Source organism: Halapricum salinum (assembly GCF_004799665.1).
Lineage (GTDB): Archaea > Halobacteriota > Halobacteria > Halobacteriales > Haloarculaceae > Halapricum > Halapricum salinum.
On the sequence record NZ_CP031310.1, the window covers coordinates 2650797 to 2761299 of the forward strand.

Annotated in this window: 118 protein-coding genes and 1 tRNA gene (2 of these 119 only partly in view); 66 read left to right on the forward strand and 53 right to left on the reverse strand. The window is 64.2% G+C overall.

Annotated elements, in window-relative coordinates; translation table 11 throughout:
• The 7 genes from DV733_RS12975 to DV733_RS13005 all read left to right on the forward strand — a co-directional run.
• Positions 1-1047, forward strand: partial view of a PrkA family serine protein kinase gene (locus tag DV733_RS12975; protein WP_049992419.1) — the 3' portion only. The gene continues 1233 nt to the left of window position 1, outside the view; only the last 1047 of its 2280 coding nucleotides appear in the window; the start codon falls outside the window, past its left edge; the stop codon is at positions 1045-1047.
• Positions 1038-2345: a YeaH/YhbH family protein gene (locus tag DV733_RS12980; protein WP_049992420.1), complete on the forward strand. Its 1308-nt coding sequence runs from the start codon at positions 1038-1040 to the stop codon at positions 2343-2345. Before DV733_RS12975 ends, DV733_RS12980 begins: the two co-directional genes overlap by 10 nt.
• Positions 2342-4375 carry a SpoVR family protein gene (locus tag DV733_RS12985; protein ID WP_049992421.1) on the forward strand — a complete coding sequence of 678 codons (2034 nt, stop codon included), beginning with the start codon at positions 2342-2344 and terminating at the stop codon, positions 4373-4375. The genes DV733_RS12980 and DV733_RS12985 overlap by 4 nt, the downstream gene beginning before the upstream one ends.
• A gap of 300 nt (positions 4376-4675) precedes the next feature.
• On the forward strand, positions 4676-5233 hold the full coding sequence (locus DV733_RS12990) for a TasA family protein (protein ID WP_049992422.1): 558 nt from the start codon (positions 4676-4678) through the stop codon (positions 5231-5233).
• A gap of 49 nt (positions 5234-5282) precedes the next feature.
• Positions 5283-5870 carry a TasA family protein gene (locus DV733_RS12995; protein ID WP_049992423.1) on the forward strand — a complete coding sequence of 196 codons (588 nt, stop codon included), beginning with the start codon at positions 5283-5285 and terminating at the stop codon, positions 5868-5870.
• Positions 5867-6460: a signal peptidase I gene (locus tag DV733_RS13000; RefSeq protein ID WP_079979338.1), complete on the forward strand. Its 594-nt coding sequence runs from the start codon at positions 5867-5869 to the stop codon at positions 6458-6460. The genes DV733_RS12995 and DV733_RS13000 overlap by 4 nt, the downstream gene beginning before the upstream one ends.
• On the forward strand, positions 6457-7473 hold the full coding sequence (locus tag DV733_RS13005) for a hypothetical protein (protein ID WP_049992424.1): 1017 nt from the start codon (positions 6457-6459) through the stop codon (positions 7471-7473). Before DV733_RS13000 ends, DV733_RS13005 begins: the two co-directional genes overlap by 4 nt.
• Before the next feature lie 23 nt (positions 7474-7496).
• On the opposite strand, the gene DV733_RS13010 is transcribed toward DV733_RS13005, so the two are convergent.
• Positions 7497-8120, reverse strand: coding sequence for a hypothetical protein (locus DV733_RS13010; protein ID WP_049992425.1), 624 nt, complete (start codon positions 8118-8120; stop codon positions 7497-7499).
• 310 nt (positions 8121-8430) lie between these two features.
• Here DV733_RS13010 and DV733_RS13015 point away from each other — a divergent pair, with 310 nt between their 5' ends.
• A complete protein-coding gene (locus tag DV733_RS13015) occupies positions 8431-8796 on the forward strand; it encodes a hypothetical protein (RefSeq protein WP_049992426.1) in 366 nt (121 codons plus the stop codon).
• Between the two features lie 13 nt (positions 8797-8809).
• On the opposite strand, the gene DV733_RS13020 is transcribed toward DV733_RS13015, so the two are convergent.
• Positions 8810-9376: a universal stress protein gene (locus DV733_RS13020; RefSeq protein WP_049992427.1), complete on the reverse strand. Its 567-nt coding sequence runs from the start codon at positions 9374-9376 to the stop codon at positions 8810-8812.
• 91 nt (positions 9377-9467) lie between these two features.
• Between DV733_RS13020 and DV733_RS13025 the strand changes: the two genes are divergently transcribed.
• Positions 9468-9851, forward strand: a complete 384-nt coding sequence (locus tag DV733_RS13025) for a secondary thiamine-phosphate synthase enzyme YjbQ (RefSeq protein WP_049992428.1) — start codon at positions 9468-9470, stop codon at positions 9849-9851.
• 35 nt (positions 9852-9886) lie between these two features.
• On the opposite strand, the gene DV733_RS13030 is transcribed toward DV733_RS13025, so the two are convergent.
• Genes DV733_RS13030 through DV733_RS13040 form a run of 3 tightly spaced genes read right to left on the reverse strand, consistent with a single transcriptional unit; the run spans position 9887 to position 11573 of the window.
• Positions 9887-10291 carry a hypothetical protein gene (locus DV733_RS13030; RefSeq protein WP_049992429.1) on the reverse strand — a complete coding sequence of 135 codons (405 nt, stop codon included), beginning with the start codon at positions 10289-10291 and terminating at the stop codon, positions 9887-9889.
• Between the two features lie 41 nt (positions 10292-10332).
• Positions 10333-11058 carry an RNA methyltransferase gene (locus DV733_RS13035; RefSeq protein ID WP_049992430.1) on the reverse strand — a complete coding sequence of 242 codons (726 nt, stop codon included), beginning with the start codon at positions 11056-11058 and terminating at the stop codon, positions 10333-10335.
• On the reverse strand, positions 11055-11573 hold the full coding sequence (locus DV733_RS13040) for a hypothetical protein (RefSeq protein WP_049992431.1): 519 nt from the start codon (positions 11571-11573) through the stop codon (positions 11055-11057). The genes DV733_RS13035 and DV733_RS13040 overlap by 4 nt, the downstream gene beginning before the upstream one ends.
• Before the next feature lie 89 nt (positions 11574-11662).
• On the opposite strand from DV733_RS13040, the gene DV733_RS13045 reads away from it, so the two are divergent.
• Genes DV733_RS13045 through DV733_RS13055 form a run of 3 tightly spaced genes read left to right on the forward strand, consistent with a single transcriptional unit; the run spans position 11663 to position 14493 of the window.
• Positions 11663-12559 carry a DUF7537 family lipoprotein gene (locus tag DV733_RS13045; protein WP_136342351.1) on the forward strand — a complete coding sequence of 299 codons (897 nt, stop codon included), beginning with the start codon at positions 11663-11665 and terminating at the stop codon, positions 12557-12559.
• Positions 12560-12598: 39 nt separating this feature from the next.
• Positions 12599-13786, forward strand: coding sequence for a dihydropteroate synthase (folP, locus tag DV733_RS13050; protein ID WP_049992433.1), 1188 nt, complete (start codon positions 12599-12601; stop codon positions 13784-13786).
• 2 nt (positions 13787-13788) lie between these two features.
• A complete protein-coding gene (locus DV733_RS13055) occupies positions 13789-14493 on the forward strand; it encodes a 6-hydroxymethylpterin diphosphokinase MptE-like protein (RefSeq protein ID WP_049992434.1) in 705 nt (234 codons plus the stop codon).
• Positions 14494-14520: 27 nt separating this feature from the next.
• On the opposite strand, the gene DV733_RS13060 is transcribed toward DV733_RS13055, so the two are convergent.
• Together DV733_RS13060 and DV733_RS13065 are read right to left on the reverse strand one after the other, a co-directional pair.
• Positions 14521-15528 (reverse strand): TIGR04024 family LLM class F420-dependent oxidoreductase, encoded by a 1008-nt coding sequence (locus DV733_RS13060; RefSeq protein WP_049992435.1) that lies wholly within the window; start codon positions 15526-15528, stop codon positions 14521-14523.
• Between the two features lie 53 nt (positions 15529-15581).
• Complete coding sequence (locus DV733_RS13065) at positions 15582-16352, reverse strand: SDR family NAD(P)-dependent oxidoreductase (RefSeq protein ID WP_049992436.1); 771 nt, start codon at positions 16350-16352, stop codon at positions 15582-15584.
• Between the two features lie 93 nt (positions 16353-16445).
• Between DV733_RS13065 and DV733_RS13070 the strand changes: the two genes are divergently transcribed.
• Positions 16446-16685: a glutaredoxin family protein gene (locus DV733_RS13070; protein ID WP_049992437.1), complete on the forward strand. Its 240-nt coding sequence runs from the start codon at positions 16446-16448 to the stop codon at positions 16683-16685.
• On the opposite strand, the gene DV733_RS13075 is transcribed toward DV733_RS13070, so the two are convergent.
• From DV733_RS13075 to DV733_RS13085, 3 genes are all read right to left on the reverse strand, one after another.
• Positions 16666-17439: a hypothetical protein gene (locus DV733_RS13075; protein WP_049992438.1), complete on the reverse strand. Its 774-nt coding sequence runs from the start codon at positions 17437-17439 to the stop codon at positions 16666-16668. The genes DV733_RS13070 and DV733_RS13075 overlap by 20 nt on opposite strands.
• Positions 17440-17666: 227 nt before the next feature.
• Complete coding sequence (gene msrB / locus DV733_RS13080; protein ID WP_049992439.1) at positions 17667-18080, reverse strand: peptide-methionine (R)-S-oxide reductase MsrB; 414 nt, start codon at positions 18078-18080, stop codon at positions 17667-17669.
• 90 nt (positions 18081-18170) lie between these two features.
• The gene (locus tag DV733_RS13085) at positions 18171-19436 is read right to left on the reverse strand and encodes a PH domain-containing protein (protein ID WP_049992440.1); all 1266 of its coding nucleotides are present in this window, start codon (positions 19434-19436) and stop codon (positions 18171-18173) included.
• A 188-nt stretch (positions 19437-19624) separates the two neighbouring features.
• Between DV733_RS13085 and DV733_RS13090 the strand changes: the two genes are divergently transcribed.
• Together DV733_RS13090 and dpsA are read left to right on the forward strand one after the other, a co-directional pair.
• Complete coding sequence (locus DV733_RS13090) at positions 19625-19987, forward strand: hypothetical protein (RefSeq protein ID WP_049992441.1); 363 nt, start codon at positions 19625-19627, stop codon at positions 19985-19987.
• 145 nt (positions 19988-20132) lie between these two features.
• Positions 20133-20663, forward strand: a complete 531-nt coding sequence (dpsA, locus tag DV733_RS13095) for a DNA starvation/stationary phase protection protein DpsA (RefSeq protein ID WP_049992442.1) — start codon at positions 20133-20135, stop codon at positions 20661-20663.
• Between the two features lie 12 nt (positions 20664-20675).
• Here dpsA and DV733_RS13100 read toward each other — a convergent pair whose 3' ends face one another.
• The 8 genes from DV733_RS13100 to DV733_RS13135 form a co-directional block, all read right to left on the reverse strand.
• Positions 20676-21638, reverse strand: coding sequence for a hypothetical protein (locus tag DV733_RS13100; RefSeq protein ID WP_136342353.1), 963 nt, complete (start codon positions 21636-21638; stop codon positions 20676-20678).
• A 125-nt stretch (positions 21639-21763) separates the two neighbouring features.
• Entirely contained in the window at positions 21764-21916 is a 153-nt protein-coding gene (locus DV733_RS17360) for a hypothetical protein (protein WP_170178705.1), read from the reverse strand.
• 59 nt (positions 21917-21975) lie between these two features.
• Positions 21976-22551, reverse strand: a complete 576-nt coding sequence (locus tag DV733_RS13105) for an NAD(P)/FAD-dependent oxidoreductase (protein ID WP_049992444.1) — start codon at positions 22549-22551, stop codon at positions 21976-21978.
• 66 nt (positions 22552-22617) lie between these two features.
• Positions 22618-22926 carry an Hsp20/alpha crystallin family protein gene (locus DV733_RS13110; RefSeq protein WP_049992445.1) on the reverse strand — a complete coding sequence of 103 codons (309 nt, stop codon included), beginning with the start codon at positions 22924-22926 and terminating at the stop codon, positions 22618-22620.
• Positions 22927-22980: 54 nt separating this feature from the next.
• Entirely contained in the window at positions 22981-23880 is a 900-nt protein-coding gene (locus DV733_RS13115; RefSeq protein ID WP_049992446.1) for a hypothetical protein, read from the reverse strand.
• Between the two features lie 78 nt (positions 23881-23958).
• Positions 23959-25224, reverse strand: coding sequence for a GumC domain-containing protein (locus tag DV733_RS13120; RefSeq protein WP_049992447.1), 1266 nt, complete (start codon positions 25222-25224; stop codon positions 23959-23961).
• A 301-nt stretch (positions 25225-25525) separates the two neighbouring features.
• Complete coding sequence (locus tag DV733_RS13130; protein ID WP_049992448.1) at positions 25526-26353, reverse strand: MBL fold metallo-hydrolase; 828 nt, start codon at positions 26351-26353, stop codon at positions 25526-25528.
• Between the two features lie 629 nt (positions 26354-26982).
• Positions 26983-27378 carry a YlbF family regulator gene (locus DV733_RS13135; protein WP_049994252.1) on the reverse strand — a complete coding sequence of 132 codons (396 nt, stop codon included), beginning with the start codon at positions 27376-27378 and terminating at the stop codon, positions 26983-26985.
• A gap of 84 nt (positions 27379-27462) precedes the next feature.
• Between DV733_RS13135 and DV733_RS13140 the strand changes: the two genes are divergently transcribed.
• From DV733_RS13140 to DV733_RS17155, 5 genes are read left to right on the forward strand one after another with little or no spacing between them, the layout of a single operon-like run.
• On the forward strand, positions 27463-28584 hold the full coding sequence (locus DV733_RS13140) for a pyridoxal phosphate-dependent aminotransferase (RefSeq protein WP_049992449.1): 1122 nt from the start codon (positions 27463-27465) through the stop codon (positions 28582-28584).
• A gap of 42 nt (positions 28585-28626) precedes the next feature.
• Positions 28627-28998: a hypothetical protein gene (locus DV733_RS13145; protein ID WP_049992450.1), complete on the forward strand. Its 372-nt coding sequence runs from the start codon at positions 28627-28629 to the stop codon at positions 28996-28998.
• 42 nt (positions 28999-29040) lie between these two features.
• A complete protein-coding gene (locus DV733_RS13150; RefSeq protein ID WP_049992451.1) occupies positions 29041-29898 on the forward strand; it encodes a UbiA family prenyltransferase in 858 nt (285 codons plus the stop codon).
• A 46-nt stretch (positions 29899-29944) separates the two neighbouring features.
• Complete coding sequence (locus DV733_RS13155; RefSeq protein ID WP_049992452.1) at positions 29945-31009, forward strand: guanosine monophosphate reductase; 1065 nt, start codon at positions 29945-29947, stop codon at positions 31007-31009.
• Positions 31010-31034: 25 nt separating this feature from the next.
• The gene (locus tag DV733_RS17155; protein WP_154019505.1) at positions 31035-31196 is read left to right on the forward strand and encodes a hypothetical protein; all 162 of its coding nucleotides are present in this window, start codon (positions 31035-31037) and stop codon (positions 31194-31196) included.
• 18 nt (positions 31197-31214) lie between these two features.
• Here DV733_RS17155 and DV733_RS13160 read toward each other — a convergent pair whose 3' ends face one another.
• From DV733_RS13160 to DV733_RS13170, 3 genes are all read right to left on the reverse strand, one after another.
• Positions 31215-31919: a 5-formyltetrahydrofolate cyclo-ligase gene (locus DV733_RS13160; protein ID WP_049992453.1), complete on the reverse strand. Its 705-nt coding sequence runs from the start codon at positions 31917-31919 to the stop codon at positions 31215-31217.
• A 52-nt stretch (positions 31920-31971) separates the two neighbouring features.
• On the reverse strand, positions 31972-33093 hold the full coding sequence (locus DV733_RS13165; RefSeq protein WP_049992454.1) for a LolA family protein: 1122 nt from the start codon (positions 33091-33093) through the stop codon (positions 31972-31974).
• Between the two features lie 66 nt (positions 33094-33159).
• A complete protein-coding gene (locus tag DV733_RS13170) occupies positions 33160-35226 on the reverse strand; it encodes an alpha-amylase family glycosyl hydrolase (RefSeq protein ID WP_049992455.1) in 2067 nt (688 codons plus the stop codon).
• 183 nt (positions 35227-35409) lie between these two features.
• Here DV733_RS13170 and DV733_RS13175 point away from each other — a divergent pair, with 183 nt between their 5' ends.
• Genes DV733_RS13175 through DV733_RS13190 form a run of 4 tightly spaced genes read left to right on the forward strand, consistent with a single transcriptional unit; the run spans position 35410 to position 41571 of the window.
• Positions 35410-38151 carry a transglutaminase domain-containing protein gene (locus DV733_RS13175; protein ID WP_079979339.1) on the forward strand — a complete coding sequence of 914 codons (2742 nt, stop codon included), beginning with the start codon at positions 35410-35412 and terminating at the stop codon, positions 38149-38151.
• On the forward strand, positions 38148-38723 hold the full coding sequence (locus tag DV733_RS13180; protein ID WP_049992456.1) for a DUF7269 family protein: 576 nt from the start codon (positions 38148-38150) through the stop codon (positions 38721-38723). Before DV733_RS13175 ends, DV733_RS13180 begins: the two co-directional genes overlap by 4 nt.
• 2 nt (positions 38724-38725) lie before the next feature.
• A complete protein-coding gene (locus tag DV733_RS13185) occupies positions 38726-40051 on the forward strand; it encodes a DUF58 domain-containing protein (protein ID WP_049992457.1) in 1326 nt (441 codons plus the stop codon).
• Positions 40048-41571 (forward strand): DUF7519 family protein, encoded by a 1524-nt coding sequence (locus DV733_RS13190; protein ID WP_049992458.1) that lies wholly within the window; start codon positions 40048-40050, stop codon positions 41569-41571. Before DV733_RS13185 ends, DV733_RS13190 begins: the two co-directional genes overlap by 4 nt.
• A gap of 21 nt (positions 41572-41592) precedes the next feature.
• Here DV733_RS13190 and DV733_RS13195 read toward each other — a convergent pair whose 3' ends face one another.
• On the reverse strand, positions 41593-42549 hold the full coding sequence (locus tag DV733_RS13195; RefSeq protein WP_049992459.1) for an AAA family ATPase: 957 nt from the start codon (positions 42547-42549) through the stop codon (positions 41593-41595).
• A gap of 95 nt (positions 42550-42644) precedes the next feature.
• On the opposite strand from DV733_RS13195, the gene DV733_RS13200 reads away from it, so the two are divergent.
• Both DV733_RS13200 and DV733_RS13205 read left to right on the forward strand, forming a co-directional pair.
• The gene (locus tag DV733_RS13200; RefSeq protein ID WP_049992460.1) at positions 42645-44408 is read left to right on the forward strand and encodes a hypothetical protein; all 1764 of its coding nucleotides are present in this window, start codon (positions 42645-42647) and stop codon (positions 44406-44408) included.
• Positions 44409-44493: 85 nt separating this feature from the next.
• Positions 44494-45054: a response regulator transcription factor gene (locus DV733_RS13205; protein ID WP_049992461.1), complete on the forward strand. Its 561-nt coding sequence runs from the start codon at positions 44494-44496 to the stop codon at positions 45052-45054.
• 30 nt (positions 45055-45084) lie between these two features.
• Here DV733_RS13205 and DV733_RS13210 read toward each other — a convergent pair whose 3' ends face one another.
• Together DV733_RS13210 and DV733_RS13215 are read right to left on the reverse strand one after the other, a co-directional pair.
• Positions 45085-45639: a multiprotein bridging factor aMBF1 gene (locus DV733_RS13210; protein WP_049992462.1), complete on the reverse strand. Its 555-nt coding sequence runs from the start codon at positions 45637-45639 to the stop codon at positions 45085-45087.
• Positions 45640-45708: 69 nt separating this feature from the next.
• Entirely contained in the window at positions 45709-45978 is a 270-nt protein-coding gene (locus DV733_RS13215; protein WP_049992463.1) for a hypothetical protein, read from the reverse strand.
• A 152-nt stretch (positions 45979-46130) separates the two neighbouring features.
• Between DV733_RS13215 and DV733_RS13220 the strand changes: the two genes are divergently transcribed.
• Positions 46131-46865 carry a DUF502 domain-containing protein gene (locus DV733_RS13220; RefSeq protein WP_079979341.1) on the forward strand — a complete coding sequence of 245 codons (735 nt, stop codon included), beginning with the start codon at positions 46131-46133 and terminating at the stop codon, positions 46863-46865.
• Here the strand turns inward: DV733_RS13220 and DV733_RS13225 are convergent, their stop codons facing one another.
• Complete coding sequence (locus tag DV733_RS13225; protein WP_049992464.1) at positions 46866-47621, reverse strand: GNAT family N-acetyltransferase; 756 nt, start codon at positions 47619-47621, stop codon at positions 46866-46868.
• A gap of 180 nt (positions 47622-47801) precedes the next feature.
• On the opposite strand from DV733_RS13225, the gene DV733_RS13230 reads away from it, so the two are divergent.
• Positions 47802-48521 carry an HD domain-containing protein gene (locus DV733_RS13230; protein ID WP_049992465.1) on the forward strand — a complete coding sequence of 240 codons (720 nt, stop codon included), beginning with the start codon at positions 47802-47804 and terminating at the stop codon, positions 48519-48521.
• Here the strand turns inward: DV733_RS13230 and DV733_RS13235 are convergent.
• On the reverse strand, positions 48518-49204 hold the full coding sequence (locus tag DV733_RS13235) for a LysE family translocator (protein WP_049992466.1): 687 nt from the start codon (positions 49202-49204) through the stop codon (positions 48518-48520). The two genes, DV733_RS13230 and DV733_RS13235, sit on opposite strands and share 4 nt — an antisense overlap.
• A gap of 74 nt (positions 49205-49278) precedes the next feature.
• Positions 49279-50016, reverse strand: a complete 738-nt coding sequence (locus tag DV733_RS13240) for a proteasome assembly chaperone family protein (RefSeq protein WP_049992467.1) — start codon at positions 50014-50016, stop codon at positions 49279-49281.
• Between the two features lie 95 nt (positions 50017-50111).
• On the opposite strand from DV733_RS13240, the gene DV733_RS13245 reads away from it, so the two are divergent.
• The 4 genes from DV733_RS13245 to DV733_RS13260 all read left to right on the forward strand — a co-directional run bounded on the left by DV733_RS13245 (position 50112) and on the right by DV733_RS13260 (position 53914).
• Positions 50112-51023 (forward strand): RsmB/NOP family class I SAM-dependent RNA methyltransferase, encoded by a 912-nt coding sequence (locus tag DV733_RS13245; RefSeq protein ID WP_049992468.1) that lies wholly within the window; start codon positions 50112-50114, stop codon positions 51021-51023.
• On the forward strand, positions 51020-51550 hold the full coding sequence (locus tag DV733_RS13250; protein ID WP_049992469.1) for a DUF7122 family protein: 531 nt from the start codon (positions 51020-51022) through the stop codon (positions 51548-51550). Before DV733_RS13245 ends, DV733_RS13250 begins: the two co-directional genes overlap by 4 nt.
• Positions 51551-51682: 132 nt before the next feature.
• Entirely contained in the window at positions 51683-52654 is a 972-nt protein-coding gene (mvaD, locus tag DV733_RS13255; protein ID WP_049992470.1) for a phosphomevalonate decarboxylase MvaD, read from the forward strand.
• A gap of 60 nt (positions 52655-52714) precedes the next feature.
• Complete coding sequence (locus DV733_RS13260) at positions 52715-53914, forward strand: NAD(P)/FAD-dependent oxidoreductase (RefSeq protein ID WP_049992471.1); 1200 nt, start codon at positions 52715-52717, stop codon at positions 53912-53914.
• Here the strand turns inward: DV733_RS13260 and DV733_RS13265 are convergent, their stop codons facing one another.
• The 3 genes from DV733_RS13265 to DV733_RS13275 form a co-directional block, all read right to left on the reverse strand.
• Positions 53915-54901 carry a chemotaxis protein CheW gene (locus DV733_RS13265; protein ID WP_049992472.1) on the reverse strand — a complete coding sequence of 329 codons (987 nt, stop codon included), beginning with the start codon at positions 54899-54901 and terminating at the stop codon, positions 53915-53917.
• Positions 54898-55815 carry a ParA family protein gene (locus tag DV733_RS13270; RefSeq protein ID WP_049992473.1) on the reverse strand — a complete coding sequence of 306 codons (918 nt, stop codon included), beginning with the start codon at positions 55813-55815 and terminating at the stop codon, positions 54898-54900. Before DV733_RS13270 ends, DV733_RS13265 begins: the two co-directional genes overlap by 4 nt.
• Positions 55816-55919: 104 nt before the next feature.
• The gene (locus DV733_RS13275) at positions 55920-56603 is read right to left on the reverse strand and encodes a metal-dependent hydrolase (RefSeq protein WP_049992474.1); all 684 of its coding nucleotides are present in this window, start codon (positions 56601-56603) and stop codon (positions 55920-55922) included.
• Between the two features lie 102 nt (positions 56604-56705).
• On the opposite strand from DV733_RS13275, the gene DV733_RS13280 reads away from it, so the two are divergent.
• Positions 56706-57419: a helix-turn-helix domain-containing protein gene (locus tag DV733_RS13280; RefSeq protein ID WP_049992475.1), complete on the forward strand. Its 714-nt coding sequence runs from the start codon at positions 56706-56708 to the stop codon at positions 57417-57419.
• A 761-nt stretch (positions 57420-58180) separates the two neighbouring features.
• Here the strand turns inward: DV733_RS13280 and DV733_RS13285 are convergent.
• A complete protein-coding gene (locus DV733_RS13285; protein WP_049992476.1) occupies positions 58181-59353 on the reverse strand; it encodes a hypothetical protein in 1173 nt (390 codons plus the stop codon).
• 86 nt (positions 59354-59439) lie between these two features.
• On the opposite strand from DV733_RS13285, the gene DV733_RS17370 reads away from it, so the two are divergent.
• Positions 59440-59589 (forward strand): hypothetical protein, encoded by a 150-nt coding sequence (locus DV733_RS17370; RefSeq protein WP_170178706.1) that lies wholly within the window; start codon positions 59440-59442, stop codon positions 59587-59589.
• 70 nt (positions 59590-59659) lie between these two features.
• A complete protein-coding gene (gene dph2, locus DV733_RS13290; protein ID WP_049992477.1) occupies positions 59660-60706 on the forward strand; it encodes a diphthamide biosynthesis enzyme Dph2 in 1047 nt (348 codons plus the stop codon).
• A gap of 20 nt (positions 60707-60726) precedes the next feature.
• On the opposite strand, the gene DV733_RS13295 is transcribed toward dph2, so the two are convergent.
• Positions 60727-61983, reverse strand: a complete 1257-nt coding sequence (locus DV733_RS13295; RefSeq protein WP_049992478.1) for a hypothetical protein — start codon at positions 61981-61983, stop codon at positions 60727-60729.
• Between the two features lie 328 nt (positions 61984-62311).
• Between DV733_RS13295 and DV733_RS13300 the strand changes: the two genes are divergently transcribed.
• The 5 genes from DV733_RS13300 (at position 62312) to DV733_RS13320 (ending at position 68382) form a co-directional block, all read left to right on the forward strand.
• Positions 62312-64105: a PAS domain-containing sensor histidine kinase gene (locus DV733_RS13300; protein ID WP_049992479.1), complete on the forward strand. Its 1794-nt coding sequence runs from the start codon at positions 62312-62314 to the stop codon at positions 64103-64105.
• Positions 64106-64269: 164 nt separating this feature from the next.
• On the forward strand, positions 64270-66189 hold the full coding sequence (locus tag DV733_RS13305) for a PAS domain-containing sensor histidine kinase (protein ID WP_049992480.1): 1920 nt from the start codon (positions 64270-64272) through the stop codon (positions 66187-66189).
• On the forward strand, positions 66182-66625 hold the full coding sequence (locus DV733_RS13310) for a response regulator (RefSeq protein WP_049992481.1): 444 nt from the start codon (positions 66182-66184) through the stop codon (positions 66623-66625). The genes DV733_RS13305 and DV733_RS13310 overlap by 8 nt, the downstream gene beginning before the upstream one ends.
• A 1-nt stretch (position 66626) precedes the next feature.
• Positions 66627-67712, forward strand: a complete 1086-nt coding sequence (locus DV733_RS13315) for a hybrid sensor histidine kinase/response regulator (protein ID WP_049992482.1) — start codon at positions 66627-66629, stop codon at positions 67710-67712.
• A 46-nt stretch (positions 67713-67758) separates the two neighbouring features.
• Positions 67759-68382 (forward strand): METTL5 family protein, encoded by a 624-nt coding sequence (locus DV733_RS13320; protein ID WP_049992483.1) that lies wholly within the window; start codon positions 67759-67761, stop codon positions 68380-68382.
• Here DV733_RS13320 and DV733_RS13325 read toward each other — a convergent pair.
• Complete coding sequence (locus DV733_RS13325) at positions 68379-70106, reverse strand: rhomboid family intramembrane serine protease (RefSeq protein ID WP_049992484.1); 1728 nt, start codon at positions 70104-70106, stop codon at positions 68379-68381. The two genes, DV733_RS13320 and DV733_RS13325, sit on opposite strands and share 4 nt — an antisense overlap.
• 64 nt (positions 70107-70170) lie before the next feature.
• The gene (locus DV733_RS13330; protein WP_049992485.1) at positions 70171-71076 is read right to left on the reverse strand and encodes an HFX_2341 family transcriptional regulator; all 906 of its coding nucleotides are present in this window, start codon (positions 71074-71076) and stop codon (positions 70171-70173) included.
• Positions 71077-71298: 222 nt separating this feature from the next.
• Between DV733_RS13330 and dnaG the strand changes: the two genes are divergently transcribed.
• Positions 71299-72618, forward strand: a complete 1320-nt coding sequence (gene dnaG, locus DV733_RS13335) for a DNA primase DnaG (protein ID WP_049992486.1) — start codon at positions 71299-71301, stop codon at positions 72616-72618.
• A gap of 9 nt (positions 72619-72627) precedes the next feature.
• Here the strand turns inward: dnaG and DV733_RS13340 are convergent, their stop codons facing one another.
• Positions 72628-73062, reverse strand: a complete 435-nt coding sequence (locus tag DV733_RS13340; protein ID WP_049992487.1) for a GNAT family N-acetyltransferase — start codon at positions 73060-73062, stop codon at positions 72628-72630.
• On the reverse strand, positions 73059-74405 hold the full coding sequence (locus DV733_RS13345) for a DUF92 domain-containing protein (RefSeq protein WP_049992488.1): 1347 nt from the start codon (positions 74403-74405) through the stop codon (positions 73059-73061). Before DV733_RS13345 ends, DV733_RS13340 begins: the two co-directional genes overlap by 4 nt.
• A 79-nt stretch (positions 74406-74484) precedes the next feature.
• Here DV733_RS13345 and DV733_RS13350 point away from each other — a divergent pair, with 79 nt between their 5' ends.
• The 3 genes from DV733_RS13350 to DV733_RS13360 all read left to right on the forward strand — a co-directional run bounded on the left by DV733_RS13350 (position 74485) and on the right by DV733_RS13360 (position 76398).
• Positions 74485-75093, forward strand: a complete 609-nt coding sequence (locus DV733_RS13350; protein WP_049992489.1) for an undecaprenyl diphosphate synthase family protein — start codon at positions 74485-74487, stop codon at positions 75091-75093.
• Between the two features lie 210 nt (positions 75094-75303).
• Positions 75304-76080 carry a LamG-like jellyroll fold domain-containing protein gene (locus tag DV733_RS13355; RefSeq protein ID WP_049992490.1) on the forward strand — a complete coding sequence of 259 codons (777 nt, stop codon included), beginning with the start codon at positions 75304-75306 and terminating at the stop codon, positions 76078-76080.
• Between the two features lie 87 nt (positions 76081-76167).
• Positions 76168-76398 carry a hypothetical protein gene (locus DV733_RS13360; RefSeq protein WP_049992491.1) on the forward strand — a complete coding sequence of 77 codons (231 nt, stop codon included), beginning with the start codon at positions 76168-76170 and terminating at the stop codon, positions 76396-76398.
• Here DV733_RS13360 and uppS read toward each other — a convergent pair.
• Positions 76395-77315: a polyprenyl diphosphate synthase gene (gene uppS / locus DV733_RS13365; RefSeq protein WP_049992492.1), complete on the reverse strand. Its 921-nt coding sequence runs from the start codon at positions 77313-77315 to the stop codon at positions 76395-76397. The two genes, DV733_RS13360 and uppS, sit on opposite strands and share 4 nt — an antisense overlap.
• Positions 77316-77418: 103 nt before the next feature.
• Between uppS and DV733_RS13370 the strand changes: the two genes are divergently transcribed.
• Positions 77419-77820: a DUF5778 family protein gene (locus tag DV733_RS13370; protein WP_049992493.1), complete on the forward strand. Its 402-nt coding sequence runs from the start codon at positions 77419-77421 to the stop codon at positions 77818-77820.
• Here DV733_RS13370 and DV733_RS13375 read toward each other — a convergent pair.
• The gene (locus DV733_RS13375; protein WP_049992494.1) at positions 77817-78122 is read right to left on the reverse strand and encodes a DUF7577 domain-containing protein; all 306 of its coding nucleotides are present in this window, start codon (positions 78120-78122) and stop codon (positions 77817-77819) included. The genes DV733_RS13370 and DV733_RS13375 overlap by 4 nt on opposite strands.
• Before the next feature lie 101 nt (positions 78123-78223).
• On the opposite strand from DV733_RS13375, the gene DV733_RS13380 reads away from it, so the two are divergent.
• Both DV733_RS13380 and hemA read left to right on the forward strand, forming a co-directional pair.
• A complete protein-coding gene (locus DV733_RS13380; RefSeq protein ID WP_049992495.1) occupies positions 78224-78871 on the forward strand; it encodes a precorrin-2 dehydrogenase/sirohydrochlorin ferrochelatase family protein in 648 nt (215 codons plus the stop codon).
• Complete coding sequence (hemA, locus tag DV733_RS13385; protein ID WP_049992496.1) at positions 78868-80214, forward strand: glutamyl-tRNA reductase; 1347 nt, start codon at positions 78868-78870, stop codon at positions 80212-80214. The genes DV733_RS13380 and hemA overlap by 4 nt, the downstream gene beginning before the upstream one ends.
• Positions 80215-80254: 40 nt before the next feature.
• Here the strand turns inward: hemA and DV733_RS17375 are convergent, their stop codons facing one another.
• Positions 80255-80431, reverse strand: a complete 177-nt coding sequence (locus tag DV733_RS17375; RefSeq protein ID WP_170178707.1) for a hypothetical protein — start codon at positions 80429-80431, stop codon at positions 80255-80257.
• Positions 80432-80741: 310 nt separating this feature from the next.
• On the opposite strand from DV733_RS17375, the gene DV733_RS13390 reads away from it, so the two are divergent.
• The 4 genes from DV733_RS13390 to DV733_RS13405 all read left to right on the forward strand — a co-directional run bounded on the left by DV733_RS13390 (position 80742) and on the right by DV733_RS13405 (position 84200).
• On the forward strand, positions 80742-81110 hold the full coding sequence (locus tag DV733_RS13390) for a DUF555 domain-containing protein (RefSeq protein ID WP_049992497.1): 369 nt from the start codon (positions 80742-80744) through the stop codon (positions 81108-81110).
• A gap of 54 nt (positions 81111-81164) precedes the next feature.
• The gene (locus DV733_RS13395; protein ID WP_049992498.1) at positions 81165-81707 is read left to right on the forward strand and encodes a CBS domain-containing protein; all 543 of its coding nucleotides are present in this window, start codon (positions 81165-81167) and stop codon (positions 81705-81707) included.
• Positions 81708-81773: 66 nt separating this feature from the next.
• On the forward strand, positions 81774-82781 hold the full coding sequence (locus DV733_RS13400; RefSeq protein WP_049992499.1) for a sugar phosphate nucleotidyltransferase: 1008 nt from the start codon (positions 81774-81776) through the stop codon (positions 82779-82781).
• A 57-nt stretch (positions 82782-82838) separates the two neighbouring features.
• Complete coding sequence (locus DV733_RS13405; protein ID WP_237560460.1) at positions 82839-84200, forward strand: sensor histidine kinase; 1362 nt, start codon at positions 82839-82841, stop codon at positions 84198-84200.
• Positions 84201-84593: 393 nt separating this feature from the next.
• Here the strand turns inward: DV733_RS13405 and DV733_RS13410 are convergent, their stop codons facing one another.
• The 5 genes from DV733_RS13410 to DV733_RS13430 form a co-directional block, all read right to left on the reverse strand.
• Entirely contained in the window at positions 84594-84776 is a 183-nt protein-coding gene (locus tag DV733_RS13410; RefSeq protein ID WP_049992500.1) for a hypothetical protein, read from the reverse strand.
• 245 nt (positions 84777-85021) lie between these two features.
• Positions 85022-85999, reverse strand: a complete 978-nt coding sequence (gene purM / locus DV733_RS13415) for a phosphoribosylformylglycinamidine cyclo-ligase (protein WP_049992501.1) — start codon at positions 85997-85999, stop codon at positions 85022-85024.
• A gap of 62 nt (positions 86000-86061) precedes the next feature.
• Positions 86062-86973, reverse strand: a complete 912-nt coding sequence (gene pfkB, locus DV733_RS13420) for a 1-phosphofructokinase (protein ID WP_049992502.1) — start codon at positions 86971-86973, stop codon at positions 86062-86064.
• 121 nt (positions 86974-87094) lie between these two features.
• A complete protein-coding gene (gene hemE / locus DV733_RS13425) occupies positions 87095-88102 on the reverse strand; it encodes a uroporphyrinogen decarboxylase (RefSeq protein ID WP_049992503.1) in 1008 nt (335 codons plus the stop codon).
• A 63-nt stretch (positions 88103-88165) separates the two neighbouring features.
• Positions 88166-89539 carry a hypothetical protein gene (locus DV733_RS13430; RefSeq protein WP_049992504.1) on the reverse strand — a complete coding sequence of 458 codons (1374 nt, stop codon included), beginning with the start codon at positions 89537-89539 and terminating at the stop codon, positions 88166-88168.
• A 102-nt stretch (positions 89540-89641) separates the two neighbouring features.
• Here DV733_RS13430 and DV733_RS13435 point away from each other — a divergent pair, with 102 nt between their 5' ends.
• The 6 genes from DV733_RS13435 to DV733_RS13460 all read left to right on the forward strand — a co-directional run bounded on the left by DV733_RS13435 (position 89642) and on the right by DV733_RS13460 (position 93266).
• The gene (locus DV733_RS13435) at positions 89642-90289 is read left to right on the forward strand and encodes an adenylate kinase (RefSeq protein WP_049992505.1); all 648 of its coding nucleotides are present in this window, start codon (positions 89642-89644) and stop codon (positions 90287-90289) included.
• Between the two features lie 28 nt (positions 90290-90317).
• Positions 90318-91202 carry a DUF106 domain-containing protein gene (locus DV733_RS13440; RefSeq protein WP_049992506.1) on the forward strand — a complete coding sequence of 295 codons (885 nt, stop codon included), beginning with the start codon at positions 90318-90320 and terminating at the stop codon, positions 91200-91202.
• A gap of 69 nt (positions 91203-91271) precedes the next feature.
• On the forward strand, positions 91272-91850 hold the full coding sequence (cmk, locus tag DV733_RS13445; RefSeq protein WP_049992507.1) for a (d)CMP kinase: 579 nt from the start codon (positions 91272-91274) through the stop codon (positions 91848-91850).
• A gap of 1 nt (position 91851) precedes the next feature.
• Complete coding sequence (locus tag DV733_RS13450; protein ID WP_049992508.1) at positions 91852-92721, forward strand: RNA-guided pseudouridylation complex pseudouridine synthase subunit Cbf5; 870 nt, start codon at positions 91852-91854, stop codon at positions 92719-92721.
• Between the two features lie 78 nt (positions 92722-92799).
• A tRNA-Pro gene (locus DV733_RS13455) sits at positions 92800-92870 on the forward strand.
• A 183-nt stretch (positions 92871-93053) separates the two neighbouring features.
• The gene (locus tag DV733_RS13460) at positions 93054-93266 is read left to right on the forward strand and encodes a hypothetical protein (protein WP_174876520.1); all 213 of its coding nucleotides are present in this window, start codon (positions 93054-93056) and stop codon (positions 93264-93266) included.
• A 46-nt stretch (positions 93267-93312) separates the two neighbouring features.
• On the opposite strand, the gene DV733_RS17380 is transcribed toward DV733_RS13460, so the two are convergent.
• The gene (locus tag DV733_RS17380; RefSeq protein WP_170178676.1) at positions 93313-93453 is read right to left on the reverse strand and encodes a hypothetical protein; all 141 of its coding nucleotides are present in this window, start codon (positions 93451-93453) and stop codon (positions 93313-93315) included.
• 147 nt (positions 93454-93600) lie between these two features.
• Here DV733_RS17380 and DV733_RS13465 point away from each other — a divergent pair, with 147 nt between their 5' ends.
• Genes DV733_RS13465 through DV733_RS13475 form a run of 3 tightly spaced genes read left to right on the forward strand, consistent with a single transcriptional unit; the run spans position 93601 to position 94499 of the window.
• Positions 93601-93834, forward strand: a complete 234-nt coding sequence (locus DV733_RS13465) for a hypothetical protein (RefSeq protein ID WP_049992510.1) — start codon at positions 93601-93603, stop codon at positions 93832-93834.
• Positions 93835-93876: 42 nt separating this feature from the next.
• Complete coding sequence (locus DV733_RS13470) at positions 93877-94098, forward strand: DUF7557 family protein (RefSeq protein ID WP_049992511.1); 222 nt, start codon at positions 93877-93879, stop codon at positions 94096-94098.
• Positions 94095-94499 carry a type II toxin-antitoxin system VapC family toxin gene (locus tag DV733_RS13475; protein ID WP_049992512.1) on the forward strand — a complete coding sequence of 135 codons (405 nt, stop codon included), beginning with the start codon at positions 94095-94097 and terminating at the stop codon, positions 94497-94499. Before DV733_RS13470 ends, DV733_RS13475 begins: the two co-directional genes overlap by 4 nt.
• A gap of 60 nt (positions 94500-94559) precedes the next feature.
• Here the strand turns inward: DV733_RS13475 and DV733_RS13480 are convergent, their stop codons facing one another.
• On the reverse strand, positions 94560-94832 hold the full coding sequence (locus DV733_RS13480; RefSeq protein WP_079979343.1) for a hypothetical protein: 273 nt from the start codon (positions 94830-94832) through the stop codon (positions 94560-94562).
• Between the two features lie 467 nt (positions 94833-95299).
• On the opposite strand from DV733_RS13480, the gene DV733_RS13485 reads away from it, so the two are divergent.
• Complete coding sequence (locus tag DV733_RS13485) at positions 95300-96160, forward strand: hypothetical protein (protein ID WP_136342354.1); 861 nt, start codon at positions 95300-95302, stop codon at positions 96158-96160.
• 136 nt (positions 96161-96296) lie between these two features.
• Here the strand turns inward: DV733_RS13485 and DV733_RS17160 are convergent, their stop codons facing one another.
• From DV733_RS17160 to DV733_RS13495, 3 genes are all read right to left on the reverse strand, one after another.
• Positions 96297-96467, reverse strand: a complete 171-nt coding sequence (locus tag DV733_RS17160; protein ID WP_154019506.1) for a hypothetical protein — start codon at positions 96465-96467, stop codon at positions 96297-96299.
• A gap of 185 nt (positions 96468-96652) precedes the next feature.
• Entirely contained in the window at positions 96653-97177 is a 525-nt protein-coding gene (locus DV733_RS13490; protein WP_049992514.1) for a DUF6789 family protein, read from the reverse strand.
• A 230-nt stretch (positions 97178-97407) separates the two neighbouring features.
• Positions 97408-99066, reverse strand: a complete 1659-nt coding sequence (locus DV733_RS13495; RefSeq protein WP_049992515.1) for an NADH-quinone oxidoreductase subunit D — start codon at positions 99064-99066, stop codon at positions 97408-97410.
• Between the two features lie 84 nt (positions 99067-99150).
• Here DV733_RS13495 and DV733_RS13500 point away from each other — a divergent pair, with 84 nt between their 5' ends.
• Positions 99151-99804 carry a helix-turn-helix domain-containing protein gene (locus DV733_RS13500; RefSeq protein ID WP_049992516.1) on the forward strand — a complete coding sequence of 218 codons (654 nt, stop codon included), beginning with the start codon at positions 99151-99153 and terminating at the stop codon, positions 99802-99804.
• A gap of 21 nt (positions 99805-99825) precedes the next feature.
• On the opposite strand, the gene ilvD is transcribed toward DV733_RS13500, so the two are convergent.
• Complete coding sequence (gene ilvD / locus DV733_RS13505) at positions 99826-101562, reverse strand: dihydroxy-acid dehydratase (RefSeq protein WP_049992517.1); 1737 nt, start codon at positions 101560-101562, stop codon at positions 99826-99828.
• Positions 101563-101863: 301 nt separating this feature from the next.
• On the opposite strand from ilvD, the gene DV733_RS13510 reads away from it, so the two are divergent.
• From DV733_RS13510 to DV733_RS13525, 4 genes are all read left to right on the forward strand, one after another.
• On the forward strand, positions 101864-103192 hold the full coding sequence (locus DV733_RS13510) for an alpha-amylase domain-containing protein (RefSeq protein ID WP_079979344.1): 1329 nt from the start codon (positions 101864-101866) through the stop codon (positions 103190-103192).
• A gap of 206 nt (positions 103193-103398) precedes the next feature.
• Positions 103399-104700 carry an alpha-amylase domain-containing protein gene (locus DV733_RS13515; protein WP_049992519.1) on the forward strand — a complete coding sequence of 434 codons (1302 nt, stop codon included), beginning with the start codon at positions 103399-103401 and terminating at the stop codon, positions 104698-104700.
• Between the two features lie 68 nt (positions 104701-104768).
• Positions 104769-105731 carry a beta-ribofuranosylaminobenzene 5'-phosphate synthase family protein gene (locus tag DV733_RS13520; protein WP_049992520.1) on the forward strand — a complete coding sequence of 321 codons (963 nt, stop codon included), beginning with the start codon at positions 104769-104771 and terminating at the stop codon, positions 105729-105731.
• Between the two features lie 79 nt (positions 105732-105810).
• Positions 105811-106605: an MOSC domain-containing protein gene (locus tag DV733_RS13525; protein ID WP_049992521.1), complete on the forward strand. Its 795-nt coding sequence runs from the start codon at positions 105811-105813 to the stop codon at positions 106603-106605.
• A gap of 6 nt (positions 106606-106611) precedes the next feature.
• Here DV733_RS13525 and DV733_RS13530 read toward each other — a convergent pair whose 3' ends face one another.
• The 3 genes from DV733_RS13530 to DV733_RS13540 form a co-directional block, all read right to left on the reverse strand.
• The gene (locus DV733_RS13530; RefSeq protein ID WP_049992522.1) at positions 106612-107604 is read right to left on the reverse strand and encodes a ribonucleotide-diphosphate reductase subunit beta; all 993 of its coding nucleotides are present in this window, start codon (positions 107602-107604) and stop codon (positions 106612-106614) included.
• An 18-nt stretch (positions 107605-107622) separates the two neighbouring features.
• Entirely contained in the window at positions 107623-110037 is a 2415-nt protein-coding gene (locus DV733_RS13535) for a ribonucleoside-diphosphate reductase subunit alpha (RefSeq protein ID WP_049992523.1), read from the reverse strand.
• Between the two features lie 173 nt (positions 110038-110210).
• Positions 110211-110503 carry the 3' portion of an alpha/beta hydrolase gene (locus DV733_RS13540; RefSeq protein WP_049992524.1) on the reverse strand. 676 nt of this gene lie beyond the right edge of the window, so the window shows 293 of its 969 coding nt (coding positions 677-969); its start codon lies beyond the right edge, outside the window; it ends in the stop codon at positions 110211-110213.

The window sequence follows — 110503 nt, forward strand, 5'->3', positions numbered from 1 at the left end:
TCCTGGACGGACCTGGACGAGCGGATCCGCGAGCCGATCACGATCCGTGTCCGGGGCGAGGAGGGCGTCCGCGAGCGCGAACTCGCGCCTCACGCTATCGAGGCGGCGGCGCTGTACGATGTCGTGACGCGCCTGGATAGCAACGACCTGCCAGCCGACCTCGATCTCGTCGAGAAGGCGCTGCTGTTCGACCGGGGCTATCTGCAGGACGGCGACGAACGCCGCGACGTCGAGGACTTCGAGTTCGGCGCGACGACCGCCGACGGCGAACACGGCATCCCCGTCACGTTCACCCGGGACGTGATCGCCGACCTCCTTCACGAGGAGACCGACCGCCATCACGCCGACCTGCCCGTCGAGGACGTCATCATGCCCCGGGACGTGCTCGACGCGATGGCCGACGACCTCGCGAGCGCCCCCGTCTTCTCGAAAGGCGAGGCAGCGGAGTTCGAAGAACGCGTCGTCCCCGTCAAGAGTCACATCTTCGACCGACAGGAGGCGGACGTCCTCGCCGCGCTGATGCGCGAGAAGCGCGTCGACCAGTCCACAGTCGAGGAGTACATCGAACACGTCTACGCGTGGGCGACCGACGAGCAGATCGAGAACGCACGGGGGGAGTACGTCGACCCCGACCCGCTGAAGATGAAGATCTTCGAGATCGAACACCTGGGACGGTTCGGCGAGGCAGACTACCACGGTGAAGACCCCACGAAAGACGTCGAACAGTTCCGGACGGACAAGATCATCACTGCGCTCAATCGCTTCGCCTGGCACAACCGCGACGAGGAGTTCCGGGTCAGTGACGTCAATCCCAAGGAGATCCCCGTGATCCAGACCGTGCTCGGCAGCCACGACTGGAACGACGTCGAGCGAACCTTCGAGGACTTCGATCCGAGCCAGTGGGACAGCCCGCCAGCCAACACCGAAACCGCCCGGCTCAAGACCCAGACCATCGAGAACATGATGGAGCTGTTCGACTACAGCGAGGCCGCCGCCGAACTGACCAGCCGGCACGTCATGGGACAGGTGAGCTACCGATGGGACTGAGAGACGACCTCGATCGCTACCGAGAAGTCGGTGAACAGCGCCGTCAGGATCTCGCGGAGTTCATCCAGTACGGCGACCTCGGGAAGTCCAGAGCGGACTCGGTCCGAATCCCGATCAAGATCGTCGACCTCCCGGAGTTCGCCTACGACCGGCGCGACCAGGGCGGCGTCGGCCAGGGAGAGGGCGCCGAGGAGGGCGACCCCGTCGGCCAGCCCCAGCCCGGCGACGGCGACGAGGACGGCGAGCCCGGCGAGGAAGGTGGCGAGCACGAGTACTACGAGATGGACCCCGAGGAGTTCGCCCAGGAACTCGACGAACAGCTCGGTCTGGACCTCGACCCCAAGGGCAAGAAGGTCATCGAGGAGACCGAGGGCGACTTCACGGACATCACCCGGACTGGGCCGTCCTCGACGCTGGACTTCGAGCGGCTGTTCAAGGAGGGCCTGAAGCGCAAGATGGCGATGGACTTCGACGAGGACTACGTCCGTGAAGCACTCCGCGTCGAGGGCTGGGGTCCGGCGACGGTCTACGAGTGGGCCCGCGGCGAGAACATCCCCGTCTCCCGGGCCTGGATCGAGGACGCCTACGAGGACATCCCAGCCGACGAGCGCGCCCGCTGGGGCTCCATCGAGGAGATGCAGGACGAGGTCGAGCACGAGTCTGCTGCCCAGCGAATCCGCCGGGAAGGGATCGACGAGATCCCCTTCCGGCGTGAGGACGAGCGCTATCGCTACCCGGAGATCATCGAAGAGAAAGAGAAGAACGTCGTGGTGGTCAACATCCGCGACGTCTCCGGGAGTATGCGCCAGAAGAAGCGCGAACTGGTCGAGCGGACGTTCACGCCGCTCGACTGGTATCTCCAGGGCAAGTACGACAACGCCGAGTTCGTCTACATCGCCCACGACGCCGACGCCTGGCGCGTCGAGCGCGAGGAGTTCTTCGGCATCCGCTCCGGTGGCGGCACGCGTATCTCCAGCGCTTACGAGGTCGCCAAGGAAGCGCTCGAGGAGTATCCCTGGAGCGAGTGGAACCGCTACGTCTTCGCGGCGGGCGACAGCGAGAACTCCTCGAACGACACCGAAGACAAGGTGATCCCGCTGATGGAGGCGATTCCGGCGAACCTCCACGCGTACGTCGAGACCCAACCCAGCGGCAACGCCATCAACGCGACCCACGCCGAGGAGGTCGAACGGCACTTCAGGGACGCCGACGACGTGGCCGTGGCGTACGTCAACGGCCCCGGAGACGTCGTCGACGCCATCTACGAGATCCTCAGCACCGAGGAGGACCAGACATGATCGACGACCGCATCGAAGCCCAGCGTATCGCTGCCGACCTCGAACAGCCAGTCGCGAAAGCCAACGAACTGGCGGAAAAACTGGGACTGACGCCCTATCCCGTCAACTACTGGATCGTCGACTACGACGAGATGAACGAACTCATCGCCTACGGCGGCTTCCAGCAGCGCTACCCCCACTGGCGCTGGGGGATGCAGTACGACCGCCAGCGAAAGCAGAGCCAGTTCCTCGGGGGAAAGGCCTTCGAGATCGTCAACAACGACAATCCCGCCCACGCGTTCCTGCAGGAGTCCAACACCCTCGCAGATCAGAAGGCAGTCATCACCCACGTCGAGGCCCATAGCGACTTCTTCGCGAACAACGAGTGGTTCGGCCTCTTCACCGGCCGAGAGGAAGCCCCGGGCGAACGGAGCGAGGTTCCGATGGAGGCGGGGCCGGACGCCGCCGGGATGCTCGCACGCCACGCCGAGACGATCCAGGAGTACATGCAGGATCCCGAGATCGACCGCAGCGAGGTCGAGAAGTGGATCGACCACGTGCTCTGTCTCGAAGACAATATCGACCAGCACCAGCCCTACTCGCCGGTCGATATCGACGACGAGGTCGAGGATCTCGATACGGCCGACGTCGCAGACCAGCTCGGCGACCTCGATCTCTCCGAAGAGGTCCAGCGGCAGGTGTTCGACGAGGAGTGGCTCGACTCCCAGGCCGAGGACGGCGAGTCCGTTTCGTTCCCGGATAGCCCCGAAAAAGACGTGCTGGGGTTCCTCCGGAAGTACGGCAAGCAGTACGACATCGACGCGGAGAAAGCCGTCGAGATGGCTGACTGGCAGCGGGAGGTCCTCGAGATCCTCCGTCGGGAGGCCTACTACTTCGCCCCCCAGAAGATGACGAAGGTGATGAACGAAGGGTGGGCAAGCTACTGGGAATCGGTCATGATGGTCGGCGAGGCGTTCGCAGCCGACGACGAGTTCGTCACTTACGCCGACCATATGTCGAAAGTCCTCGGATCGGGCGGGCTGAATCCCTACAGCCTGGGACTCGCACTCTGGCAGTACGTCGAGAACAGCGAGAATCGGCGGGAGGTCGTCGAACGACTCCTGCGGGTCGAGGGAATCACCTGGCGTAACTTCCACGAGACCATCGACTTCGAGACCGTTCGAGCGACACTGGAACCGCCAGACTGGCTCGTCGACGTCCCGGGTCATCTCGACGACCTCGAGCCGGAGGATTCCCGGGTGGATGCCGATGCGCTGGCCGCGGCCCGCGCTGGCGAGTTCGACGTCGAGACCTACCCCTGGCAGCTACTCAGCTACGAGGGACTGGTCGAGCGCCACTACTCGCTGACCAAGCCACAGAATCGGGGATTCCTCGCCCGTATCAGCCTGAACGAACTCGAACGGATCAGCCGCTATCTCTTCGACGACAGCCGCTACGAGAGCGTCGAAGACGCGCTTGCGGACGTCGAGTACGCCCGCGGCTGGGATCGGATGCGCGAGATCCGACAGAGCCACAACGACGTCACGTTCCTCGATTCGTTCCTGACTCAGGAGTTCGTCGACGAGAACGACTACTTCGCCTACGAGCACTCCCAGAAGAGCGGCGACTACCGTGTCTCCTCGACTGACTACGAGGACGTCAAGAAGAAGCTCATGCTGCAGTTCACCAACTTCGGCAAACCAACCGTGGTCGTCGAGGACGGCAACTTCGACAACGCCGGGGAACTCCTGCTCGCCCACCGCTACAACGGTGTCATGCTCGACGTCGGCCAGGCCAGGGAGGTGCTCAAGCGGGCGTTCGAACTCTGGGGTCGTCCCGTCAACCTCCACACGATCGTCAAAGAGTACGACGAACAGGATCTGGAGGTCGCCCGCCGCCGCGACCGCGAACCCGAGCCCACGGAAGTCGGCAAGCGCCTGCGATACGACGGCGCACAGGTCACTATCGAGGACATCCCCTGGACCGAGGTCGAACACCTCGCGGCCACGGACGTGGACTACGACACGAAACCCGAAGACTGGCTGGCGTGATTGACGACGATCGTCAAAATTCCAACCAGTTTTCGTTTCGTACCCTCGAAGACAAATTCTACCGAGAGGCTCTGAAATCCGAACGAGCGGCGTTTTCAGGATCGCTAACCACACTCGGTACTTTAAGTATCCGTAGCTGGAAGCGAAGGTCGAACGCGCGAAAGACGCGTGGACAGTGGATCCAGCCCCTCCAAAGTAGGTGGGAAGAGGCGGTGCTTGCGCACTCGTTGTATCGGATCCATGGAGACAATCATGTCAGAGAAAAAGATAGAACTCAATCGACGGCGAGTACTGGGCGGAATGGCAACACTGGGCGTCGCGGCGGCCGCGGCCGGCGCAGGGACGTACGCAGCGTTCACCGACAGCGAATCGAGCGAGAACAATCAGGTCTCGGCGGGGACGTTGGATCTGACCTTCGGCGGAAGTGACGGTCCGGTCGAGGCCGTTTCGATTTCGAATGCGGTTCCTGGCGATTCAGACACTGGGACGCTCACGCTGAGCAACGATGGGAGTGTCAACGGGACTCTCGATATCGGCGTCGCTGGCGTAACATCTTCCGGCGGCGCCAATCCCGATCCTGAGGACCAGACCGCCTCCGAGGATACTGGGGCTGCACTGGAAGAGGCAGTCGACCTCACGATCACGCTCCAACCGGGTTCGGGCTCGACGACTGTCTACGATGGGACGGTTGCGAACCTTTCGACTGGCAGCCTCCAGAGTGGAATCCCCCTCGACTCGAGTACTAGCAAGGATATCGAGATCCAGTACACGGTCAACCCCAAGAGCGGGCAAGCGGATAACGATATCCAGGGTGACACGCTAACCGTCAACTTCGACTTCACGCTGACCCAGGCCTAGGGACTCGCTGACAGGCCGATTCGCGGGACGACCAGTCGCGAGACCTAGCATGGGAGATCGGATTCGACTCACTCGGCGGCGGTTGCTCGGCGCGGCCCTAGCCACGGGTGTGGCCGGCGCTGGGACGGGTGCCGGAACGATGGCCGCCTTCTCGGACTCGGAGTCGAGTTCGAACAACAGCGTTCAGGCCGGGACGCTCGATCTGACGCTCGACGGATCGAGTCAGACCGTCACGTTTCTCGACGTGATGGGTGCAGAGCCGGGCGACTCGGGCCAGTCGTCGGTCACGCTCGGAAACACCGGCTCGGTCGCGGGCGTCCCCGAGGTCGAGGTCGCCGCGATCCGGTCGACCGAAAACGGCTACTACGGGAAGGAAAACGGCCAGGACGGCTCGCCTAGCGACGGCGAACTCGACGAACACCTCGAACTTCGGGCCTCGCTCGACGGGACGACAATCCTCTCGCGGACGACAGCAGACAGTCTCAGCGTGGGTGACAGCTATACTGCCTCGTCGACGATCGGCGGTGGCGGGTCGAGCACGTTCACGATCGAGTGGTGGTTGCCCAGCGACACGAGCGATCTGGCACAGAGCGACGGCTTCGAGTTCGACCTCACCTTCAGGCTTCAACAAGCATGACCGGAATAGCCGAACGCTTCAGTGCGATCGACTGGCGGCGGGCCGCGACGCTCGCTGCTATCGTGGCGTTCGTCTTCGTCCTGGGTGTGTTCGTCGTCGCCGCCGTCCCGCAGCTCGTCGGGGCCGATCACAGCTTCGTCGTCCAGTCCGACAGTATGTCGCCGGCGATCGACGCCGGCGCGGTCGTCTTCGTCAGCGACGTTCCAGCCGACGAGATTTCGGATGGCGACGTGATCACCTATCGAGACAGCGGTCCAGACGGCGAGACCAGACGTGTGACCCACCGTGTGATCGCCGTCGAGCGAGCCGACGGCCAGCCACAGTTCCAGACGAAAGGCGACGCCAACGAGGATCCCGACCCCGGGCGCGTCAGCGCCAGCCAGGTCGTCGGTGTGGTCAACTTCGATCTCCCACTGGTCGGCTACGTGCTGTCGATACTTCGGTCGCCGATGGGGATCGTCGCACTGGTCGTGATCCCTGCGATCGCACTTGGGCTCTCGGAGTTGCGGGCACTGCTCGGCGCTGTGCGGGCGGACGGAGACGACGAGCTTGAGGAAACTGACTCCGAGCACACGGAGGGCGAACCGTGACGCCGAGTCGATTCTGGGCGTTTGTGCTGGTGATAGGCGTTGCGCTAGTCGCCGCAGCGACGCTCGCCGGGGGCGCGACGACCCAGGCTGCCTTCGTCGACGACGAACTCGGCGACGGGTCGGTGACGGCCGCCGCATCGTTCGACCGGGGACCGCCCGGACCCCGAGCCTACGACGACGCCAACGGTAACGGGCAGTGGGACCAGGGCGAGACGACGTACACCGAGAGTGATCTCTATTCGTTTGACGACTCCTCGGCAAACCTCGTCGTCCCGTCGGATGTCGGGACGGTCAACAACTCCGGTAGCATCGATATCACGGCGGGCAGTCTCACTGCCGAGACGAGCTTTCAATCGGACTCCGGTAGCGTCTCGCTTTCGGCGACCGATGGGGACGCGGATCTGGGTGGCCAAAACGTGCTCGCAGCCGGGAGAGCCGACGTGTCGGCTACTGGCACGGCCACCGTCGACGGTGCCGCCGTTATCGGTGTCTTCGGCGATTCGAGTGTCACCGGCAAGTCCGTCTCCGCGCGAAACGCGAACGTCGTCTCGTACTTCGGAACGACAACGCTGTCGGCCCGGGAACGTGGCGGCGGCCCGCTCGACGCGACGAACGCCACACTCCAGAGCCGGTATGGCGGCGATATCGTGCTGGAGTCCAGCGGCGACATGCGGCTCGAAAACGCCGAGATTCAGGCACCGTACGGTGACATAACGGCCGATCTCCAGCGTGGTGGTCGGACGCTATTCGTCGACGGCGCGTCGATCGACGACGCCGACGCCGACAATACGCTCGTCTACACTCCGCGAGGGACGACCGTCGACGGAACACCAGCTGCAGGGTCGGTCAGTGCCAGGTCGGGCCGAGGCGGTGGTCGTCCGAACACGACAAATCAGGCTGGGACTCCCGGCTCGACGTGGGGTTCTGACAGACCATCGCCCGAGAGGCCGGAACGACCGATCAACTGGGAGGCCATCGCCGGGGAGCTCGGCATTTCGCTGTCGTCGGACTGATCGTGACGTCGAGACCAGGCTGATTACTCGTCGTTCGCACGGACCTGGAAGGTCGCGTTCAGCGTGAGCGAGTCGCTCTGGACGACGTTACCGGTGTCTTCTGGGAGTACCCACTCGAATTGCAGTCGCGTCTGGTTCCCTGGGTCGAGACTGACTGCTCGGGAACTGTTCTCGCCCACGACGTCCGAGAGTGGCCGCGGACCGTCGCCCGTCCCGTACAGCGCGACCGTCGTTCCGTTCGTCGTCTGGAATTGCAGTCTGACGAGTAGGTGCTCGGCGAGTTCGCCGCTGTCCGTCGAATTGTCGACTTCGACTTCCGGGCCTACCAGGCCGTTCTCGCGCTGGGTCAGCGCCGTTTCTGCGATCGTGAGTGTTCCGGGGTCGGCCCCGCTGTTTCGGAGGACGACCGTCCGCGAGCCGTCGGAGTTCGGTGTGATGTTGCTAGCGTTCAACAGCCGGGTGTTCGAGTCCGCCACCAGCGAGACGTTCACCGTCTCGTTTGCGGTCGGAGTCTGAACGCCCGGCTGGTCGTCGTCACCGTCGAACACGAACGACCCGATCCCGGCCCCGGCGAGCGCCAGCACGACGACCAGTAACAGGACGAGCAGCCGGCGCCGATCCCTGAACCACCCTTCCGGGTCGCTCATCGTCGATCACCTTCGCGTGGTGATTTCGGCCCCATGACCACCATTGCTCCTACTTGCCGTCGCTGCGTCTAAATATGTACTGACTGGCCGCTGCGACACTCTTTCTCTCGACTCCATTCTAGATTCCGATATTGAAAATAGATATTCACTCACCCCCCACTCGGATATATTGCGTATTTCCTCTCTCAACGCCTCAGTTATATTTATTTCTGTCTTAGGCCTACTGTGTATATTGGCCCTGGGAATCCAATTTTCAGTATCGATAATCACAACGGGCGTTATTTATGTACGCCGGTTGGATATACTGTCAATGGAGGCAGCCGAGGCCGAGTGGTTGACGCTAGAGCGGTCACCCTTCGACGTCGACTCGTTGTGGACGGTGTGGCTGGTGGCGCTGGCGACCTATGGGGTCGGGGACGTGGTGACGACCATCGCAATCGTCTGGTTCATGCCACTGTATGCCGAGGCGAACCCACTGATCCAGTTCGCCGTCGAGATCTTCGGCGGCGGCGGATTCCTGGCACTCAAACTGCTGGTGTTTTACGCGGTCCTCGGAATCAGTCTCTGGGCCGGTCTCCCCGAGCGTGACCGGCTGATGTTCTACGGCCCGCCACTGGTACTGGCTGTTGTCGGTGTACTCGTCACCGCGAACAACCTCGCGCTGATGTTTGCCTGAGGCGAGACCGCCACTAGTCGTCGTTCGAGCGGACCGAGATGACCGGGCAGTCGACCGACCGGAGGATCTGCTGGGAGACGCTTCCGAACACCGCCTGCTGGGCCGGTGACCGGTCTCGCCCGCCGATGACCACGAAATCCGGACTGACTTCTTCAATCATCTCGACGATCGCGTCGGCCGGATCGCCGATCGCTCCTCGAATCTCCGTGTCGATTCCTCGATCTTCGAGCGCCGCCGTCAGATCACGAACCAGTGTCTTCTGCCCGATGATCCGTGCGGCCGCGTCGCCGGGTGACAGCGCCGACTGTTCGCGCTCGAATTCCGAGGCCGTCACCGATTCTCCGCCCACGCTCACGTGCAGTGACCCCGTCTCTGGCCGTCCCGTCACCCCCGACCGGCCACTCCGGTCGACGTGCTCGGCAATCGTGTCGACTGCCCGCTCGTACTCACCTTCTGTCAGCACGTGGCCGAGCGTCACTCTCGCCGTTCTATCCCCGATGACTGTCGTGGCCGTCTCCGCGAACGCTTCGATTCTGTCGCTGTCTTCCGCACCTACTGCCAGGAGTAGCTCTAGCGCCATACCTATAGTTAGACGCGTTCGCCCATAGTGTTTGACCATCGGTACCAAGACTCGCGAAAGAGTCGAGAGAGTCTGTGCCGGACGACGTACTATGCCGACAGTCTCCGTTTCGACGAGCGAGCACCTGGAGGTTCGAGACGTTACCGAAGAAGTAACAGCGCTCCTTCCGGAAGACGCCGACGGTGTCGCGACGGTATTCGTCCGACACACGACCGCCGGGGTCACCGTCAACGAGGCCGAATCTCGACTCCTGGGCGATCTCTCAGATGCTCTCGACGGTCTCGTGCCCGACGACGGATGGGCCCACGACGAGATCGACGACAACGCCGACAGCCACGTCCGCGCGATGCTCGTCGGCCCGAGCGTGACTGTTCCTGTCAGCGACGGCCAGCCGGATCTGGGGGCGTGGCAGTCGATCCTCTTGGTCGAGTGTGACGGCCCGCGGACGCGGACGCTACAGGTCTGTCCACACTAACTGTTGTCACTGCGCTGGGGCTGTAGCCGACTCGATCACTCCTCGATTTCGATCCCGGCTCGGCTGCGATAGGAGTCGAAGGTGCTAGGATCGCCGGTGATGATCTCTCCCAGCGACACTTGATAGGGGGTGATGGTGTAGTCGCCGCCTGGCGCCTGGGGCTGGGTCGGCTCGGGGACGAACGCCCGGTTGTTGTCGACGCCGACGATGGTGTGATACTCCACAGGGGAGTTGCCGTAGTAGATCACGTAGCCGTACCGAACGCTCTGAGCTTGAAACTGGTTCGTCCAGGGCTGCTGGGACTGGCCCAACTGCTCGCGCTGGGTGAGCCGCAGCGAGACGTCCGGCTGGAAGGTCCACGTTCCGAGATTCTGAAACCGGATCCAGTCTGTGAACTCCGAGTCGACGACCATCTCACGGACATCTTCGTAGGATGTCATGACCGACCGTTCAACGGGGTCCCCCAAAAAACGTTCGGCGGTCAGCTATCGTCCGCTTTTCGGGCGCGCTGGGCTGCCCGTCGGAAGATTCCCCGGAGAGTGACAGCTTCGCGGTCGGTCGGGTGCGCGCGGCCGACCAGACGCCGGAGGAGTCGCTGGGCTTTCCCGCGTTTCTCTTCGGGATGGTCAACTGCAGCGAGGAACGTCTCGAACTGGTCGTGCAGTCCTTCGACCTCGCGCTCGGTAGCGCGGTCGAGTTCGGGGTCGGGGAGCTGGGTCGCTTCGAGCGTCAGCGTGCGCATCTCGTAGAGGACCACAGTCGCGGCCTGGCCGAGATTCAGCACGGGATAGTCGGCAGCGGCGGGGATGGCACAGATTTCGTCCAGTTGGGCCAGTTCCGCGTTGGTCAGGCCCACCCGTTCGCGGCCGAAGACGAGACAGGTGTCCGCGTCGACGTCGACGAGGCTGTCGGCCAGCTCGCGTGGTGTCCGGAAGGGATAGCGGACGTGCTTGCGGGCGTCTTCGTTCGTGATCGCCGTACAGCCGACGGTGTGGTAGTTCTCGACCAGGTACTCGAAGTCTACCTCCCGTGCGTTCGGGAGAATGTCTTTCCGGGCCTGCCCAGCGAAGCCGTAGGCCTCGCCGTCGGGATCGAGTTCGGGCGGGTCGACTAACAGGAGGTCGGAGACGCCGAAGTTCTTCATCGCCCGGGCGATGGTGCCGACGTTTCCGGGCGTCTCGGCGTCGACGACCGCGACGCTGATCATAGATCCAGGTCGCTCAGGTCGACGTCCAGCGCCTCGCGCTCCTCTTCGTCCATCCCCTTGAGTTCCTCTTCGAGCGGCTCGATCTCGCCCGATTCGGGCGCCTCTGGTAAGGCGTCGGGTTCTTCCTCGACGTGTTCGAGGTTCGCGTATCCGTCGGGGGCACGCCCGCCGTCGGCGAACCACTGGTGGAAGTACTCCTGGAGTGCGACCTCGCCGGCGTACTCGTCACCGCCCGCTTCACGAAACCAGTAGAGGAAATCCGGCTCGTGGTCGTCACACAGCAGCACTTCGCCCATCGGTTCGCCGTAGACGACCCGGGCGACGTTGCAGTCCGCCTTCTCGTCTTCGCTCAGCCAGCAGGCGTCACAGGCGTTGCCGATGATCGCCGTGAGCCGGGAGACTCGCTGGCGAGCCTCTGGCGGCATCTGCGCGAGCGGTTTGAGCGCTCCGTCTTCTCCGAAGACGTCGTCCTCCTCGAAGCGCCAGCCGCGAAGCCCGATACTGACTTTGCTCATATCGAATCAATGGAGAGCGGGCGATAAAAGGGGTGTGACATGGGATCGCTGTATGCGTCCACTTAAGTTCGTCGCCGAGGAAGCCGGACATGATGGAGCGATTGTTCTCCGCGCAGACGAAGCGGATTGCCCTCGTCGTTCTGGCGGTCACACTCGTCGCTCTCGCCGGGTGTTCGACCGGCGACGACGGTGGCGACACGCCGGCGCCGAACGGAACCCTCACCGAGACGCCGACACCTGAACCAACTGCCGAACCGACGCCGGATCCCACACCCGACCCAGCGCCCGATCGGGATATCGATCCGGCCGAACTGGCGTCGAGTCACGCGGCCCAGATCGACGCTGCGACCTCGTTGTCGACCGCCCAGCAGGTCGTCTTCGAGCAGCGACTCGACGGGAACACGAGCGTTGTCACTTCGGGAGTCTCGGGCGCGTACGATCTTCAGGCGTCTGTCGGGACCGAAACCTACGAGGAAGTGATTCAGAGTTCCCTCCAGCGAATGGGTAGGTCCACCGACGTCTACACCGCCGGCAACGAGACGTTCCTTCGGCAGAACAGCACCCAGACGTCCGAACCCCAGTACGGCTACGGACAACAGCCCTACAACGAGTCCACCGAGCCATCCCCGGTGACCTTCAGTAATATCGGATGGGTCGGCGTCTACCAGCAGTGGAACGCGTCGCTCGAATCGCAGGGACAGACTGAGTTCCGTGGGCAGACGGTCACCGAGTACCGAGCCGAAGGGATCGCTGACCTGCCGGTTATCACACAGGAAGTCAACGATTCGTTCGCGAGCTTCGACTCGGCCAACGCGACGTCTTACGTCACCGACGACGGCCTCGTGACCTACACGCGTATCGAAATCACCGGCACCAGTACCGACGGTGGGGCCCTCTCGGCGATCCTCCAGTACTCGGTCTCCGACGTCAACGCCACGACCGTCGAAGAGCCCGACTGGACCGACCAGGTCAATACGACCGGGTGAATCCGGCCGCTTTTTATCGGCCAGTCCCTGTGGACAGCCATGCGAACAGTCGACGCCGCGGGGCTATCGATCGGCGACGACCACCCGCCACGGATCATGGGCGTGCTCAACATCAGCGAGGAGTCGCCGTACAAACCCAGCGTCTTCGACGATCCGGGCCAGGCGGCCGAGTACGTCGACACCGAACTCATCGAGCAGGGTGCGGACATCGTCGACGTCGGTCTCGAATCCGCCAACAAGCGCTTCGAAGTGCTCACACCTGAGCAAGAACTCGACCGCCTCCAGACGGCGATCCAGACGATCGAATCCGTCGGTGGCGACGCCGTCTTCTCGATTGAGACGCGCTACCACGAGGTCGCCGAGGCGGCCATCGAGGGTGGCTTCGACATGGTCAACGACATCTGCGGATTCGCCGATCCGAAGCTTCCAGCGGTCTGTGCGGACTACGACGTCGCGGTCGCGAAGATGGCGAGTCCACCCAACCTCGAACGCCCGGGGGCCGTCGAAGAGACGCCCTGGACCGAACGCAAGTCCGGCGAGTGGGCGGATCGGGCCGACTACGTCGATGAGGTCTACGAGGCACTGAAACAGAACGGCCTGACCGAGAAGACCATCGTCGATCCGGCTTTTGGCGGCTGGAGCGAGGCCAAGACCATCGACGACGACCGCGAGACGTTCCGTCGCCTGCGGGAGTTTCGGGGCCTGGGCCAGCCGATTCTGGTGTCGATCAACCGCAAGAACTTCCTGCGATCGATCGCCGACCGCTCGACAGAGGAGGCCCTGCCCGTGAGTCTGGCCGCGACCGCGATGGCAGTCGAACGCGGCGCACACGTCATCAGGACCCACGACGTGGCAGAGACTCGTGACGCGGCACTCGTCGGCGATACCTTCACTCGTTCTCGGCTCCGCGACGACGACGTCGGTGTCGAGCAACTCGACGTGACGACCGTCTCCGAAGCCGACCGTCATTGCGAACGAGTTGGAACTATCTCCGAGACAGCCGCACAGTCTGTCGTCGAGGTGTTCGAACTCACCCGGCTGTCGATGACCCAGCGCGACCGCCTCGCCTCGCACGCACCCGCTCACGGTGCGGTCTTCGCGCCCGGAACGGACGACGCTGATCTGCTGATCGGTTCGCCGGCCGCGATGGAGGCGCTCGCGAGCGATGTCGGTGATGAGGGCCGACTCGGCGTAGCGCTCGAAACGATCGCTGCTAGGATCGAGTGACGATGAACTTCCAGACGTGGGAACCGATCTACGAGGCAATTCTCGACGACTTCGGCTTCGACCGGGCCGGCGACGAACGCGCCCGGGACGTCTTCGTCGGCATGCTCCGCGCGGCGGACAGCGAGCTATTCGACGTCGAGACGCTCGCTTTCTCCGGGCAGACGGTAGCAGTCGCGGGCGCTGGCCCGTCGCTGGCTGACGACCACGACGTCGCTCGCGAGGCCGACGCCGTCGTCGCAGCCTCCAGTGCCGCACGGACGCTCCGCGCAGACGGCGTCGACGTCGATTGTATGGTCACGGACCTCGACGGCACGCCCGAGACGGCGATCAGACTCACGACCTACGGGACGCCGGTCGTGATCCACGCACACGGTGACAACAACCGTGCGATCCAGGAGTACGTGCCACAGTGCCAGCTATCGTCTGTCGTGGCGACGACCCAGGCCGCACCCGCCCCACCGCTTCGAAACTTCGGCGGCTTCACCGACGGCGATCGAGCGGCCTTTTTGGCCGATCACTTCGGCGCGTCCCGGCTGGTCTTCCCGGGCTGGGACTTCGACGATCCGGCTGTGACGCCGATGAAACGGCGCAAACTCACGTGGGCCGAGCGACTGCTCTACTGGCTCGAACGCCGCCGCGACGAACGGTTCGCGATTCTGGACGGCCGCCGCGAGTCGATCGACACGTCCGCGCTGCCAGTCGAGTGAGACCGTTTCGACACTTCCGACCGGCGCCTACTCGGGCGCGAGCACGTCGATCGTCGCTTCGATCTCTTCGGGTTCGGCCGCCCGCGGGAACGAGATATTGATCGCGTCGATCCCGTCGATCGCTTCGAAGTCGGCGACGCGCTCGCGGGCTTCCTCGGGCGTGCCGACCGCCCCGAGTTCGTCCAGCAGGTCGTCGCCGATGGCCTCGATCGCGGCCTCCTTGTTCCTGTTTGCCCACTCGATCGCGATGGTCTCGGCTGTGTCCTCGAAGCCCTGGCGCTTCAGCGCCTCGCGGTAGAACGTCCCCATCCCGCCGACGTAGAATGCGATGTGATTCCGGGCCAGATAGCGCGCCCGTTCCCGATCCTCCAGTGCGATACACGGCAGTGCGAGCGTGATCCGCTGGTCCTCGCGGTCGCGATCACCCAGGTCACTGCCGTGCTCGAAATCCTCGATCCGCTCACGCAGTCCCTCCGGCGTGAGCATGAGGGCGTGCCAGCCGTCGCCGAACCGGCCCGCCAACTCGACCGATTTCGGACTCATCCCGCCGGCGTCGATCGGCGGGACTGATTCGGGCGGATCGAACCGGAGTCGAAAGCCCGACAGCTGGTGGATCTTGCCGTCGTACTCCAGTGGTTCGCCGGCCACCACGGTTTTGACGATCTCGATCGTCTCGCGGGTGAACCGCAGCGGCGACTCGAACTCGGTCCCGTGCCAGCCCTCGACGAGGATCGGTCCCGACGGTCCGAGCCCCATTCGAAATCGACCGTCCGAGACCTCTTGAAGCGTGGCTGCGGTCTGGCCCAGCAACGCTGGTGACCGTGAGTAGACGTTGAGGATCGAGGTGCCGATCCCGATCTCGTCGGTGCGTTCGGCGATCGCAGTCAGGATCGTCACGGCGTCGCGTCCCCACGTCTCGGGACACCATATCCGATCGTATCCCAACTGCTCGGCCTGCGTCGCGAACGTCGCGAACGTGTCGATGCTCGGCTGGGCGGCCACGGGCAGGTAGATGTCCCTGGCTGTATCGCTCATGGTCGATTCAAATGAACCACGCCGGTAAAGTTGTATCGCCGGCGTTCGGGCCGCTAGGTTTCTGGGGTGTCCTCTATCTGTGGCCTGCCTTTCGGCGCGATGGTCTCGCCAGTGAGGAAGGAGGCCGCGTCGCTGGCGAGGAACTGAACGACGTCTGCGATTTCGGCTTCGATTCCGACTGTTCGGTCGACGGCCCCCCGATCGATCGCGTCGGCCGAGATGCCCATCTGTGATTCCAGGCCAGGGGTGGCGACGTAGCCGGGGGCGACACAGTTGATTCGGACGTCGTCGCCGGCCCACTCGGCGGCCAGCGAGGTGGTGAGGTTGATCACCGCGGCTTTGGCGGCGGCGTAGTGGCTCATGTACGGTGCGCCCTGCTGGCCGGCGACGCTGGCGACGTTGACGACCGCCCCACCACCGTCTTTCAGGTGCTCGCTTGCCGCTCGGGTACAGTTGACAGTCCCGTCGAGGTTGACGCCAACGACGCTGTCCCACCCGTTCTCGGAGACGTCCTCGAAGTTCGCCATGAAGCTCGCGCCAGCGTTGTTCACCAGCAGGTCCACGCCGCCGAAGCGTTCGACTGTGGCCTCGACCATCGCCGCCACGCTGTCGGTATCGCGGACGTCACACTCGATCCCGTAACACTCGCCGCCGTATTCGGACGTGATCGTGGCCGCTACCTCCCGTATCTCTTCGCCGTCTCGCGAGCAGATGGTCACGTCGACGCCCTCGTCGGCGACACGCTCGGCAACTGTCCGTCCGATCCCACGCGACGCACCCGTGACGATCGCCGCCCCGGCGTCCAGGCCGTACTGGTCGTGCATAGTTCCAGAGCGGACGCTGGAATGATAAAAGCCGGTGGCCACCGAGGGGTGCGGTCCAGAGGACATTTGGCCGTCCCGTTCGTTTGTCGGTGTATGACGCGCACGCTCTACCAGCTCGACGGCTGCCCGTTCTGTGAGAAAGTCGCCGATCGACTCGACGAACTCGAACTCGACTACGAGACGGTCTGGGTCGAGGCCCTGCACTCGGATCGCAACGAGGTCAAAGAGGTCTCGGGTCAGCGCGGTGTCCCGGTACTGGTCGACGACGACTACGGCGTGACGATGGCCGAGTCCGATCGGATTCTGGAGTTCCTCAATCGATCGTACGCCTGAGTTCCGCCCGGTTTCGATACGCTCCGACTGCACCGGCACCGACCGTTGTGAGCGCGAGTGCATATGCGAGCAGCAACACAGTCGTCCCTCCCAGACTCGGGGCGAGGCGGAGCGCTCCGTCGGCCAGTTCGGTCCCGACAAGGAACGTCCCGACGACCCCTGTACTCACGTATCCGATCGTCATCGCTACCCCCGGTAGCACGGCTTCGCCGATGGCTTGCTCTGTGGAGAGGGTCACCCACGCCAGGACAGCGCCGGCCAGGAGCAACGCGACGACCGGGACGAGGTAGTAGAGGAGTTCGGGCTTGGCCTCGGCGTACTGTATAGGTTCCTGATACGGACCGAAATCGAAGATGTAGATCCTCTCAAATGCCAGTGGCCTCTGTATGTCCGCATTCCACACAACCGTTTGATTTGGTTTGAGCAGTGTCGAATTGACCGTTATTGGATCATTAGGGCCGATATCACTCCAGTTAATTGAAGTCGGGGCACTTTCAATTATAACTTCATCTCTGGCCGGTCGAAGGTTTAGTGTCACTTGATGGGCATTGTAGGTTACTCGCCCGATTTCGGCGAGCACCGTTCCCCAGGTACTGTCTTCGGCCGGCCCGTCGGGGACGAGCACGACGGCGATCATCGCGAGATAACTGCCGAGAAACGCCGCGACGCCGCCGAGGATCCCAGCGATCCAGTTGTAGCCTGTTATTCGTGGATCGAACAACGGCTCGTCGTCCGGGGAGTCGTCTGTGGACACGTCTCAACGAACCCCGAACAGCACAAAAAACGTTCCGGTGGGGTGAATTCGGCCCCGTCTCCCGGCTGGACTGCTCGCACATCAACGTGCTCGCGAGCCGCCGTCGACACCGCTTCTCCCGGCTGGACTGGCCACGCATGAACGTGTGGCCGTGCCGCCGTCGACACCGCTTCTCCCGGCTGGACTGCTCGCACATCAACGTGCTCGCGAGCCGGCCGTCGAGAACCCTACTCCTCCGGATCGAAATCCAGTGCCGCCGAGTTGATACAGTAGCGCTTGCCCGTCGGCTCGGGTCCGTCGTCGAAGACGTGGCCCAGGTGCCCGCCGCAACTCCCACACAGCACTTCAGTCCGGCGCATCCCGTGGCGGGTGTCGACCTCCGTCTCGACGTTGCCTTCCTCGACGACGTCGTAGAAACTGGGCCACCCGTGTCCCGAGTCGAACTTCGAATCGGAATCGAACAACGCCGCATCACAGCCGGCACACCGGAAGACGCCCTCGTCGTCGACGTCCAGAAGGTCGCCGCTGAACTTCGGTTCGGTCCCACGCTCGCGCAGGATGTGATACTCCTCCTCAGTCAGCATTTCGCGCCACTCCTCGTCTGTCCCGGGAAGGTCGTCTCTCGATTTCGAATCCGTCATGCACAATCGTAGCAGTGCGAGGCGTATATGCTCACGGGCCAGCCCACAGCAGCCGCTGGCTGTTCCGAAATCTCGACGCCTCAGCGACGATCAGTCGCTGGTCACCTCGGCGGCCGGCCACTCGAAGCATCCATCGGCGTGTTTGCCCACCAGCCGCTCGTGATGCGCTTCGAGAGGCTCTGTATCGAGATTGTCCTGCTCACGGGCGACCGCCAGCGCGTCGACCAGCTGGTCGTCCGCGGCCATGTACAGCTGTCGTGCCCACTGATCGTGGCCGTTTGCAGCATGCTCGTCGGCGTCGGTCTCTAACTCTCGGGCGTACTCGCGACACGCCCGGACGAAGTTGGCGTCGACCCAGGCGAGCTGGAACCGGATCGGTGACGTCTCGACCGCCGTTTCGAGCGCCTCGTCGTACCGTGTTCGAGCTGCCCGCCAGTGTTTGGCCGCACCATCCGGGCTCTCGGCTGCCAGCGCTCGTTCGACCGCCTCGTACGCCTCGGCTCTCGGCTCGACTTCGAGGTCGTAGAGCTGTTCGCGTATCTCCTCGAGCCGGTGTCGGATCTGCTTCGAACCGGTAGCTCTTGTCTCCCGCGCAAGCGAGAGCGCCTGCTCGAAGTGTTCACGAGCGTCCTCGAACAGCGGCTGTGCGGCGTGGGCAAGCCCGTTCGCTAGCTTCGCACGCGCAGTCTCGGCGTCGTCTTCGCCCTGTAGGACGTGCCAGCGGACCTGCTGGTACTGCAGGCGCTCTCTGAGTCGGTCGATCTCCCCCTCGATCGCGTCGACGGCGACGTCGAGCCGACCCGCGGTCGACTGGGCCTTCGAGAGTGCCATCTTCGCTCGATGTTTGTCGCGTTCGAGACTCTCTATCTCGCCCGCTTGTAGATCTGTCTCCAGCGCTTCGATGGCCGTCCGTGCGGTGTCGAGTCGTGGGGTGACTCGACCCCACGACCAGCTCGCTCGCCTGAGGAACCGTGCCAGAGCGTTCAGGTCCGGTCGTCCTTCAGCCGTAATCTCGTAGGTCGCCTCCTCGGTGGTGATCGTGAGTCGCCGCCGGACCAGCCCGCTAGTCTGGGCGTCGTCGATTGCCGTGAACGGGATCGACCCAACGTCGTCCGCGTCCGTTTCGACCCCCTCGGAAAAGACGTGCACTGCTCTATGTGTCACTACCAGCATCCCGTTCGAGGTCGACCTCGGGCCGCCATCGTCCGGCTCGCGTTCGATCCCACGACAGGATATCGTTCGTTCGATGTCGGTGTCGTCACTGACCGCCGCCAGCGTCTCTCCGAGGGCGTTCCCCGCCGACTCTGTACCCGCGGCTGCTGGTGTATCCAGTGATACACCCCCAATGTGAATCATTCGAATCCCCCTAACAGTCGGACCACGTTCCATCTTATTAAAGATATTGGAGCCGGAAATCAATTCGAAATCAAGTGGTTCTGATCGCGCTGGTCGTCGGTGTGCACGGGAGAATACCAGCCGGCACGTTCCGGTCTCGTGGGCCACGGGGGCGTCACATTGATTCGCCGGCGTCCCAAATACTTGGTATGTCGATGGCGATCGCCCACTTCGCGATGGGCTCTGCGTGCACGATTCTCGTGGTCGCGGTTTTGCTCCCGAGCGTGCCGTATCCGCGCGTTCTGGGACTTCTCGGCGGCGGCTGGGCGATGATACCGGACTTTCACTGGATCAGCCCCGTCTTCGCGGCCGAACTGAAGCTCTTTCACGGATCGGCGCTCGCCAACGTCTTCTGGTTTCACAACGCGCTCGACGTCGCCGACACGACCGACTCGAAGGCCGTCGCCGCCGGAGCGCTCGCCCTTCTCGCCGTCGCGACTGCTGTCGCCGAACACCGTTCGTACCGTGCGCTCGAACCGATCCGAGCGTACGCCCGCGGTGACGACGAGTGAGTCTGGACGTTCGTCCCCCCAACGTAATTCGCTCTCGATAACGCCTCTGCTAGATCGAGAAATAAGAATATATTTTTCTCTATATGGAAAATACGTTTACTCAGTGCAAATGTTTAAGGGCGATCCGTGAGTACTAGCGGACGCAATGAGCACCCAGAAGGAAGTCCGGCAGGAAGCCGGCACAGTCGATGAGAACCGCCTTCGCCTGGAGCAAGGAAAAGCCGAGCAGATCGTCGAGGCGTTGAACACCGACCTCGCCGCGACGTACGTCCTCTATCACCAGCTCAAGAAACACCACTGGAACGTCGAGGGTGCGGAGTTCCACGACGTCCACGTCTTCCTCGGGGAGGCCGCCGGTCGGGCCGAGGAAGCCGCCGACGAACTCGCCGAGCGCCTGCAGGCCATCGGCGGGGCGCCGATCGCCGGCGGGAAGAACCTCGAAGAACACGCCCCGGTCGAACCCGAGGACGAGGACGTCTACGATATCCGAACCTCGCTCGAAAACGATCTGGAGATCTACGGCGACATCATCGAGAGTCTGCGCGATCACATTGACCTGGCGACGAACCTCGGCGACCACGCGACCGCGGAGCTACTCCGAGAGATCCTGGTCGAAGTCGAAGAAGACGCTCACCACATCGATCACTACCTCGAAGACGACTCGCTCGTCCAGTAGCTGACCTCACCCTTATCGGCGCTCGATCGCTGCCATTCCGTCTTCGAATCGGTAGGTCGTCGACGCCAGCCTGAAGACGTGCCCGTCGTCGTCGAGGATCTCGAAATCGTACTCGGTTTCGCCGTCTTCGAAGACGAAGCGTCCCGACTCGACTGAAGGCTTCTTCACCTCGGGAACGGTTTCGACGTGGTCACCGTATTTGGCGAGTAGCCGCTGCCAGTGCGTCTGTAGTTTCGCGGCTGCGATCACGTCCGGGGAGTCGCTCAGTGCCACGCCCTCCAGCGTGATCGACCCACGAATCCCGCCGCCGCGTCCGTACGGCCCCTCCGAGGACGGCTGGTCGGCCCTCTCACAGACGAGTTCGAGTCGGACGACGCTGTCTCGGACGCGCTCGTCGACACCGCTCAGGTCCCAGTACAGCCGAACCGGCTGGCCTTGCGGGACGCTGAACGTCTCGGAGGTGAGGCTCGCCTCGCGAGATCGGCCGGCACGACCGCGACCGGTATGTGCGCGGTTTCGCGGCGGAGAGGACGTACTCGAGCGTCCTCGCCCGGCGCGGTGGCTGTCGTGGACGAGCCGGAAGGACGCGTGGATCGGTGCGTCGGTCCCTGCGAGGTCGCCTGCTGTGACCGTCGCCGTGAGATAGGGGTGGCCGATCCAGTCCGCGTCGCGTGCTCCCCGTTCGTTCGTGATCGTCGCCGTTGTCACGCCGTCGGCGTCGAACCGGAGTGCCGCCGAGTCGCTCGTGACGGCGCCCGGGCGGTCGGCGCCTCGGACGCGCTCGACCGACACCAGATCTGCGCCCTGCCAGCCATCGACTCCCTTCTCGAACTCACACAGGCCGATGACGTCGCCACCCTGGGCGGCGACCGGGATCAGTGGAAGTCGGTCGTCGTCCCGGCTGCCATCCGAACTGGGTCGATCAGCGCCTCGGGTTGGGCGTCTGGGTGCGTGGCTCCCCCACATCTGTATCACTACTGAAGAATTCTTCTTCTCGGAACTTAATAGTTTCTACAGGCTGATGAAATAGGTGTTCAAACATTATAATTCGAAGCGCAACCACCGCTGTGGAGGGTCAGTCAGCGAGTAAAACCGGGGCGCTATCGCGGAAGCTCGACGGTGAGGTCGGTCGCGATCCAGCCGTCGGCGTTGCCGTCCTCGGTGAATACGGTCTTTTCTTCCGAACAGGTGTGAGCCTTCACTGCCGGGCGGTCGTCGTCAGTGCGTTCGTCGAGCGAGCGCGAATTTGCCATCGAATGTGATTAGGTCTGCCTAAAGGTAAAAGCGTTTTGGGTCTCCCTAAACTGCGAGATTACTCTTCGTCGGGGCCGAACACCGCGGCGGCGTCGGCGGGCACGTCGAAGTCGTGGAAGTGTTCGCCCTCTTCTTTGCTCAGGATGTTCAGCGCTGCCGCAGCGCCGTCGCCCGCGGAGATGACGGCCTGCCACTCTTCGGCCCGGACCATCGCGCCGGTCGCGTAGGCGTCGGCGACGCTGGTCTCCATGCTCAGGTCGACGTCGACGAGATCGTCCTCGAAGTCACAGCCGAGCGATTCGGCGAGGTCGCGATTCGCCCCTGTCGCCAGGATCAGGTAGTCGGCCTCGTGTTCGCTGTCGTCGGTCGTGACGGTGAAGGTGCCGTCGGATTCGGTGACGTCGGTCACTTCTGCCTCGTGGCTGTCGACGCCGAAACTGTCGACCTGTGTCCGGAGAGTTTCGAGGAAGGCCGTCCCGTCCTGGGAACCGATTCCCGGGTAGTTGAACAGGTGGGCCTTGTGGATCCACGTCTCGTCCGTGTCGAAGACCGCGGTGTCGAGACCGTTCTTCTGGGTAAACAGTGCTGCGCTCAAGCCGGCGGGACCACCGCCGACGACGAGTACGTCTGTCACGCTACCTACTAGCACGTCTTCGAGGGATATGTCTTTGCTCGCGTGCAGTGTTTGCCGCCGTGGAAGTCAATCGAGTGATATTTCCTGCCCCGGTCTCGAGCCCGGATCGGCGATCGGCAGCGTCACTTCGAGGACGCCCTCTTCGTAGGTGGCATCGATCGCGTCGGCGTGGATCTCTCGCGGGAGCCCCATGCTCCGGTGGAAGACTGCGCGCCGATCGTCGTCAGTCGTCCGCTCGGCCGAGATCGTCAGTCGGCGGTCGTGCCAGCGGATGTCGATCTCGGACTCGTCGTATCCGGGTAGCTCCACGTAGACGACGTAGGTATCGTCGTCACGGTACAGTTCCATCGCGTGTTCCGGGCGGTGGCGAGTCATACCGTTTCGTAGGTCTGCCGCGGGAATAAAGATAGTCGAGCGACACAGTGGCAGTCAGGCCACCTGCAATTCGGTGTCGATGTCCTCGCCGGCCAGCAGGGAGGCGATCGCCTCGCTGGCGTCGGTCCGTTCGGAGGCGTTCTCCAGCAGGACGGTTTCGCTGGGGAACAGTGACTCGCCGACGACGAGGCCGTGGTCCCGGGCGGTCGAACCCGTGACCGTCAGATAGACGCCGAGTCCAGCGTCGGCGACGGCCGCTTCCTCGGTCTGGCCCTCCTCGGGATAGACGAACGTCAGGCCCTCCAGCGCGTCGGTCCCGAGGACGGCTTCGACCAGCCGCTCGTACCGGGGCGAGATACAGACCTGCCCCTCGTAGTCGGCGACGAATTCACGACCGAGCACCGCTCCGCCCGAGGGCGCAACTTCGGGCGTCGCGAGCAGCGTGTGATAGACGGTATCACCGAGGCCGGTCCGCAGGCGGACGTCGGTGTCCATCGGGTCGATCCGTTCGTTGACGGCGGCCAGATCGCCCAGCGGATCACCTCGGAGTTCGACGACCTCTTCGAGCACCAGGTCGGCGCTGTCGAACCCGAGCGCGAACTCGTGTTTGCGCAGCGCCCGAAACGGTTCTTCCCGGCCGATCAACCGGAGGTCGCCCGCGTCGGTCGGAATCGTCACGCTGTCGAAGACGAGTCGGCGCGGCATGCCTTCGCGGTCGTCTCGCAGCAGCGAGTACTCTGGGTTGGTCGGGTCGTCGATATCGCTGTAGTCGGCCAGGCGGTCGTAGACGTACTCCTCGCTCGATTGCTTGCCTTTCGTGATAGCCTTCTCGTAGCGGAGCGTCGAGATGATCTCGTCGGCGACGTCGGTCGCGCCCGTGCTGGTCGCGATCCGTTCGAGCACCGCTTCGAGCGGCCGGCCCTTGCGCGGGACGGCGACGCTGACGGTCGTCATTATCGAACACTGCACCGCGGGCGGTAAAACGAGTCCGGTTCACGTCGAAATGACCGTTTCGTCGCGTTCGATCGGCGGTTACTCGCCGCCGCCGATGACCGACGACAGCTGCTCGCGCCACTGTTTGAGGTCTTCGATCTCGGACTCGATGTTCTGGATCTGGTCGTCGATGTCGCCGACATCGCCGATGCGGTCGTCGATGTCTTCGAGATCACCGCGCAGTGACTGGACTTCCGATTCCAGCGAGGAGATATCGTCCTCGAATTCGCCGACGTCGCCGCTGATCGAGTCGACCTCCGAATCGAGCGTGTCGACCTGCTCGTCGAGGTTCCCGACCGTGCCTTCGACCTCGTCGACAGTGCCCTCGACGTTGTCGACACGGCCTTCCATCGACGTGACCGTGTCCTCGACGTCCGAGACCTGCCCGGAGACGCGGCTGACCTCGGACTGAACCGAGTCCATCTGCTCGTCGTTCTCCATCGCCATGCTCTGGATCTGATCGAGTTCGTTCTCGAAGGAGGCCAGCCGGTCACGGAAGTCCTCGATCATCTGGTCGCCGGTGCCGTTGTCCGCGAGGAACTCTTCGAGAGCCTCGGTGTACGCCGAGAGGTCGCTGACCTCGTTCTGGAGGTGCTGGATCCGCGCGTCAGTCGCGCCGCCACCGCCGCCGCTGCTGCTCGCACCGTTGACCGAGAGTTCGCTTCGGAGCGCGCGCACGACATCCTCGTCGACGGCCCCGTGGTGAATCTCCGCCAGCAACGTCGTCGTCACGTTCGACGGCTGGGTCCCGCCGTCTTCACCGTCGCCGCCGTCTCCACCCTGTTCTTCTTCGGGCGCGTTCGGGTCCTTGAGGTTGAGCGTCTCGATTTCGTCGTCTCCCTCGTCATCCAGCCCTGGAACGCTGTCGCTCTCGCCGGCGATAACGTCCTTGACGACGTCGGAGCTGGAGTCGTCGAGGACGTCACCTTCCTCTTCGTCCAGCGGCGGATCGACCATCTCGATGGTCGGCTCGGTCAGGAACTGCTCGACGTTGTCGGTCCCGGTCGAGCGAATCCCATAGACGGTCGTGTACTCCGACTCGGGTTCGATGTCGCGCTCGAAGGTGATCGTCTGATCGTCGATCGTCCAGTACTCGCTGCCGTACTCGGGGTGGAACCCCAGGTCCTCGACGGCGACGTCTTCGGGCACGCTGTCGACCAGCGTGATCGTCACTGTCTCGCTGCGGCGCGATTCGATCCGGAACGCGATCGCCGGCACGGGGAACTCGTCGGCCTCGAACCGCTTTGCCACGGTCACCCCGTCCGAGGACACGGTCACTGGATCGTACGTCTGGGAATCACTCATGGCTCTACTTCGGACGAGCATCCGTATTAAAGTTACTTACTATTTATCATCGGACATAATCGCCCCCGGAAGCGGCTCTCCAGATCGACTCTGTTGCTGGCTTCGCCTACAGTTCGACGCGATCGCCGACTTCGATGACGCGCACGCGTTCGGGATACTCGAAGCTCCTGGCGTGATTGTGCAGGACTGCCGGATCAGCATTGAGTCCTTTCCGAGACCACTTTTTCCCGTTCGGGTGCGCTCCGCGCACCACTCACGGCAAAAACATGGGGAAAAAGACCGCAGGTCGGCAGGAGCGTTGTCAGAGGTCGACGCGATCTCCGACTTCGATGACGCGCACGCGTTCGGGATACTCGAAGCTCCTGGCGTGATTGTGCAGGACTGCCGGATCAGCATTGAGGCCTTTCCAGATATCCCAGTGAGTCGGCAGGAGGGTGTCGGTCTGGAGTTCGTTGGCGGCCTCGACGATCTCGTTCTCGTCGCTGTACCACTTGGTGTACTTGGGTTCGCGGGTCTGCTTGTCCGGGATCATCCCGGCGCTGCCAAAGGCGAGCGCTGCGAGGTCGACGTCGTATTCTTCGCCGAGTGGTTCGAATTTTCCGGGTCGGGCGTCCCCGCCGTGGACGAACGTTCCCGCGTCGTGCTCGAAGACGTACGCGACGGGGTGGCCCGCGTCCGGGTCGTTTGCGGGTTCGACGTGAACTGTCAGTGCGCCGAGTTCGATGGTGTCGCCTTCTGCGACCTCGACGAGCTGTGTCTGGTCGATGTCGTACTCGACCAGCCAGTTCTCCGTGCGCGCGACGGCGAGACTGTCGTCGGGACCGTAGAAGGGTGTGTCGCTGGCTTCGAGGATCGGGCCCGCTGTCTCGCCGTGGACGTGGTCGGTGTGCTCGTGGGTCGCCAGCACGGCGTCGACGGGGCCGACGTCGTACGGATCGAACGGCACCGGGACCATCCGGACTGTGCGGGGCGGGTCGCCCAGGCCGACGTAGGGGTCGACGAAGACTGTCGTCCCGTCGTCGGCTTTCACGATGAAGCCGTTGCAACCGAGATACCAGATCGCGACGCCGTCTGGATCGGCGTCCTCGACGGCGCGGGGCAGCCAGTCGCCCCAGTCGCTATGTACCATATCCCCACCTCTGCCGGTTCGCTTGGTAAGTCTTGTCTATTGTCGCTAGGAAACTGCGGATGAGCTGAGATTGTCGTCTCCGAAAAGCCCTCACTACGCTCGCTAGGAACCCGAAACGCTACTGTTATCAACAACGCGGGAAAGCCCTCTCCACGTCTTCGCGCGGCCGCCGGCCGCGCGAATGGTACGAGAGAGCTTCGCTCTCTCGCTACTCGCGGTCGCTCTGTCGGATATTCTCGTTCACTTCGTTCACTCGAATAGGGCCGACAGAGCGACTCCCTGTCCAGCGCGACCGTGGTTCGCCCTTTCGATCCACCAGGAACAGCCCCCACACCACGTTATTGTGGCCCCACACCTCCCCGGTTGCGCGGCGTCTGCCGCGCAACACGCTTCCTGACCGCCCCGCGGTGGCCGGGAGCGAGTGCCACGACTATCGTCGTGGCCGAGCGACCCGGGGAAGGGCAGGCCTTGCCGTGAGACAGGCATACGCGCCGAAGGCGCGTTTCACCGCGAGCGCTCTACCGAGCGCGAGCGGCCTTTTTCCCCAAGTTTTTGCAAGGAGAGGTCTGCCACGAGCCGACAGGCTCGTGTGCGAGACCCGACGCCGCAAAAAGTGGAAACCAAGTGGTTTATTCTTGGCAGCAGCCGCCGGCCTTCTCGCCGAAGTCCACCGTGAGGGGCTCGGAGATAATCTCGTTGAGTTCCTGCAGGCGGAGTTCGAGGTCGCTCTGGGCCTGCAGATAGTCCTCCATGACGGGGAGTTCGTGGAGTTCGCGCTGGGCCTTCTTCAGGGTGCGCAGGTCGTCTTGATCGGCCTGGTTGGTCTGGCGGGCGACCATGTACTCCTCGCGGATCTGCTCGAACTCCTCGATGCGTTCCTGGGCCTGCTCGTCGGCCTCGACGTCGGCCTTGGCGTCCTGGTAGGCTTCGTATTCGGGAAGATCGGTGATCGCCTCGCCGAGCGCGCTGGCGAGCGACTCGACGCTGTCGTCTGTCACGTCGGCCGTGTCGGTCTCGATGCTCATCGCCATGTCGTTGGGACTACAGCCGTTTGAACGTGCCGGAACGGACCACCAACAGTTATCGCCCTCCCGGACCCTGACGGAGATATGACCGAGTTCTCTCACCGGGTCGAACAGGTCTCGATCTCGGGCATCCGCGAAGTGTTCGAAGCAGCCGGCGAAGACGCCATCAACCTCGGCCTCGGCCAGCCGGACTTCCCCACACCCGACCACGCTCGTCAGGGCGCAATCGACGCCATCCGGGCCGGCAAGGCAGACGGCTACACCTCGAACAAAGGGACTGTGACCCTCCGGGAAGCGATCAGCGAGAAACACGATCGGGACAACGACCTCGACGTCGACCCCGAGGATATAATCGCGACCTCCGGCGGGAGCGAAGCCCTCCATCTGGTGATGGAAGCCCACGTCGACGAGGGAGACGAAGTGATCTTCCCCGATCCGGGATTCGTCTCCTACGACGCCCTGACCCACCTCGCTGGTGGGGAGCCAAAGCCTGTCCCGCTGCGCGAGGATCTGACGCTCGATCCCGCGACCGTCGAGGAAGCCATCACCGACGATACAGCGCTATTCGTGGTCAACAGTCCGGCGAATCCGACGGGCGCGGTCCAGTCACCCGAGGACATGCGCGAGTTCGCCCGGATCGCAGACGAGCACGACGTCCTCTGTCTCTCGGACGAGGTCTACGAGCACATCGTCTTCGAGGGCGAGCACCGCTCGCCGATGGAGTTCACCGAGGAGGACAACGTCGTCGTCGTGAACGCCTGCTCGAAGACCTACTCGATGACGGGCTGGCGACTCGGGTGGGTGACGGGTGCGACCGATCGCATCGAGCGAATGTTGCGAGTGCACCAGTACGCCCAGGCCTGTGCCAGCGCACCCGCCCAGTACGCCGCCGAGGCAGCACTCACAGGACCGCAGGACCCAGTTGCGGAGATGCTCGCGGCCTTCGAGCAGCGCCGCGACGTCGTGCTCGATGGCTTCGAGGACATGGGGCTGGAGTGTCCAACACCGAAGGGTGCCTTCTACGCGATGCCGAAGGTTCCCGGGGGGTGGGTCGAGGAAGTGATCGACCGCGGTGTCGTGGTCGTCCCCGGCGACGCGTTCGGCGAGCACGGCGCAGGGTACGCCCGAATCTCGTATGCGACCGGGATGGACGAGCTGAAAGAAGCGATCGAGATCATGGACGCGGCGACGCAGGCCGTCCGCTGAGCGGCGGCAAGCACATACGAGTCCAGTCCCTACGCCGCGGCAATGGACCACCTCGCCCCCTCGAACGTCCCCGTCTACGAGACCGACGACCAGCGTCAGCAGATCTGGCAGCGCTGTCTCGACCAGCGACAGCCGGCGCTCGCGATCAGAGACGCCCGGCGTGGCTGGATCGTCCGGTACGACCTCGCCCATCTCGAGGCCGAATTGCGCGCTGACGCCGTCCAGCAACTTCGCGATCGCGTCGCCAGCCGGCGGACCTATCCGACGGGGACGGATCCGATCTCCCAGGCAGAGGGCGTCGGCGGTGAGGCCGGTCCTGTCTCGGGTGATCTCCACGAGGGCAGCGAGCAGGCAGCCCGGAAACTGGCGGCCCACGTCTCGACGTTCGTCTTCGATCGAGACAACTGGGCCTGACACGAGTCTATCCTTTTTGTTGGTCGAGTCGTTTGTCAACATATGACGATCGCCCGCCACGGGTCGGGTCCGGGGGCTGCTGTGCGGGCACTGGCCTCCCAGATCCACCCGGTGTTCATGCTGCCGCCGGTCGCGTCGTCGGTGTTCGGGGCTGCGCTCAGCGGTCGCTTCGACGTCGCGCTCGCCTTGCTGCACGCGACAGCGACCTTCTTCGCACTCTACACGGCCCACGTCAAGGACGGCTACGTCGACTTCTACGGCCGTGACGAGGACGACGATCACCCACTCACCGCTCGGGGTTGTCGCGTCGCGATGACGCTCTCGACGGTGGCGTTCGCCGGTTGTCTCGCCGCGATCTGGCTGGTCGTGGGACCGCTCGCAGCGGCGATCACGCTTCCGGGATGGATCATCGGCTATCTGCACGCCCCGCAGTTCGACATGAACCCCGTCACCGCGACCGTGGGCTATCCCAGCGGGATCGCACTGGCGTTGCTCGGCGGCTTCTACGTGCAGGTAGAGACGTTGACGCCGGCGGTACTGGCGTTCGCGGGTGTGTTCCTGACGATCCTCTCGGGAATCAAGGTGATCGACGACGCCCAGGACTACGAGTACGACCGCTCGATCGACAAGCGCACGGTCGCGGTCGTCGTCGGCCAGCGCTCGGCCCGGCGCTTCGCCTTCGGTCTGATGATCGCCGGACTGGGCGGAGTCGTCGCCTTTGCGGCAGTGGCGGTGTTTCCCCCGAGTGCGGTGCTCGCGGCGGTGGCGTTCGGCGTGGTGGCGCTCCTCGCGGCCCGGGCAGACCCCGAAATCGCGACGATGCTGCTCATCCGTGGCTCGTACGTCTTTCTCGCAATACTGGTCGTGGCGGTGTGGGTCGAGCCACTCAGCGCAGTGTGAGCGACCACCACAGTTAAATCGCTGACTCCACTACAGATACGGCGGCATGAACGACATCCGCACCGGATACTCCTACGGGGACGTGCTCCTCGTGCCCCAGCGCTCACCGGTCGACAGCCGTAGCGACGTCGATCTCTCGACAAACCTCACGCCCAGCATCGAACTCGAAACACCCCTCCTGTCTGCTCCGATGGACACAGTTACCGGGCCGGCAGCGGCGATCGCGATCTCACGAGCCGGCGGCTTCGGGACGATCCACCGCTTCATGAGCGTCGACGAACAGGTCGCGGCTGTCGAAGAAGTCGTCGCCGCGGGCGAGCGCTGCGGCGCGGCAGTCGGGATCGCCGAGGACACGGTGGGTCGCGCGGCGGCCGTCCTCGACGCGGGCGCGTCGGTCGTGATGGTCGACGTCGCTCACGGACACCTCGAACGGACGCTCGACGCCGTCGCGGACCTCCGCGAGGCGTTCCCAGAGGCTGACATCGTCGCCGGCAACGTCGCCACGAAACAGGGCGTCCGCGACCTCGCCGCTGCGGGTGCAGATTGCGTCAAGGTCGGGATCGGGCCGGGGAGCCACTGCACCACCCGGCGGGTGGCGGGCGCGGGCGTCCCGCAGCTCACGGCGGTCGACGATTGTGCCGACGCCGCAGCCGAGGTTGGTGTGACGACCATTGCGGACGGCGGCATCCGCACCTCCGGCGACGCCGTCAAGGCGCTGATGGCCGGTGCAGACACGGTGATGCTGGGGAGTCTCTTCGCCGGGACCGAGGAAGCGCCCTCGGAGATCGTCGAGATCGACGGGAAACAGTACAAACGCTCTCGGGGAATGGCGACGACTGCAGCCAACGAGAAGCGCTCGGACAAGGACGCAGAGTCGGCTGCGCCGGGCGCTGACGAAGGCGTCGAGGGCCTCACCGAGTACAAAGGCCCGCTGCAAGACGTGGCCGAAGAGTTCGCAGCGGGGATCCGATCGGGATTGTCCTACGTCGGTGGTCACACGATCGAGGCGGCCCGCGAGCACGCCGAATTCATCGAAGTCGCACCGAGTGGACAGGAACGCGAGGGAGCCCACGGCGACCACGACTGGGAGTCCGTCTCGGTGGACGATTGATTAGGGCCGGTCCTGTAGGGTGGGTATGGCACTCGATACCGCGATGTGTCCACACTGCGAGTCTCGAATCAGTGGCGACGAACTGCTGGAACTGAGCGTGAGTTCGGGCGGGATCGCACCGATGGGTGCGGGAAAAAAGACCGATACGCTGTACGTCTGCCCCTCGTGTGAGACGATTCTGGGGTGAGGGACGACCGAACGGGCGCTAGGTCGATTCGAGCCGCTCTAGAATCGGGATCTCCGCGATCGTCTCCTCGTCCAGCGCATCCCAGTCGATCCCCGCGGGTTTCGCCCGCGTCGACCGAGTTTCGATCGTTCGATCGGGCGTCACGACTAGATCCAGCGGGACGTCGTGAGCGTCGCTGGGGACCGACTCGCGGACCTGGCGCTCGTGGACGGTCGTCGCGACCGGCGTCGATTCGTCCACGCATCCGAACGCCCGCAGGATCGCGAACTCCAGATCGCTGTACCCCTCGCCCTTGCCGATCCGGCCGCCGTCGGGGTCGACGGCGACGCTCCCACTGACGATCAGATCGATATCGGGCATCGTTTCGGGGCCGATCGGGATGCCGACCTCCGCAGAGCCACCAACGGTCGTCGCGTGGTCGATGTCCTCGATCACGTCGGGATCGAGTTCGAGAAAACACTGCGCTTCGCGGAGGCGCGGGACGGCCATGTAGAGGGTCTTTCCTGCACGGAGCGCGGCCCGTCGAACCGGAAGCTGCGGGGCGTCGGGATTGGCTTTGATCGTTTCGGCTTCGGTCCAGGCGTCGGTCTCTTGCAGGCGATTCGCGGCCCCGTCCGCACCTGCGAAGTTGGGGATGCGGTCGTGGGGCGGAAAGGGAAAACGGGCTTCACCACTCGCTTCGAGGTCGTCCCAGACCGCCTGGCGGATCGCGTCTTTGTCCATGTCTGGAGGCGGAAGCCGGGAAAGAAAACAGCGTCGCCAGCAGCGCGGTCACTCACTGACACTCGATCGACTCGGCGATGTCGGTCAGTTCTTCGGGTTCGAACGCGCTGGTGGTCCCGTAGATCGTGAACGTCGAGCCGCCGCAGTGCCACTCGACGATGTGCTGGCCCTGGACGCGAGTGAGTGTCGCCGCCTCGTCGTGGACTTCGACTGTGCGGTCGCTGCGGAACATGGAGACGGCCTCGGGGATTCGCTGGACCTGTACGACGTCGGTGCCGTTCGCGTAGATGGTCCACACTAGCGAGCCATTCCCCATCGTCATCCCGCGCCTGAACGAGAACCGATCGGGCAGTTCGGGATCGGGAACTGGCTGGTCGGCCGCTCCGACCATCGCCGACCGCGAGAGGTAGGAGGTCATACTCTCGTTCATGAACGGCGTTATCAGCCCCTCGGTCAGGCGGGCGTCGGCCGGCGGCTCGGTGCTGAAGCGGTCGTCGGGCAGGTCCTCGGTGATGGTGACGTTCTCGTACTCGATGGTCTGGATCATCGGGACCTGCATGTTGGTGTAGTTCAGTCGCGCTTTCGTCGGGAACCACTGATCGCGGTCGACCCAGACCGTCGTCTCGACGGGGTTTTCGGTGTTTCGCAGCCGGCTCTGTCTGCTCGGTGATCCGCCGACGAACAGCGAGAACTGCTGGCCGTTTGCGGCGTACGACAGCGACACAGCGTCGTCGGTCGTGGCAGTGTTCTCGATGTCGGTGCTGTCCTCGACTGACGAGAGGCCGAAGAACAGCCCCGAGGCGGAGGCGTTCTGCCCGGCCGCCGATCGGATCGGCTGGACCGACGCCGTTCCGGTGTCGGGATTGTAGATCATCGTCGCCGAGCCGTTGCTGACGACTCGCGTGCCGGCGAATCGTTCGGGCGAGAGATACGTGATGTTGAGCTTCCCGGGTGCTTCGTAGGCGACGATCGCCTCCATCTCGGTCGTCTGACCTGCCACCTCCTGGCGCTGGACGAGCCGTGCCTCGAAGGCCTCGGTCTCGTTCATCTTCTGTTCGACACGTTCGACGACGGTGTCTGCATCGGGCCCATCGCCGCTCGTGACGGCGAAACACCCGGCCGTGAGGACGGCCACACAGACCAGCAGGACGGCAAACCACCCACGCGAGGACATGATCGTTGTCCGACAGCAGGCGTGCCGGCGTAAAATAGCCCCGGGATCGACGGCCCCGGGTCGGGTTCAGGACCCTGTGCCGTCGCCGACGGCTTCCAGCACGAGGACGTCCTCGACGGTGACGGTCGTCCCGATATCCCGATCTTTGGTCGTGACCGATTCGCCAGTGACCAGATCCCGCGTTCTGACCTCGACGTCGAGCCAGACGTCGATTGGTTGCTCGCCGAAGTTCAGCGCGATCACGAGCGTCTCGTCGCCGTGTTCGCGGGCGTAGGCGACGCCGCGATCGCTGTCACAGTCGTAGTCGATCTCGCGCAAGTCCCCGCGCCGGAGCGTCTCGCGGTCGTTGCGGAGGCCGATCAGCCGGCGGACGAACGGCGTCAGTTCGTCGTCGGCGCTCCACTCCATGTCGCCGCGGTAGGCCAACATTCCGGTCTCCTGGCCGTAGTAGACCAGCGGCACGCCGGGAAGCGTCATCGTCGCCGCCGTCGCGGCCTTTAGCGGCTCGCGCCCGCAGGCCTTGAGATAGCGCGTCTCGTCGTGGTTCTCGACGTAGCGCATCATCTCGGCGCGGGGCGGAAACCCCTCACGAGCCGTGGCCTCGACGGCGTCGAGCACTCGCTCGGCGGGTTCGTGGCCCTCGCCGATCCCCCGGAGCATGCCGTAGAGCGTCGTATCGTAGTGCAGGTCGAAGTTGAGTTCGTGGTAGGCGGGGTCCCGAGGGATGACCTCGTCCAGCAGCAGGAAGTCGTCGTCGATGGCCCGGGTGCGCTCCCGTACTTCCTGCCAGAAGCCGGGATCGAGCGCCCAGGCGACGTCACACCGGAAGCCGTCGACGACGTCGGCCCACTCCTCGACCACGGAGAGGACGTGCTCGCGCACCGCCAGGCTGTCGTAGTCCAGATTCGGGATGTTGTACCAGTTGAAGTAGAACTGTGCCTCGCCGTCCTCGAACTCGTACCACTCCCGAAATTCGTCGACGCCCGCGTCGGCCAGCTGGAAGTGCGGGTGCGAGCGCGCGGTGTGGTTGACGACGAGGTCGAATATGAATTTGATCCCGTGGTCGTGCAGCGTCTCGACCAGGGATTCGAGATCCTCGCGCGTCCCGAGGTCGCCGGCGGTTTTGAAGTAGTCGAGCGTGTCGTAGCCGTGAGGACCACCGGGGGCGTCGTCGCCCCGCTGAGGACTGACCGATTCGAGGATGGGTGTCAGCCAGAGACAGTCGACGCCCAGCCATTCCAGATACGGGACGCGACGTTCTATCTCCCGAAAGGTCGTGTCCGCCGCGCCCGCGAACGATCTGGTAAAGACCTCGTAGATGACGGCATCGCCGATCCACTCCGGCGGATCGTTCAGGTGCTCGACGTGACCATCGCCGTCGATGGCGACCGCGTCGGCGACGGAGTGGCGCGAACCCACGGCGACGGCGTGGACGCGAACCGAGTCCTCGATCGTCGACAGCGGCATCGTAGCGACGGTCCCCTCGACGTCGAGGTCACGGCCGAGGGCCCCACGATCCCTGTCGTCGACGTAGAACTCCACGTCCAGATCGGCGGCCGATTCGCCAGTGGTCGGTCCCGGCAGCGGGTTCGCCTCGATCCTGACAGTCCCGTCCTCGACGAGGGCGTCGAGTGTCACGCGCGGTTTCTCCGGCCCTTCCACCGTGCAGTGAGCGTCGACGGCCTGATCGCGTCTCATTCCGGGGACGAACATCGCCTTGTGGTCGCCTGGCGGGAGTTCGGTCTCGAAGACGTACTCGCCGTGTTCGACCCGGGGCGTGTCGGCCCCGAAGCGATGGTCGTTGAACGTCCCGGCCACGGAGATATCCTCGAATTCGTGGTCGGGCAGTCGGTCGGGGTCACAGGCGAACTGCGCTGGCCTGCGCGGGTCGGGGAACGCCCGGACGGTCTGGGTGTGTGTCCCGTCCGGCGCATCCAGTTCGAGCCGGTAGACGCCCGGCTCGTCGGGTGCGAAGTGGATCACTGGCCCCGTCTCAACTGTGGCGTCGCTGTCGGGCGGTGCCGCTGTGAGCGTCCAGGTGAACGCGTCGGCGAGAGCGGGATCGGGCTGGCGCGGGGCCAACTCGACCGAGTCGCCGACCGTGCAGAACCGCGGTGGGCCTGGATGGTGCATCGATAGACTGACTCGCGTGTGGACAGTTAGCACTGACGGATCCGTTCGAGCGGTGATCCGCTGTCACGACTCGGGCGGCGTAGCTGTTTTGTGAGTCGACCCCCAGGCTCTGGGTACGAACGCGATGAGAGCCCGTATTCGGGACCGCCCCGCAGATCGCCCTCCCCGAGCGGCAGTCGGACGATGAGCGACGCCAGCGGCTCCCCCAGCGGACGGGAGTACGGCCGTGTCTTGTTCGTCTGTGGCTGTGCGCTGGCGCTGGTCCTCTCGTCCGCACTCCTTCCGGCGGTCGCCGCGCCGTTCGGGCAGACGCCGGTCGAGTCGCTGTTCGCCGGCCAGCAGGCCGAGCGTCTCGGTGGCGACCTGGGTGCGCTCAACCCCGGCCAGGAGACGACCGTCGGGGGGCTGCAGACGGGCGACGGACGGGCCTTTCGATCCCAGAGTACGGCCGTCCACTTCCTCGTCGAGGCGACCGAACCGGGCTACTGGCGGACCGGCGCGTACGACACCTACACCGGCAGCGGCTGGCAGCGCTCTGGCGAAACCACGACCGAGGCCGAGAGTCTCGCCGTCGATGGTCTCGTGAATCGGACCGTCAGCTACGAGGTGCGGTTGAACCGCTCGGCGTCGGCGCTGCCGACGGTGTGGCGACCCCAGCGGATCGCGACCGACACTCAATTCGGGGTCACGCCGCAGCGCGCCATCCGGGCGGAGTCGCCGCTGTCTCCCGGAACGACCTATCGCGCGACCAGTGCCGTCCCGCCGCGGGATCCGGCGGTGCTCTCGACGGCCGGGCGGGACTATCCAGTAGCGATCGAACAGCGCTACACGCAGTTGCCCGGCGTGGCGAACACCCGGCTCGAATCGTTCACCGACCGACTGACAGCCGACGCCGAAACGCCCTACGAGACAGCGACGCAGATCGAACAGTGGCTCGAAACGAACAAGACCTACTCGCTGAACGTCAGCCGGCCAGACGGCGATTCGATCGCCTCCGACTTCGTCTTCGAGATGGACGCGGGCTACTGTGAATACTTCGCGACGTCGATGGTCGCGATGTTGCGAACCCAGGGCATCCCCGCGCGATACGTCGTCGGCTACTCGACCGGCCAGCGCACGGGCGAGAACACCTACACCGTCCGCGGGATGAACGCTCACGCCTGGGTCGAGGTCTACTTCCCGGACGTGGGCTGGGTCCGTTTCGACCCGACGCCCGGCAGCGACCGCCTCGACGCCGAGCGACAGACCCTCCAGCGCCAGCGCCCCGGTGCCGGCTCGTACAACCACACCGAGGAGGGGAGCCCGGGCGAGAGGTTCTCGCCGAACGACACCGATCCCGACCTCTCTGCGGAGATCCCCGACGGAATCCTCGAAGGGCCGAACTCGGATAATTCGACCGAGGACTCCGCGGATGGGACGGACGGGAACATCTACGACGTGACGCTCTCCAAAGAGCCGGTCCCGGGACGGTTCGTGATGGTTACCGTCGAGCGCGACGGCGATCCAGTGACTGACGCGGTCGTGTCGTTCAACGGTCAGTCGATCGGACAGACCGGCTGGACGGGCCAGGTCAAGGGCGTGGTCCCTTACGCCGAACAGCTGAACGTGACTGTCCGCGTGAACGAGACTGAGGGCGTGGTGATCCCGGAGAACGGCACGGATATCGACTGGGATGCCACCAGCTCGGCCGTCCCGTTCGAACCCCGTAGGGCGGTCGGAGACGCTGAGACGCTGTACGCGGTCGAGCCCATCGGTCCGGATACGCTCTACGCGACCGAACTGCGAGGGTTGTCCGAGCGGCCACGCCCGACGATGCGCGCCAACAACACGACACGGCGGACGTACGATCTGCCGACTGACGCGGCGCTGTCGCTGTCGGGGACGGTCGCGACCGGTCAGGACGTCCTGCTGACGGTCACAGTCGACGGCCAGCCAGTCCCCGCTGCGACCGTCGAGCGCGACGGGCGTGTCTTGGGTCGGACCGACGCCAGGGGTCGGCTCGAACTGACGCTGCCGGAGGAACCGGGCGAGGTCACACTGTCGACCTCTCGCGGGGCGGTCGCCGGCAATCGGACGCTGACGCTCGCGTCGCTCCGACTGGACGTCGAACCACGAGCGCCCGTGGCACTGCCCTGGACCGGGGTGACGGTGACGGCCAGACTCGGCAACGAGACGGCCGCTGGCGTCCCAGTGAGTATCGACGGCGAGCGCGTCGGGACGACCGGCGTCGACGGCCGACTCACGACCGCGCTCCCGTTCGATGACAGTGCGACGGTGGCGGTCGTCGCCTACGGCCAGCGCGAGACGGTGACCGTCGACGGGCTGTTCGTTCGCCTGGGCGTACTCGCACTGACGGCCGGAACGCTGCTAGTCGGCGTCGCACTCGTCGTTCGGCGGCGTGACCTCGCGGCCGGCCGACTCCTCGACCGGATCGTCGCCGCCGTTCGCTCGTCGCCGGCAGTGCTCGTCGGCGGGCTCGTCGTGGTCGCCGATGGCCTCGCCCGAGTCGGATCCCGCGTTCGCGACAGCCTCGACCGCTCGCTGGCGCGAATCCGATCGCTCGTCGCGGGCGAGATCTCACCGCGAGAACTGCTCGTGCGCACTCGGTCGTGGCTCGCGTCGGCGGTAACAGCGATCCGCGGCGGGCGAGAGCCAGCCCCCCAGTCGGTCGACGATACTGACTACGTGACGATCCGAGAGGGATGGGCGACGTTTCTGGAAGCCGTCTCGGTCCGGAACCCGGAGACGATGACGCCGGGGGAACTCGCGACCCACGCTGTCGAACGCGACGGACTGCCGCCCGAGGCCGTCAGATCGCTTCGGGACGCGTTCCGCGCCGTCGAGTACGGCGCCCGCCCGCCCGACGCGCATTGTCGCGCCGTCGAGGAGGCAGTCGACCGACTCCAGCGGGAGGGGCGCGAATGAGCCGCCTCCGGCAGGCCGTCGGCGTCGTCGGGCTGCTCGGATCAGTGCTGGTGCTAGCGCTGGTCCTGTCGCCGGCGACGGCCGCTATCCGACCGGTCGAGCTCGTGGCGTCGGCGCTGCCGACCGACCAGCCCGACCTGCTCGTCGCCGGGGTCGGGCTCGTCGTCGGGCTGGCGGCGACGGTGCTCTCCAGGGTCGGTTCGGACGATCCCGTCCCGCCGCTGGTATCGATCCCGCCCGAGCCAGCCCAGTCGTCGACAGCGACGACCGGGCAGGAGTTCGCCGACGCCGTCGAGCGGACAGACCGCGAGAAGGAGATCCAGGATTCTCTCAGGACAACGGCAGTCGCGACGCTGGTCCAGCAGTCGGGGTTCGATCCCGACCGCGCACGGACCGCCGTTCGGGAGGGGGCCTGGACAGACGACCAGCTGGCGGCCGCGTTCGTCGGCTCCGGTCCGTTTCCGCGGGTGTCGCGACTCCGCGCGTGGCTCGATCCTGTCGCCGAGCGTCGCCGCCGGGTCGAACGCACACTCCTCGCGATCGAACGCCTGCACGCCCGGAGAGGTGACTAGTCGTGGCACGTCGGAGACACCATCGCTTCAGCGTCGCGCTCGCGGGAGCGCTGCTGGCGGCCAGTGTCGCGCTGCTGTATGCGACCCCGTCGGCGTTCCTGCTGGCGATCGTCCCCCTCGGATACGTCGTCTACGGGGCGCTCTCGTCGTACCCCGACCCCGAGATCGAGATCGAACGGTCGCTCTCCCCCCGGGCGGCGACGCCCGGTTCGATCGTCACCGTCACGCTGACCGTCAGAAACGCCGGATCGCGACTACTGGCTGACGTTCGCGTCGTCGACGGCGTCCCCGCGGAACTGGCGGTCGTCGCTGGGTCGCCGCGAGCGTGTCTGTCGATCCCGGCCGGCGAGCGTCGGACCGTTTCCTACGACGTGCTGGCGACCCGCGGCGACCACGACTTCGAGGCGACCAGAGTCATAGTGCGCTCGATCAGCGGGACGCGATTGCGCACTCGCCAGCAGCCGGCGGCGGGAGCGCAGATCCTCTCGTGTTCGACGGCGGTCGAGCAGGCCCCGATCCGTCGGTCGACTCGCTCGCGAACCGGGACGCTGGCGACCGACTCGGGCGGGGCCGGCCTGGAGTTTCACTCCACCCGTGAGTACCGCTCGGGCGATCCGATCAGGCGGATCGACTGGCGGCGATTTGCCCGGACCGACGAACTCTCGACGATCGACTTCCGCGAGGAGCGCGCCGCCCGGCTGGTGATCGTGATCGACGTCCGGCCGCCGAGCCGGCGGTCGCCACATGCAGGCTTTCCGACCGGGGCCGAGCTGTCGGGATACGCGGCCGAGCGAGCCTACGAGGCGCTGACCGCGGCCGGCCACCAGGTCGAGATCACTGCGATCGGCCTCGACGACGTCGACGTTGACGGTGTCCGAACCGTCGACGGGCTCCCGTGGATCGACTCCCCCGCGGCCGGCGGCTCGGACGCCGCGGCGCGACAGTTGTTCGACGCCGTCTATCGGGCGTCGACTCGTGCCGACGCTACTGTCGCGACCGACGGCAGTGGCACGGCAGATCCCGAAACGACGGGCAAGCGCCTCCGCAGCCGCCTGCCCACGGACGCCGAGGTACTGCTGGTCTCTCCCTTGCTGGATCACCTGCCACGGGCGCTCGTCGAGTCGATCACCCCTCAGGATGTCGCCGTGACGGTAGTGAGTCCCGACGTGACCGCGGCCGAGACGGTCGGTGGACGTCTCGCGGCACTCCAGCGAGAGAACCGCCTCCGAGCGATCCGCGCCGGTGGCACGACGGTCGCCGACTGGGCGCTCGCCCAGCCACTGGACGTGGCCTTGGAAACGGCGCTCAGACTGGAGGGGTCACGGTGATACGGCCGGTCGACCCGGACTGGCAGCCGACACGGTTCAGCATCGCCGTCGTCGTGGTCGTGACTCTCGGGACGGCGTGGCTGCTGCTCGACGCCGGCGGGCTGAGCAGTCGGGCGCGGTACAGCGTCGCGGGTGCAGCGGTGCTGGCAGTGCTGCTGTGGCTGCTCGCGAGCGAGCGCTGGCGGGTCGCCGGTGCGGCGCTCACGGGGGTCGTGTTGCCCGCCGTCGGCGGTGCGGTCCTCGCAGGCGTCGGGTACACGTTCACGTCCCAGGTTCGGCGCAGCGTCCCGGTCGGCGCTGTCTTTCTGGTGCTCGGGGCGACCGTCGCCGTCTTCGGTGCGACTGCTCTCGTCCGCGACGTCCTCGACCGCGAGACCCTGGTCGAGTGCCTCCGTGCGGGCTTCCGTACGACAGTGGTCGTCGGTGCCGCGATGACCCTCGCCGCACTCCTGCAGTTCGATTCGGTCGGCCGACCGGTCGGCGATCCGATCGGCGTACTGGTCGATCCGAACGCGACCCTCCCGCTGGCGTCGTTTCTGGTCCTGCTCGGAGGAGCGCTCTACGGAACGCGCGCGGCTATCCACGCGTTACCGGCGGAGACCGTCCTCGACGGCGCACTCACTCCCGAGACGCGGGCCGCTCTCGTGGCGCTCGACCGGGCGCTCTCGCGGGCGGCGCTCCCGTTCGGACTCACGACGCTACCGGTCGTGGTACTCGAACTCGGGCAGTCGAATCCCTACGCGTGGCTCCCCGCCGGCCTCGTCGAGGCACTCGGCGTCGTCGTCGGATTCGGACCGCTGCGGGCAGTGTTAGCCCTGTTTACGGTCGTCGCCGTCGTCGCGCTGGCACTCTCCCGCTTCCTCCAGTCGACGTCCCGTCGCTCGGAGAGCGAGACGCTGGCGGCAGTGGTACCGTACGGGAGCGGGCTGGTCCTGTCGGTCTGTGCGATCCGGTTTCACGGGCCGTTCCTGTCGGCGCTGACCGGGCGGATCGAACGACAGCTCCCGGTGCAACTGGTCGTCCCCTTCCGCGAGGTGCGCACAGAGGCGCTGTCGGCCTACGGCGGGGAGTTGCTCGCGCTCGTCGTCGTGACGTCGTTGCTGGTCGTCTCCCTCGCGATGGTCGCACTCGCCGTGCTCTCGGTGACGTTCGGGCTGGGAGACAGCCCTGCCCCTGGCGCGTCGGTCGCCGCCGCCGGGCTGTTCACGACCGCGGTCTTCGCAACGGTCCTCGGCGTGTCGCTACTGCTCGCACTGGTCGGCGTCCTCGCGAGTCTGCTGGTGTGGGACGTCGGGGAATTCGGGGGGACGCTCGGCCGGGAACTCGGCTCGCAGGCGGAGCCGGTGCGGACGGAACTGGTCCACGGTGGCGGGACGCTGCTGGTCGGCGTGGGCGCAGTCGGCGTCGCCCTGGGGCTCGACCGGCTGCTCACCGATCCCGGCGTCGGCTCGACGGTCGGGGTCGTCGGGCTGGTCGGAGCTGTCGCGTCCGTGCTCTTGCTGGTCGTCGCCACTCGCTGATTCCGACAGCTGACGCCAGTCTCACTCGCTCGCGACGGCGGGCACGGCGACTCGCGAGAGGACGTCGCTGATCACGCTCTCGGGCTCGACGCCGTGGACGCTGGCCTCCGAGCGCAACACGAGCCGGTGGGCGAGCGTAGCTACGGCTCCCTGCTTCACGTCCTCGGGGACGACGTAGTCCCGGCCCGCGACGACGGCCCGGGCACGGGCGGTCTCGAACAGCCGCTGGACGCCGCGCGGGGAGACGCCGACCTCGACGCGGTCGTCTTCGCGGGTGGCTCGCCCGAGGTCGACGACGTAGTCGCGAATCTTCTGGTCGACCCGGACGCGCTCGGGCACGGTCTGGAGGGACAGGACCGCCTCGCTGTCGAGGACGGGACTGACGCTCGGCATCCGCACGTCGCGGTCGGCCCGACGGTCCAGCAGTTCGCGCTCCTCGCCTCGGCCGGGATAGCCGAGTCGGGTCTTGACGGCGAAGCGGTCGCGCTGGGCCTCTGGCAGGGTGAACGTTCCCCCCTGTTCGATGGGATTCTGGGTCGCGATGACGAAGAATGGGTCTGGAAGGCTGTGCGTCTCGCCGTCGACGGTGACCTGGCGTTCGCCCATCGCCTCCAGGAGCGCGGCCTGGGTCTTCGGCGGCGCGCGGTTGATCTCGTCGGCGAGCACGACGTTGGCGAAGACCGGGCCGGGGACGAACTCGAAGTCACCGCTTCCTTTGTCGTAGACGTTCGAGCCGGTGATGTCCGCCGGGAGGAGATCGGGGGTGAACTGGATCCGCTGGAAGGAAAGTCCGAGCGCGTCGGCGAAACTCCGGGCCGTCAGCGTCTTGCCCGTTCCGGGCACGTCTTCGAGCAGGACGTGTCCGCGCGCGAGAACGCCGACGAGCACCGTCTCCAGCACCTGCCGGTCGGCGACGACGGCCTCGCTCACCCGGTCGAGGACGTCACGACAGCCGGCGGCCGCTTGCTGGGTGTCCATACCCGCTCGGTAGGACTGGCCGACCTAAAGCCTCCCGCTCGCTCGCGGTCGGGGCTGAAAAACAGTTAAGGTCCTTCTCTGAGCATACCAATGTAATGTCGAACGCAGCCGATCGAGACAGTGTCGACCGTCAGCTCGCGAGCGTCTCCGACGTACTCGCGATTCCGGCCAGCACCGTCCAGATAACCCGTGTCAGACTCAATCAGCTGGGCTCCGAACTCGAAGACCAGTCGATGGCAGTCGTCGGCGCGACGACGCTGGCGCTGTCGGCTCGCGAGGACGGTCTCCCGATCACGGTCGCCGACATCGCGGAAGCGTGGTCCGAGTCCCTCGAAGAGGGGTCGATCGACCCCGGATCGATGACGGCCCTGTTCGAGGACATCGCGGCCAGTCTCGACATGGATGGGACACCGCCGGAGCCACGGGCGCTGATCGAACGCTACGGCGCGGAACTGGAACTCCCGGACGGGATCGTCGTCGTCGCCAAACGGATCCTCGAAGACGCCTTCGAGATCGAGCCACAGACTGTGGCCGGCGGCACGACACCGGCGGCGACGGCCGGGGCGGTCCTCTATCTCGCGACTGACGTCAACGGAGTCGAAGGGATCGACGAGGACGACCTGGGAGAGGTATCCGAGACCAGCCAGGTGACCGTCCGCAATCGCTACAAGAGTCTCCGCGAACTGCTCGGCGAAGACCACCTCACGAGCGCCGAGCGCTACCAGCTCGATCCGGACACCGGCGCGCCGATGTCCGCCAGCAGCGCCCCCGCCTCCGCCGACGGTGGCGACGCCGAGGCGGCCCCGGCCGGCGACACCGAAACGACCGAACCCGAAACAGCCGAGGCAGAGCCAGAGGCGGACGCCGACGCGGCGACTGATACGGCGGCCGAAGCGCAAACAGACGATGTGAGCGCGGAGATCATGTCGGTGATCCAATCGCTGTTCCCGGACGAGCTGCCGACGACCGATCAGGTCGCAGAGGAACTCGGAGCCGACGCCGAAGAGATCGGCGAGCAACTCGAAGCCCTGGCCGAGGCCGGCGAGATCGAGCGCAAGCGCGCCGGGACGACCGTCGTCTGGCTCCCCGGCGAGCGCGAGAGTCTCAGTCCCGACCTGACCGAGGACGCCGTCCAGAACGAGGTCGACGCGCTGGCGGAAGCCCTCGATATTAGCGCCTCTGTCCGACTCTTTGCCCGGGGGCTCGTCAGCGACGCCGTCGAAGACGTCCCCGTCGAGAACGCGGGCGAACTCGCGGGCGCGGCCCTGCTCGCAGCCTGTCGGATCAACGACGTCGACGTCGACGCGAGCGATATCGCGGCGGCCGGCGACGTCCAGGCCCGGACGCTCTACGAGTGGCTGGACACGCTCTCGGACGCCGTCGACGTCGAGATTCCGACGCTCGACGCCGACACCTACGTCGAGCGGCTGGTCGAGACGCTCGACCTGGACGAGTCGGTTCGCGAGGAGAGCCTGCGGGCGCTCGAACAGTACGAACCCCGGCCGGACGACCCCGAGTACACCGCGCCCGAACTGGCCGCGGGAGCGATGGTGTTCGCGGCGACCGTCGGCGGCGCGGCCGTCGATCCCGAGAACCTCAGTGAGGTCAGCGGGGCCGACCCCGAGTTCATCTCCGACGCGATGAACTCGATCCTCGTCTCGTTGTGTCTCGGGCTGGTCCGCGGTGACATCGACTACGCCGAGACGAGCTGGACCAGCGACCTGCTCGAGTCCGAACTCTCCCCGGACTTCGGCGACTCCGAGACCGGCAAAGCGATCGCACTCGCCAAGACGTACTGCGCCGGCCGGGAATCGCAGTACGTCGACGACGCGACCATCGACGTGCTCGTCGGCGAGTAGACCCCGAACGAATCTGGGCCGAATGCGCTCGTAGCGCACGAAAGGTTAAGTGGGAACCGCCGCCATCTGGTGGTAGGGTGAACGCGTGAGTACCGCACCGTCAGAGCGGGGTGTCGTGCTGGTCGTCGAAGACGAGCGCCATCTCGCGGATCTGTACACCGACTACCTCTCCGAGCAGTACGACGTCCGCACGACGTACAGTGGCGACGAGGCCATCGACATGCTCGCCTCGGACATCGACGTCGTCTTGCTCGACCGCCGGATGCCGATCACCTCGGGCAACGAGGTGCTCGCTGCCATCGAGGAGAACGGACTCGATTGTCGCGTCGCGATGGTCACTGCCGTCGATCCCGACTTCGAGATCATCGATCTGGGCGTCGACGACTACCTGGTCAAGCCCGTCAGCAAGAACGCGCTGCTGGACGTCGTCGATCGGCTGTTGACGATCGCCGAGTATAGCGACCGACTCCAGGAGTTGACCTCGAAGAAACTCAAACGGAACGTCCTCGAAGTCGAGAAACCGGAGTCAGAACTCGAAGAGAGCGACCGCTTCGCCGAGCTGGAGGCCGACATCCGACGACTCGAACGTGACGTCGATCGACTCTCCGAAGCGCTCGACGAAGACGACGTGCTCAGACAGCGCTGAACCGTTGGACGGCCAGAAACTGGCTACTGCTCAGGAGTCTTTCCGTTCGACGACGTCGCCGAGGGTGTACTCGCCGGTCGAGGAGCCGCCTTCCCACTCGGCGTCTTCGGGCTCGCTTCCCTCCGAGAGGTCGATGTCGAGCGCGCGTTCGAGTTTGCGCTGGACGTCGTCGCTCGGAAGTGTCTCGCCGTGTTCGAGTTTGCGAATCAGGCTGGCCTTCTCGTTGAGCTGCTTGGCGAGCTCTTCCTGGCTCAGACCGGCCGATTCGCGGGCCGACCGGATGCGCTGGTCGTAGTCCTGTGCGATCTCGTCCATCTCGTCGAACATGTCGCGCCGACGACCGCCGCCGCTCGATCCCCCGGACCCGCCGGTCGACGATCGGCTCGATCCCGAACTCGACGACCCGGAGGAACTCGACCCGCTCGAAGAACTCGTCGAATACTTCGTGCTCGTCGTCGAACTCTCCTTGGTCTTCACTTCGGTCCCGAACTCGGTACACTCGTCACAGACCTCAAGCTCCGCCCCCTCGATCTTGACGGTGTTCGGTGAGTTCGTCTCCGTCCCGCACATCTCACACTGAACCATACTGGTCCATAGCCCGCGCCGTGTGATAAATCGTACGCCGGTTCCCGTCTCAGCGTCCCCGGCCCGGTCTCACCAGCCCAACAATCGATTGATCCCGCGCAGATACACGCTCCAGAGGACCCTGATCGGGGCCGTCATGGTTGCGATCTGGTCGGCGAACCCGCGCGCCACAGTGGAGGGACGCTCGACGACGTTGGTCCCACAGCAGGGACAGCGATACACCGTCATCCTGATCCGGCGTTGCAACTGCCAGTCGCCGTCGGGTGGACTCGTGTGGTCACACGCCGGACAGATCAACGCCGACTTCGGTGGGGGATCGTCGGTGGAGGGCGACGTCATATCTCGGCCTAGGTGCTGGACGGCAATAAATTTCGTGGTGCTTAAAACCATCAAAAGTAATTATACTCCATTATAGTCCATCCTCTGTTCGAAATCGTTCCGAACGTTCCGTGGCCGGCAACTATTTGGACGCCGGTCTGTAGCTACCGGGTGTGAACTGGAACCACCGGTTGCGCAACAGCTTCATCACGGGGTTGATCCTGATCGCTCCACTGGTGATCACGATCATCGTCCTGCAGTTTCTGCTGGGCTGGCTGACCGGGTTCGTCAGTCCGGTCGTCGACGCGATCAATCTCGCGCAGGTGACGGGCAACATCGAGTTTCTGGCGCAGTTACTGGCGCTGGCGATTCTGGTGCTGTTGATCCTCCTTCTCGGGTTGTTCGCCCAGTGGGGGCTGGTCGATCGGTTCTCCGGTGGGTTCGGGCGCGTGATCAGCGTGATCCCGATGGTCAGGGTGATCTACGCCAGCGTCCGGCAGGTATCGAACTCGCTGATGAGTTCGGGCAGTCGCTACGAGAGCGTCGTCCTCGTCGAGTGGCCCCGGAAGGGGACCTACGCCATCGGATTCGTCACCGCCGAGAGTCCCGAGCCGGTGCAGACGATCACCGGTGAAGCCTACAACGTCTACATCCCGAACAGTCCCAATCCGACCAACGGCCACCTGATGATGCTCCCTGACGAGGAGGTCCACGAGATCGACATGTCCGTCCGTCGGGGGATCCGGCTGATGGTCACGACCGGGATGGCCGAGACAAGCGAGGACCTCGAAGAACTCGAAGCCGAGGTCGACGTCAACTTCGAGGAACTGGTCGAGGACGACGACGAGGGTCGAGACGCCCAAGCGCCGACAGAATCGGAGCGAACCGAATCGGAGCGCGACGAATAGTTACATATACGCCGCGTCCCAGCGCGTGGGTTTGCGGCTGTTGCCACAGCTGTCACACTCGATGCGCCCCATCGCGTCCATCGCATTGGCGAGCTGGTCGCAACTGCCACAGTAGTAGCCGTAGCGGTCGGTCCCGGCTTCGTCGGCATAGACGGTGTGGAACGCCGCCAGCGAGCCACGGTCGGACTCGTCGCGGTTGACGTAGACGGTCGTCCCGTCGTCGAGTGCGAGCTCTTGCATTCCAGAGGGCGTCTCGATGTAGATGTTCTCGACGTGCGTCCGGCCGTCGATGTCGATCTCGCGTCGGCCGACCTTCGTGAAGCCGTACTTGCCGAAGAAGCTGTTGCCCTCGGTGTTCTCGGCGAGGACGCGACCCTGGACGGAACTCGCGCCCTGGTCGTGGAGTCGATCGCGGGTCCGCTCGAACAGTTCGGTCCCGACCCCCTCGCCCCGATAGGCGGGGTCGACGTGCAGCCACAGCAACATCGCTTTTTGCTGGCTATTTTGACTCTCCTCGAAGACGACCGTCTCTTCGAGCGTGCTCTCGGAGAACCCGACGACCTGCTCGTCGATCTCGATGACGAGCAACAGGCGGTCGTCGTCTTCGAGCGTCTCGGCGAGTCGGTCTTCGCCGTACCACTCCTCGACGGCGCTGGTGATGGCTTGCGGGCTCAGCGAGTAGGACGTCTCCAGAGACCGACGGGCGATGTCTCGAATCGCTGGACGATCGGCTGGCGTGGCGCGGCGGACAGTCATAGCAGTCGATTCGCCCTCCGGGACCAAAAAGACAGACACTCCGGGCCGACCACTCCGACCCCTATCCGAGTGGCGAGAAGACTCCACGAACACGCACCGAGAGTGTCGTAACGCTAAAGAGTCGAACCCGCCTTCTTGTACGTAACATGAATATCGAACGTCCAGTCGGGAGGTGGTGCTGTGGGTGTCGAGATCACGGAGTCGCCAGTTAGTGAAGACGAGTTCGAGGAGATGAAGGCGTTCGTCCGCGACTATCTCACCGCGAGCGTCGAGACAGAGGACGAAGGCGGACGAATGCGATGGTACCCCTGGCACTCCGCGGAGTATCGGTTCAACCACATCCTGAACGTGGTCGACCTCGCCGAAGAGATCGCCCGTAAAGAGGGGGCGAACGTCGACGTGACTCGCGTCGCGGCGCTGTTTCACGACATCGCCAAGCTCGAAGCCGAACAGGACCGCCACGCCGAGGTCGGCGCGAACATCACCAAGGAGTACCTGACGACTCACGCCGACTACCCGCCGTCGTTCGTCGAGCAGGTCGTCGAGTCCGTCCGCGACCACTCCTATCAGGGCGAGCTGACGGACCTGCCCCTGGAAACGCAGTGTCTCATCGAGGCCGATATCCTCGACAAGGTCGGCGCGAACGGCGCGACCCTGCTGCTGTTGCGGATGGGCTACGAGTCCCGAACGCACATGGACGCCTCCGAGATGATCGAGCGCGTCATCGAACGCGGGAAAGACGCCACAGAGCGGATCCGCAGTGACGCTGCCGAGAGCGCCGCCCACCGCCGTCTCAAGCGCGTGGTCTGGCTCAAAGAGTGGCTCGAAGCCGAAGTCGCCGATATGGAGGACGACACCGACCCCTTCGACGTCGGCGACGTCGACGCCGCCGAGCGCTAGAGCAGCGTCCGGACGGCGTCGGCCACGAAGAGCGTCCCGAACCCGGCGTAGGCGAGTGCCGACAGCGTCGAGACAGCCGGTGCGAGACGGTCGGTCCGGGCCGCGCCAGCCGTGAGTGCCGCCGGAAAGCCGGTTATCCAGACGAGGATCCCGCCGAACAGTCCCACCAGCAACAGCGGCGTGCCAGTCTGGACCACGACCACTCCCGCCAGCGAGGAGTCGGCCGACAGCGCCGTCGCGAAGACGTCGATCCGACCGGGTTCGAGCAGGCCGACGCCGACGGTCAGCCAGAAGAGGATCTGGTAGGGGTTGGTGATCGCCAGCGTGAACGCCTTGGCGAAACCGCGGCGCTCGGCCGCGACGGTCCCGGCGGATCGAAAGCCAGCGGCTCGATCACGGAACGCACCGATCGCGAAGTACCACAGCAGCAGGCCACCGATCCCGACCAGCACGCCCTGGAGTGTCGGTGATCGCTGGAGGAGGGCGACGACGCCCGCGAGCGACAGGACGAGAAAGCAGGCGTCCGCGACCATCGCGCCGAGTCCAGCGGTGAAGCCCGATCGCCAGCCACCGACGACGCTCTCCTCGGCGATGACGGCGTTCATCGGGCCCGGCGGCGCGGCGAGCGCGAGACCGAAGACGACGCCGGCGGCCGCGGTCGCGATCGATTCCAGCAGTACCATCGCCGGTGGTTGGCCCGACAGCGAGAAAAGTCCGGCGAGAGCGATGCGTCAGCGGCGGCGTCACGGGCGGTCGATCACTGGAACATGCCGACGGGCTGGGCCTGCGAGCGCTCGTCACCCGCTTCCTGCATCCGCTTTGCGAGTTTCTCCTTGGCTTCGCTGATCTCCTGGGCGCGTTCGATCAGCGCGTCGGTGTCGACTTCGATGTCGGCGACTGGCTCGACCGCGCGCTCGAGCAGGGCCTTCGCGGCTGCTGGATCCGGGAACTGCGGGCTGGCCTCGACGATGAATCCGAGGCTGTCGAGGTCGTTCATGCTGGCCTGGTAGACCAGCGCGCCGGTGGGACCGCTGACGACCCCGCGCTCTCCGGGGGTCTTCACGCCGAGGTCGTCCAGTCGGGAGCCGGCGTCGCCGGTCGCGATCCCGAAGACGTCGGTCGTCTCCTGATCGCGTCGCTGTGTGCCGGTGACGAACAGCGGCAGCGCGTCGACCTCGGCGAACCAGCCGGTCACGCAACTGGCGAACTCCTCGGCGGCCGACGGCGAGATGGGGATGTCGCTCTGGAGGACGAGTAAGTTGCGCCGTTCGTCGGCGTGGATCCTGACTGGTGGTTCGACCCCGTGGCCATCGGCGTCGTAGACCGCGACCTCCGGCAGCCCCTTGCAGTGGCAGGACGCGTAGTGGGCCATCTCGAAGGCGTCGACGAGGTGATCGACGGCGATCTTGCCGACGAGGCCAAGCCCGGGGAGGCCTTCGACCAGTACCGGGTCCTCGAGTTCGATGTCCTCGCGGTGGATGCTGACGTGTGCCATAGCTCTGCCAACGCGAGACAGGGGTTTACCGTTTGGCCTACTCGCCACCGGTAGCTTCGAAACCCACAAAGTCCGACCCCGCCTACCGCTCGCCAATGGACGACGTTCTCGCACGGTACGAACCCATCGTCGACGATTTCGAGGCCTTTCGGGCGGCCTGCGAGCGACCGCTGCCGTCGGCGATCCGGGTCAACACGATCAAGACCACCGTCGAACGGGCCCGCCGCGGGTTGGAGGAGGCCGACCTCGCGGCCGAGCCGGTCGAGTGGCACCCCGGACTCTTTCGGCTCCCCGAGGACCAGCCCGGCGCGAACTGGCCGTACACCCACGGCTGGATCCACGGCCAGGAGGAAGTCTCTGCCGTGCCCGCGGCGGTGCTCGAACCACAGCCGGGCGAGCGCGTCTGGGACGCCTGTGCCGCGCCCGGGAGCAAGACCACCCAGCTCGCAGCACTGATGGACGACTCCGGGCTCGTGGTCGCAACCGACAACAACCTCGGGCGACTCTCGGCGCTGCGCTCGAACACCGAGCGCCTCGGCGCGACGTGCGTCGCCGTCACCAACGAGGACGCGCGCAATCACTCGCTGAAACCCTTCGGCGGGATGGAGTACGACCGCGCGCTCGTCGACGTGCCCTGCTCGTGTGAGGGGACGATCCGCAAGAACCCCGACACGCTCGAGGAGTGGACGCTCGATCACGTCGAGGGAATCTCCGGCGTGCAGAAGGGGATCCTCACCCGGGCGATCAAGGCCACCCGCGAGGGCGGCACGGTCGTCTACTCGACGTGTACGTTCGCGCCCGAGGAGAACGAGGCCGTGCTGGATCACGTCCTCGACTCCGGGGAGTGTCGACTGGTCGAGTTCGACCTCTCCCTGGAGTCGCGGCCCGGCGTCACCGAGTGGCAGGGTCGGGAGTTCGATCCCGCGGTCGCACAGGCAAAGCGGATCTATCCACACCACAACGACACTGGCGGGTTCTTCGTCGCGAAACTGGAGGTGACGGCATGAGCGACGACGACGACACTAGGGCGGACAACGTCAGCACGCGCTTCGACCGCCTTCCAGAGCGCGAGGCCGACCGCGAGGTCGCGGGGCGACCGTCCCGCGAGGCCGTCCTCGACTTCTGGGACGATCGCTTCGGGGTCGATCCCGCAGTCTTCGAGGGCTACACCTTCTGGGAGCGAGGCAACGGCAAGATCTGGGCCTTTGCGGGTGAGCTGGAGACACCGGTCGACATCGAAGCCCTGGGGATGTCGTTCATGCGGACGCGCCAGGAACACTGGAAGCCGACGACCGAGGCCGTCCAGCGCTTCGGCAACCACGCGAGTCGAAACGTGATCGACCTCTCCCGGAGCGAGGCGGAGGCGTTGCTCGCAGGCCACAGCCAGGAGATAGAGTGGGGCGGCGATTGGGGCTATCTGATCGCCAGCCACGAAATCGCGGGCGCGTCCGAACCGATCGGCGTCGGGCTGTACGTCCACGGCGAACTCCGCTCACAGATTCCCAAGGGACGCCGACGGGAGTTCGGCGACTAGCCGGCACGTCGGGACGCTCCCCGTCGTCAATCACCACAGCGTAGACTCCGGAGGATGAATAGTCTTGCCAGGCAGCTGTCCGCGCCGAGTCGAGTACGTACCTTCTAAGTACAGCGGCGCGGACGAACTGGTATGCACGCGACAGCGAAGGCCCATCCGATCCAGGGACTCGTCAAGTACCACGGGATGCGCGATCCGGAGTTCCGCAACCCCTACCACGACAGCATCAGCGTCTGCACGGCGTCGAGTCACACCAAGACGACGGTCGAATTCGACGAGAGTCTCGACGGCGACACCTACGTGGTCGACGGCGAGGTCGTCGACGGTCGCGGTGCCGAGCGCATCGAGAAGGTCGTCGATCACGTCCGCGAGCGCGCCGGCATCGACGCGCCGATCCGCGTCGAGAGCGAGAACTCCTTCCCGACGAACATCGGCTTTGGCTCCTCGGCCTCCGGGTTCGCCGCGCTGGCGACCGCCGCCACCGACGCCGCCGGCCTGGATCTCACCCACCCCGAGATCTCGGCGATCGCCCGGCGCGGGTCTGCCTCGGCCGCCCGTGCCGTCACTGGCGGCTTCTCACACCTCTTTTCCGGATACAACGACCGGGACTGTCGCTCCGAGCGGATCGAGACCGATCTCGAAGACGACCTGCACATCGTCGCCGGGATGGTCCCGTCCTACAAGGAGACCGAAGCCGCTCACGCCGAAGCCGAAGACAGCCACATGTTCGACGCGCGGATGGCCCATATCCACGAGCAGATCGACCAGATGACCGACGCGCTTCGCGAGGCGGACTTCGGGCGCGCATTCGAACTGGCCGAACACGACTCGCTGTCGCTTGCCGCCACGACGATGACCGGGCCTGCGGGCTGGGTCTACTGGCAGCCCCGGACGATCGAGATCTTCAACACCGTTCGCGAACTCCGCGAGGAGGGCGTCGACGCCTACTTCTCGGTCGACACCGGCGCGAGCGTCTACGTCAACACCACCGAGGCGGACGTCGACCGCGTGATCGAGGCCGTCTCGGACTGCGGTGTCGACACGCGCCACTGGACTGTCGGCGGTCCCGCACAGGTGCTCGACGAGGACGAGGCGCTGTTCTGACCCATATTGGCCGGCCAAGCAGACCCCGGTCCTTACTTCGGTCCGGGCCGTAGCCGGGGTATGCGAGTCGCTGTCTTCGGTGGCGGATACGCCGGCCTCCCGCTCGTTCGCGCGCTCGAACGCACCCTCCCCGAGGAGGACGAGATCGTCCTGGTCGACGCGAGTTCGACCCACACGGTGAGACACGAAGTCCACCGCGTCATCAGACGCCCCTCGATCGCCGAGGACATCGCCATTCCTTTCGAGGACCTCCTCGACCGGGCCGACCACCGCCAGCAGCAGGTCGACGAGATCGATCCCGAGGCCAGGACGGCGACGTTCGCGGATGGCGACACCCTCGAGTTCGACGCCGGTGCGATCTGTCTCGGTGTCGAGACCGAGTTCTACGACCTGCCGGGCGTCCGCGAGCACGCCACCCCCCTCCGAACGATCGAGCACGCCGAGCAGATCCACGAACAGTTTCACGAGACCGTCCCCGCAGACGGCCACGTCGTCGTCGGCGGCGCCGGACTCTCTGGGATCCAGGTCGCCGGCGAGATACGAGCGCTGGCCGACAACCGGGGCGAGGGCGTGACCGTCACGCTGCTCGAACAGGCGGCGACCATCGCACCTTCGTTCCCGGCCGACATCCGCGAGGCGCTCCGGGACGAACTGGACGCGCAGGGGATCGATGTCCGGACGAACGCGACGGTCGAGCGCGCCGACGACGCGACGATCGAACTGGCCGAAGACGACGGGATCGAGTACGACCAGTTCGTCTGGACCGGGGGCATCCGTTCGACTCGGGCTGTCGGGACGGGGCGTCCTCAGGTGCCGAGCACGCTCAGGCTCACAGACCGGGTGTTCGCGTTCGGCGACGCCGCGCGCGTGGTCGACGTCGACGGCCGCGGCGCACCGGCCACAGCCCACACGGCCGTCAGACAAGCACCCGTCGCGGCCGAGAACATCCGACGACTGCTCGAATACGATCGTACCGGAGACGGCGGCTTCGAACCCAGGCTGAAGCGATACGACTACGACCAGCTGGGCTGGCTGGTCAGCGTCGGCGACGGTGCGGTCGCGAAGGTCGGCCCGCAGATCCTCAGGGGGAAAGCCGCGGTCGCTGTCAAGCGGTCGGTCGGCGCGGGCTATCTGACCTCGGTGGGTGCGGTCAGCAAGGCGGTCGACCTCGTGCGAGAGGAGTTCGACCTCGGCACGAAGAGTGACGATCCAGACAGTGAGCCCGAAGCGCTCGACGTGAGCGACGAGCGCGAAGAGTAGCTACTCCTCGGCCTGTTCGAGCGCGACCTGTGGCGTCGTCCAGATGACGAACTCCTCGTCGCGTTCGATGACGCCCTTGATCGACTTGCGATCCAGCGGCGATTCTTTGACCTCCGATTCGGTGATCGGGAGGACCTGCCGGACCTCGTCGACGATCCAGCCGGCGTGACCCTGATCCTCGAACGTGTTGGCGTCGAAGACGACGATCAGTTGTTCGTCGTTGGTCTGTTCGATGTCGAGAGCGATTTTCGGGTCGAGGATCGTCGTGATCTGCCCGCGCAGGTCGACGACGCCGTGGACGTGCTCAGGCGTGTTCGGGACGCGCGTCACGCTCTCCTCTTTGACGATCTCCTCGACGTACTCGATGTCCAGACAGTAGTGCTCCTCGCCCAGCCGGAACTCCAGCACGCGGATCTCCTCTTCCTGTTCGGCTTCCGCCTCTCCCTCCTCGGCGTCACCCGACGTGTCAGCGGTCGCCGCGTTCGCCCGTTGCTCGTCTTCGTCGACTTCGAAGGCTGCTGCCGCAGAGGCCGCCGCGGCTGCGGTCTGTGTCGTCTCAACGTCTTCGCCGTCAGTCGAGACCTGCTTGGTCGAGGCCGATCCCGTCGTCTCGGTGTCTCCGTCTTCGAACCATTCGTCGGTCGACGCCGGTCCTTCGATCTCCGACCCGTCGGCTGTGCCCGCGTCGGACGACGTAGCTTCGGCCGATACAGCGCCGGTCTGTGATCCATCGCCGTTGGTCGTCCCCGTGGGCGGCTCCGGTTCGGTCCTCCCAGCGGATTGCTCGGTGTCGACTGTCGACTGGTCGCTTACGGGTACTTCGGTCGACTGATCGGTCGCAGTGGTCTCGACCGGGTCGGCTGCCTCGTCTTCGGCACCCGATTGGCCGTCTTCGGGAGTCGATTCTTCCTCGGGGTCGCCGCCGCGGCGGCCCTCTCGCATCTGTCGGATCCGTCGTGCTCTGTCCATGCGTTCGTCGTCGCTCATAGTGTCACCTCGTGGTCCGCGCGTCGCGTCTCGGTTTCGAACCGCTGCTCGAAGCTGTCGGCGATGTCCAGAAAGACGTCGGCCATGTCGACCGACTCCCCGAAGGCGAACACGGAGTTGCCGGCCGAGAACGCCCGCTGGAGGGCCACGCGCTTGCGGACCTCCCAGACCGGGAAGTCGTCGAAGACCTCGTTGAGCCACTCCAGCATCACCCGGTCCTCGTTTGTCTTCTCGACGCGATTGGCGACGACGCCCATCGTCTCGACAGTGATCCCCGTCTGGCCTTCCAGAGCCGCCAGCTGGTCGATCAGCAGCTCGATCGCCCGCTCTGAGGTCGCCTCCGTCAGCGCCGGGATCAGGACGTGCTGGGCCGCGTAGATTCCCGTGTCCGTCAGCTTGCCGTAGAACGGCGGCGAGTCGATGATGACGTAGTCGTAGTCGTGTTCGACGGCGTCGAGGACGTCGTCCAGCACCGTCAGTGCGTGCGGGCCGGTGACGCCCTCGGGCCTGACGTTGATCGCCAGCGAGGCCAGTTCGCTGGGATCGATCGTCGACTTCGGATCGCTCTTGACCCGGGCGATCAGGTCCGCGATGGTCAGTTCGTGCTCGGCCTGTAGCAGGTCGATGTTGCTCGGCAGGACGTCCATCTCCTCGTGCTCGACGACGAGGTCGTTGACCAGGTGGCGCTTGCGGTGGTCGGTCAGGACGTCGAAGAACGTCGGCGGGTCCTTGTCGTAGGCGTCCAGTAGACCCAGACCCTCCGTTGCATTACCCTGGGGGTCGAGGTCGACGAACAGCACGTCGTGGCCGCGCTCGTTGAGCGCGCCGGCGACGTTGATCGCGATCGTCGTCTTGCCCGTCCCGCCTTTGGCGTTGGTCACGCAGACCCGTGGGGCCGTCCAATCGGTGCTCATTTGGACTGTTGGCCTACACTCTGGTTCGACGCGTTATAAAAATACGCTCCGGCCTATCAAATCAGAAAATCGGACGATCGCCCGCTCTCGACGCCCGATCACAGTCACCGTCGCTCTTCGAGCAGCCGCGAACTAACGACGAAGACGCTGGTCAGCACCAGCAGGAGTTGCTGGCCGGAGTCGACGATCGGAAAGATCCGCTCGACGCTGCCAGATTCGCCGCCAGTCTCGGAGGGACTGGGATCGAAGCCGGTCTGGAAACGGTCGCCGACATCGTCGGTCGAACCGACCGCTACTTGCCCGGAGTCCGGCGAGGTGGCCGGTGATTGGTCTGGCGATTCGGTCGGCGACAGATCGACGAACGTCTGGATCAGTCCCTCCTTGGTCGAGATCCGAATGTGACCGTTTAGCTGGTAGAACTGGTCGTGAAGCGGGTAGAACAGATTGACGCCGTTCATGAACAGGTCCGGCCCGATCCCGGCGAAGGTGATCGCGGCGACGGCGACCCAGGCGGTTCTGACGCCGTCGGTACCGAACCGCTGGCCGATGCTGGACTGCTCTCGAAATCGCGTGTCGTAGACGAGCACACCGATCAGTATCAGGGGCAACAGGAGAGTGTGGAAGGCCGCGCGGTGTGCGCCGACGATCCACCAGCCGACGAAGACGTCGAAGTCGACGAGAATCACCGCCCCGACGACGACCGCGAGCGATCGAACGCCGAAGGAGTCGCGCAATAACGCGACCGCGATCAACCCGGCGAGCGCGACGTGAACGACCGTCGAAACCATGCCTGGAGCCTGGTCACGAACGAGTAAATCCCTTCTGTCGGTTCGACGGTCGTCGAAGTCGTGTTCGACAATACTTATTCGGCCGGCTGCGAAGTAGTGGACATGGACGTCGACGCAGACGCACGCCGGCGACTGGCCGAGCGCATCGCCGGCGAGATCACGCTCAGCGAGGACGCCGGAGCGACCCTCCGAAAGTGGCGAACCGACTTCGAGATCAGCCAGACCGAGCTTGCAGATCAATTAGACATCTCTTCGTCGGTGGTCTCCGACTACGAGAGCGGCCGCCGCGCGAATCCGGGAACGGGCGTCATCGAGCGCCTCGTCACGGGACTGCTGGACGTCGACGAGCGCCGCGGCGGGAGTCGAATCCGCCAGCACGCCCGCGTGCTCACGGCGGGGTTCGACCGCGAGGTCGTCCACGAACTCCGGGAGTACCCGGCGACGATCGACCTCGATCGGTACTACGAGACCATCGGCGCGACCGAACTCGTCCGTGGCACCCAGGACACCATCGCCGGCCACACGATCATCGACTCCATCGCGGCGATCACTCGCCTCTCCAGCGAGGAGTTCTACCGGCTGTACGGCCAGAGCGCCAACCGCGCGCTGGTCTTCGGCGGTGTCACCCGCGGAGAGTCACCGCTTGTCGCGATGCGCGTCGTCAATCCCACGCCGAACGTGGTCGTCCTCCAGGGGATCGACCCCGATGACGTCTGGGAGCACGCTGGCGACCTCGCCCGGATCGACGGCTTCTCGCTGGCGGTGGTCGACGCCGATCTGGAGACGACACTCGAACGGCATCACGAGTTGCCCTGACAGAGAGTGGCATAGACTAGTTCATAAGGGGCTTTTCAGGCGTATCGGAAACGAATTGTCTGTTCAGTGTATTCTGCGTACTGAACGAACTACGATCGATGCTTCGGGGTTAATACAGCTCAAGTAAGCGTAATATCACGCTTGTACATGGCCCCCACATGATTGATAAACTGACTAACCAATGAGTACTTGATCGAAAGCGGCCATATCAGTTATGTAATAATATTTGGATCCAATTTGAATTGCGATGCTGTTTGGGCGATTATTCCGATCATCGGCGGGTACGCGGTCAGCAATTGTTTCGAGAAGTGTTCCAAACTCACTTGCCCCCTCATCTGAACATGTTTTTGCCGCTTGATTTTCTATTGCGAATTCAATTATCAGTCGAGACGTGTTTGAAAAGGAATTGTATTTGACTATTTTTGTTGAATTTCTCACAGAATCATAATCTTCAGACAACACAAGAGAACCGCCCACTGACTTACATGTGACTGTGCTACTCAACCATTCCGGCGGGTCTTCAGACACCCGATTTGGAGTCCCAGTTGGCTCCCTGTCCGTGGTACATCCAGTCAGAGTGAGTAATGTTGAACAGAAGCCACAAACGAACCACCTTCGATTCATGGTTGGTAGTCGTGACACTCCAAAATAAAATCCATGTACTGTGTGATCCGTGCGTCTCGTGCACTGAGAGAATCAGGGTAACGAAGAACAGTCACGCGAACCATCGTATGACGCTCTCCTAACAGAGAGTCCTGTTGCTACGACTCACAGCGCTGCTGGGTGAACGACGACGTGGCGAATCCGTCGGTTTCGAGTTCTGTGGCGACCGCGTCGGAGAGTCGTTCGTTGTCGTCGTCCGGGTAATCGAGCCAGCCGCCGTCGGTGTGGACACTGCCGTCGACCTCGCCGGCGACGTTGTGCAATAGCGCGTGGGTGACCATCGCGGCACGGAAGGAGACGTCGCCGTCGTAACTCCCGAAGTTCGACCCGTCGAGGATCGAGGCGTGACCGGGCGTCTCGGCGTAGCCGATCGTCTCGTCGTCCTGGATCTGTCCGAGCGTCACCTGATGGTACGTGCAGTATCGATCGCCCAACCGCTGTTCGGTGTAGTAGCGGTCGACCGCCCCCGAGCCGCCGATCGGGACCTCCTCACCGAGCCGCCCGGCACGATCACCCCGGTGGACGAGGTGTAGATCGATCCCGGTCGAGCCGTCGGGGTTCTCGACGGGCATGTTCGACCAGACCTCGCGTAACTGTCGCCGTTCCGCGCTGTCGAGCGGGTCGACGTCCGAGCCGTAGTTGAGCTGGACGTACAGGTCCATCTGTTCGGGATCGGCGTTCGAGAGCGTCGCCCCGCCTGGGGTCTCACCGGCCTCCTCCCAGCTATCGGGCAGCCCGTCGCCGTCGGTGTCGACGCCGGGGTCTTTCTGGGCGAGGTCGCCGTTTCCTCGTCGGACGGCGTCGTCCTCGAACAGCCCGGGTATCTGCCCGGTGTATCGCCCCTCTTTGATGTCAGTCACGACCTCGTCGATCGTCGTGTCCTCGGTCAGCGAGTCCGAGAGGTAGGGGACGAACGCCGCGAACCCGACCATGAAGACGACGGTGAAGATGATCATGAACGCCAGCCCCTTCGTGCGTGGGGAGTTCGGCGTGAGCCGTTCGTACCAGACGGCGATCTTCGACCCGCTGGAGGTGCCGACGGAGGTGAACAGTCTGACGGCCCCGAAGATCAACAGGAAAGTGACCACGAACAGCACGACCATTCCGAGACCGAGTAGCACGGGCTCGGGGATCGGCTGTTCGATTTCGGCCGCTCGCTGGAAGGCTCGACGGGTTGCCCGTGCCGCCCAGAGGATGGCGTCCGGCGCGAGCAACAGGACCAGTGCCGCGCCGACCAGCGCGCCGACGACCAGCCGACGAAAACCTCGCATATCCACGTCTACTAGAGTACAGGATATATCTCCTTCGGCCACGCCAGCACGAAAGCCAGAAGGCCGCGGCGAGAGAACACCGACACATGACCGACTCCGAGCCACCACTCGAACAGTTCCTCGACGACGTCGACACGGCACTCGCAGAGTACGATCAAGGATACGTCGACGCGGACGCGACGCTGCAGGTCGTCCGCTCGCACGTCGAGGACCTGCGCGAGGCCGTCGAGGAGTAACCGGTAGTGGTATCACCTCGGCAGTGACGAAACGCCGAGGTTAAACGGCCCGGCCCGCTAGTCTGGTCTAATGAGCCAAGAGCGGACCGAGGGCGATCTGCGGAACACCGGCCTCTCTCTGAAGCACGACCGCGAGTGGGACTACGAACTGGATCGAATCGTCGAGGAAGTACAGGAGCGCGACGCGACGACCGTCGGCCTGCAGTTTCCCGAAGGGCTGAAACGACGCGGCCCGGCCGTCGCCGACGACCTCCGAGAGGAGCTACCCGACGACGTGAACGTAATGATCTCGGGCCAACCCTGCTACGGTGCCTGTGACCTCGATACGTACCTCATGCGCCGGACGGACGTGTTCGTCCACTTCGGCCACTCCCCGATGAAAGAGAGTGACAAGATCATCTACGTCCCGCTGTTCTCGAATGTGGACGTCTTCCCGATCATGGAGCAGGCTCTCGACGAGGAACTCGTGCCGGCCGAGGACGACGAAGACGTGGGCCTCGTGACGACCGCCCAGCACATGAACAAGTTCGAGGAGATGCGGTCGTGGCTGGAGGAGCGAGGCTACGAGGTCCACACCCGCAAGGGCGACGACCGCTTGACCCACGAGGGCCAGGTCCTGGGCTGTAACTACGCCAGCGCGGACGTCGATGCCGACCAGATCCTCTACGTCGGCGGCGGGAAGTTCCATCCGCTCGGCCTGGCGATGGAACATCCCGACAAGAAGGTCGTCATCGCCGACCCCGTCAACAATTCGGTGACCGTCGCCGACACCGAGCAGTTCATGAAACAGCGCTATGCCTCCGTTCACAAGGCGATGGACGCCGAGGAGTGGGGCGTCATCTTCTGTACGAAGATCGGCCAGGGTCGCTGGGAGATCGCCCAGGAGATCGTCGCGGAAAACGACGACGCCTACCTCATCACGATGGACGAGGTGACCCCGGATCGACTCACGAACTTCGGTCTCGATGCGTACGTCAACACGGGCTGTCCGCGGATCACGACCGACGACGGCCCGCAGTTCAAAAAGCCGATGCTCACGCCCCAGGAGTACAAGATCGCCATCGGCGAGGAGGATCTCGAAGCGCTGGAATTCGACACCTTCCACGGTACGTGGTAGGCCCGTCCGGCCAACGAGCCTCACGACGGTAGCGTCGAGACGACGTCCTCGATCGCTTGCAGAATACCGATCCCGACGAGATAGAACGTCGTGGCCTTGGCGTAGAGCTCCGACGTCTGGCCGAACTCCGTCCGTGACTGCCCGACAGTGATCGCGGTGGCACCGGATTGGACGAATAGTTCCGGGAGCGGCGCGTCGTAGTTCGAACGCACCGACTCGTAGGTGTCGACCGCACCCGACTCGGCCTCGAGCATCCGATCTCTGTCGAACTCCTCCTGATCAGGGGTGACCGAGAGTTCCGTGCGCGCGTATTGACATCCGCGCCGCCAGAGCAACGCTCGACCCGTATCGACGAGTCGTTGCACGTCGTGGTCACGACGCCGCCCGTCCGTTCCGTACCTGAAGTCCGAATCGTAACAGTCGGCCCAGAGCGGTTGGGTCGCCTGCTGGTACACGTCGGTTCCGTAGTACCTCGCTTCGTCCGGTGTGATCGCCTCCTGAACGTCGTTCTCGGACGGCAATGCGTCGATCGAGTCGATGAACTCGCGCTGGGCGTCCTGGACGGAGTGCCTGACTGGCCTGGTCTGATCTCCCAGTTCGTCTCGGTACCGGTTGCGATAGTAGCGCGCGTTCGCGAGGGCCTGTTCGGCACGCAGCAAGCGCGAGTGGAACTGCGAGAGGTCCCCGGTCGTCGACTCAGAGGAGCCATCGAAGGGCGCGAGGAACGACACGTTGTCACTTTCCACCTCGACGAAGTAGAGGCACGCGAGGTCACGCGATGGATTCGAAACGGGATAGTCACCGAGTTCGTCCTGCAGACGGTCGGCTTCCGAACGGACAGCGAGAGATCGGTCCCGGGCGTCGTCACTGACTGTCCCGCCGAGGATCTCCTTCGCCTCGCCGATTCGGCTACCGGCGGTTGCCAACCCCGAGGTTGCGTCGCTGAGTCGCTCTCGCGGCACCGACTCGCGGCGAGCGTCTGCGAGCCAGCCACTCGCCGGCTCGTCGGCCCACCGCGGTGCTGATCCGGTCCGGCGTTCGACGCGGTCGGCGAGCCGCTCGGCTCGATCGGCGGTCGTTTCCAGACGCTCCAGCGTCGCGTCTGCGTGGGCCTGTGACACAGGGGGCTGCCAGACCTGCTCCGGAACCGAGCGTCCACCGTCGTCGGTCAGCCCGGACAGCCATCCGGAGTTTGCCAGACCCACTCCAGCCATCCCACTGAGCGCCAGCGCACCCCCACCGGCGAGCAGTCGCCGGCGTGAGAGATCAGGGACCATAGCTGAAAGTCACACCAATCTATGACAAAATTAACGAAATGAGGTTGCTGACGAATCGAGACGAGACTCCTCTCATTGGGAAGCGTGTCTATCGAAACTGGCAGGTGGTACGAAGTCATCCTTCGAGGTGAACGTCGACAGGGCGATTCGGGGCCGATACCAGCTGCGAAACGACTGATAGTGATTATCGTAGGTCTGTTCCGGATCGGTCGCCCGACAGCGGGCGGTCGTACCGGTAACTCGCTACGATAAGCACTATGAGAGTTACCGTTGCTGGATTGTAATGTGGGCCAATATATTCATAGGCAAGCCACCTCTATGTGGCGTAGTGTCTGATCGCCAGCCGGACTGGATCGTGGTCGACGACGACCCTCCAGTAGGAGGGGTAGTCCCGGCGCTGTCGCTGACGCCGGACGGGACGGTTCAGTTCGTCAACGACGCCTGGCTCACGCTGACTGGTCACGACCGGGCGACGGTCCTCGGTGAGCAATTGCGGGCGTTCGTCCCCGACGAGCAGGCTGGCAGACTCGAAACGGCGCTGCAAGAGATAAGCGCCGACCAATCAGTCGCGTGTGACCTCCGGATCGAACACGCGGATAGACTTCCGATCCATGTCCGCCTGTCGGGGCAGGCCGAACGGGACACGGACGGGGACGTTCGCCGGATCCACTGTCAGATGACTTCACGAACGGAACCGAGAGACTCGAGAGGAACGATCGTCGAACAGAACGCTCTCTTACGGACGTTGCTCGACGGATTACCCATCGGGATCCTCGCGGAGACGGCCGACCGGACCGTATTGGCGGTCAACGACGAGCTGCTATCCCTGTTCGATATCCCCCGCGATCGTCGCGATATGATCGGTGCAGACTGTGCCAGACTAGCAGCGGAAGCGAGCGACGAATTCGCTGATCCCCCGGCGTTCGTCGCCGGGATCGAGGCCCGAATCGACGAGGGGGAGCCGGTGATCGGGGAACGCCTCGAACGCACGGACGAACGAGTCTTCGAGCGAAGCTACCTACCGATCGAGCTCCCGACCGGAAGCGGCCACCTGTGGCTGTACGACGACGTCACGGAAGAACAGGCCCGGAAGGCCGACCTGAAGACGTACGAGCGACTCGTCGATGTCGCGCCCGTGGGTGTGTTTCGGACGACGACCGACGGGCGCGTCCTGACGACGAACCAGCGGATGGCCGACATCCTCGGCTACGACGGCGTTCCGGAACTTCTTGAGTCCCATCAGGCGCTCGAGCGTGATCTCTACGTCGATTCCAGGCGCCGCCAGACCTTTCTCGAACGGTTACAGACGGCGGGGATCGTCGAGGACTTCGAGTACGAGGCACGGACGAAAGACGGCGGTCGCCGCTGGCTCTCGATGAACGCGCGACTCCTCGACGAACGCGACGACGGCGCGCGAGTCATCACTGGATTCACCTGGGACGTGACTGACCGGAAGCGGCACGAGCGACAGCTGATGGTCCTCGGCCGGATCCTCCGACACAACCTCCGGAACGCGCTCACGGTCATCGAGGGACAAGCCGACCTGCTCGCCACCGGCAGTGCCGACTCGCCGGAGGATGCCATGGAGATGATCAGTAGTCACGCGGACACGCTGCTCGAACTCGCCGACAAGGAACGGGCCATCGTACGCTTGCTTCGCGGGCCGAGAGAACTGGGAACGAGAGACCTCAGCGCGATGGCAGCGACGGTTCGAGACGATCTCCGGGCAGAGCACCCAGAAGCCACGATCGATCTGACGGCACCGGAGTCCGCGCGGGCGACCGTGTGTCTCGGCTTCGAAGCGGCCATCAGAGAGCTGCTGGAGAACGCGATCGTCCACAGCGCGGAAGACGATCCTTGCGTCTCGCTGACCGTCAGGTCTGAGGGAGACGTCGTCGACATCGAAGTCGCCGATACTGGTCCGGGACTGCCCGATATCGAACGAGGAGTCCTCCGTGGAGAAGTCGACGAGACGCCGCTGTATCACAGCGCCGGCATCGGCCTGTTCCTCGTTCGACAACTCACCCAGGCCTCTAACGGCCGCATCCGTATTCACGATAACGAGCCTCGCGGCAGTGTCGTTCAGATTCGCGTCCCAGTCGCCGGCGAAGTCGAGGAGTGATCGGACAGCCCATGTCTCGTCACGACGAGCTCGTCCATCGCCCCCGCATGGAGGATGGAAACGGGACCTGTGGCCGAGTCCGAACCGCGGTTTGTCGATCTGTCCGTTCTCGGGGGTGATAATTGGGGGGGTAGGCCCTTGTGATCCGACGGTGAGTAGCAGGTATGGTACGGTCCGAGGAGACGGAGACGCCGTATCGGGATATCTTCGAGGCGTCGCCCGATCCGGTTTTCGTCCACGATCCGGAGACTGGCGAGGTCCTCGACGCCAATGCGGCGACTGCCGAGATGCTCGGAGTCGAGCAGGAGGCAGTCGTCGGGATGACAGTCGGTGATTTCAGCCCGCCGAGCTACACGAACGAGGAGGCCAACGACCTCATCAGGACGGCGGCCGACGAGGGTCACGCTGCGGTCGAGTGGCGCGTCTCGGGGCCGGACGGGACGATGCGCTGGGTCGACGTGAGTCTCGAAGCGGCGACAGTCGGCGGCGAACCACGGGTCTTGGCGTACGTTCAGGACATCACCGAGCATCGCGAGCGGGAACTCGAATGGCGCGACCGGACCCACCAATTGCAGGCGATCGTGGATAACCTCCCGGTCGTCCTGTTCACGCTCGACCCCGAGGGAATCTTCACCCATTCCTCGGGGAAGGGTCTCGAAGCGCTCGGCGTCGAGCCGGGTGATTTCGAGGGGCTATCGGTGTTCGACGTCTACGGTGACTTCCCAGAGATAGTCGCGGCTGCAGATCGGGCTCTCGACGGGGAGGAAGTACGCGTCACCCAGCGACTCGACGAACTGGTGTTCGAGACGTGGTACCAGCCCGTCTTCGACGATGCTGGGGACCTGACACAGGTCGTCGGTGTCGCGCGGAACGTCACCGATCTCAAACGCAAGGAACAACGAGTCAGGCGACTCAGCGACGCCACACAGGACCTGCTGTACGCCGAAACCGAACAGGAGGTCGCAGCGAAGGTCACCGAGATTGCCAGCGAAGTCGTCGGCCGGCCGCTCGCGGCGATGTGGTCGTACGACGAGGACGACGACGTCCTTCGACCCGTCGGCGCGACCGCGGAGGCGGCGACGTTCGGCGACGCCGAGGCGGCCGTCGAACTGCCCTCGTTCGGCGCAGGCACCGACGAAAAAGAGATCTTCGAGACGGGACAGACCACCGTCGTCGACGACTACCAGGCGCTGGCGAATCCGTCGGCGCCCGAGACACCGCTGGGGACGCTGGTGTGTCTCCCGCTCGACGACCACGGCCTGTTGACTGTCGGTTCGCCGGCGGTCGAGGAGTTCAGCGACACCGAACGACACCTGCTAGACATCCTCGCGAGTACGGCGACCGCAGCGATGACACAGGTCGAGCGCGAGCGACAGCTCCGGGCGTATCGCGACGAACTAGAGCGATCCAACGAGGCGCTCCAGCAGTTCGCCTACGTCGCCTCCCACGACCTTCAGGAGCCGCTGCGGATGGTCTCCAGTTACGTCCACTTGCTCGACAGCGAGTACGGTGACGAACTCGACGAGGAAGCCCAGGAGTACATGCACTACGCCGTCGACGGCGCGGCGCGGATGAAGTCGATGATCGACGGGCTGCTAGAGTACTCCCGCATCCAGACTCACGGGGAGTCTTTCGAGCCTGTCGACACGGACGCGGTCCTCGACCGGACGCTCGACCAGCTCGAACTGTTCCTCGAAGACGAGGGCGTCACCATCGAACGCGAGCCGTTGCCGTCGGTCGCCGCCGACGACGAACAGGTGAGTCAGCTGTTTCAAAACCTGCTCAAAAACGCCGCCATCCACGGCGGCGCGTCGACGATCTCGATCGGAGCGACGACCGACGAGAAGCACGTGACGTTCAGCGTGGCCGACGACGGCGTCGGAATCCCCGCCGACCAGCAAGATTCGCTGTTCGACATCTTCGCGCAGGGCCACGACACCGAAGGCGGCAGCGGCATGGGGCTGGCGATCTGTGACAGGATCGCCCACCGCCACGGCGGCGACATCTGGGTCGAGTCCGAGCCCGGCGAGGGAACCACATTCTATGTTACCCTGCCGCGCGTACAGGAGAACGACGATGAGTAATCCGACCGCCGACGCCGTCGAGATCCTGCTGGCCGAGGACAACCCCGGCGACGTCAAACTCACGGAGAAAGCCCTCGAACAGGGACACATCATCAACAACCTTCACGTCGTCACCGACGGTGTCGAGGCGATGCAGTTCCTCCGACGGGAGGGCGAGTACGCCGACAAACCCCGCCCGGATCTGGTGTTGCTCGACCTCAACATGCCGCGAAAAGACGGCAAGGAAGTCCTGAAAGACGTCAAGGACGACCCCGACCTCCGCCGGATCCCGATCGTCGTGCTGACCAGTTCCGAGGCCGAAGAGGATATCGTCAGATCCTACGATCTGCACGCCAACGCCTACCTGACCAAACCGGTCGACTTCTCGGGCTTTCTCGATATCGTCGAACACATCGAGGACTTCTGGCTGTCGGTCGTCAAGATGCCACCCGAGTGAGATGGCGCTTCAGGAATCTCACCTCTCGGTCCTACTGGCCGAGGACAACCCGGGAGACGCCCGCCTGGTCGAACGCTATCTCGAGACCGCCCAGCGAGACCAGTTCGTCGACGAGTACTCGTTGACGCACGTCGAGGATCTCGCCGCCGGGTTGGAGCGTCTCGGCGCGGGTCACTTCGACGTGCTCTTGCTCGATCTCGGGTTACCGGGTTCGACAGGAATCGACACACTCGACCGGGCAGTCGCAGCCGACCCACCCGCTCCGATCGTCGTCCTGACGGGCTTCGACGACGGGGAGACGGCACTGGAGGCGATCAAGCGCGGTGCTCAGGACTACCTCCCGAAAGACGACCTCGACAGCGACAGGCTGATCCGGGCGATCAGGTACGCCATCGAGCGCCACGATCAGGAACAGCGGCTCCAGCGCCAGACCGAGCAGATGGAGTTTTTCAACCAGATCCTCCGCCACGACATGCTCAACGGGATGAACGTCATCCGGGCCCGGGGCGATATCCTGGCCGAGCAACTGGAGGGAGAACAGGCCACGCAGGCCGACACCATTGTCGATTGGAGCGACGACATCATCGACCTGACGGAGAAAGTTCGGTCGATCCTGACGACGTTGACCGACGACGAGTCGCGTGACCTCCGGCCCGTCGATCTCGAACCGGTGGCGACCGCTGCCGCCGAGCGAGCGCGCTCGATGGGTGCGACCGTCGGGATCGACGTCCCCGACGACCTCTCGGTCAGGGCGGACGGACTGCTGGAAGACGTTCTGGCGAACCTCACGACCAATGCAGTCGAACACGGTGGTGCGGCTGTCACTGCTGAGATCTCGGCCACGAGGACCGAACACAGGGCCGTCGTCCGCGTCGAGGACGACGGCAGTGGCATCCCCGAAGACGAGCGCGACCGGATCTTCGAACGGGGACAGAAAGGAGCCGGATCGACCGGCACCGGATTCGGCCTGTACTTCGTCGACTCGATGCTCGACGCCTACGGTGGCAGCGTCAGCATCGAGGAGAGCGATCTCGGTGGGGCAGCTATCGTCCTCGAACTCCCGACGCCCCGGGAGTACGATGACTGAGGATCATCCACGAAATTTTACGTATGCGTAGAGCGTATCGTCGCTGATGGCCACCAAGAGCGCGCTCGCCCAGCAACTGGGTGTCGTCGCCGGGTTCGACGATCCGCGTGCGCCGTTAGAACAGTATCGGACACCGCCGGAAGTCGCCGCGTCACTCGTACACACGGCGGATCTCCAGGGCGACATCGAGGGTCGGACGGTCGTCGACCTCGGCTGCGGGACGGGGATGCTCGCCTTGGCGGCCGCCCTCCGTGGTCCCGAGCGCGTGATCGGGCTCGACCTCGATCCGGACCCCTTATCGACTGCCCTGGCCAACGAACGCCGGGTCGCCTCGACGACGTCGGTCGAGTGGCTCCGGGCCGACGCCACGCGCGCACCGCTGTGCTCGCCGGCCCCAGTGACGGTCGTGATGAATCCGCCCTTCGGCGCACAGTCCGGCAACGAACATGCCGACCGGGCGTTCCTCGAAACGACGGCCGACATCGCGAGTGTCTCCTACTCGATCCACAACGCCGGCAGTCGAGAGTTCGTCGAGTCCTTCGCCAGTGACAACGGCGGCGAGGTGACGCACGCCTTCGGGGTCGAACTCGATCTCCCCAGGCAGTTCGACTTCCACGAGGCCGACTCGGAGACGATCGACGCCGAAGCCTTCAGGATCCGCTGGCGTTAGTTCCGGCGGAGCGGTGGAATCTTCTTGTTAGCGATCCTGACACGCGTGCCCTCAGCGTTCGCAATGAGGTTTCGACCCCGGCGATCGAATCGGATGTCGCCGACGGTGACGCTCCCGCCGTCTTCGGGCATGGCGGCGACCCCGAGCGTCTCGTTGTTCCGCGAGACTGCAATCTCGAAGTCGGTCCCGGCTGGCCGGAGCGTGATCGAGCGATTGGCGATGATGGCCTCGGCGGTCGCCGGTTCGGACGTGTAGGCGAGTCGCGGCTGGCTATCCGGCGGGTACAGAGAGACACGGTACGTCTGTTCGCCACCGACGACGGTCCAGGTCGTTCGGGTCACCCAGACGGTTTCACGCCAGCCGACTCCGCCCACGCGGACGCGGGCGACGCCGGACTGAGCCAGCCGATCGGCCGTGGTGTGAACGTCCCAGACGTGTCGGCGCTCACTGGTGACGATCACGCCGCTGGTCTCGACGGCTGTCTGGGCCTCGATCTGGGGGAGGTCCACAAGCGGCACCTCGACGCTGTAGAGTTGATCGGTGACGTTCTCGGCGTAGCCGATCTGGTAATCCCGTACTTCGACCGGGTCGTTCGGCAGGTCGGTCCCCTCGAACGTCGTCGTGTTCAGCGCCACGCCTGCCAGTGCACACGAGAGCACGACCGTCACGAGGCCAGTCCTCGCGAGGGTCGACTTCGACGGCACGGACTCCCCGGTCGGTACCAACGGTTCGCGCTCGCCGATCGCGAGGACGACGACCGTCGCGACCCCGAAGACGAGCGCCACGCCGGCGGCCCGATGGAGGACGAACTGGCCGTCGCCGGCCGGCCAGTATACCAACCAGAGTTGCTGGACCAGCCCATACGTGAGAACGGCGCCGAAGACCAGGCTACGGGACGGCGAACTCTCCCGTCTACGGAGATACGCGACGGCGACCAGCACACCGACGAGAAAGCCGAGAAAGTGACCGATCGCCGAGATGTCCGCGAACCAGACGGTCCTGGTCCCGAGCCCGCCCGTTGCGAACGCGCTCACGGGTGTCGTGAACGCGTTGTACAACAGTCGCAGCACGTCGGTGGCCAGGAGGGCGGCGACGGCCGAGAGCGGTCGCACGAGCAGCGCGAATCCCGCGAGCGCGTACACCACGCCCGAGAAGCCGATGATGGGTCCGGGGGTCGCCACGGTCAGCGCCAGCCCGGACAGCAGGATCACGAGGAAGATTGCGAGCGGTCGTCCGTACGGACTGCTCCGCCAGTCTCCCCCTGCCTGTGTACCCCGCTGATGGGGGAAGTGGCCGACTGCGTACTCACAGATGGCACCGAAGACGACGAGCGAGATTGCGTTGCCCAGCAAGTGGTTGAAGTTCTGGTGGGAGAACGCGGCAGTGACGATCCCCAGCGGGTACTCGAAGGAATAGGCGACGAACGGGTACGTGACCGGTGCTTGCGGGTCGAAGATGTCGCCGCTGTAGGCTCCCTGGACGAACAGATAGACGGCCAGCAGGAACGCGACCGTCAGCAGTGTTCCCCAGGGAACCCCGAGGAGGAGCCGCGAGCGAAGGCGGCGAGCGATCGCTCCGTTCGGTCCATGCTGTCGGTATAACACGCCGATCGAAAGCATAGCGACTACAACGACCAGCAGTTGCAGGGGCCAGGGCGGCACCCCGTCCATGATCGCCCGACGGAGAAATCCAACGACCAGCGGGATGTCCACCGAGATGCTCATGAGCGTGTGTTTGGGGCCGGCGGCTTAGGCGTAGCGCTCGCGAACGTGACGCCGACGTTCGGTCTCACGCCCGTTCGCGATCTTCGTCGGAGTGGGCCCGGACCCACAGCTCGCCGATCCGCGAGAGCCGCGTCCGGTAGGACTTGCCGTGTGATTCCTGTTCGATGTAGCCTTTGCCGCCGGGACCGAGGCGGTCGACGTTGTACAGCACCTTCGAGCGGAAGCTGTCGGTGTACTCCTCGCCGAGTTCGCGGGCCAGCCCCTGGGCCAGCTCGGAGACGGACTCGAACTCCCCGTGCTCGCCGAGCGTGAACAGGATGAGTTCCTCGAAGGGTTTGACGTTCGAGAACGAGGCGACGGGCAACTCGACGACGTACGAGCCGTCAATCTCGGTCGCACCGATGGTCGTCCCGCGCTCGTCGAACTCCGCGAGCAGGTCACGGGCGTCACCGAGCCACTCGTCGATGCGGTCGTCGTCGATCTCCCGCTGGAGGTCCGCGAGCAGGTCGATCCCCTGGCGGAGCTCCTCGGCGAGTTCGGTTTCGAGGTACTTCTCGGGGGCGGTGTAGTAGGTGTGGATGCGGTCGCGGTCGCCCTCGCGTTCGACCATGATCGAGTGGGCCGCGGTGGCAAAGGCAAAGGAGACGGGGCGGGGCATCGCGGAGATGTTGACCCACACTTCGGCGTCTTCGCCACGGTCGAGTTCGGCGTTGATCAGCGCGTAGGCCTGCTCGAAGGCCGCGTCGTAGTCGTAGACGTCTTCGAGGGCGATACGTTCGGTTTCGGCACCCAGGAGGTTCCGAAAGTCGGTCTCGAGCTGGGCGGCGATCTGCTGGGAGTACTCGACGTTGGCCTCGCTGCCGACCGCGCCCTCCAGCAGTATGGCGCGGTCCACGTCGAGTTGCTCGCGCACCAGGGGCGCGATCAGCCGGTCGTAGTCGAACCCGACCGGCACGATGTGGGTGTGCATACACGAGGGGTGGGGCGGTGTTTATAAAAATCACCAGTCTTCGAGCGGTGGGCCGATTCGAGACGGTCTCGTGTACCGGTCGGGAAGCGACTGCGCCCCCAGAGGTGGCGTCAATTCGGGGGAGCCGGTCACGACAGGTATTTGCCACGGGCAACCGTACCATCCTGGCGTCCATGAGCACATTCATGGCAGCATTCACGGGCCAGTCGGCCCAGATCATCAATGCAGGATTCAGCGAAATATCTCATTCACGCACAGATCACCGCCAACGGGGTGGTCGAACGAAGTGACGTCGTCGGTGCGATCTTCGGTCAGACCGAGGGACTGCTCGGAGACGAACTGGAGATCCGCGAGCTACAGGAGTCCTCGAAGCTCGGCCGGATAGACGTCGAGATCGACTCGGAGGGCGGCAAGTCCTTCGGCGACGTAACCATCGCCAGCGGTCTGGATCGCGTCGAGACGGCTATCTTGGCCGCGAGCCTGGAGACGATCGAGCGCGTCGGCCCCTGTCGCGCGACGGCCGAGGTCGTCGACCTCGAAGACGTTCGGCAGGCCAAGCGACGGGAGGTCGTCGAGCGCGCGACCAGTCTGCTGGAGGAGTTCGACGACTCCGTGCTGTCGAGCCAGGAGCTGATCGAGGCGGTTCGGCGGCGGGCCCGAACCGAGCGGATCACCGAGTTCGAGGGCTATCCCGCCGGACCGCGCGCGGCCGACAGCGACGCGATCATCGTCGTCGAAGGGCGGGCTGACGTACTCCAACTGCTCCAGTACGGGATCAAAAACGCCGTGGCGGTCGAGGGGACCGACGTGCCCGAAGCGATCGCGCGCCTGACGAGCGAGCGGACGGTCACGGCGTTTCTCGACGGCGACCGCGGGGGGGAACTCATCCTCAAAGAGCTGGCACAGGTCGGTAACGTCGATTACGTGGCGTTCGCGCCGGCGGGCACGTCCGTCGAGGATCTCTCCCGTGAGGACGTCATGGCGGCGCTCCGGGAGAAGGTCGAGTTCGAGAAACTGCTGGCCGATGAGGACGCCGCGACGATCTCCTTCCCGGAGGACGCAGTGCCCCTCGACGAGTCCGAGGCAGCCGCTGGCGAGACCGACTCGGGGGACGTCGCAGGCGAGGCGGAGTCGGCCGCGACAGATGGTGCGGGTGCGGCGGCCACGGACGAGAAGTCTGCGGCCGGCCAGCAGCCCGCATCGGACGCGGAGACGGCGGCCGCAGCGTCGCCCGACGCTGGCGAATCGACGTCGGAGAAAGCCATGACGCTGTCGGATCACGTCGAGGCCGTCATCGAGGGCGGTAGCGGGACGGTGCGACTGCTCGACGAGGGGTTGAACCCGCTCGACGAGCGGTCGGCGGTGGAGGCCTTCGATGCCATCGAATCGGCCGAGGAGGTCCCGACGACGGTCATCGTCGACGGAGCAGTCGACCAGCGCGTGCTCGATGTCGCTGCCCAGCGCGGGGTCGACCGCGTCGTCGCCAGCGGCGAGGGACAGTTCGTCAAGAAACCGACGAGCGTCCACCTGCAGGTCACCTGAAACTGCCGGTCACTCACTTCGTTGCCGGTAGACGATCCCGTCCGTGCCGTCCTCGTAGTAGTCCGGCACGCGGTCGGCCACCGCGAAGCCGCGCGATTCGTAGAATTCACGGGCCCGGGTGTCGTCGGCCCGGGTCGTGACACGGACTCTCTCGACCCCGCGAGACCGGAGCCGTTCACAGATCGTTTCGAGCAAGGCTCTTCCGTGTCCCTGTCGCTGAGAATTCGTCGCGATTGCGAGCTCTGGGAGGTAGGCACGCGAGTCCCCGACGACCGCGAACACGTAGCCGACGATCCGATCGTCGTCGAGACAGACGAACCCAGGGAGTGGACCGTCGGCAGCGGCCGCGAGAAGGTCGGGACTCGGTTCGTCGAGGGCTGCTCGCTGGATCTCTCCGAGCCTGTGGTGGTCGGCAGGCTCGATCTCGCGAATCGTTCGCGTCATATCGGGGCCAGCCCGAGGGCGATCGCGAAGCCACCGCCAGCGACGCCGGCCGCGGCGGTCGCGAGGAAGTTCACGCCCTGGTTGCCGACGTATCGATCTTCGATCAGCGCGCCGAGCAGACTGTCGACGGTCATCCCGACGACACCCGCGGCGACGACGACGGCTGCGCCGGCGGCTCCGATGGTCTCGAACATCCCGGCGCCGATCCCGGCGATGATCGCCGCGCCGACGAGTCCGGCAAGCGCGCCCTGCCAGGTCACGCCGCCGTCGGTTCCCGGGTCGACGACCTCGAAAGTCGTGATCAGTCGCGGGCGATCGTAGAGGCCACCGATCTCGCTGGAGAGGGTGTCGCTCATCGCGGCGGCGACCGAACCGGCGAAGACGAACAGGAAGAGGTCCTGCGGGACGGCGTCGATCCGCGGGGCCGCGGCGTGGGCGATGACCGCAAAGAGCGCCACCAGCGAGTTCGCGAGGACGTTCCCGCTGCCGCGTGCCCCCTCGTTGGGCTGGGCGATACCGCGCTGGACTTTTCGGTCGTACTTGAATTTCGAGGACAGCCCGCCGAGACCGAAGAAGGTGATCAACATGGCGAACCAGCCGACGTCGCCGACGACTATCGTCAAGAGCCCGAGCAGGACGCCAGTCAACATCCCCGGGAGCGAGGCCGTCTCCAGGGCGAAGGAGACGTACCCCAGTGCGACGGTGATCCCAAGGGCGATGACGATCCCCTGGGGTGTCACGTCGATCGCCAGATCGGCAAATAGCCACAGCAGCAGGCCCACAGACAGCAACACGAGCGGGTCGTCGCGCTCGAACAAGACTGTGCGGAGCAGGGCGGCGGTGAGCGCGCCAGTCGCGGCCAGAAACGCCAGCACTGGGAGGTCGACCGGGAGGCCGAGGATCCGGTCGGCGGCGGCGTGAGAACCGAGACCGGCCAGGAAGGCGACGGCGACGAACGCGGTGGTCGCGGCGATCGGATCGGCCCCGCGGCTGCGGACGGCGTTGCTGGCAAGGTTGCCGAACGAGAGGACGAAGACGCTCATCGTGAACACGCCGATTGGCATCTCGAACTGCGTCGCCAGCAGCGAGAGGCCGGCGATCGAGAGGGCGAAGCCGGCCAGCCCGTAGAGGCGGCCGTCTCGGCGGTCGCCGGGGCGAGCGAACAACTCGAAGACGACGCCCCCCTCGATGACGTAGAGCGCGAGGGCGGCGATCGTGACGAACGGCGCGGCGGCGGCGACAGTCGCGACCGGGCGAGAGAATGTCTGGGAGACGACAGGCACCGCCAGCGAGATGGCTCCCACGGCGGCGAACGCGCCCGCACGGCGGACTGTCGAGGTCACGCTACCGGGCGTTTCCCCGAGAGGTACTTACCATTTCCGAACCCCGTGCGTTTAGGAGCCGGACCCTCCATGATCGACTGTGGGCCTGTACGACCGCTATCTCGGGGCGCGACTGCGCTACAGCGACGCCGACCTGCCGGAATCGGTCGCGATCATCCTCACCGAACGGGACCTCCTGGAAAAGGGTGCCTACGGGACGCTCGAATCGTGTTTCGACTGGGCGTTCGAGTACGGGGCCGAACACGTCCTCGTGTACGTCAGCGTCCTCGACGAGGAGGCCGTCCCGACGCTGGAGCGCCAGTTCGGCGACATCGACGCGCCAGCGCCGGTGGCCGTTCGCGGCCCGGGAGACGAACAACGCGCCGACGCACCCATCCAGGTCAGTATCGGTCTGGGTGGCAAACACGAGTTCGCCGCAACAGTTCGGAGCCTGGCCGAGGAGGTCGAAGAAGGTGAGATCGGTCCCGAGGACATCGACGAGGACGCTATCGAGGAGCGGCTGGTCTTCCCGACGGCTCCCGATCTTGTCATCAAGACCGGGGCCGAACGCCTTTCGGATTTCATGATCTGGCAGTCGGTCTACTCCGAACTGTACTTCACCGACGTCAACTGGCGGGACTTCCGCGAGCGCGACTACCTCCGGGCGCTGCGGGATTATCAGGAACGCCAGCGGAGATTCGGCCGGTAGGCCGAATCACGTCAGACCGTGTCTGACGGCTGTTTGGACGGTGAGCGCAGCGAGACGTCCAAACGCTGAAAGACGACTCGTGCGAGTCTTTCAGAAGTTCGGGCGTTGAGAGACGCACTCGCCTCGAACGGCCGTCCGCGGTAAAATACCCTTCGCTCGGAACCGAAAGTGAAAATAATATTGATAGTGTTGTTCGCCGTCCTTTTGGTCATGGGACGTGCTGAACTCACTCGCCGTCGAGTGCTTTCGGCTGGTGGACTGGCCACGGCAGGCGGGCTCGCGGGCTGTACCGACATCCTCGGCGGGTCAGATTCCGGTGGTCCTGACGAGACTGGAACTGTGAGCGAGGGCGTTCTCTCGTCGCTCCCGCTGGACGTGTTACTCACGTTCGACGACGGTATCGAGGACGTCTCGGGTAACGACCGACCAGTCTCGGTCGAGGGGGGAGAACTCGTCGAGGGACGGTCTGGTCAGGCGCTCCGACTCAGACCTCCGGACGAGTATTTCACCGTGCAGTCCGGTCTCGAAAGCCCGGGGTTCGATAGCGGCGACGAGGCAGAGCCTTTCTCGTATGCAGCCTGGGTCCAGATCCACAGCGCACACCGCCACGAACTCTTCACGAACGAGGGGAGCCGCCGGCGGTTGGCCATCAACTCGGATCGGCAAGTCTGTGGCCGGATGTGGGGCGGGCGGAGTGACATCGAGGGGTCTCCGGCCTGCGGAGCACAGGTCCCGCTCGAGGAGTGGGTCCACGTCGGCTTCGTGTTCACCGGCACCGAGGGCCGTGTCTACTACAACGGCGACGAGATCGCCCGCAATCCGTGGCGAGGCTACACCGGAAGCGCGAAGACGTGCAGCGGAAGCCGTGCGGCGGGTGGGGGCGACTGTGAAGCCGCCCCAGGCGAAGTCGACGCGACGATCGACGAGTGGGCGATCATCCGAACCGACGTCTCACAATCGACTATGCGCGAGCTTGCCTCGGCCTGACTGTCGTGACGTATGCTAGCATGCAGTAATTAACTCACTTCCGAATAAAGACTTATACACCCCCATAGCCTAGCCCCACTCGTAGTCATGGCAGTTACCACGAAATCACGCAGTTCAGCACCGTTCACGATCAGCGAGGCCGATAGCGACGCGCTCCCGGAGACGACGCTCGTCGCGCGGACGAAGCGGTACACGTTCTACTGGCTGGTCGGCGAGGAGCCGATTCTGCTCACGGTCAAAGACGTCGACGGGACGACCGTCACCGACGAAGTCGAACCGCCCGATCGGATGGTCGAACAGCTCGCACAGAGTAGCTAGTCGGCGGGCTGGTCGAACTCCGTCTCCTCACGGAGCGTGCCGGACTCGTCGCTTGGAAGTCGTTCGGCGAGGCGTTCGCGCACTGCGCCGACGTCGGCGCGGTCGTTTTCGAGCGCTCGCACCAGCGCGAGCGCACGGCGGGTCTTCGTCTCGCGCCAGGATTCTTCTCGGGACTCGTAGGTCCGAATCGCTCGCAGGAAGTCGATCTTCCGGAATTCCGGCCAGTAGGGCGCACAGAAGTAGACGGCCGCCTCGTTACCGTTGGCGTGCCACGGCAGGAAGTTCGACGTTCGCTCGTCGCCGCCCGTGCGGATGATCAGGTCGACGTCCCGGGTCGCCCCTTCGTAGAGACACTGCTCGACGGTGTCGACGTCGACGGCGTCGGCGTCGAGTTCGTCGGCGTCGACCCGAGTGGCGATGTCGCGGGCGGCACTCAGCAGTTCGGCCCGACCGCCGTAGGCCAGCGCGATGTTGAGCGTGAACTGGTCGTACTCACGAGTTCGGCCTTCGGCGTACGCGACGGCGTCCTGGACACGCTCGGGCAGGCGATCAATCTCGCCGATCGCCCGGATGCAGACGCCGGAGTCGTGGACGCGGTCGGTGTCGGCGAACTCTCTGAGTTTCTGCTCGATGAGGTCGAACAATTCTTCGAGTTGCTCGGGTGGTCGGTCGAAGTTCTCCGTCGAGAACGTGTACAGCGTGAGTTCCTCGATACCGAGTTCGTCACACCAGTTCAGCACGTCCTCTGTCGTCTGGGCACCCGCGCGGTGGCCGTCGGTCGCGTCGGCTCCCTGGCTACGGGCGTAGCGGCGGTTGCCGTCCTGAATGACCGCGACGTGGTTCGGCGTCCCCGACAGCTCCCAGCGGAGCAATCGCTCGTAGGCGTCGGTCGCCAGCGACCGTAGCGGGGACAACATAGACGGATACTGTCGCGCAGGCGGTATGAGTTTTATCGTTCGGGCTCGCGAGACGAGGATATCGTGAGGCGTATTAGCCTCTGTGACCGAGATTCGTATACGAATGGCTCAGGAAATCGTCGACGAGGACCTCTACGAACAGGCCCAGGCACTGCTCGAACCGGGCGAGATCGAACTCAACGGGATCGTCGTCCACACGGAGCTGACCAGTGACGACGAGGCGAAACTCCACAAGACGACCGTCGAGATCGGCGACGCGATCGCCGAATACGCCGCTCCCGAGGAGGACACGTACATCTACTCGGGCAACGACGATCCGGAGTTCGGACTCAACCAACACCAGGGACTGACCCTCGACGACGACGCGTTCGTCTGGGAGTGCCAGCAACTCATCCGGGAAGGGACCTTCCGGATCGTCTTTTACTACGAAGCAAGCGCGGACCAGCAGGCGATCGTCGAGGCCGTCTCCGAGACAGGGCACACGGTCGAAAGCGTCGAGAGCTAGAGCGTCGCCTGACAGTTCCAGCACCGGTCGAAGTCGCCCTCGTTTTTCTCACCGCAGTTCGGACACTGCGGGTCCTCTGCGGACTCGACCGTCGGCTGGTCGCCGGTCCTCGACCGCGCGTCGCCAGCGTCGATACCCGAGAAGTCGACCGGACGCCCCTCACGCTTGGCGCGACGAATCTCTTCGAGTTTGTCCTCGTCGCTGAAGTAGTCGACGAGACGGAACAGGGCAACCATCATGACGACCGGGACGAGCGCGACGGCGACGATAGCGAGGAACAGCGCGATCAGGTCCACGATCATACAGTATGGTAGACACTATGTCACAATAACCGTGCGGATATCCCGCCTGTCGAGACGCTTTTCACGACTGAACCCCGAGTGTCTGCCAACGCAGTCGAGTGATGATTCCCCTGTTTCACGACTTCGAAGACGAGGTGGTCCTCGTCGTCGGCGGTGGTCCCGTGGGTGCTCGCAAGGCCCGTCGGTTCGGACGGGAAGCGAGTGTCGTCGTCTGCAGCGATGACTTCGGCGACCGGGACTTCGGCGACGCAGAGCGCGTCCGTACTGTCCTCGAACCAGCGGACGCCTCAGCGTGGCTCGACCGGATAGAGCCCGCGCTGGTCGTGGCGGCGACCGGCGACGAGGCGGTCGACGACGCCGTGGCTACGGCGGCTCGCGAGCGGGGAATGTTGGTCAATCGAGCCGACAAGCGCGGGGGGCGCGACGCCGGTAGCGTCGTCGTCCCGGCGACGATCAGAGAGGAGCCGGTCGTTGCGGCACTTTCGACGAGCGGCCGGAGTCCGGCCCTGAGCCGCTACTTGCGACAGCGACTCGAACCCGAACTCGCGAACGCGGGGGCGATGGCCGAACTCACCGGGGAACTGCGACACGATCTGGAGGCCGCAGGTATCGGGCCGGAGCGACGACGGAAGGCGCTTCGAGCGGTTGTCAGGTCCCGTGAGGTTTGGACAGCTTTAGATAGTGGCAGTTCCAAGGCACGCCAGAGAGCTACCGACGTGATCGACGAGATCGAAGGTGAGAACCCGTGACACGAGCACTGGGCGTCATCTCTGGCGTCAGCGTCTCTCACGAGCACGCCAGCGTCCACGAGATCGAGGCCGTCGCGACCGAGAGCCAGCGCGAAGCAGTCGCCACCCTCCTGGCCGAGCCCGCCGTCGAGGAGGCGTTCGTCCTCCAGACGTGCAACCGCGCGGAGGCGTACGTCGTCACCGACGACCCGGCTGCCGGCCGCGACGTGTTGGCGTCCTATCTCGGCGATGTCGAGTCCTCGACCGCCGAGCGGATGGACCACGAGGAGAGCCTGCGCCAGCTGATGCGGGTCGCGGCCGGCCTGGAGTCGCTGGTCATCGGCGAGGACCAGATCATCGGGCAGGTCAGAGACGCCTACGAGGACGCCAGGAGCGTCGGCGGGATCGACGCCGTCCTCGAAAGTGCGGTCACGAAGGCGATCCACGTCGGCGAGCGCGCGCGTTCGGAGACGCGCATCAACGACGGCGTCGTCTCGCTGGGCAGCGCCGCGGTGACGCTCGCCGAACGCGAACACGATCTCGACGGCGTGACGGCGCTGGTCGTCGGCGCTGGCGAGATGGCGACGCTGGCCGCGAAAGCGATCGACGCCCGGACCGACGTCGAGCGCTTGCTCGTGGCGAATCGGACGATTCCCCACGCCGAACACGTCGTCGAGTCGGTTTCGATCGAGGGCGCTGCAGTGGGACTAGACGCCCTTCCGGCGGCGGTCGAGGCGGCCAAGCTGGTCGTCGCTGCGACAGACAAACCCGGTCCTATCTTTGACGCCGAGGCCTTCGCCGACGCCGGCGAGACGGTCGTCGTCGATCTCGCCCAGCCACGCGACGTCCCGGAAGCCGTCTCGACGTTCGAGTCGGTGACGCGATACGACATGGACGCCCTGGAGACGATCACCGACGAGACCCGAAGCGAGCGTCTCGAAGCCGCGACGGTCGTCGAGAAACGGATCGACGAGGCCTTCGAGGAGTTGCTCACCCAGTACAAGCGAAAGCGCGCCGACGAAGTCATCTCGGCGATGTACGAGGGGGCCGAACGGCGGAAAGCGGCCGAACTGGAGACGGCGTTCGCGAAGCTCGACCTCGACGACGAGCAGCGAGAGATCGTCGAGTCGATGGCCGATTCGATCGTCAACCAGTTGCTCGCGCCGCCGACCAGCAGCCTCCGTGACGCCGCCGAAGACGACGATTGGTCGACGATCAACACGGCACTCCAGCTGTTCGAGCCTGACTTCGGGAGTGAGGCGACCGCGCCGCCGAATTTCGTCGGTGATCTCAGTCCTGACGATATTCCCGAAAGCGCCCGCGACCAGATCCCACCACGGATCCGCGAACAACTCGACGACTGACGCTGATCATCCGAATGCTCCGAGAAACGTCGCTGTGTCTTCAGGCCTGACCAGTGCTGGCTTCGTAGGCGGCCCCCAGCCGCTCGATGAGTCGGTGGATCGGCAGCGGAATACCTGCCCGACGCGCGACGAGCGCGATCGGGAGTAGCGCGATGCCGACCAGGACGGTCAACTGGTACAGTGCGAACAGGGCGATCCGGGACAGACGTGATTCCATCGGTCTGTGTCCTCAGTTGAGGGTGGAGTAGTTTCGGTACATAAGCTTTCCCATAACGAAAGGGACAGTTGTGATAGATTGTGTAGGTTCGTGGCGGTCACGTCTTGCGATTAAAGTTGATTTGAATTGTTCCCAACTCGGTGTGAGTTCGGGCGAGTCGTGCGGTAATGGAGCCGTTGGCGACACGCGAGGTAGCCATAAGTTATAGCCATTATTGGGGTGACGTGCGCGAGGTCGAATAGCCGAGAATCGAGGGGGTCGGCAAGCCGAATCATAAAACACCAAGAGGCTCGCGTTCGGAGGGAGTGATATGAACTACCTCGTCGTGATGGAAGCAGCCTGGTTGGTTCGAGATGTCGAAGACATCGACGACGCGATCGGCGTGGCCGTCAGCGAAGCCGGCAAACGGCTCAACGATCAGGACATGGACTACGTCGAAGTCGAAGTCGGCGCGACGGGCTGTCCGGCCTGTGGTGAACCGTTCGACTCGGCGTTCATCGCCGCCGACACCGCACTCGTGGGCCTGGTTCTGGAGATGAAGGTCTTCAACGCCGAGAGCACCGAACACGCCCAGCGGATCGCAAAGAGCGAGGTCGGCGGTGCCCTCCGTGACGTCCCCCTGAAAGTGATCGAGACCGTCGAATTCGAGGACGAAGAGAGCGAGGAAGCGAGTAACTGATCGTTCGGGCCGGCTGCCGGTACTTTTTTGTATTACCCTCGGTTATCAGGTAGTATGAAACTGCCCACCCCCGAGGACTTACGCGAGCGCCGGAAGGAGCTCGAATTGACCCAGAGTGAGCTTGCCGACCGGGCGGACGTCTCTCAGCCGTTGATCGCTCGGATCGAGGGTGGCGACGTCGATCCGCGCCTGTCGACTCTTCGGCGGATCGTCAACGCCCTGGAGGAAGCCGAGGGCAGTATCCTGCGGGCCGCAGATCTGATGAACACCGACGTCGTCAGCGTCGCCCCAGACGACTCTGTCCACAACGCGAAAGAAGTCATGGATGGAAAAGGCTACTCACAGGTCCCAGTGATCCGCGACGGGTCACCGATCGGGTTGATCGGCAACACGGACATCCGCCAGCGCGACGAAGAGAACGTCGGCGAACTACCCGTTGCGCAAGTCATGCACGAGTCGATCGCACAGGTCGAACCGGACGCGACTGTCGACGAGGTCGATACCTACCTAGACCACAAGGCCGCGGTACTGGTCGTCGAGTCAGGCCAGACGATCGGTATCATCACCGACGCCGACATCGCTGCGCACGTCAGTTAATCTCGCTACTGGATTCGAGACCCTTCTCGCCGTAACACCCTTGGTAATTGACAACGTGGGTCACTCATGGACGCGATCGTACTCGCAGGCGGGTTCGCAACGCGACTCTGGCCGATCACGCGGAACCGACCGAAGATGTTCCTCCCGATCGGCGACACGCTGGTCATCGATCGAATCTTCCGAGAACTGGAGGCAGACGATCGGATCGACGACGTCTACGTCTCGACGAACCAGGAGTTCGCCGAGGAGTTCCAGGACCACATCGACGAGAGCCGCTTCGAGAAGCCGCGGCTGTCAGTCGAGGACGCGCGCGAGGAGGGCGAGAAGTTCGGTGTCATCGGGGCACTGGCCGAACTCGTCGAACGCGAAGGTCTCGACAGCGACACGCTCGTCATCGCCGGCGACAACCTCATCAGTTTCCCGTTGTCGGACTTCATCGACGAGTTCGTCGACAACGACGCGACGACGCTTGCCGCCTACGACGTCGGCGACATCGAGCTCGCGACCCAGTACGGCGTCATCGCCGTCGACGGCGACCGCGTCACTGACTTTCAGGAGAAGCCGGACGATCCGCCGAGCACGCTCGTCTCGATCGCCTGCTACGCCTTCCCTGCCGAGACGGTCGCGCTGATGCCGACCTACCTCGAAGGCGACAACAATCCGGACGAGCCCGGCTGGTTCATCCAGTGGCTCGTCGAGCGCGAACCTGTGTACGCCTACCCCTTCTTCGATCAGTGGTTCGACATCGGAACCCCGGAGAGCTATCTCGACGCCGTCGCCTGGTATCTCGACGGCGGGACGTTGATCCACCCCGACGCCACGATCAGAAACTCCGATATCGGAAAGAACGTCCACGTCATGGCTGGGGCGAAGATCACCAACTCGATGATCGAAAACTCGGTCATCTTCGAGGACGTGCACCTCGACTCCTGTCAGATCACGTCCTCGATCATCGATCAGGAGACGATTCTCGAAGACGTCAGCCTCTCACACGCTCAGATCGGCGCGTACACGTCGCTCACCCAGGAGCGACCGCCTGCCTGGGAGTGGGAGCGCTATCGCGATTCGGAGTGAGTCGTCACTCTATTTTCCCACAACAGTCACATTCGTGCCCGTTGTACTGGCGACAGGATGAGCGAGCTGGAATCCAGGTCAGTGCTGGTCGTCTCCGAGAGCTCGCTTTCGGTCGACGATCTGGATGCCAGCGACGGGACCGTCTCTGTGACGGTGCTGACCGGGCCAACCGAGGTCTTCGAGAAGCTAACTCGGTCCGCCTACGACTGTCTGGTCTTGCCCGCGCGGGTGCACGACCGCTCGGCGGTCGAGCTCGCCTACGGTATCAGGTCACTGTTTCCCGAATTGCCGATCGTCGTCGCGGGCTCCGATCCCGACTCGGTCGCGCCGCGCTCGGACATCACCGTCGTTGCGGCTGACTCGGTGCTCGAGGACGCGGTCGCTGGGGCTGTCGCGGATCGACTCGAGGGCGATCCACCGGCTGTAGCCGGTCGCCCGCCGTCTCCGATGGAGACGCTGTTGCTCTCGATATTCACCGAGATGCCACATCACTTCTACGCCAAGGACACCGAGGCCCGACACGTCCTGATGGGGCGGGGATTCAACGAGCCGACCGACCGGATCGGGCTGACTGACGTCGAGGTCGGTGAACTCCAGGACGACCACGGAAAAGCCGCCCTGCAGGACGAACTGGACGTCATCGAGGGCCGGACCGACCGGATCGAGGTCGAGGAGTTCCTGGATCTGAGCGCCGAATACGTCGAGACAGTGAAGGTCCCCTGGCGGGACTCCACCGGCGATATCGCCGGGATTGTCGGACTCACTCAGGACATTACCGAGCGGAAAGAGCGCGAGCACGCTTTCCAGCGCCAGTACGAGCGGCTGGTCAAGACCGCGCTGGTCGCCGCCCACGAGTTCCGCAACGAACTCCAGATCGCCCACGGCAGAGTCGAACGTCTCGAGGCCGGCACAGACGAAACCGCGGCGATCGTCGATTCGCTGGATCGGCTCGAATCGATCGTCGACACCGTCGTCGACCTCTCGACGACGGACTCGCGGCTCGCCGAACAGAAGCCCGTCTGGCTCTCGCGGCTCTGCCGTGAGATCTGGGACGCCCTCACCGAAGGCGATGCAACCCTACAGATCGACTCTGACGCCCGAGTCGTCGCCGATCAGGAGTCGGCGAGTCTCCTGTTGCAGAACCTCTTTGAGAACGCTATCGAACACGCCGGTCCCGACGTGACGATCACTGTCGGCGCGACCGACGACGGCTTTTTCGTCGCTGACGACGGCCCCGGAATCGACGCCGACTCCCCCGACCGCGTCTTCGACGCCGGCTACACGACCGACGAGGAGAACACCGGTCTCGGGCTGTACGTCGTCCAGATGGTCGCCGACGACCACGACTGGACGGTCTCGGTCTCGGCGGGTCCCGACGGCGGGGCTCGGTTCGACATCGGGAACGTGGATCTGCACTAGGCACTACCACTTTTTGTGCCGTCGGGTCTCGCACGCGAGCCCAGAGGCTCGCGGCGGACCGCTCCGGCACAAAAACGTGGGGAAAAAGGCCGCTCGCGCTCGGTAGAGCGCTCACGGCTCGCTCCGCTCACCGTTCGCAATCGAGACCCGACCTTCGGTCGCGTCTCGCACCGCTCGCGGGGAAACAGCGCTCGCGGGGAAACAGCGCTCGCGAAGCTCGCGCCGTCTGCTGAGGGCCATCGCCACTGCCACTGCACCGCCACCGCCACCGCGCCGCCACACTCCTCCCCAGCCGATTGCGCTCCTCGCTCACTCTGCTCGCTCCGGTGCTCATCCCTCGCGCAGTGTCGTCTCGCGGCCTCGCCTTGCTCGGGACGCTCGAACAGCGCGCGCCTACTCCTGGGCCATCGCCCATCCGATGAACCACTCGAACCCGGCGAAGGCGACTCCGAAGAACACGACGAAGGTGATCCACCGCAGGAGGTGAAAGCTGCCCGTGAACGCGAGGCTGACGAAGATGTACGCCAGCGACGCGGCGACGAATCCAGCCACGTAGAGATCCCGGCGCGTACTCATAGCGAGGCTGTCGTCCGGCACGTCCTTAGTAGTCAGGGGCCTACTCCAGTTCCAGCCCACCACTTTTTCCTCCTCGGTGCGCTCACTGGCTCGCGGTTGCACCGCTCGCCGTCTGGAGACGCTCCCCCTGGTCGTGTCTCCCGCCGCTCGCGCACCACTCGTCGCAAAAACATGGGGAAAAAGACCTGCTGGATCCTTTCAGTCGCCAGCAGCGAAACGACGCTCACACCGTTCGCGCCGTATGCTCACACCAGTTCCAGCCCACGCACCGCCACGCACTCTTCGCCTTCTTGAACTGTGCCGATGATCTGCGCGTCCTCGCTGTCTTCGACGACAGCCTCGGCGTCGTCCTCCTCCAGAGCGGCCACGAACCCGGTGCCCATGTTAAAGGTGCGGTGCATCTCCTCTTCGTCGACGTTGCCCTCCTGCTGGACGAACTCGAAGACGGCCTGGGCGTCGAAGGGGGCCGTGATCTCGTAGCGGAAGGGGCCCATCCGGGTCAGGTTGGTCCAGCCGCCGCCGGTCACGTGGGCTGCGGCGTTGGCGTTGTGCTCACGGAGGGGATCGAGCACCTCGCTGTAGATTCGCGTCGGCGTGAGCAGTTCCTCGGCGATGGTCTTCTCGGGGTTCGGCGGGAAGGCGTCGGTGTAGTCGTGCTCGCGGGTGACGGCCTCGCGGGCGAGCGTCAGTCCGTTCGAGTGGATCCCCGAGGAGGGCCAGCCGACGATGGCGTCTCCCACCTGTGCTTCACCCGGGAAGATAGCGTCTTTGGGCGCGAGTCCGGCGCACGTCCCCGCGATATCGAGTCCTTTGATCACGTCGGGCATGACTGCGGTCTCGCCACCCACGAGGGAGACGCCGGCGCGTTTTGCCCCCTCGCGCAGGCCCGCGCCGATTGCCTCGCTGGTCTCTTCGTCGGGAATCTCGACGGCGAGGTAGTCGACGAACGCCACGGGTTCGACCCCGGCGGCGATCAGATCGTTGGCGTTCATCGCCATGCAGTCGATCCCGATGGTCGAGTAGTCGTCGATGGCTTCGGCGACCAGGAGTTTCGTCCCGACGCCGTCCGTGGCGAGTGCGAGATACTGGTCGCCGATGTCGACCAGTCCGGCGTAGTCGCCCTCGAACTCCCCGGCTGCGCCGATGAGTGCCTTCGTCGCGGCCTCGCTGGCCTCGATGTCCACGCCCGCCTCGGCGTAGGTGAGATCGTCGTCGTCGCTCATACCCGGACAACTGCGTGGTCCGGCCAAAAGGTCTCCGATCGCTCGTCGTCCGGCCAGTCTCCTCAGCTCTGGAGCGTCCAGACCCGCACGTCTTCGATGGTCTCGGAGATGTCCAGATCGGAGACGCTCGTTCCCGTGACGCCGACGATCTGTGAGGAGGTCGCGACGCCGGCCCGGAGTGCCTTCTCGTCGTCCCAGCCCTGCTCGTAAGCCCACAGGACGGCGGCGAACATCGAGTCGCCCGCCCCGACGGTGTCGACGACGTCGACGTCCAATGCGGGGGCGTACAGCGTCTCCTCGGGTGTGACCATCATCGCACCCTCGCCGCCCATCGACGCGATGACGCGTTCGAAGCCCCACTCCTGGAGTTCACGGGCCGCCTCGGCGCAGTCGTCGATGTCGTTGATCTCGATTCCCGTGGCCTCTTCGAGTTCGACCTCGTTGGGTTTGCAGTACTCGTAGGTCTCTTCGAGGTCCGGCAGGAGGTCGCCGTGGACGTCGATCGCGGTGTCCCAGTCGCCCGCAGCGGCGAGTCGGTCGACGGCATCGTCGTCCATCCCCGGCGGGAGGCTGCCGCCGATGTCGACGATCGAGGGGTCATGTTTCTGGAGCACGTCGATCAGATCGTCCACGGCCGATTCCCCGACCTGCGGGCCGGACTGATTGAGATGATACTCCGTGTCGGGCGTGAGGATGGTCGTGTTCATCCGCGTCGGCTCGGCCGTCTCACAGAAGTCCGTCGGAACCTCGAATTGCTGGAGGTTCTGCTCGATGAAATAGCCGGTGAAGCCGCCGACGATCCCGGTCGCGAGCGTCTCGTCGCCCAGCGCCCGGACGAACTGCGAAACGTTGATCCCGTTGCCACCCGCGTCGAAACGGGCCTCCCGGGAGCGCTGCACTGCGTCGGATTCGAGCGGTTCATCCATCTCGATCGTCTGGTCGACTGCCGGATTCGGGGTTACTGTCAGTATCATGGCTCTCGGTACGCCGTCTGTCGGCGCGGTCTACTAGCCGGAGATGACTCACCCGCCGTTGATAAACGGGTCGATCTGTGACTACCTTTCACTTCACAGATTCCCGTGTCGACCCGTCCTCCTACCACTCGAAATTCTTCGCTGTCTCGACGAACGCCTCGACACCTTCGACTGGTGTGTCCTTGTCGACACCGTGGCCCAGATTCAGGACGTGTCCCTGCGGTCCGGCGGCCTCGATAATCTCTCGCGTGCGCTCGCGGATGGTCTCTCGATCGGCGAACAACACGGATGGATCGAGGTTGCCCTGCACGCCGAGGCCGTCCAGTTGCTCGCGGGCCGTCCCCATCTCGACGGTCCAGTCGAGGCCGATTACGTCGGGATTCGCGGCCGCGATCTGGTCGAGTCGTCCGCCCATGTTCCTGACGAACAGGATCGTAGGAGCGTCGACGGCCTCGACGATCCGGCGATGACGCGGGACGATGAACCGCTCGTACTCCGCGGGAGGAAGGATTCCGGCATAGGTGTCGAACACCTGCACTACGTCCGCGCCGTGGGCGACCTGATACTGGAGGAACTCGGCGACGGCCTCGGTGAAGCGATCGAGCAACTCCGCGAACGCTTCGGGGTGCTGGACGCGGAACTGCCGGGCAGGGAGGTGATTGCGTGAGGGCTGGCCGGCGATGGCGTAGGAGGCCAGGGTAAAGGGACCGCCGGCGAAGCCGATCAGCGAGGTCTGATCGCCGACGCTGTCGTCGAGCCGGTCGAGGAGTTCGCCCACGTAATCCAGTCGTTCGGGGATCGGCTCCCGTGCTCGCTGGACGTCCGCGGGACCGGAGACGGGGTTCTCGATGATGGGGCCGGTCCCGGATTCGATGTGATAGGAGAACCCGAGCGGTTCGAGGATGGTGAGGATGTCCGAGAACATCACCAGCCCGTCCGGGCGGTAGCGCTCCCAGGGCAGGAGGGTGATCCGCTCGGCGACTTCGGGGTCGGTGACGGCTTCGACGAACGAGTGGTTCTCGCGAATCTCGCGGTACTCGGGGATGTGCCGGCCGGCCTGGCGCATCAGCCAGACGGGCGGGCGCTCGGTTCGCTCGCCACGGGCAGCACGAACGAGGAGGTCGCTCATTGGACGCCATTCGGGCGGAGGTGTGTAAGGCGTTGCGAACTCCCGGTCAAGAAGTCGGGCCCGTCAGGCCGATTCGAGCGCGAAGTGGTAGGCTGCTCCGCAGTCTTCACCGTGCGGATCTTCGTCCGTCTCCGCCCCGGCGACGACCGACCCCCCGTCCGCGCTCGTCGCGACACTCCTGCCGAAGTAATCCCCGCGGTCGCCGTCTCCCGCGACGAGTGTCGCCAGTTCACGCCAGTCACGGCCGGCACGACCGAACGCGTAGGCCGCGCCGGCGTTGTATCCGTTGTCTCCGGCGGGCCCGCGAGCACTGAGCAGTGCAGTGGTCCCGTCCGCGCTCAGGTCGAGCGCGTAGCCGAACATGAAGTCAGCGTCGTGGCCGGCCGGAACGATACTCGTCTCCGCGTCGAATCCCTCGCCAGTATAGGCGTACACGACTCCGCCGCGAGTCAGCCCCGCCGGCTCGTCGTAAGGGGCGCCGACGAGCGCGACGCTGGCGTCGCTATCCGTTGCGACTGCCCCGCCGAACGTTTCGTTTGCCGTCCCATCTCTGGCGGTGAGGGTCCGAACACGGCCCCAGGACCCACCCGAGCGCTCGAACACCGCTGCGCTGGCGACCGCGTCGTCCGGGTTCGAGGTCTCTTCACCCTCGACGACGACGCGGAGCGGCGCACCGACGATAGCCGTCTCCCCATCGTCGGCCAGGGCGACGTCGAACGCAAAGTTGGACGCGGCTCCGTATTCGTCCGCTTGCAGTGTCCCTGCCGCTTCCCAGGAGTCTTCGAACTCGAAAACGAACGCCGAGCCACGGACCGACTGGTCCGGCCTGTACCGTATCGTCAGCCGGTCCCCAGCCGGATTCCCGACGAGTAGCGACTGACCGTCTCGCGAGGCGGCGATCGCGCGTCCGAACGCCAGGCGGTCTCCCGGAGGATGGAGTACCGCTTGCCGGGCCCACCCATCCGTCGTACGGTCGAACACGGAAACTCCCCCGCCGGACGGCGCCGAGACGAACACGCGATCGCCACCGGCCCCGATGGCCACGTCGGTACCGAACGCGACTGGCGCTGCCTCATCCTCGGGGAACAGTTTCGCACTCCAGCTCCAGGACCCGCCCGAACGTTCGAAGATCGAAGCGGATCCCGTCTGGTCGTCGTCGTTCCGTGCGCCGACGACGGCGGTCGTGCCGTCCGCTGAGACGGCGACCGCACTCCCGAAGTAGTCGTACTCTTCACCGTCGCTGTCGGCGAGTTTCTCCGTCTGCACTGCCTCGATAGGACCCGGTGTCGTCGGCGTGTCTGTCGCCCCCGATTCACTCGATTTCGGCTCTGTCGGCGGCGGATCCGTCGTCTTTCCACCGTCACCACCAGTACACCCTCCGAGTCCGAGCAGCCCGGTTGCACCGACCGTACGGAGGACCGTTCGTCGGTTCGGCATCGACGGAAACTCCGGGCCGGTGTCCCAACAAAGCTTCGACCCCCATAGCCCGTCCGGACCGCTTTGGACAACCCTATAAGTCCCGGGGTGAAACCGGATTCCATGAGCAAGCCGCGAATTCTGCTGCTCGGCCCACCGGGAGCCGGGAAAGGAACGCAGTCGAGTAACATCGCTGGGGAGTTCGGCGTCGAACACATCACGACTGGCGATGCCCTCCGGGCCAACAAGGACATGGACATCAGCGACATGGACACCGAGTACGATACGCCCCGCGAATACATGGAGCAGGGCGAACTCGTCCCGGACGCCGTCGTCAACGCCATCGTCGAGGAAGCCCTGACGTCTGCGGACGGCTTCGTGCTGGACGGCTATCCCCGAAATCTCGAGCAGGCCGAAGAACTCGAGGGCATGACCGACCTCGACGTGATTCTCTCGCTCGACGTGAGCAAAGAGGAGCTGGTCGACCGCCTGACCGGCCGCCGGGTCTGTGACGACTGCGGAGCGAACTATCACGTCGAGTTCAGCCAGCCCGAACAGGAAGGTGTCTGTGACGAGTGCGGCGGCGAGTTGATCCAGCGAGACGACGACACCGAGGAGGCCGTTCGAAACCGACTGGACGTCTTCGAGGACAACACCGCACCCGTGATCGGGCACTACAGCGACCACGCGGGCTTCGTCGAGATCGACGGCGAGCAGACGCCCGACGAAGTCTGGACGGACGTCCGAGCGGCGATCGAAGAACAAGCCTGATTTAGGACGGCTCACTAGGACATCAACAATGGCACGAACCGTTCAGAAGGTGGATTCTCTGGTCGAGGAGGACGGGAGTATGGAGCCCGCGATCGAGACCGTCCTCGAAACGGCCGAGGAGAAAGGCGTCGTCCAGTGGAACGACGTCAGTGACGACCTCACGAGCGGGCAGTGGGGTCGACTCATCGAGAAGGGGATCCTCGTCGACGCCGATGGTGAAGGGTTCGTCGTCGACGACCCCGACGGGATCAGAGACGCACTCGACGAAGCTGAACCGAGCGACGAGGAAGAGAGCGACGGCAGCTGGACGAGCTGGGACAAGATCGCGCTGGTCGGTTCGCTCGCGCTGTTCGTCGGCTACTGGCAACCCGATATCCGCGACCAGATCGGCGAAGTGATCGACATCGGAATCGGCCCGATTAACTCCCTGGTTCCGTTCTACGTGACGATCCTGGTGCTGGCAGTCCTGACCGGCCTGTGGTCGACGCTGCTGCAGGATCGGCTCACGAACCTCGACAACATGAGCGGGTATCAGGAGAAACAGAAAGAGCTCCGCGAGCGCGAGAAGAAGGCCAAAGAAGAGGACGACGACGAGGCTCTCGAGGAGATTCGCCAGGAACAGATGGAGATGATGACCGAGAACCTGGGCATGATGAAACAGCAGTTCCGCTCGATGCCCTGGATAATGCTGTTCACCATCCCCATCTTCCTGTGGGTCTACTGGCAGGTCCGCGGTCTCGGCGTTGGGCAGGCCGGTCCCGTGCTGGTGATGCCGCTAGTCGGTGAGGTGAACGCCTGGGAGGCCGGAATCATCGGGCCGCTACAGGCCTGGATCTTCTGGTACATCCTCTGTTCGATGAGCCTCTCCCAGATCATCCGCAAGTCGCTGAACATCCAGACGTCGCCGACCTGAGGCGACTCCGAACTCACGTTTTCGGGACGAAGACACAATCTCTTTGAGCGGGACCCTCCGAGTGAGGATATGTTGATCACCGTCTCCGGCCCCGCCGGCAGCGGCAAGAGCACGCTCGCCGCCAGCCTGGCCGACGCACTGGACTACGAGCACGTTTCGGGCGGCGACATCTTCCGCGACCTCGCCGAAGAGCGTGGCATGACGCCGCTGGAACTGAACAAACAGGCCGAGGAAGACGACCAGATCGACCGCGATCTCGACCGTCGACTCCGTGACATCGCTCGCGATCGGGACGAACTCGTCCTCGAATCCCGGCTCGCGGGCTGGATGGCCGGCGACTACGCCGACCTGAAGGTCTGGCTGAGTGCCCCCCTGGAGATCCGCGCCGAGCGAATCTCCCAGCGCGAGAACAAGCCCGTCGATCAGGCTCGCGAGGAGACCCGCGAACGCGGTGAGAGCGAGGCCCATCGCTACAACGAGTATTACGGGATCGACTTCGACGATCTGTCGATCTACGACCTCTCGATCAACACCGCCCGCTGGGGCCCGCAGGGCGTGCTCAGCCTGACGTTGCACGCCGTCGAGTCCTACAAGGAGACTGGCGACGAGGGCAAGACGCCGATCACCGGCGTCGAGTACGATATCTGAGATGGTTCGTGGTCCGCCATCCGAGCGCTCGCCCGCCGACATGCTCGAGTTCGGCGTCGTCAATCTCGACAAACCGCCCGGTCCCTCGGCCCATCAGGTCGTCGCCTGGCTCCGGGACATGGCCGGCGTCGACCGAGCAGCCCACGCCGGAACGCTCGATCCGAAGGTTACGGGTTGTCTGCCCGTCTTGCTCGGCGACGCCACCCGGATGGCGCAGGTCTTCGACGACGCCGTCAAGGAGTACGTCGCCGTCCTGGAGTTGCACGGTGAGCCGCCCGCAGATCTCCGGGAGACCGTCGCCGAGTTCGAAGGGCCGATCTACCAGAAGCCGCCCCGCAAGAGTGCCGTCGTACGGAAGCTGCGAGTCCGCGAGATTTACGACCTCGCCGTCCTGGAAGTGGAGAGTCGCCAGGCCCTGCTCCGGGTGCGCTGTGAGAGCGGGACCTACGTTCGAAAGCTGTGTCACGACCTCGGGTTGGCGCTCGGGACAGGCGCACATATGGGCCACCTCCGGCGCACGGCGACCGGGACGTTCGACGACACGACCCTGGTGACGATGCACGACCTCGCGGACGCACTGGCGTGGTACGAGCAAGACGGCGACGAGGGGTCGTTGGGAGACGTCGTCCAGCCCGCCGAACGAGCGCTCAGGGGCGTGCCCCGCGTGACGATCGCTCCCAGTGCCGCCGAGAGCGTCGCCGACGGCGCGCCGGTGTACGCCCCGGGTGTGATCGAGTGCGAGCACGAGCTGGACAGCCAGCTCGTCGCCTGTTACACGCCGGACGATGCGGCCGTCTGTCTCGGCCGGCTCGTCGGCGACCCGGACGCTGAATCCGGCGTCGTCGTCGAGTTAGAGCGGGTTCTGGTGTGAGTGGTCGACGGGATCACACCGCCGGACTGCGACCCGAAACGACACCCTTAATTGGCGCTCCCTCTTCGACCTATTTGCGGGACCGTAGGGTAGTGGTATCCTCTGCCGATGGGGTCGGTAGGACCTGAGTTCGAATCTCGGCGGTCCCACTCCAAAATAAAGGTTGGCGGCACACTCTGCCGCTTTTTCCGCATTTCGAGGTGGTCAGCGTGAGCCGTAGCGCTGACGTCGACCCAGCCGGCTACCTGGGTCAAATCTGCGACTGTTGCGGCTGCGTCATCGACGAAGAACTGAAGCGCTGTCCCGCTCTCGACGAGGGGGGTGTGTCGCCCGTGAGCCGCGCCGCGCACAGCTGGGAGCCCAGCGACGACCTCGGCGACCCGGTCGGCGGTTCGTCGACGCTGTCGATGCCCGGCGACTGGGACCTCTCGATACCCTGGAAGGGCGCACAAACCGAGCGCGACTCCGGCGGTCCCATCAACGACGCCGAGCGCATGTCTTCCTCAGCGGTGGCGACAGCCCGCACAGAGTCACCTGGGCGCTGAAGGGCCGGACGCTCGTCGACGACTGTGACTGGGTCCCGAGCGTCCCTTACTTTTCGACCTCGAAGCCGCCGCTCTCGTCGTCGGTCTCCTCGCTCATGTGCTCGTGCAGCGTCGAGAGTCGGTGTCCGTCCGGGATCTCCGCGAGCGATTCGAGCAGCGTCGGCAGCGCTCTTGCTCCCGAACTCAACTGTTGGACTCATATCTCATACAACAGTCGCACTGGGTGACAGCAGGGTAAGGAATCCGCAACTCAGAGGGTTTCAGGGGTGACGGCAGGGCGGGCCTCAGGGCGTCATATCGGGCATATTTGAGGGTGCAGGCCATCCCAGCGGATATGAGCCAGACCGACGCCGAACGACGAGTGACCCAGGCGCTCGCCGACACGACGACGCTCTCCCCGGAAGGGTCCGCCCAGGTGCAGATGAATCGCGGGACCGCCTACTCAGCGATTCCGGCACGGCTGCGGGACCACTTCGACATCGAGCAGGGTGATCGCCTCCAGCGCGCGTACGATCCGACGACCGGCTGCCTGATCATCTCACTCGGCGACTACGATATGTTTGAGTGAATCGGCGAAACATCTATTCCACACTGTACACAACGTATACACATGAGCACAATCCGAGTATCCGACGACGTCAAAGACCGCCTTCGAGACCTGAAACGCGAAGACGAATCATTCAACGACCTGCTGGACCGCCTCAGCCGCCAAGAGAAGGACGTCGAAGAGATGGCAGGGTTCCTCAGCGAATTCGACGACGGTAATCTCGAAGAGAAAATGAACGAAGCCCATGAGGAACTGAACGAGTCGCTGGAGAAGCGAGTCGAATGATCGTTCTCGACAACGACGTCCTCGTCAAGATCGGCGGTCAAGATCCAGACCCGACCGTCGTCTCACATCTCAAGCAGTACAGCAACCGGGAGTGGACGATCCCGTCACTCGTTGCCTGGGAATTCTACAAGTCACAGGCCAGTCGGACCCAGATGCTCCAATCGCAGCGGACGCTGAACAGGGATATCGACCGAATCCTCAATTTTTCTGACGATGTCGCCCTCGAAGCGGCCTATCTCGGTGAACGGCTGCAAACCCAGGGCGTGACGCTCGACCCCATCGACATGCTCAACCTCGCGATCGCCCACGAGGCCGGCGCGACGTTCGTCACTCACAACAGCAACGATTTCGACAAGTCTCCGATCCACGAACTTACCGACATCGACGTCATCGTTTCCTGACCCCCTGTCCGGTTCTCAACATAGACCCGGACGATCTCCTGATTGGTAGAGACAGGAAATCTACATACCAGAGACCGCAGAGAGGATAGCTCCGAGAAGACTCATACAGGCGGCACCAACTAATGCAAAGAGAGCGGCGACGGAGATAGTAAACTCATTAGGATCGGTTCGCAGTGATTCGTAGCCAGCACCGACAATCATCCCACCTCCACCTATTGCCATCAGTAGTACCGGAATACTGTAGTTCCCAGCAATGAGCGAGCCCATCGCGGGTAATCCAAGTGATAGTCCAATTACTGCAAGAGCGCCGTTGTAGACGTACAACCGTTCCATAGGTATTGTATCACAATCTTCGTACTAATAGCTGAAGGAGAGCATGTTCTTCTGTTCAATACGCACTCTCTATTTGTTAGCCAATCCTTCGAATATTCTGTGAAAGAAAGACTGGAAGCGATGTCCGCTTCATACTGGAATATCGGATATACTCTCGGATTTGTGTTGACAGGGTTTATTTTATAGTTCGGCATTCCAGGTAGCATTCCTCAATTAATACCTTCTATATACGCCAATTTGAGCATGGTAGCAGTGTTCATTTTCCTTATCGCTCTGGGGTCTATGCTCCTTGAGAAATTCTAATATGCGATTCAGGTAACTCACAGTCTGTGCGAGAACCACGGTATCCGAACGGGCCCGATCTAGTTTTTTCTACTCAATCTAGCATATAGAATAGATTGTAGTTCTCACTGAATCGCTCATAATCGCTAAGTCTTATATTTCTGTGTTTATACTAACCATGATTGATGGAGCACTGTACCGACTGCGGTGCCGCTATTGGTGAAACCTGGACGTATTGTAAGGAGTGTGGTGAGAAAGTCTCAAACGATATTGATAATAGCGAGTCTAAGAACCATCAATCACGAGCTGACCAATCAGATATAGATAGTTCTCGGTCGCGATCACGGAAGGCAGGAAGATATCTGGCAGGGATTGGTGCCGTAATACTGGCAATTTCAGTGTTCGCGCCGTGGCTTAGCGCAGGCATTTTCCAAGTTACAGGACTCCAAGTTGGGGGCTGGGTGATGCTGATTGAAGCAGCGATTGTATTGGCATGCTCCTATTGGTTCTGGGGATCTTGGAGTCACCTCATCGTCTTTGCAGACGGTCTTTTTATCGTTGGAAGGATAGGTTTTGCTCTTTCCGATCTTTCTGACACAGCCCGACAAAATTCTGAAGTGACGTCGTCGGGGCTAGAGGGGGCTAGCGTTACCCCAGAGATTGGAATCTATCTTGCTGTTCTTGGTGGTCTCTTTATAATGGGTGGTGCATTTCTTAGCTTCGTGAGAGACCTTGTTTATGTGTCCACTTTGCAGAGCGGTCGGTCTGAGGAAAATAGCGATAATAATCCTGAATTATCCACTCTCGCCGATCAGGCTGAAGAAATGGATGATGAAGTGCAGGAAATGCTGAAAGCCTGTATTAGACTAGCTGAAGGGGAGAACGTGGTCACTGATCGAGAGCTGAAAGGGAGTATCTATCCAGATCACACATTGGGATACGAAGAGTCCGATGAATGGTGGGAGGAAGCTGAAGAGCTTCTGGAGGACCAGAGTCCCATTACTCGCTTAGATTCTACTGGTAGAAGATGGTCAATCTCGGATTAGGTTCTGGTAAATTCAGATACAATCGTAATCTTCTATTGCTCCGCAGCGAGGACATGCGATCACTCCGGACCCCTGGGTCGTGAATTCGTAACCGCAGGCGTCACACCGGTAACGAATACTATTGCCTTTTTCAGTGTCACTCATTGTCGGTTCCCTCCGCGACTTTGCGGCAGTAGTCCATCGCAGCGAGCGCACCTCTCTCACCGTAACCAACGAGATCAACGTCTCGCTGGGTGGTCTGCCAGCGCCCGTCCTCGAGTTGCGTCAGTTCGAGCGTCGTGCGTACGCGCTCAGCGTCGATAGTCATCGAGTCCTAACTGCGTCATATTCTATTGCCTCAAAGCTCGATCTATAGTCAGCGTTGATTGATGGGTGACGTCCAGAGTAGAAATTTACCGGTTATGATGACCAATAAGTGAACCGGCTCGTTCCACTCGCCGGATGCCCACGTGAGGCACGTATCGTAAGAACCGAAACCGAATCGTGAACCGATCAGATATCGTGGTTCGGGATACCGGTCAGGTAGGTCAGAGAGGCACCGAGGACGAGACCGTAGATCCAGTGAGCCAGCAGCGAGATCACGAGGAACGCGACGACGACAGTGGAACCCCCTTCGGGCCAGAAGCCGATGACGAACCCCGGCCAGAAGATCGTACTCAGCGTCGCGCCGCGGACGAACCGTGGCCTCTGCGGTGGCAGAAACGTCGCCGTCACGACGAAAAACAGCGGTAACACGATGGCCCCGCCGATCAGATAAAAGAGCGCGCCGAGTCCGGCGCTCGGCTGGGCAGCGACCAGATAGCCGAAGCCGGCTGGGGCTTCGAGTTGGAACAGACCCAGCAGAATCGGCACCCCGACCGCGACAGGGAGCATCGCTACCAGGCCGACGGCTCCGCTGACCATCGCGCTAATGATCACGGCGGGTGTAATCGGCTCGGTCGCCTCGCCGTAGACCGCTTTTTCGAACGCCCCTTCGACCGATTCGTCGACCCGTTGCTCGCTCGTGCTGTTCGGCATATGCTAACAAACGACGCCCCCGAATATAGATGGCGTGAGGGTACTCGGAGAGGCGTAACTGGTATGCGTTACTCCGGGGTCTCTCTACTCGTCGACTCGCTATCTTCCACGGCTCGCTTCGCTCACCGTTCTAGTTCGAGACACCTCGTTTCACTCGGTGTCTCGCTAGCTCGCGGTTCCTCCGTCACCGCTCGCCTTTTCCGAGACGCCTCGCTGCGCTCGGCGTCTCGCTACCGATCTACTTCTCCCATAATCGTATCCAGACTTCCCAGCGTCGCGATCATGTCCGCGATGTATTCACCTTCGCTCATCTCCGGCAGCGCCTGCAGGTTCGAGAACGACGGCCCACGGATCTTGAACCGCGCGGGCGTATCCGTCCCGTCGCTGCGAATGTAGATTCCGAGTTCGCCTTTGGCTGCCTCGACTGCCCGATAGACCTCGCTGTCGTACTCCGGCCGCAACGTCCGGGGGACGTTCGACTGAATTTCGCGGTCGTCCGCGGGCCACTCGGCCAGCAGATCGACGCACTGCTCGACGATCTTGGCAGACTCTTCGAGTTCTCGCAGGCGCACGAGAACGCGCGCGAAGTTGTCACATCCGTCCTCGGTCACGACGTCCCAGTCGAGTTCGTCGTAGTAGCCGTACGGATCGTCGCGACGAATATCGTAGTCGATCCCCGAGCCCCGCGCGACTGGGCCCGTCACGCCGTAGCGTTTGGCCACGTCGGGATCGAGATGGCCTACGTCTAGCGTCCGCATCTGGAGGATCTCGTTGCCAGTGATCAGATCGTGGTATTCAGAGAGGCGCGACGGCAGGTCCTCGACGAACGACCGAACCTTCGCCAGATACTCCTCGCGCGGCTCGGGCAGATCCCAGCAGACACCGCCGAGTCGGAAGTAGTTGAACATCAATCGCTGGCCGGTCAGGTCCTCCAGCAGATTCTGGATCTTCTCGCGGTCGGCGATGGCGTACATGAACGTCGCCGTGAAGTCGCCGACGACGTCCAGCGCGTACGCACCGATGGCGAGGAAGTGACTCAACATTCTGGAGAGTTCCGCCGACATCGTCCGCAACACCTGGGCGTACTCGGGCACGTCGATGTCGGCCAGCGATTCGGCAGTACGGGCATATGCCCACTCGTTGCAGATCCCGGCCCCGCCCCAGTCCCACCGGTCGGGATAGGGCATGATCTGGTGGCGGTAGGTCCCCTGCTCGCACATCTGCTCCTCACAGCGATGGATGTAGCCGATGTCGGGTTCGGCGTCGACGACCGTCTCGCCGTCGAGCGTGATCTTGATGTGGAGGACACCGTGGGTCGCGGGATGGTGGGGGCCGATGTTGACCAGCATCGTGTCCGAATCGGCGCGCTCGTCCTGGCTCAGCGGGTTGGCGTGCTCGCGAAACGGGACGATCTGGGGCTGATTCTGGTCGAAATCCTCGCGAAGCGGGTGACCTTGCCAGGTCTCGGGCAGCAGGATTCGTTCGAGGTTGGGGTGGTCGTCGTACTCGATTCCGAGGAGGTCGTAGGCCTCGCGCTCGTGCCAGTCGGTCGTCTCGAAGACGCCAGCGACCGACTCGCTGCAGGGGCGATCGCGGGGAACCGGCACGACTACGCTCAGCTCACGGGTCGGATCGTCGTAGTCCCGCAGGTGGTAGATGGTCTCGAAGCGGTCGGCGTACTCCTGGGCAGTGACACAGGCGCAGTGGTCGAGTCCCGCGCGCTCGCGGACGGTAGCCACAACATCCGCGACATCGTCGGGCGCGACGACGACTCCCGGCGCGTTGACGTGTTCTTCGCGGTCGCGAACGCGGTCGCCGAGCGAGTCGACCGCTCGCTCGATAGTTCCACCGACGACTTCGTCGTCACTGACGGGTTCGGAGAGGGCCATACCCATCCATCGACCACTTCCCCCAAGCGGTTTCTGACGAACAGACTAGTGCGTTTTTAAACGGCGCGGTACTCGAATCCGACGATGAAGCACGTCTCGCTGACGCTACGCGAGCCGCCCGAGCGACGAAACGACATGCACACCTTCATCGTCGAAACCCCAGGGTACGAGGAGACGGCGCTGCTGGCCTGGAACGATTCACGGCCCGATCTGGACGTCTTTCTCTTTCGCGTCGTCGGCCCGATCGAACCCTACCGGGATGCGATCGCCGAGCCGGCGTTCGTCCGCGAATACGACCTCACGCCCATCGACGACGACAGTTTCTACGCGTACGTCGAAAACGAGCCACGTGACGTCGACGTGGAGTTTCAGGCAGCGTTCACCGACAACCGCGTCCTCTCTGTGCCACCGATCGTCTTCGACGCAGACGGGTCGACGCGAGCGCGGGTCGTGGGTGAGTCGTCCGCACTCGAGTCTGTCGTCGCGGACATCCCCGACGACATCGATCTCACGATCGAGGAGATCGGGGAGTTCGACGCCCCGTGGCGGGCCCCAGCGACCCTGACGGATCGCCAGCGTGAGACGCTCGAAGTCGCATTCGACAGCGGGTACTACGACCTCCCTCGGGCGGGATCGATAGAGCAAATTGCCGACAGGCTCGATGTCGCGCCGAGTACGGCGTCGAATCACCTCAGAAAAGCCGAACGCGCGCTCGTCGCCCAGTACCTGGGCGAGTGATCGACTGGTGGTCCGGGATTCTCAGTCTCGCTTCGCGCCGGGATTCGTCACGGCGCCGTTTGCCGCGGAACCGAAGTCCCGATGATACTTCGCCAGCACGCCGCTGGTGTAGTTGGGTTCTGGCTCGTCACGGTCTTCGAGGCGCTGCTCGATCTCCTCGTCGGTCAGGTCGACCGATAGTTCGAGGTCGTCGATGTCGATCGTGAGCTGATCGCCGTCTTCGATCGCGGCGATCGGGCCCCCGACGTAAGCCTCGGGTGCGACGTGGCCGATCGAGAACCCGCGGGTTGCCCCGGAGAAGCGACCGTCGGTCAGCAGGGCGACGTCCTCGGAGTGACCCTGTCCGGCGACCGCGGAGGTGACGCCGAGCATCTCGCGCATCCCGGGACCGCCGCGGGGCCCCTCGTTGCGGATGACGATGGCGTCGCCCGACTCGACGTGGCCCTCCTGGACGTACTTCATCGCCTCCGATTCCTCCTCGAAGACCCGGAGCGGGCCCTCGTGGTGGAGATGGTCCGATCCGGTTATCTTGATGACTGCCCCTTCCGGAGCGAGATTCCCGGTGAGGATGCGGATCGCGCCGCGCTCGTGGATCGGGTCGTTCACGGGGTGCAGGAAGTCGGCGTTGAGGTCCTCGATCGTCGGCAACTCCATCGATTCGAGTTCCTCGCCGATCGTGTTGCCCGTCACGGTGAGGGCGTCGCCGTGGATGAGGTCCGCGTCGAGGAGTTCCTTGAGGACGACCGGGACGCCGCCGACCTCGTGGAGGTCGTTCATGACCTTCTCGCCGCCGGGCTGGAGATCCGCAATCTTCGGTGTCCGAGCGCTGATGCGATTGAAGTCCTCGATATCCAGATCGACGCCGGCCTCGGCGGCCATCGCGAGCAGGTGGAGGACAGCGTTGGTCGAGCCGCCGACGGCGACCTGGAGGGTGATCGCATTCTCGAAGCTCTCCTTGCTGAGGAAGTCCGACGGTTTGCGCTGTTCCTGAACGACCTCGACAGCGAGTTCGCCGCTTTCGCGGGCGACGGTGTACCGTGACCATTCTTCTGCCGGCGGGGAAGCGCTGCCCAGTGGCGCGAACCCGAGCGCCTCGGAGATGGAGGCCATCGTGTTGGCGGTGAACATCCCGCCGCAGGAGCCCGCACCCGGGCAGGCGTTTCGCTCCATCTCGTCGAGTTCGTCTTCGCTCATCTCGCCCTGGGCGACGGCACCGACGCCCTCGAAGACGTTCTGGATCGTGATCTCCCGGCCGTCGTGTTCGCCGGGCATGATCGATCCGCCGTAGAGGAAAACGCTCGGCAGATCAGTCCGGATCGCGGCCATCATCATCCCCGGCATGTTCTTGTCACAGCCGCCGATGGTGACGAGCCCGTCCATCCGTTCGCCGAAGGAGACGAGTTCGACCGAATCGGCGATCACTTCACGGGAGATCAGACTCGCTTTCATCCCCTCCGTACCCATCGAGATAGCGTCGGAGATGGTGATCGTCCCGAACTCGATCGGCATGCCACCGGCCTCGTCGACACCTTCGTAGGCTGATTCTGCCACGTCGTCGAGGTGGACGTTACATGGCGTGATGTCGGCCGCTGGGTTCGCGACGCCGATCATCGGCGAGTCCAGGTCCTCGTCGTCGTAGCCCATCGCTCGGAACATCGCACGGTGGGGCGCTTTCTCGATGCCCTCCGTGACCTCGCTGCTCCGGAGGTCGGGGTCCTTCTCGGAGCGGTCGTCTGCGTCTGTCGCGTCCGGTCCCATGTTCACGTGTCGGCGATGGGGGCTCTTAAGGCCCCCGGAGCTGTGGTCCTGGCTCCCATGGGACGTCGACAACCTCCGTTTACCACTCCAGTGATTCATTGTAATATTGCATTCATCTAACACCAATTGGTGGAGAAAGGAAGTTTTAATAACCATCATTTTCTTTTGGTGGGTACGGTGTGAGGGGGAACGTCACACGGGCACAGTTACCCGAAAGGGGGACAGCAGGGGCGACGGTGTGCTAGCCACTGTGTCCCGATACCGCTCATACTGCACACGTGTACCAAAGGGGGTACCACGAATGTCAGAATCAAACCACGGCACAGTCCGTGGATCGCTAACGAGACGGGCAGTTCTCAAACGTGCAGGCGCGACCGCCGCGGCAGCGGCGATGGGCTCGACGGCACTTACGGGTTCGGCCAGTGCCGCCGGCGAACCAGTCGCCCTGCAGTACTTCGACTACGGGCACAGCGGCGGGCCGACCGGCGGTCACTGGAACCGCGTCGCAAATCAGGCCGATTCGATCTCGAACGTCGGCTACGACGCGGTCTGGGTTCAACAGCCGTGTAAACCCAACTCGCCGAGTTCGAACGGGTACAACCCGAAGAATCATCGAAACTTCGATCAGACGAGTTTCGGCAACGAGTGGGAGTTCTCGAACATGGCCGACTCGCTGCACAACGCCAGCGGGGGCTACACCAAGCTCTACGTCGACACCGTCCTCAACCACATGGGGACATCCGATCCGAGTACGGGCGCGTATCCGTACTTCTCCAGTCAGGACTTCCACTATCCCAAGTCTGTCGGACAGGATCGATTGGACGGCCAGCTGGCCGGACTCTGGGACCTCGACCAGGACAAAGGCTACGTCCGGGGCGAGCTGTATCGCTACGTCAAGAAAATCTCCGACCTCGGGGCCGACGGCTATCGCTGGGACGCGGCCAAACACATCCCACAGTGGTTCTGGCGTGACGAGGCCAACCGCTGGGCCAACGACCTCAACATGTTCCGAGTCGGTGAGGTCTTCGACGGCAACACCGACTTCCTGATGAACTACGTCAACCAGTGGTCTGGCGGCGAGTGGCGCGGCCAGAACGTCTTCGACTATCCGCTGTTCTATGCCCTCAAGGGCAACTTCAAGTACGGCGGTGATCTCCGGAACGTCCGGGACACCATCGAGAACGGCAACTGTGTGCTCGGCCGGAACTCGACCCGCGCGTGTACGTTCGTCGAGAACCACGACACGGGCTATCCCTCGAACAAGAAGCTGGCTTACGCGTTCATCCTGACCGCGCCCGGCTACCCGTTCGTCTACGACAACCATGCCGACTACGACGGGATCAGCTTCGACCAGGGCTATCTCGGAAACCTGGTCTGGATCAAGAACAACCTCGCAGGCGGCGCGCTGTACTTCCGCCACGCGGACCAGAACAACCTCATCTACGAGCGGAACAACAACCTCCTGATGGGGATCAACCAGTCGAGTTCCTGGACCGAGCAATGGGTCTACACGACTTGGCGCAATCAGAGCCTCAACGATTACTCCGGCAGCAACAATGCCTGGGTCAACGGCGACGGCTGGGTCAAAGTGACGATCCCTCCGGGCGGATACACGGCACTCGCGCCCTGATCGGCCGTCTCCTCTCTGACGCCCCGACTTTTCGTCTTAGCAGCTATACTGTATATCAGTCATTTCTCGGGACTATTTGTTATCTAGCTGTCTGTAATAACATGATAAAATATAAGGTATATCCATCATCTTTTACGATTGTGTTACCCGATTACTTGGTCCCGATCTGACGATCGAGACCGTGTCGGGCGCACGGGGAACAGCCAATGACGGGCAAGAAATTCGGTACGAACGTGAGCGGACAGCTTACAAGACGACAACTCCTGAAACGGTCGACCGCAGCGGCGGCAGCGGTGACCGTCGGTTCGAGCACGCTCGCTGGCACGGCGAGTGCGGCTGGCGAACCGGTCGCATTACAGTACTTCGACTACGGTGACTACGGACCGATCGGCGATCACTGGAATCGCATCAGCAACGAGGCCGGCACGATCGCCAACGCTGGCTACGACGCGGTGTGGATCCAGTCGCCGTGTAAACCGAACTCCTCGAACTCCAACGGCTACAATCCGCGAGACCACTTCGACTTCAACTCCTCGCTAGGGACGGAGTCGGAGCTTCGCGGGATGATCAGTTCGTTGCACAACAACGGGGTCGACGTCTACGCAGATTCCGTGGTCAACCACACCGGGACGACCGAACCCGACGGCGGCCACTACCCGCCGTTCCCGGATCGGAGCTACTTCCACGACCCCTACGACAGTGGCCGAACTACCAAGCAACTGTACGGTCTCTGGGACCTCAAACACGAGAACGGCGAGGTCACCAACATCCTCCGGGACTTCTGTTACACGCTAGGCAACGACCTCGGCTTCGACGGGTTCCGCTGGGACGCCGCCAAGCACGTCCCCAAATGGTGGTTCCGTGACTACGCCAACCAGTGGGCCAACGACCTCGGGATGTTCAAAGTCGGCGAAGTCTACGACGGGAACACCGACTTCGTGATGGACTACGTCAACACGGGGATGAACTGCTTCGACTACCCCCTCCACTACAAACTCAAGTCGGAGTTCGCCTACGGCGGCAACCTCTCGAACGTCGCCGACGCCGTGCGCAACGGCAACTCGATCATGGGGCGTGACGCCTATCACGCCTCGACGTTCGTCGACAACCACGACGACGACCCGCCGTCCAACCGGAAGCTCGCCCACGCGTTCATCCTGACCGCACCGGGCTATCCGATGGTGTTCGCCAACCACGCAAAACCCGAGGGCGTCGACCTCGACGCTGGCTGGCTCACCAATCTCATCTGGATCAAGAAGAACCTGGCCGGCGGAGACATGTACTTCCGCCACGACAGCCAGAACCTGCTGATCCACGAGCGCTACAACAACCTCCTGACTGGCATCAACCAGTCGGGCTCCTGGCAGTCGCAGTGGGTCTACACGTCCTGGCGCAACACGACGCTGAAAGACTACACCGGCTCGATCGACGACGTCTACGTCAACGGCGACGGCTGGGTCGAAGTCTCTGTCCCGCCGGGCGGCTGGGTCGCGCTCGCGCCGTACTGATCACTCTCCTGATCTATTTTTGCGGTCGTGTCCACAGATTCTTAGCCCCGGCTGTCTCACCCACTGGTATGCCACGGGTCACCGTCGGCGGCCGGATTCACGTCGGCTTCCAGAACCTCTCGCTGGCCCACGACCGCCTCTACGGCGGTATCGGGATCGCACTCGACCAGCCACGGCTCGTTCTCGACGCCGAACCGGCCGACAGCGTGATCTGCGACGGAGCAGACGTCGCGGGCTACGTCGAGCGCGCGGTCGAGGTCCTCGGCGTTCCAGGTGCGAACGTGACGATCGAACAGCGCCTGCCCCGACACGTCGGCCTCGGCAGCGGAACTCGCCTGGCTCTGGCAAGTCTCCGCGCCATCGCAGCAGCCTACGACCGATCGGTCGACGTTCGAGCGGCCGCACCGAAACTCGCTCGCGGCGGACGTAGCGGGGTCGGCGTCGCGACCTTCGAGACCGGCGGTTTCGTCGTCGATTCGGGCCATCCGACGACGCTGTTCACCCACGAACCCCCTGGCGAAGGTGAGTGGCAGGTTCCACCAGTGATCGCTCGCCACGACGTGCCCGATGACTGGCGGTTCGTTCTCGTGACGCCCGACGTCGACGCGGGTCGACACGGCCGTCCGGAAGACGAGAGTATCAGAGCAGTGGTCGAACGCGCAGATCCGGGGATCGCAGACGAGATCGCGCTCGTCGTGACCCGACAGCTCTTGCCTGCGGTAGCGACGGGTGACCACGAGCAATTCGGAACAGCAGTCGAGCGCCTGGGTCGGCTGAACGGCGCGTGGTACGCCGACGAACAGGGCGGCGTCTACCGCCCGCCGGCAGGAAGCGTGATCGAAGCACTCGACTCCATCCCCGAGATAGCGGGGGCGGGCCAGTCTTCCTGGGGACCGACGGTCTACGGCGTGACGCACGCGCCACAGGCTGACGCGGCACGCGACCGGGTCGAAGACGCACTCGACGAACTCGGACTCGACGGCACGGTCAGAGTCGTCTCGGCGTCGAACTCGGGTACCCAGATCGAGTAATCAGACACCACACCCTTGGCGTCGAGCGACACTTGCCCGAACCGCAAGCTACTGCCTTTACCCAGCCGTGGATTCGGACATGGCTACGCTGGAGGGGATCTACGTCTACCCGATCAAGTCGCTCGACGGCCGCGCGGTCGAGACGGTGACGATCGCCGATGGCGGCTCGCTCCGTCCCGACAGGCAGTTCGCGATGGTCGACGACGACGGCGAGTACGTCAACGGCAAGCGTACTCCGGCGGTCCACCGCATCAGCGCCGACTTCGACGCGAGCGGGACGATCGTCACGCTCACCGACGACACTGACTCTGCCCGGTTCGACCTCGAAGCCGAACGTGAGGCAGCAGCGACGTGGCTCGACGAGCGGTTCGAGCCGCCGATCTCGTTCGTCCGCGACGAGGAGCTTGGATTCCCGGACGACACCGCGGATTTCGGTCCGACGATCATCTCGACGGGGACGCTCGAAACGATCGCCGGCTGGTACGACGAGATCGACGGTGCGACCGAAATGCGGCGTCGACTCCGTCCGAATCTCGTCGTCGAGGCCGAACCCTTCTGGGAAGACCGACTCTATGCCGGCCCCGACGAACGCGTCCGCTTCGAGATAGATGGTGTTTCCTTCGAAGGAATCAGCCCCTGTCAGCGGTGCGTCGTCCCGACGCGTGATCCCGACACCGGCGCGGAGATCGACGGCTTTCAGCGGACGTTCGTCGAGAATCGGGAGAAGACACTGCCCTCGTGGGCGGACGAACGGCAGTTCGACCACTACTTCAGAGTGATGGTCAACACGCGCACGCCTGAGGCGTCACGGGGGGAGACGATCTCGATCGGTGCGGAGGTCGTGATCGGGGAGACGGTGTCGGCGACTAGCTGACTGAGACTACCAGTCCAGACTCCCGGCGTCCTGATACTCCGTGACTGTGGACTCGAAGAAGTTCTTCTCCTTGTTGAGATCGACCTGTTCGCTCATCCAGGGGAAGGGGTTGTCCGTCCCGTAGATCGGGTCCATCCGCAACTGGGTGAGCCGGCGGTCGGCGACGTACTCGACGTATTCGGCGAACTGCTCGCTGGACATTCCCAGAATTTCGTCGGGGCAGGCTTCGCGGGCGTAGCGCTGTTCGAGGTCGACGGCTTCCTCGATCAAGTCCCCGACCTCCGATTCGAAGTCGGCGGTCCACACGGCTGGGTTCTCCTCGCGGATCGTGTTGACCAGGTCGACGCCGAAGTTCACGTGGAGCGATTCGTCGCGCATGATGTACTCGAACTGCTCGCCGACGCCGATCATCTTGTTCTGCCGTTTGAGTGCGAGCATCATCGCGAACCCCGCGTAGAAGAAGATCCCCTCCATGATGACGTAAAATCCCACGCAGTCACGGAGGAACTGCCGGAGGTCGTGGGGACCGTCGATGGTGAAGTCGTCCTGATCGATAGCACAGGTCAGCTCGACCACGAAGTCGTCTTTGGCCTCGATTGCGGGGATGCGGTCGTACATCCCGTAGAGGTACTCGGGGTCGAATCCTAGACTATCGCAGCAGTAGATGAACGTGTCCGTGTGGATCGCCTCTTCGTAGGCCTGTCTGAGGAGGTACTGGCGACACTCGGGCGCGGTGACGTACTCGTACAGGGCGAGGACGATGTTGTTCGCCGTCAGGGACTCGGCCGTCGAGAAGAAACCGAGGTTCCACTCGACGAGGTGCTTTTCGGCTGCGGTCAGGTCGTCGTTGCGCCACTGGGCGACGTCGTCCTGCATGGGGACTTCCTCGGGCGTCCAGTTGTTGGCGACGCCCTGCGTGTAGTACTCGCGGGCCCAGTCGTAGTCGATCGGCAATATCTTGTTCGGATCGTGAGTGTCGTCGTGGCTGATGATGGGCATGTGTGTCCTCCGATTGTTCTACTGACAGGCGTCACAGGTCGGGTCTTCGACAGTCGGTGCGTCGTGATCTTTCCGTTGTTCGTCCTCGCTCTCGTCGCGAGTCTGGGTATCGTCGTATTCGGCCATGTCCAGCGTGGTCTTCTCGATCTGGCTCGCCCCCAGCGTACGGAGGTAGTAGGTCGTCTTCAGACCGTACTCCCAGGCGGTCTGGTAGACCTCGTTGAGTTTCGAGCCGTCGGTACTGGGGAAGAAGACGTTGACCGACTGACTCTGGTCGATCCACTGCCCCCTGACAGCGGCGAGTTTGAGTTGGTGGCGAGGATCGATCTCGAACGCGCCGCGATAGAGCCGTTTCAGGTCGTCGGGGACGCGATCGATCTCCTGGATCGAACCGTCGTGATAGGTCAGCTGATCACGGAGCTGGTCGTCCCACAGGTCACGCGCTTCGAGATCGGCGACCAGCTGCTCGTTGACTCTCGTGAAGTCCCCGGACATGTTGGACTTCACGTAGAGATTGGAGTAGACCGGCTCGATCGACGGGCTGGTGCCGGCGATCGTCGAGATCGTCGCCGTCGGCGCGACGGCCATCGTGTTCGAGTTTCGCATCCCGTGCTCGGCGACGTGTTCGCGGACAGCGCCCCAGTCCAGTCGCTCCTCTGTATCGAGTGGAATCTCGACGCCGCGTTCGTCTTCGAGTCGGTCGACCGTGTCCTGGGGGAAGATGTCGCGGTCCCACTTACTACCCTCGTAGGAATCATACGTACCGCGTTCCTTCGCGAGTTTCGCGGAGTTGTCGATGGCGTGGTAGGCGAGCAGTTCCGTGACCTCGTCGGCGAATTCGATCGCGGCGTCGTCGACCATCGGGATTCCCTGGGTCATCAGGGCTTCGTGAAAGCCCATCATCCCGAGGCCCACAGGACGATGACGCATGTTCGAGCGTTCGGCGTTCTCGGTCGGGTAGAAGTTCAGATCGATCACGTTGTCGAGCATTCGCATCGCCGTCTCGACGGTGTCCGCGAGTTTCTCGCGGTCGATCCCCTCGCTGGCGACGTGTTCGGCGAGGTTGATCGACCCGAGGTTGCAAACTGCCGTCTCCTCGTCGCTCGTGTTGAGCGTTATCTCCGTGCAGAGGTTCGAAGAGTTGACGACGCCCGCGTGATCCTGCGGCGATCGGATATTACAGGGATCTTTGAATGTGATCCAGGGATGGCCCGTTTCGAACAAGCGAGTGAGGGTCTCGCGCCAGAGTTCCTGGGCGTCGACCTGTTCGGACTGGCGGAGTTCGCCCGCCTCGGCCATGCGCTCGTACTCCTCGTAAATCGCCTCGAACTCCTCCCCGTAGGTCTCGTGGAGTTCGGGGACTTCGTCGGGGGAGAACAGCGTCCACTGGCCGCCTTCGCGGACGCGCTTCATGAACAGGTCGGGGATCCAGGCGGCCGTGTTCATGTCGTGTGTGCGTCGGCGTTCGTCGCCGGTATTACGGCGGAGGTCGATGAAATCGGGGTAGTCTAGGTGCCAGCATTCGAGGTACGCACAGGCTGCCCCCCGACGTTTCCCCGAGCGGTTGATCGCGGCGGTCACGTCGTTGCTGATCTTCAGGAACGGGACCACGCCGGTCGACTCGACACCGGTCGATTCGATGAGCGACCCCGTGGCGCGGACGTTCGTCCAGTCGTTGCCCAGACCGCCGGACCACTTCGAGAGTTTCGCGTGCTCTTTGTAGGCGTCGAAGATGCTTTCCAGATCGTCTTCTATGGTCGTCAGGTAGCAAGAGGCCAGTTGTGGGTGGGCCGTCCCGGCGTGAAACAGCGTCGGCGTCGAGTGGACGAACCGGCGTGTCGAGAGGGCCTCGTAGAACTCGAGGGCGCGTTCCTGGCGCTCCGGGGGGTCTTCACGAAGTCCGATTCCCATCGCGACGCGCATCCAGAACGCCTGTGGCAGTTCGAGTGGCTCGTCCTCTACTGTGGAGAGGAAGTACCGCTGGCGCAGCGTCTCGACGGCGATGTAGTCGAACTCCTGGTCCCGGTCCAGCACGAGTGCGTCCGCGAGTGCCTCCAGATCGTATTTCAGGAGTCGCTCGTCGAGCAGACCTGCCTCGACACCCTCCTCGACGTTCGCGGCGAAGGTGTCTCGATAGCGTCGGTCGGCGTCCTCGGAACGCGGATTTTCCCCCGTCACCTCGCGATAGTGGCGCTGGAGGGCGACGTCTGCGGCGACGGCGTCGTAGGCCGGGTCGCGGTCGCTCCTGGCGGTCAGTGTTCCGACCAGTGCGTCGTACAGTTCGTCCCTGCCGGCGTCCCGATAGGAGTTGCGCGCCGCGGCCTCGGTAAGGTCCGCGCGCACCGCCTCGGTCAGAACGGTGTCGTGATTTCGACAGGCGTGATCGAGTATCGAACGGATCGTCTCGGTATGGTTTCGCGTCGTCTGGCTCATGGTTGTGGACAGTGTTGCCACTCTACGTGGGATGGTCCCACGGTACACCCACCCCCGGACGTGGCCGGGACTGGGCCGTCGTGGCGTGTCCCTGGCTGAATCCCGGCACGTACAAAAAGGTTTCCAATAGGAGTTTATCTAATACAATTTCAATTGTTTTAGGGTGCACATCGCTACGTCTGGAGGCGCTCGTCGAGAAATTGTTGCTGTAGCGGGAGGGTCTGTTCGCGCCACTCGGGATTGTTGATCATCCGATGGCCTGCACCGTCGCCGATGAACTCCTCGACGGGGACGCCGGCGTCTCTGAGCGCCGCAGCCAGCACCGTCGTCGATCGAGTCGGAACGACCACGTCGTTCGTGCCGTGCAACAGCAGTGCGGGCGGGTCCTCGCTGTCGACGTGGGTCACTGGCGATCCTTCCGCGAGGGTTTCGTCGCTCGCGTCCTCGCCGAAGAAGTTGGCGATGA

Bases quoted from the DNA above. Each gene is read 5' to 3' on its own strand.
- DV733_RS13470 (WP_049992511.1), top strand. From the start codon at position 93,877: ATGAGCACAATCCGAGTATCCGACGACGTCAAAGACCGCCTTCGAGAC.
- DV733_RS13145 (WP_049992450.1), top strand. From the start codon at position 28,627: ATGGACCACCTCGCCCCCTCGAACGTCCCCGTCTACGAGACCGACGAC.
- DV733_RS13275 (WP_049992474.1), bottom strand. From the start codon at position 56,603: ATGGTTTCGACGGTCGTTCACGTCGCGCTCGCCGGGTTGATCGCGGTC.
- DV733_RS13045 (WP_136342351.1), top strand. From the start codon at position 11,663: ATGATGGAGCGATTGTTCTCCGCGCAGACGAAGCGGATTGCCCTCGTC.
- purM (WP_049992501.1), bottom strand. From the start codon at position 85,999: ATGAGCGACGACGACGATCTCACCTACGCCGAGGCGGGCGTGGACATC.
- DV733_RS17360 (WP_170178705.1), bottom strand. From the start codon at position 21,916: ATGGCAAATTCGCGCTCGCTCGACGAACGCACTGACGACGACCGCCCG.
- DV733_RS13235 (WP_049992466.1), bottom strand. From the start codon at position 49,204: ATGGTACTGCTGGAATCGATCGCGACCGCGGCCGCCGGCGTCGTCTTC.
- DV733_RS13485 (WP_136342354.1), top strand. From the start codon at position 95,300: ATGGAGCACTGTACCGACTGCGGTGCCGCTATTGGTGAAACCTGGACG.
- DV733_RS13295 (WP_049992478.1), bottom strand. From the start codon at position 61,983: ATGGTCCCTGATCTCTCACGCCGGCGACTGCTCGCCGGTGGGGGTGCG.
- DV733_RS13135 (WP_049994252.1), bottom strand. From the start codon at position 27,378: ATGAGCATCGAGACCGACACGGCCGACGTGACAGACGACAGCGTCGAG.
- DV733_RS17370 (WP_170178706.1), top strand. From the start codon at position 59,440: ATGACCGACTCCGAGCCACCACTCGAACAGTTCCTCGACGACGTCGAC.
- DV733_RS13040 (WP_049992431.1), bottom strand. From the start codon at position 11,573: ATGAGCAAAGTCAGTATCGGGCTTCGCGGCTGGCGCTTCGAGGAGGAC.
- pfkB (WP_049992502.1), bottom strand. From the start codon at position 86,973: ATGATACTGACAGTAACCCCGAATCCGGCAGTCGACCAGACGATCGAG.
- DV733_RS13375 (WP_049992494.1), bottom strand. From the start codon at position 78,122: ATGATCGTGGACCTGATCGCGCTGTTCCTCGCTATCGTCGCCGTCGCG.
- DV733_RS13490 (WP_049992514.1), bottom strand. From the start codon at position 97,177: ATGCCGAACAGCACGAGCGAGCAACGGGTCGACGAATCGGTCGAAGGG.
- DV733_RS13360 (WP_049992491.1), top strand. From the start codon at position 76,168: ATGGCAGTTACCACGAAATCACGCAGTTCAGCACCGTTCACGATCAGC.
- DV733_RS13450 (WP_049992508.1), top strand. From the start codon at position 91,852: ATGGTTCGTGGTCCGCCATCCGAGCGCTCGCCCGCCGACATGCTCGAG.
- DV733_RS13280 (WP_049992475.1), top strand. From the start codon at position 56,706: ATGGACGTCGACGCAGACGCACGCCGGCGACTGGCCGAGCGCATCGCC.
- DV733_RS13330 (WP_049992485.1), bottom strand. From the start codon at position 71,076: ATGCACACCCACATCGTGCCGGTCGGGTTCGACTACGACCGGCTGATC.
- DV733_RS17160 (WP_154019506.1), bottom strand. From the start codon at position 96,467: ATGACTATCGACGCTGAGCGCGTACGCACGACGCTCGAACTGACGCAA.
- DV733_RS13515 (WP_049992519.1), top strand. From the start codon at position 103,399: ATGACGGGCAAGAAATTCGGTACGAACGTGAGCGGACAGCTTACAAGA.
- dpsA (WP_049992442.1), top strand. From the start codon at position 20,133: ATGAGCACCCAGAAGGAAGTCCGGCAGGAAGCCGGCACAGTCGATGAG.
- DV733_RS13110 (WP_049992445.1), bottom strand. From the start codon at position 22,926: ATGACTCGCCACCGCCCGGAACACGCGATGGAACTGTACCGTGACGAC.
- DV733_RS13530 (WP_049992522.1), bottom strand. From the start codon at position 107,604: ATGCCCATCATCAGCCACGACGACACTCACGATCCGAACAAGATATTG.
- DV733_RS12985 (WP_049992421.1), top strand. From the start codon at position 2,342: ATGATCGACGACCGCATCGAAGCCCAGCGTATCGCTGCCGACCTCGAA.
- DV733_RS13195 (WP_049992459.1), bottom strand. From the start codon at position 42,549: ATGGACACCCAGCAAGCGGCCGCCGGCTGTCGTGACGTCCTCGACCGG.
- DV733_RS13055 (WP_049992434.1), top strand. From the start codon at position 13,789: ATGAACTTCCAGACGTGGGAACCGATCTACGAGGCAATTCTCGACGAC.
- DV733_RS13015 (WP_049992426.1), top strand. From the start codon at position 8,431: ATGGAGGCAGCCGAGGCCGAGTGGTTGACGCTAGAGCGGTCACCCTTC.
- DV733_RS13155 (WP_049992452.1), top strand. From the start codon at position 29,945: ATGAACGACATCCGCACCGGATACTCCTACGGGGACGTGCTCCTCGTG.
- DV733_RS13115 (WP_049992446.1), bottom strand. From the start codon at position 23,880: ATGACGACCGTCAGCGTCGCCGTCCCGCGCAAGGGCCGGCCGCTCGAA.
- DV733_RS13215 (WP_049992463.1), bottom strand. From the start codon at position 45,978: ATGACGTCGCCCTCCACCGACGATCCCCCACCGAAGTCGGCGTTGATC.
- DV733_RS13500 (WP_049992516.1), top strand. From the start codon at position 99,151: ATGAAGCACGTCTCGCTGACGCTACGCGAGCCGCCCGAGCGACGAAAC.
- DV733_RS13510 (WP_079979344.1), top strand. From the start codon at position 101,864: ATGTCAGAATCAAACCACGGCACAGTCCGTGGATCGCTAACGAGACGG.
- cmk (WP_049992507.1), top strand. From the start codon at position 91,272: ATGTTGATCACCGTCTCCGGCCCCGCCGGCAGCGGCAAGAGCACGCTC.
- DV733_RS13315 (WP_049992482.1), top strand. From the start codon at position 66,627: ATGGCGCTTCAGGAATCTCACCTCTCGGTCCTACTGGCCGAGGACAAC.
- DV733_RS13320 (WP_049992483.1), top strand. From the start codon at position 67,759: ATGGCCACCAAGAGCGCGCTCGCCCAGCAACTGGGTGTCGTCGCCGGG.
- msrB (WP_049992439.1), bottom strand. From the start codon at position 18,080: ATGACGGATTCGAAATCGAGAGACGACCTTCCCGGGACAGACGAGGAG.
- dph2 (WP_049992477.1), top strand. From the start codon at position 59,660: ATGAGCCAAGAGCGGACCGAGGGCGATCTGCGGAACACCGGCCTCTCT.
- DV733_RS13150 (WP_049992451.1), top strand. From the start codon at position 29,041: ATGACGATCGCCCGCCACGGGTCGGGTCCGGGGGCTGCTGTGCGGGCA.
- DV733_RS13200 (WP_049992460.1), top strand. From the start codon at position 42,645: ATGTCGAACGCAGCCGATCGAGACAGTGTCGACCGTCAGCTCGCGAGC.
- DV733_RS12990 (WP_049992422.1), top strand. From the start codon at position 4,676: ATGGCAACACTGGGCGTCGCGGCGGCCGCGGCCGGCGCAGGGACGTAC.
- mvaD (WP_049992470.1), top strand. From the start codon at position 51,683: ATGCACGCGACAGCGAAGGCCCATCCGATCCAGGGACTCGTCAAGTAC.
- DV733_RS13395 (WP_049992498.1), top strand. From the start codon at position 81,165: ATGAAACTGCCCACCCCCGAGGACTTACGCGAGCGCCGGAAGGAGCTC.
- DV733_RS13325 (WP_049992484.1), bottom strand. From the start codon at position 70,106: ATGAGCATCTCGGTGGACATCCCGCTGGTCGTTGGATTTCTCCGTCGG.
- DV733_RS13480 (WP_079979343.1), bottom strand. From the start codon at position 94,832: ATGGAACGGTTGTACGTCTACAACGGCGCTCTTGCAGTAATTGGACTA.
- DV733_RS13370 (WP_049992493.1), top strand. From the start codon at position 77,419: ATGGCTCAGGAAATCGTCGACGAGGACCTCTACGAACAGGCCCAGGCA.
- DV733_RS12980 (WP_049992420.1), top strand. From the start codon at position 1,038: ATGGGACTGAGAGACGACCTCGATCGCTACCGAGAAGTCGGTGAACAG.
- uppS (WP_049992492.1), bottom strand. From the start codon at position 77,315: ATGTTGTCCCCGCTACGGTCGCTGGCGACCGACGCCTACGAGCGATTG.
- DV733_RS17375 (WP_170178707.1), bottom strand. From the start codon at position 80,431: ATGGAATCACGTCTGTCCCGGATCGCCCTGTTCGCACTGTACCAGTTG.
- hemE (WP_049992503.1), bottom strand. From the start codon at position 88,102: ATGAGCGACCTCCTCGTTCGTGCTGCCCGTGGCGAGCGAACCGAGCGC.
- DV733_RS13265 (WP_049992472.1), bottom strand. From the start codon at position 54,901: ATGAGCGACGACGAACGCATGGACAGAGCACGACGGATCCGACAGATG.
- DV733_RS13025 (WP_049992428.1), top strand. From the start codon at position 9,468: ATGCCGACAGTCTCCGTTTCGACGAGCGAGCACCTGGAGGTTCGAGAC.
- DV733_RS13270 (WP_049992473.1), bottom strand. From the start codon at position 55,815: ATGAGCACCGATTGGACGGCCCCACGGGTCTGCGTGACCAACGCCAAA.
- DV733_RS13495 (WP_049992515.1), bottom strand. From the start codon at position 99,066: ATGGCCCTCTCCGAACCCGTCAGTGACGACGAAGTCGTCGGTGGAACT.
- DV733_RS13435 (WP_049992505.1), top strand. From the start codon at position 89,642: ATGAGCAAGCCGCGAATTCTGCTGCTCGGCCCACCGGGAGCCGGGAAA.
- DV733_RS13240 (WP_049992467.1), bottom strand. From the start codon at position 50,016: ATGGCACACGTCAGCATCCACCGCGAGGACATCGAACTCGAGGACCCG.
- DV733_RS13465 (WP_049992510.1), top strand. From the start codon at position 93,601: ATGAGCCAGACCGACGCCGAACGACGAGTGACCCAGGCGCTCGCCGAC.
- DV733_RS13250 (WP_049992469.1), top strand. From the start codon at position 51,020: ATGAGCGACGACGACGACACTAGGGCGGACAACGTCAGCACGCGCTTC.
- DV733_RS13065 (WP_049992436.1), bottom strand. From the start codon at position 16,352: ATGCACGACCAGTACGGCCTGGACGCCGGGGCGGCGATCGTCACGGGT.
- DV733_RS13180 (WP_049992456.1), top strand. From the start codon at position 38,148: ATGAGCCGCCTCCGGCAGGCCGTCGGCGTCGTCGGGCTGCTCGGATCA.
- DV733_RS13340 (WP_049992487.1), bottom strand. From the start codon at position 73,062: ATGACGCGAACGATTCGCGAGATCGAGCCTGCCGACCACCACAGGCTC.
- DV733_RS13210 (WP_049992462.1), bottom strand. From the start codon at position 45,639: ATGGTTCAGTGTGAGATGTGCGGGACGGAGACGAACTCACCGAACACC.
- DV733_RS12995 (WP_049992423.1), top strand. From the start codon at position 5,283: ATGGGAGATCGGATTCGACTCACTCGGCGGCGGTTGCTCGGCGCGGCC.
- DV733_RS13060 (WP_049992435.1), bottom strand. From the start codon at position 15,528: ATGAGCGATACAGCCAGGGACATCTACCTGCCCGTGGCCGCCCAGCCG.
- DV733_RS13085 (WP_049992440.1), bottom strand. From the start codon at position 19,436: ATGATTCACATTGGGGGTGTATCACTGGATACACCAGCAGCCGCGGGT.
- DV733_RS13165 (WP_049992454.1), bottom strand. From the start codon at position 33,093: ATGTCCTCGCGTGGGTGGTTTGCCGTCCTGCTGGTCTGTGTGGCCGTC.
- DV733_RS13405 (WP_237560460.1), top strand. From the start codon at position 82,839: ATGAGCGAGCTGGAATCCAGGTCAGTGCTGGTCGTCTCCGAGAGCTCG.
- DV733_RS13305 (WP_049992480.1), top strand. From the start codon at position 64,270: ATGGTACGGTCCGAGGAGACGGAGACGCCGTATCGGGATATCTTCGAG.
- DV733_RS13410 (WP_049992500.1), bottom strand. From the start codon at position 84,776: ATGAGTACGCGCCGGGATCTCTACGTGGCTGGATTCGTCGCCGCGTCG.
- DV733_RS13380 (WP_049992495.1), top strand. From the start codon at position 78,224: ATGATTCCCCTGTTTCACGACTTCGAAGACGAGGTGGTCCTCGTCGTC.
- DV733_RS13175 (WP_079979339.1), top strand. From the start codon at position 35,410: ATGAGCGACGCCAGCGGCTCCCCCAGCGGACGGGAGTACGGCCGTGTC.
- DV733_RS13090 (WP_049992441.1), top strand. From the start codon at position 19,625: ATGTCGATGGCGATCGCCCACTTCGCGATGGGCTCTGCGTGCACGATT.
- DV733_RS13120 (WP_049992447.1), bottom strand. From the start codon at position 25,224: ATGAGTGATTCCCAGACGTACGATCCAGTGACCGTGTCCTCGGACGGG.
- DV733_RS13285 (WP_049992476.1), bottom strand. From the start codon at position 59,353: ATGCGAGGTTTTCGTCGGCTGGTCGTCGGCGCGCTGGTCGGCGCGGCA.
- DV733_RS13245 (WP_049992468.1), top strand. From the start codon at position 50,112: ATGGACGACGTTCTCGCACGGTACGAACCCATCGTCGACGATTTCGAG.
- DV733_RS13525 (WP_049992521.1), top strand. From the start codon at position 105,811: ATGGCTACGCTGGAGGGGATCTACGTCTACCCGATCAAGTCGCTCGAC.
- DV733_RS13225 (WP_049992464.1), bottom strand. From the start codon at position 47,621: ATGACTGTCCGCCGCGCCACGCCAGCCGATCGTCCAGCGATTCGAGAC.
- DV733_RS13310 (WP_049992481.1), top strand. From the start codon at position 66,182: ATGAGTAATCCGACCGCCGACGCCGTCGAGATCCTGCTGGCCGAGGAC.
- DV733_RS13030 (WP_049992429.1), bottom strand. From the start codon at position 10,291: ATGACATCCTACGAAGATGTCCGTGAGATGGTCGTCGACTCGGAGTTC.
- DV733_RS13000 (WP_079979338.1), top strand. From the start codon at position 5,867: ATGACCGGAATAGCCGAACGCTTCAGTGCGATCGACTGGCGGCGGGCC.
- DV733_RS13400 (WP_049992499.1), top strand. From the start codon at position 81,774: ATGGACGCGATCGTACTCGCAGGCGGGTTCGCAACGCGACTCTGGCCG.
- folP (WP_049992433.1), top strand. From the start codon at position 12,599: ATGCGAACAGTCGACGCCGCGGGGCTATCGATCGGCGACGACCACCCG.
- DV733_RS13475 (WP_049992512.1), top strand. From the start codon at position 94,095: ATGATCGTTCTCGACAACGACGTCCTCGTCAAGATCGGCGGTCAAGAT.
- DV733_RS13070 (WP_049992437.1), top strand. From the start codon at position 16,446: ATGACGCGCACGCTCTACCAGCTCGACGGCTGCCCGTTCTGTGAGAAA.
- DV733_RS13535 (WP_049992523.1), bottom strand. From the start codon at position 110,037: ATGAGCCAGACGACGCGAAACCATACCGAGACGATCCGTTCGATACTC.
- DV733_RS13010 (WP_049992425.1), bottom strand. From the start codon at position 8,120: ATGAGCGACCCGGAAGGGTGGTTCAGGGATCGGCGCCGGCTGCTCGTC.
- DV733_RS13170 (WP_049992455.1), bottom strand. From the start codon at position 35,226: ATGCACCATCCAGGCCCACCGCGGTTCTGCACGGTCGGCGACTCGGTC.
- DV733_RS13260 (WP_049992471.1), top strand. From the start codon at position 52,715: ATGCGAGTCGCTGTCTTCGGTGGCGGATACGCCGGCCTCCCGCTCGTT.
- DV733_RS13035 (WP_049992430.1), bottom strand. From the start codon at position 11,058: ATGATCAGCGTCGCGGTCGTCGACGCCGAGACGCCCGGAAACGTCGGC.
- DV733_RS13160 (WP_049992453.1), bottom strand. From the start codon at position 31,919: ATGGACAAAGACGCGATCCGCCAGGCGGTCTGGGACGACCTCGAAGCG.
- DV733_RS13430 (WP_049992504.1), bottom strand. From the start codon at position 89,539: ATGCCGAACCGACGAACGGTCCTCCGTACGGTCGGTGCAACCGGGCTG.
- DV733_RS13520 (WP_049992520.1), top strand. From the start codon at position 104,769: ATGCCACGGGTCACCGTCGGCGGCCGGATTCACGTCGGCTTCCAGAAC.
- dnaG (WP_049992486.1), top strand. From the start codon at position 71,299: ATGCAGGATTCAGCGAAATATCTCATTCACGCACAGATCACCGCCAAC.
- DV733_RS13440 (WP_049992506.1), top strand. From the start codon at position 90,318: ATGGCACGAACCGTTCAGAAGGTGGATTCTCTGGTCGAGGAGGACGGG.
- DV733_RS17155 (WP_154019505.1), top strand. From the start codon at position 31,035: ATGGCACTCGATACCGCGATGTGTCCACACTGCGAGTCTCGAATCAGT.
- DV733_RS13130 (WP_049992448.1), bottom strand. From the start codon at position 26,353: ATGGTACATAGCGACTGGGGCGACTGGCTGCCCCGCGCCGTCGAGGAC.
- DV733_RS13140 (WP_049992449.1), top strand. From the start codon at position 27,463: ATGACCGAGTTCTCTCACCGGGTCGAACAGGTCTCGATCTCGGGCATC.
- ilvD (WP_049992517.1), bottom strand. From the start codon at position 101,562: ATGGGACCGGACGCGACAGACGCAGACGACCGCTCCGAGAAGGACCCC.
- DV733_RS13355 (WP_049992490.1), top strand. From the start codon at position 75,304: ATGGGACGTGCTGAACTCACTCGCCGTCGAGTGCTTTCGGCTGGTGGA.
- DV733_RS13020 (WP_049992427.1), bottom strand. From the start codon at position 9,376: ATGGCGCTAGAGCTACTCCTGGCAGTAGGTGCGGAAGACAGCGACAGA.
- DV733_RS13390 (WP_049992497.1), top strand. From the start codon at position 80,742: ATGAACTACCTCGTCGTGATGGAAGCAGCCTGGTTGGTTCGAGATGTC.